This window comes from Loktanella atrilutea, assembly GCF_900128995.1.
GTDB classification, from domain to species: Bacteria; Pseudomonadota; Alphaproteobacteria; order Rhodobacterales; family Rhodobacteraceae; genus Loktanella; species Loktanella atrilutea.
Map to the genome: position 1 here is coordinate 1 of NZ_FQUE01000008.1, position 113,105 is coordinate 113,105.

103 protein-coding genes (1 of these 103 running past the window's edge) are annotated in these 113,105 nt (G+C 67.2%); 50 read left to right on the forward strand and 53 right to left on the reverse strand.

What is annotated here, in order from left to right:
- The coding region (locus BUA54_RS14865) for a sulfite exporter TauE/SafE family protein (protein ID WP_143155443.1) at positions 1–310 on the reverse strand (310 nt) is incomplete at its 3' end.
- 327 nt (positions 311–637) lie between these two features.
- Entirely contained in the window at positions 638–814 is a 177-nt protein-coding gene (locus tag BUA54_RS20595; protein ID WP_084114438.1) for a ribbon-helix-helix protein, CopG family, read from the reverse strand.
- 111 nt (positions 815–925) lie between these two features.
- On the opposite strand from BUA54_RS20595, the gene BUA54_RS14875 reads away from it, so the two are divergent.
- The 5 genes from BUA54_RS14875 to BUA54_RS20875 all read left to right on the forward strand — a co-directional run bounded on the left by BUA54_RS14875 (position 926) and on the right by BUA54_RS20875 (position 8,433).
- Complete coding sequence (locus BUA54_RS14875) at positions 926–1,588, forward strand: hypothetical protein (protein ID WP_072858055.1); 663 nt, start codon at positions 926–928, stop codon at positions 1,586–1,588.
- Positions 1,589–1,723: 135 nt separating this feature from the next.
- Positions 1,724–2,791, forward strand: coding sequence for a hypothetical protein (locus tag BUA54_RS14880; protein ID WP_072858056.1), 1,068 nt, complete (start codon positions 1,724–1,726; stop codon positions 2,789–2,791).
- Between the two features lie 181 nt (positions 2,792–2,972).
- Positions 2,973–5,477 carry an AAA family ATPase gene (locus tag BUA54_RS14885; RefSeq protein ID WP_084114440.1) on the forward strand — a complete coding sequence of 835 codons (2,505 nt, stop codon included), beginning with the start codon at positions 2,973–2,975 and terminating at the stop codon, positions 5,475–5,477.
- Positions 5,478–6,622: 1,145 nt separating this feature from the next.
- On the forward strand, positions 6,623–6,958 hold the full coding sequence (locus tag BUA54_RS14890; protein ID WP_143155444.1) for a hypothetical protein: 336 nt from the start codon (positions 6,623–6,625) through the stop codon (positions 6,956–6,958).
- Positions 6,958–8,433, forward strand: a complete 1,476-nt coding sequence (locus BUA54_RS20875) for a hypothetical protein (RefSeq protein WP_143155445.1) — start codon at positions 6,958–6,960, stop codon at positions 8,431–8,433. The genes BUA54_RS14890 and BUA54_RS20875 overlap by 1 nt, the downstream gene beginning before the upstream one ends.
- Before the next feature lie 356 nt (positions 8,434–8,789).
- Here BUA54_RS20875 and BUA54_RS14900 read toward each other — a convergent pair whose 3' ends face one another.
- Genes BUA54_RS14900 through BUA54_RS14925 form a run of 6 tightly spaced genes read right to left on the reverse strand, consistent with a single transcriptional unit; the run spans position 8,790 to position 15,537 of the window.
- Positions 8,790–10,118, reverse strand: coding sequence for a TRAP transporter large permease (locus BUA54_RS14900; RefSeq protein WP_072858060.1), 1,329 nt, complete (start codon positions 10,116–10,118; stop codon positions 8,790–8,792).
- Positions 10,115–10,735, reverse strand: a complete 621-nt coding sequence (locus tag BUA54_RS14905; RefSeq protein WP_245810700.1) for a TRAP transporter small permease subunit — start codon at positions 10,733–10,735, stop codon at positions 10,115–10,117. The genes BUA54_RS14900 and BUA54_RS14905 overlap by 4 nt, the downstream gene beginning before the upstream one ends.
- Positions 10,736–10,742: 7 nt before the next feature.
- Positions 10,743–11,795: a C4-dicarboxylate TRAP transporter substrate-binding protein gene (locus BUA54_RS14910; protein WP_072858062.1), complete on the reverse strand. Its 1,053-nt coding sequence runs from the start codon at positions 11,793–11,795 to the stop codon at positions 10,743–10,745.
- A 33-nt stretch (positions 11,796–11,828) separates the two neighbouring features.
- Complete coding sequence (locus tag BUA54_RS14915) at positions 11,829–14,210, reverse strand: xanthine dehydrogenase family protein molybdopterin-binding subunit (RefSeq protein ID WP_072858063.1); 2,382 nt, start codon at positions 14,208–14,210, stop codon at positions 11,829–11,831.
- On the reverse strand, positions 14,207–14,707 hold the full coding sequence (locus tag BUA54_RS14920; protein WP_072858064.1) for a (2Fe-2S)-binding protein: 501 nt from the start codon (positions 14,705–14,707) through the stop codon (positions 14,207–14,209). Before BUA54_RS14920 ends, BUA54_RS14915 begins: the two co-directional genes overlap by 4 nt.
- Entirely contained in the window at positions 14,704–15,537 is an 834-nt protein-coding gene (locus BUA54_RS14925; RefSeq protein ID WP_072858184.1) for an FAD binding domain-containing protein, read from the reverse strand. The genes BUA54_RS14920 and BUA54_RS14925 overlap by 4 nt, the downstream gene beginning before the upstream one ends.
- A 136-nt stretch (positions 15,538–15,673) precedes the next feature.
- Between BUA54_RS14925 and BUA54_RS14930 the strand changes: the two genes are divergently transcribed.
- Positions 15,674–16,282 (forward strand): TetR/AcrR family transcriptional regulator, encoded by a 609-nt coding sequence (locus BUA54_RS14930; RefSeq protein ID WP_072858065.1) that lies wholly within the window; start codon positions 15,674–15,676, stop codon positions 16,280–16,282.
- Between the two features lie 1,401 nt (positions 16,283–17,683).
- On the opposite strand, the gene BUA54_RS14935 is transcribed toward BUA54_RS14930, so the two are convergent.
- The 3 genes from BUA54_RS14935 to BUA54_RS14945 all read right to left on the reverse strand — a co-directional run bounded on the left by BUA54_RS14935 (position 17,684) and on the right by BUA54_RS14945 (position 19,651).
- Complete coding sequence (locus BUA54_RS14935; protein ID WP_072858066.1) at positions 17,684–18,475, reverse strand: VOC family protein; 792 nt, start codon at positions 18,473–18,475, stop codon at positions 17,684–17,686.
- On the reverse strand, positions 18,472–18,843 hold the full coding sequence (locus BUA54_RS14940; RefSeq protein ID WP_072858067.1) for a DUF1428 domain-containing protein: 372 nt from the start codon (positions 18,841–18,843) through the stop codon (positions 18,472–18,474). The genes BUA54_RS14935 and BUA54_RS14940 overlap by 4 nt, the downstream gene beginning before the upstream one ends.
- 112 nt (positions 18,844–18,955) lie before the next feature.
- A complete protein-coding gene (locus BUA54_RS14945; RefSeq protein ID WP_072858068.1) occupies positions 18,956–19,651 on the reverse strand; it encodes a DUF899 family protein in 696 nt (231 codons plus the stop codon).
- Between the two features lie 86 nt (positions 19,652–19,737).
- On the opposite strand from BUA54_RS14945, the gene BUA54_RS14950 reads away from it, so the two are divergent.
- The 5 genes from BUA54_RS14950 to BUA54_RS14970 all read left to right on the forward strand — a co-directional run bounded on the left by BUA54_RS14950 (position 19,738) and on the right by BUA54_RS14970 (position 24,365).
- Positions 19,738–20,184, forward strand: a complete 447-nt coding sequence (locus tag BUA54_RS14950) for a MarR family winged helix-turn-helix transcriptional regulator (RefSeq protein WP_218588286.1) — start codon at positions 19,738–19,740, stop codon at positions 20,182–20,184.
- A 425-nt stretch (positions 20,185–20,609) separates the two neighbouring features.
- On the forward strand, positions 20,610–21,518 hold the full coding sequence (osmF, locus tag BUA54_RS14955) for a glycine betaine ABC transporter substrate-binding protein OsmF (protein WP_072858070.1): 909 nt from the start codon (positions 20,610–20,612) through the stop codon (positions 21,516–21,518).
- 44 nt (positions 21,519–21,562) lie between these two features.
- Positions 21,563–22,702 carry an ABC transporter permease gene (locus BUA54_RS14960; RefSeq protein ID WP_245810702.1) on the forward strand — a complete coding sequence of 380 codons (1,140 nt, stop codon included), beginning with the start codon at positions 21,563–21,565 and terminating at the stop codon, positions 22,700–22,702.
- Positions 22,699–23,634, forward strand: coding sequence for an ABC transporter ATP-binding protein (locus BUA54_RS14965; RefSeq protein WP_072858072.1), 936 nt, complete (start codon positions 22,699–22,701; stop codon positions 23,632–23,634). Before BUA54_RS14960 ends, BUA54_RS14965 begins: the two co-directional genes overlap by 4 nt.
- Positions 23,631–24,365 (forward strand): ABC transporter permease, encoded by a 735-nt coding sequence (locus BUA54_RS14970; protein WP_072858073.1) that lies wholly within the window; start codon positions 23,631–23,633, stop codon positions 24,363–24,365. Before BUA54_RS14965 ends, BUA54_RS14970 begins: the two co-directional genes overlap by 4 nt.
- Before the next feature lie 53 nt (positions 24,366–24,418).
- On the opposite strand, the gene BUA54_RS14975 is transcribed toward BUA54_RS14970, so the two are convergent.
- Positions 24,419–25,417 (reverse strand): LacI family DNA-binding transcriptional regulator, encoded by a 999-nt coding sequence (locus tag BUA54_RS14975; protein WP_072858074.1) that lies wholly within the window; start codon positions 25,415–25,417, stop codon positions 24,419–24,421.
- A 221-nt stretch (positions 25,418–25,638) separates the two neighbouring features.
- Between BUA54_RS14975 and BUA54_RS14980 the strand changes: the two genes are divergently transcribed.
- From BUA54_RS14980 to BUA54_RS15015, 8 genes are all read left to right on the forward strand, one after another.
- The gene (locus BUA54_RS14980; RefSeq protein WP_072858075.1) at positions 25,639–26,679 is read left to right on the forward strand and encodes an ABC transporter substrate-binding protein; all 1,041 of its coding nucleotides are present in this window, start codon (positions 25,639–25,641) and stop codon (positions 26,677–26,679) included.
- 55 nt (positions 26,680–26,734) lie between these two features.
- Entirely contained in the window at positions 26,735–27,538 is an 804-nt protein-coding gene (locus BUA54_RS14985; protein ID WP_072858076.1) for an ATP-binding cassette domain-containing protein, read from the forward strand.
- Positions 27,538–28,794 (forward strand): sugar ABC transporter permease, encoded by a 1,257-nt coding sequence (locus BUA54_RS14990; RefSeq protein ID WP_072858077.1) that lies wholly within the window; start codon positions 27,538–27,540, stop codon positions 28,792–28,794. The genes BUA54_RS14985 and BUA54_RS14990 overlap by 1 nt, the downstream gene beginning before the upstream one ends.
- 16 nt (positions 28,795–28,810) lie before the next feature.
- On the forward strand, positions 28,811–29,539 hold the full coding sequence (locus tag BUA54_RS14995; protein WP_072858078.1) for an SDR family oxidoreductase: 729 nt from the start codon (positions 28,811–28,813) through the stop codon (positions 29,537–29,539).
- Between the two features lie 17 nt (positions 29,540–29,556).
- Positions 29,557–31,206 (forward strand): FGGY-family carbohydrate kinase, encoded by a 1,650-nt coding sequence (locus BUA54_RS15000; RefSeq protein WP_072858079.1) that lies wholly within the window; start codon positions 29,557–29,559, stop codon positions 31,204–31,206.
- Positions 31,207–31,325: 119 nt separating this feature from the next.
- Complete coding sequence (locus BUA54_RS15005) at positions 31,326–31,970, forward strand: histidine phosphatase family protein (protein ID WP_072858080.1); 645 nt, start codon at positions 31,326–31,328, stop codon at positions 31,968–31,970.
- A gap of 10 nt (positions 31,971–31,980) precedes the next feature.
- Positions 31,981–32,598, forward strand: coding sequence for a glutathione S-transferase family protein (locus BUA54_RS15010; RefSeq protein WP_245810704.1), 618 nt, complete (start codon positions 31,981–31,983; stop codon positions 32,596–32,598).
- The gene (locus BUA54_RS15015) at positions 32,595–33,635 is read left to right on the forward strand and encodes a saccharopine dehydrogenase (RefSeq protein WP_072858081.1); all 1,041 of its coding nucleotides are present in this window, start codon (positions 32,595–32,597) and stop codon (positions 33,633–33,635) included. The genes BUA54_RS15010 and BUA54_RS15015 overlap by 4 nt, the downstream gene beginning before the upstream one ends.
- On the opposite strand, the gene BUA54_RS15020 is transcribed toward BUA54_RS15015, so the two are convergent.
- The 14 genes from BUA54_RS15020 to BUA54_RS15085 form a co-directional block, all read right to left on the reverse strand.
- Positions 33,632–34,372 carry an SDR family NAD(P)-dependent oxidoreductase gene (locus BUA54_RS15020; RefSeq protein WP_072858082.1) on the reverse strand — a complete coding sequence of 247 codons (741 nt, stop codon included), beginning with the start codon at positions 34,370–34,372 and terminating at the stop codon, positions 33,632–33,634. The two genes, BUA54_RS15015 and BUA54_RS15020, sit on opposite strands and share 4 nt — an antisense overlap.
- Positions 34,373–34,400: 28 nt before the next feature.
- A complete protein-coding gene (locus BUA54_RS15025; RefSeq protein WP_072858083.1) occupies positions 34,401–35,630 on the reverse strand; it encodes an MFS transporter in 1,230 nt (409 codons plus the stop codon).
- Positions 35,627–36,382: a DUF1365 domain-containing protein gene (locus tag BUA54_RS15030; protein ID WP_072858084.1), complete on the reverse strand. Its 756-nt coding sequence runs from the start codon at positions 36,380–36,382 to the stop codon at positions 35,627–35,629. The genes BUA54_RS15025 and BUA54_RS15030 overlap by 4 nt, the downstream gene beginning before the upstream one ends.
- A gap of 7 nt (positions 36,383–36,389) precedes the next feature.
- Positions 36,390–37,688 (reverse strand): NAD(P)/FAD-dependent oxidoreductase, encoded by a 1,299-nt coding sequence (locus BUA54_RS15035; RefSeq protein ID WP_072858085.1) that lies wholly within the window; start codon positions 37,686–37,688, stop codon positions 36,390–36,392.
- 97 nt (positions 37,689–37,785) lie between these two features.
- The gene (locus BUA54_RS15040) at positions 37,786–38,166 is read right to left on the reverse strand and encodes a hypothetical protein (protein WP_072858086.1); all 381 of its coding nucleotides are present in this window, start codon (positions 38,164–38,166) and stop codon (positions 37,786–37,788) included.
- Between the two features lie 21 nt (positions 38,167–38,187).
- Positions 38,188–39,351, reverse strand: coding sequence for a DNA recombination protein RmuC (locus BUA54_RS15045; protein ID WP_072858087.1), 1,164 nt, complete (start codon positions 39,349–39,351; stop codon positions 38,188–38,190).
- Positions 39,348–41,159, reverse strand: coding sequence for a DNA mismatch repair endonuclease MutL (mutL, locus tag BUA54_RS15050; protein ID WP_425434978.1), 1,812 nt, complete (start codon positions 41,157–41,159; stop codon positions 39,348–39,350). Before mutL ends, BUA54_RS15045 begins: the two co-directional genes overlap by 4 nt.
- Positions 41,160–41,303: 144 nt before the next feature.
- A complete protein-coding gene (locus BUA54_RS15055; RefSeq protein WP_072858089.1) occupies positions 41,304–42,614 on the reverse strand; it encodes a M16 family metallopeptidase in 1,311 nt (436 codons plus the stop codon).
- Positions 42,611–44,110, reverse strand: coding sequence for a M16 family metallopeptidase (locus BUA54_RS15060; RefSeq protein ID WP_245810706.1), 1,500 nt, complete (start codon positions 44,108–44,110; stop codon positions 42,611–42,613). The genes BUA54_RS15055 and BUA54_RS15060 overlap by 4 nt, the downstream gene beginning before the upstream one ends.
- Before the next feature lie 121 nt (positions 44,111–44,231).
- Positions 44,232–44,687 carry a DUF3035 domain-containing protein gene (locus BUA54_RS15065; RefSeq protein ID WP_072858090.1) on the reverse strand — a complete coding sequence of 152 codons (456 nt, stop codon included), beginning with the start codon at positions 44,685–44,687 and terminating at the stop codon, positions 44,232–44,234.
- Positions 44,688–44,754: 67 nt separating this feature from the next.
- Entirely contained in the window at positions 44,755–45,237 is a 483-nt protein-coding gene (lspA, locus tag BUA54_RS15070) for a signal peptidase II (protein ID WP_072858091.1), read from the reverse strand.
- Positions 45,238–45,246: 9 nt separating this feature from the next.
- Complete coding sequence (gene purH, locus BUA54_RS15075) at positions 45,247–46,833, reverse strand: bifunctional phosphoribosylaminoimidazolecarboxamide formyltransferase/IMP cyclohydrolase (protein WP_072858092.1); 1,587 nt, start codon at positions 46,831–46,833, stop codon at positions 45,247–45,249.
- Positions 46,830–48,554, reverse strand: a complete 1,725-nt coding sequence (locus BUA54_RS15080; RefSeq protein ID WP_084114444.1) for a heparinase II/III family protein — start codon at positions 48,552–48,554, stop codon at positions 46,830–46,832. The genes purH and BUA54_RS15080 overlap by 4 nt, the downstream gene beginning before the upstream one ends.
- A gap of 110 nt (positions 48,555–48,664) precedes the next feature.
- Positions 48,665–49,936 carry an RsmB/NOP family class I SAM-dependent RNA methyltransferase gene (locus BUA54_RS15085; RefSeq protein WP_072858094.1) on the reverse strand — a complete coding sequence of 424 codons (1,272 nt, stop codon included), beginning with the start codon at positions 49,934–49,936 and terminating at the stop codon, positions 48,665–48,667.
- A gap of 67 nt (positions 49,937–50,003) precedes the next feature.
- On the opposite strand from BUA54_RS15085, the gene BUA54_RS15090 reads away from it, so the two are divergent.
- Positions 50,004–50,177, forward strand: coding sequence for a DUF1674 domain-containing protein (locus BUA54_RS15090; RefSeq protein ID WP_143155446.1), 174 nt, complete (start codon positions 50,004–50,006; stop codon positions 50,175–50,177).
- Here the strand turns inward: BUA54_RS15090 and BUA54_RS15095 are convergent.
- Both BUA54_RS15095 and dapB read right to left on the reverse strand, forming a co-directional pair.
- Positions 50,174–50,530, reverse strand: a complete 357-nt coding sequence (locus tag BUA54_RS15095) for a hypothetical protein (protein WP_072858096.1) — start codon at positions 50,528–50,530, stop codon at positions 50,174–50,176. The genes BUA54_RS15090 and BUA54_RS15095 overlap by 4 nt on opposite strands.
- Positions 50,531–50,578: 48 nt before the next feature.
- Positions 50,579–51,388 carry a 4-hydroxy-tetrahydrodipicolinate reductase gene (dapB, locus tag BUA54_RS15100; RefSeq protein ID WP_072858097.1) on the reverse strand — a complete coding sequence of 270 codons (810 nt, stop codon included), beginning with the start codon at positions 51,386–51,388 and terminating at the stop codon, positions 50,579–50,581.
- Between the two features lie 99 nt (positions 51,389–51,487).
- Between dapB and rbfA the strand changes: the two genes are divergently transcribed.
- The 8 genes from rbfA to BUA54_RS15140 all read left to right on the forward strand — a co-directional run bounded on the left by rbfA (position 51,488) and on the right by BUA54_RS15140 (position 57,931).
- On the forward strand, positions 51,488–51,946 hold the full coding sequence (gene rbfA, locus BUA54_RS15105) for a 30S ribosome-binding factor RbfA (RefSeq protein ID WP_143155447.1): 459 nt from the start codon (positions 51,488–51,490) through the stop codon (positions 51,944–51,946).
- The gene (locus BUA54_RS15110) at positions 51,943–52,665 is read left to right on the forward strand and encodes a phosphodiester glycosidase family protein (RefSeq protein WP_072858099.1); all 723 of its coding nucleotides are present in this window, start codon (positions 51,943–51,945) and stop codon (positions 52,663–52,665) included. Before rbfA ends, BUA54_RS15110 begins: the two co-directional genes overlap by 4 nt.
- Before the next feature lie 57 nt (positions 52,666–52,722).
- Complete coding sequence (gene truB / locus BUA54_RS15115) at positions 52,723–53,628, forward strand: tRNA pseudouridine(55) synthase TruB (RefSeq protein WP_072858100.1); 906 nt, start codon at positions 52,723–52,725, stop codon at positions 53,626–53,628.
- 108 nt (positions 53,629–53,736) lie between these two features.
- The gene (locus tag BUA54_RS15120; protein WP_072858101.1) at positions 53,737–54,270 is read left to right on the forward strand and encodes a DUF1643 domain-containing protein; all 534 of its coding nucleotides are present in this window, start codon (positions 53,737–53,739) and stop codon (positions 54,268–54,270) included.
- Positions 54,263–55,150, forward strand: coding sequence for an alpha/beta fold hydrolase (locus BUA54_RS15125; RefSeq protein ID WP_072858102.1), 888 nt, complete (start codon positions 54,263–54,265; stop codon positions 55,148–55,150). The genes BUA54_RS15120 and BUA54_RS15125 overlap by 8 nt, the downstream gene beginning before the upstream one ends.
- 98 nt (positions 55,151–55,248) lie before the next feature.
- Positions 55,249–56,379, forward strand: coding sequence for a calcium-binding protein (locus tag BUA54_RS15130; protein WP_072858103.1), 1,131 nt, complete (start codon positions 55,249–55,251; stop codon positions 56,377–56,379).
- Between the two features lie 137 nt (positions 56,380–56,516).
- Positions 56,517–56,786 (forward strand): 30S ribosomal protein S15, encoded by a 270-nt coding sequence (gene rpsO / locus BUA54_RS15135; protein ID WP_072858104.1) that lies wholly within the window; start codon positions 56,517–56,519, stop codon positions 56,784–56,786.
- A 383-nt stretch (positions 56,787–57,169) separates the two neighbouring features.
- Complete coding sequence (locus tag BUA54_RS15140) at positions 57,170–57,931, forward strand: hypothetical protein (protein WP_072858105.1); 762 nt, start codon at positions 57,170–57,172, stop codon at positions 57,929–57,931.
- Between the two features lie 158 nt (positions 57,932–58,089).
- Here BUA54_RS15140 and BUA54_RS15145 read toward each other — a convergent pair whose 3' ends face one another.
- Positions 58,090–58,584: a GreA/GreB family elongation factor gene (locus BUA54_RS15145; protein ID WP_072858106.1), complete on the reverse strand. Its 495-nt coding sequence runs from the start codon at positions 58,582–58,584 to the stop codon at positions 58,090–58,092.
- A 203-nt stretch (positions 58,585–58,787) separates the two neighbouring features.
- On the opposite strand from BUA54_RS15145, the gene pnp reads away from it, so the two are divergent.
- Positions 58,788–60,920: a polyribonucleotide nucleotidyltransferase gene (gene pnp, locus BUA54_RS15150; RefSeq protein WP_072858107.1), complete on the forward strand. Its 2,133-nt coding sequence runs from the start codon at positions 58,788–58,790 to the stop codon at positions 60,918–60,920.
- A gap of 52 nt (positions 60,921–60,972) precedes the next feature.
- Here pnp and BUA54_RS15155 read toward each other — a convergent pair whose 3' ends face one another.
- From BUA54_RS15155 to BUA54_RS15165, 3 genes are all read right to left on the reverse strand, one after another.
- Positions 60,973–61,863, reverse strand: coding sequence for a glycosyltransferase family 8 protein (locus BUA54_RS15155; protein ID WP_072858108.1), 891 nt, complete (start codon positions 61,861–61,863; stop codon positions 60,973–60,975).
- 1 nt (position 61,864) lies between these two features.
- Positions 61,865–62,749 (reverse strand): hypothetical protein, encoded by an 885-nt coding sequence (locus tag BUA54_RS15160; protein ID WP_072858187.1) that lies wholly within the window; start codon positions 62,747–62,749, stop codon positions 61,865–61,867.
- Positions 62,750–62,891: 142 nt separating this feature from the next.
- On the reverse strand, positions 62,892–63,116 hold the full coding sequence (locus BUA54_RS15165; RefSeq protein WP_245810708.1) for a heavy-metal-associated domain-containing protein: 225 nt from the start codon (positions 63,114–63,116) through the stop codon (positions 62,892–62,894).
- 114 nt (positions 63,117–63,230) lie between these two features.
- On the opposite strand from BUA54_RS15165, the gene BUA54_RS15170 reads away from it, so the two are divergent.
- The 11 genes from BUA54_RS15170 (at position 63,231) to BUA54_RS15220 (ending at position 78,208) form a co-directional block, all read left to right on the forward strand.
- Positions 63,231–65,741 (forward strand): heavy metal translocating P-type ATPase, encoded by a 2,511-nt coding sequence (locus tag BUA54_RS15170; RefSeq protein WP_072858110.1) that lies wholly within the window; start codon positions 63,231–63,233, stop codon positions 65,739–65,741.
- Complete coding sequence (gene cueR / locus BUA54_RS15175; RefSeq protein WP_072858111.1) at positions 65,738–66,127, forward strand: Cu(I)-responsive transcriptional regulator; 390 nt, start codon at positions 65,738–65,740, stop codon at positions 66,125–66,127. The genes BUA54_RS15170 and cueR overlap by 4 nt, the downstream gene beginning before the upstream one ends.
- Positions 66,128–66,233: 106 nt before the next feature.
- Entirely contained in the window at positions 66,234–66,614 is a 381-nt protein-coding gene (locus BUA54_RS15180) for a hypothetical protein (RefSeq protein WP_143155448.1), read from the forward strand.
- A 167-nt stretch (positions 66,615–66,781) separates the two neighbouring features.
- Positions 66,782–68,533, forward strand: a complete 1,752-nt coding sequence (locus tag BUA54_RS15185; protein ID WP_143155449.1) for an AfsR/SARP family transcriptional regulator — start codon at positions 66,782–66,784, stop codon at positions 68,531–68,533.
- Entirely contained in the window at positions 68,533–69,432 is a 900-nt protein-coding gene (locus BUA54_RS15190; RefSeq protein ID WP_072858114.1) for a phosphatase PAP2 family protein, read from the forward strand. The genes BUA54_RS15185 and BUA54_RS15190 overlap by 1 nt, the downstream gene beginning before the upstream one ends.
- Positions 69,429–70,934 (forward strand): S8 family serine peptidase, encoded by a 1,506-nt coding sequence (locus BUA54_RS15195; protein WP_072858115.1) that lies wholly within the window; start codon positions 69,429–69,431, stop codon positions 70,932–70,934. The genes BUA54_RS15190 and BUA54_RS15195 overlap by 4 nt, the downstream gene beginning before the upstream one ends.
- Positions 70,931–71,635, forward strand: coding sequence for a hypothetical protein (locus BUA54_RS15200; RefSeq protein ID WP_072858116.1), 705 nt, complete (start codon positions 70,931–70,933; stop codon positions 71,633–71,635). Before BUA54_RS15195 ends, BUA54_RS15200 begins: the two co-directional genes overlap by 4 nt.
- A 204-nt stretch (positions 71,636–71,839) precedes the next feature.
- A complete protein-coding gene (locus tag BUA54_RS15205) occupies positions 71,840–73,684 on the forward strand; it encodes a peroxidase family protein (protein WP_072858117.1) in 1,845 nt (614 codons plus the stop codon).
- 66 nt (positions 73,685–73,750) lie between these two features.
- Positions 73,751–75,685 (forward strand): C1 family peptidase, encoded by a 1,935-nt coding sequence (locus BUA54_RS15210; protein WP_072858118.1) that lies wholly within the window; start codon positions 73,751–73,753, stop codon positions 75,683–75,685.
- Between the two features lie 16 nt (positions 75,686–75,701).
- Positions 75,702–77,522: a caspase family protein gene (locus BUA54_RS15215; protein WP_072858119.1), complete on the forward strand. Its 1,821-nt coding sequence runs from the start codon at positions 75,702–75,704 to the stop codon at positions 77,520–77,522.
- The gene (locus tag BUA54_RS15220; RefSeq protein WP_084114445.1) at positions 77,519–78,208 is read left to right on the forward strand and encodes an NlpC/P60 family protein; all 690 of its coding nucleotides are present in this window, start codon (positions 77,519–77,521) and stop codon (positions 78,206–78,208) included. Before BUA54_RS15215 ends, BUA54_RS15220 begins: the two co-directional genes overlap by 4 nt.
- On the opposite strand, the gene BUA54_RS15225 is transcribed toward BUA54_RS15220, so the two are convergent.
- The 5 genes from BUA54_RS15225 to BUA54_RS15245 are packed head-to-tail and all read right to left on the reverse strand — an operon-like array spanning position 78,195 to position 81,967.
- Complete coding sequence (locus tag BUA54_RS15225; RefSeq protein WP_072858121.1) at positions 78,195–78,914, reverse strand: sulfate/molybdate ABC transporter ATP-binding protein; 720 nt, start codon at positions 78,912–78,914, stop codon at positions 78,195–78,197. The genes BUA54_RS15220 and BUA54_RS15225 overlap by 14 nt on opposite strands.
- Before the next feature lie 12 nt (positions 78,915–78,926).
- Positions 78,927–79,793: a sulfate ABC transporter permease subunit CysW gene (cysW, locus tag BUA54_RS15230; RefSeq protein WP_072858122.1), complete on the reverse strand. Its 867-nt coding sequence runs from the start codon at positions 79,791–79,793 to the stop codon at positions 78,927–78,929.
- Positions 79,790–80,032 carry a hypothetical protein gene (locus BUA54_RS15235; RefSeq protein WP_072858123.1) on the reverse strand — a complete coding sequence of 81 codons (243 nt, stop codon included), beginning with the start codon at positions 80,030–80,032 and terminating at the stop codon, positions 79,790–79,792. Before BUA54_RS15235 ends, cysW begins: the two co-directional genes overlap by 4 nt.
- On the reverse strand, positions 80,025–80,861 hold the full coding sequence (cysT, locus tag BUA54_RS15240) for a sulfate ABC transporter permease subunit CysT (protein WP_072858124.1): 837 nt from the start codon (positions 80,859–80,861) through the stop codon (positions 80,025–80,027). The genes BUA54_RS15235 and cysT overlap by 8 nt, the downstream gene beginning before the upstream one ends.
- Positions 80,858–81,967, reverse strand: coding sequence for a sulfate ABC transporter substrate-binding protein (locus BUA54_RS15245; RefSeq protein ID WP_245810710.1), 1,110 nt, complete (start codon positions 81,965–81,967; stop codon positions 80,858–80,860). The genes cysT and BUA54_RS15245 overlap by 4 nt, the downstream gene beginning before the upstream one ends.
- Positions 81,968–82,432: 465 nt before the next feature.
- Here BUA54_RS15245 and BUA54_RS15250 point away from each other — a divergent pair, with 465 nt between their 5' ends.
- From BUA54_RS15250 to BUA54_RS15265, 4 genes are all read left to right on the forward strand, one after another.
- Positions 82,433–83,884 (forward strand): hypothetical protein, encoded by a 1,452-nt coding sequence (locus tag BUA54_RS15250; protein ID WP_072858125.1) that lies wholly within the window; start codon positions 82,433–82,435, stop codon positions 83,882–83,884.
- Between the two features lie 165 nt (positions 83,885–84,049).
- A complete protein-coding gene (locus tag BUA54_RS15255; protein ID WP_072858126.1) occupies positions 84,050–85,408 on the forward strand; it encodes a sensor histidine kinase in 1,359 nt (452 codons plus the stop codon).
- Between the two features lie 88 nt (positions 85,409–85,496).
- Positions 85,497–86,453, forward strand: a complete 957-nt coding sequence (locus BUA54_RS15260; RefSeq protein WP_072858127.1) for an L-malyl-CoA/beta-methylmalyl-CoA lyase — start codon at positions 85,497–85,499, stop codon at positions 86,451–86,453.
- Between the two features lie 101 nt (positions 86,454–86,554).
- Complete coding sequence (locus tag BUA54_RS15265; protein ID WP_072858128.1) at positions 86,555–87,517, forward strand: acetyl-CoA carboxylase carboxyltransferase subunit alpha; 963 nt, start codon at positions 86,555–86,557, stop codon at positions 87,515–87,517.
- 86 nt (positions 87,518–87,603) lie between these two features.
- Here BUA54_RS15265 and BUA54_RS15270 read toward each other — a convergent pair whose 3' ends face one another.
- The 3 genes from BUA54_RS15270 to BUA54_RS15280 are packed head-to-tail and all read right to left on the reverse strand — an operon-like array spanning position 87,604 to position 89,959.
- Positions 87,604–88,377 carry a lysophospholipid acyltransferase family protein gene (locus tag BUA54_RS15270; protein ID WP_072858129.1) on the reverse strand — a complete coding sequence of 258 codons (774 nt, stop codon included), beginning with the start codon at positions 88,375–88,377 and terminating at the stop codon, positions 87,604–87,606.
- On the reverse strand, positions 88,374–89,291 hold the full coding sequence (locus tag BUA54_RS15275) for a cell division protein FtsX (RefSeq protein WP_425434980.1): 918 nt from the start codon (positions 89,289–89,291) through the stop codon (positions 88,374–88,376). Before BUA54_RS15275 ends, BUA54_RS15270 begins: the two co-directional genes overlap by 4 nt.
- The gene (locus BUA54_RS15280; protein WP_072858130.1) at positions 89,288–89,959 is read right to left on the reverse strand and encodes a cell division ATP-binding protein FtsE; all 672 of its coding nucleotides are present in this window, start codon (positions 89,957–89,959) and stop codon (positions 89,288–89,290) included. The genes BUA54_RS15275 and BUA54_RS15280 overlap by 4 nt, the downstream gene beginning before the upstream one ends.
- Positions 89,960–90,129: 170 nt before the next feature.
- Here BUA54_RS15280 and BUA54_RS15285 point away from each other — a divergent pair, with 170 nt between their 5' ends.
- Positions 90,130–91,071, forward strand: a complete 942-nt coding sequence (locus tag BUA54_RS15285; protein WP_072858131.1) for a zinc-ribbon domain-containing protein — start codon at positions 90,130–90,132, stop codon at positions 91,069–91,071.
- Between the two features lie 43 nt (positions 91,072–91,114).
- Here BUA54_RS15285 and BUA54_RS15290 read toward each other — a convergent pair whose 3' ends face one another.
- From BUA54_RS15290 to argH, 5 genes are all read right to left on the reverse strand, one after another.
- Entirely contained in the window at positions 91,115–93,763 is a 2,649-nt protein-coding gene (locus BUA54_RS15290; RefSeq protein WP_072858132.1) for a DUF4175 family protein, read from the reverse strand.
- Positions 93,764–93,821: 58 nt separating this feature from the next.
- Entirely contained in the window at positions 93,822–95,087 is a 1,266-nt protein-coding gene (gene lysA / locus BUA54_RS15295; RefSeq protein WP_072858133.1) for a diaminopimelate decarboxylase, read from the reverse strand.
- Positions 95,088–95,215: 128 nt separating this feature from the next.
- Positions 95,216–95,533 carry a DUF2834 domain-containing protein gene (locus BUA54_RS15300; RefSeq protein WP_072858134.1) on the reverse strand — a complete coding sequence of 106 codons (318 nt, stop codon included), beginning with the start codon at positions 95,531–95,533 and terminating at the stop codon, positions 95,216–95,218.
- 22 nt (positions 95,534–95,555) lie between these two features.
- On the reverse strand, positions 95,556–95,819 hold the full coding sequence (locus BUA54_RS15305) for a hypothetical protein (RefSeq protein WP_072858135.1): 264 nt from the start codon (positions 95,817–95,819) through the stop codon (positions 95,556–95,558).
- Complete coding sequence (gene argH / locus BUA54_RS15310) at positions 95,816–97,204, reverse strand: argininosuccinate lyase (protein ID WP_072858136.1); 1,389 nt, start codon at positions 97,202–97,204, stop codon at positions 95,816–95,818. Before argH ends, BUA54_RS15305 begins: the two co-directional genes overlap by 4 nt.
- Before the next feature lie 16 nt (positions 97,205–97,220).
- On the opposite strand from argH, the gene BUA54_RS15315 reads away from it, so the two are divergent.
- Complete coding sequence (locus BUA54_RS15315; RefSeq protein ID WP_072858137.1) at positions 97,221–97,769, forward strand: TlpA family protein disulfide reductase; 549 nt, start codon at positions 97,221–97,223, stop codon at positions 97,767–97,769.
- Here BUA54_RS15315 and BUA54_RS15320 read toward each other — a convergent pair.
- Both BUA54_RS15320 and BUA54_RS15325 read right to left on the reverse strand, forming a co-directional pair.
- On the reverse strand, positions 97,766–99,697 hold the full coding sequence (locus BUA54_RS15320; protein WP_072858138.1) for a cation:proton antiporter domain-containing protein: 1,932 nt from the start codon (positions 99,695–99,697) through the stop codon (positions 97,766–97,768). The two genes, BUA54_RS15315 and BUA54_RS15320, sit on opposite strands and share 4 nt — an antisense overlap.
- Before the next feature lie 63 nt (positions 99,698–99,760).
- Positions 99,761–100,327 (reverse strand): YqgE/AlgH family protein, encoded by a 567-nt coding sequence (locus BUA54_RS15325; RefSeq protein WP_072858139.1) that lies wholly within the window; start codon positions 100,325–100,327, stop codon positions 99,761–99,763.
- 107 nt (positions 100,328–100,434) lie between these two features.
- On the opposite strand from BUA54_RS15325, the gene BUA54_RS15330 reads away from it, so the two are divergent.
- The gene (locus BUA54_RS15330) at positions 100,435–101,208 is read left to right on the forward strand and encodes a protein-disulfide reductase DsbD domain-containing protein (protein WP_072858140.1); all 774 of its coding nucleotides are present in this window, start codon (positions 100,435–100,437) and stop codon (positions 101,206–101,208) included.
- On the opposite strand, the gene BUA54_RS15335 is transcribed toward BUA54_RS15330, so the two are convergent.
- From BUA54_RS15335 to moaB, 3 genes are all read right to left on the reverse strand, one after another.
- Positions 101,205–104,615 carry an efflux RND transporter permease subunit gene (locus BUA54_RS15335; protein WP_072858141.1) on the reverse strand — a complete coding sequence of 1,137 codons (3,411 nt, stop codon included), beginning with the start codon at positions 104,613–104,615 and terminating at the stop codon, positions 101,205–101,207. The two genes, BUA54_RS15330 and BUA54_RS15335, sit on opposite strands and share 4 nt — an antisense overlap.
- A complete protein-coding gene (locus tag BUA54_RS15340; protein WP_072858142.1) occupies positions 104,615–106,078 on the reverse strand; it encodes an efflux RND transporter periplasmic adaptor subunit in 1,464 nt (487 codons plus the stop codon). Before BUA54_RS15340 ends, BUA54_RS15335 begins: the two co-directional genes overlap by 1 nt.
- An 82-nt stretch (positions 106,079–106,160) precedes the next feature.
- A complete protein-coding gene (gene moaB / locus BUA54_RS15345) occupies positions 106,161–106,703 on the reverse strand; it encodes a molybdenum cofactor biosynthesis protein B (RefSeq protein ID WP_072858143.1) in 543 nt (180 codons plus the stop codon).
- Between the two features lie 136 nt (positions 106,704–106,839).
- Here moaB and BUA54_RS15350 point away from each other — a divergent pair, with 136 nt between their 5' ends.
- The gene (locus BUA54_RS15350) at positions 106,840–107,829 is read left to right on the forward strand and encodes an LLM class flavin-dependent oxidoreductase (protein ID WP_072858144.1); all 990 of its coding nucleotides are present in this window, start codon (positions 106,840–106,842) and stop codon (positions 107,827–107,829) included.
- A gap of 60 nt (positions 107,830–107,889) precedes the next feature.
- Here BUA54_RS15350 and BUA54_RS15355 read toward each other — a convergent pair whose 3' ends face one another.
- From BUA54_RS15355 to BUA54_RS15365, 3 genes are read right to left on the reverse strand one after another with little or no spacing between them, the layout of a single operon-like run.
- Positions 107,890–109,410: a cryptochrome/photolyase family protein gene (locus BUA54_RS15355; RefSeq protein WP_072858145.1), complete on the reverse strand. Its 1,521-nt coding sequence runs from the start codon at positions 109,408–109,410 to the stop codon at positions 107,890–107,892.
- Positions 109,404–110,060: an SDR family NAD(P)-dependent oxidoreductase gene (locus tag BUA54_RS15360; protein ID WP_072858146.1), complete on the reverse strand. Its 657-nt coding sequence runs from the start codon at positions 110,058–110,060 to the stop codon at positions 109,404–109,406. Before BUA54_RS15360 ends, BUA54_RS15355 begins: the two co-directional genes overlap by 7 nt.
- Positions 110,050–110,739: an SDR family NAD(P)-dependent oxidoreductase gene (locus tag BUA54_RS15365; protein WP_143155450.1), complete on the reverse strand. Its 690-nt coding sequence runs from the start codon at positions 110,737–110,739 to the stop codon at positions 110,050–110,052. Before BUA54_RS15365 ends, BUA54_RS15360 begins: the two co-directional genes overlap by 11 nt.
- Positions 110,740–111,019: 280 nt before the next feature.
- On the opposite strand from BUA54_RS15365, the gene BUA54_RS15370 reads away from it, so the two are divergent.
- Together BUA54_RS15370 and BUA54_RS15375 are read left to right on the forward strand one after the other, a co-directional pair.
- Positions 111,020–112,579, forward strand: a complete 1,560-nt coding sequence (locus tag BUA54_RS15370) for a 2-isopropylmalate synthase (protein ID WP_072858147.1) — start codon at positions 111,020–111,022, stop codon at positions 112,577–112,579.
- A gap of 214 nt (positions 112,580–112,793) precedes the next feature.
- On the forward strand, positions 112,794–113,105 hold the beginning of the coding sequence (locus BUA54_RS15375) for a rod shape-determining protein (protein ID WP_072858148.1). It continues 726 nt past the right edge of the window; only the first 312 of its 1,038 coding nucleotides appear in the window; its start codon is at positions 112,794–112,796; its stop codon lies beyond the right edge, outside the window.

Sequence of the window (113,105 nt, forward strand, 5' to 3'; positions counted from 1 at the left end):
CGAGCGCGCGGAATGCGCTTTCATCGGTGTTGAGCAGCAAGAAACTGCCTGCGATGCCGCCGATGGCCGAGATGATCGAAAACGGTAGAAGACGGCGGAACGCTACTGCAATTTCGCGGCGGTACGCTGTAGTTGATGCAATCTGTCCGGGAAGCACAGACACGGCGCTCGTGGCGTTTGCAGTCACAGCTGGCAGTCCGACCGCAACGAGGGCGGAAAAGGTAAAGATTGTCCCCCCGCCAGCAAGGGCATTGACAGCTCCCGCCACAAGTCCGGAACCAGACAGCAGGAAGATATCAGCGAAATTCATGCCGCCTCCTAATCTAAGTGAACCGCTCTTTCCAGATAGCCTGCTCCGCCCTTGTGGTGATACTTTGAAGCATGCGAATGCCCCGAACCTTAAGCGACGATCGCTATCTCACATTCAGGCTCTTAAATCACGATCCTGGACAAAACAGGGTCCTAAAATCGCAATCCCGAACAGATTGAGAGGAAGCTATGTCGTTAAATCGGGATTTTAGATAACTGACCAAGACAGGCTGCCCTAAAGGCGTTGCATGTCGTTAGAGCCTGTAATGCCAAAAGGTATTGGTCTGCACGAACATTCACGGCTCAAATCGTGTTTTGGCGATAAATTTTAGGAAAGATCGTTCCGCGTCAGCCATTCTTCCAGCATCCTGCGTATCATTTCAGGGCGCGTTGGAAAGTCGGTCTGAATCTTGCGGGCCGCGTCTATTCTCTTGACGAGATCGTCTGTCATTCGAACAGCGATCGGGGTGGTTTCTACCGATTTAGGGCGCCCACGACCCGCCATCACATTTTCCCCTTGATTACTTGTTTACAAGAATACATATTGCTCGCACACGGAAGCAAGAGATGGTGCTCTCGCCTCCGTGCTGACCTTAACGATCCTAAGGAGATCATCATGGCTGATTACCTACCTACCACGCCCCTGAGCGTGTTCAAAACCCCCATCCCCAAATTTGATGCTGGGGTCGGCGCTGCAATCCCGGCAAACCTTGTTGCCTCGATGACGGCGTTCGACACCTGCCTCGCGCTGGTCATCCGGTCGATCGCGGCGAATGCCGACGTTGCGGGCTGGGCCGGCGATCCGGCGTTGTCGTCCCTCTCAGTGGAGGCTGCCGATGCGGAGGCCTGTGCGGATATGGCGCTGGACGCCTTCTACTGGCAGCCGGAGTCCGATCCCGACCTGAGCAATGCCGCCAGGCTGTTGCTGCTCTTGTTCGCAGACGACGGCCGCGACCTCGAGATGTTGGCGGCGCGGTCCGAGACTCTGCTCTACAACGCGATCGTCTGCAGCACTTGGCCCCTGCCCGGCAACAGCTACAAATCCGGGCGGATGGTGGTGGCCGCCGATCTGCTGGACCACCTGATCGCGCTGGCGCGGGATGATATGGGCACCAGCGAGATGCATGTCGATGGCTTGCGCTCTATCGGAATCCGTCCTGTCCGGGTCGACATCGACCGGATCGATACCTTCAGCACTGGCATGCAGGGGTCTGACCCACAGCCCTGTCTGGCACCGGCCCCTGTGCGGGATGTCATGCCGGACTTCGGGCCGGCCTGACCGCACATTTCCACCGCCTGCACACGCGTCACGCACGGCATCCGGTCACCCCCGGATGCCGACGGCACACCTGTGCCGGATCACATCATCCTCGTCCGGTCCTTCACCATGACCCCCTCTTCAAGGAGCGTTCCCATGAACGATCACATCCCCACGTCCGCCGCAGCGGTTGCCGTCCCCGCCCACGCCTTGTCTTCGGAAGCGGAGCCCAGCACCGGCAGCCGTCGGCGCAGCCATCTGGCCGGACCGGTGTCCCCGGGCTGGGTCTTTGCCGCCGATCGGCACGGCTTCGACGTCATCGGCCGCATGCGCGACAAGGACCGCCTCGTGCTCTGCTGCCGGGCCTGCGACAGCCCCTTCGCGGTGCGGGTCAGTGTCGTGCGCGACGCCCGCCCCCTGTGCCATGCCTGCATCCGGTCACGGCGCGCGGCAGCCGCCGCTCAGCTCGGGGCCTACCTCGTCGGGCCGACGCCTGACGACATGCGCGTCGGGTTCCTGGCCCTGTCCTGCGGCCACGTCGTGCGGCGCCAGTACCAGAGCATCGAGCGTGCCGCAGAGGTCGGCTTCTCCATCGACTGCCCGACGTGCAGGGAAGCGCGTTACGCGGAAGAGGCACGCGCGTTCGGCTGGACGCTGGACGGACCTGCCATGACCGGCGCCGACGGCTACCGCAGCTACCGGCACGGCTGCGGCCATCTGCAGGACATCAGCATCGGCAACATGCTCTGGGGGGACTGCAGCTGTGCGGGCTGTGCCGCGACGTGGTCCGCCAAGCCGTCGTTCATCTACATGTTCGCGGTGGACCTGCCCGGTCTGCCGGTCGTGAAGCTGGGCCATTCGGCGCGACCCGGCAAACGGCTGCGGCACCAGCTCGACATCCGCTTCGATGTGCAGACCAGAATCCTGCGCGTCCTGCCGCTGGTGTCAGGCCATCTGGCGCAACGCGAAGAGAAAGCCTGCCACCGCCTCATGCACCGGGATCATCCGGAGATGGTGGTGCCCAAGGCCGTGTTCGGGCCCGCGATCAACACGCAGGGCGAGATCTACCACGCCGCAGCCGCATCTGTGATCCACGCCCTGATGGACGCCGTCGCCCTGCGCCATCCGTACCGCAGGACCTCCACCACGCAAGCAGGGCCATCTGCAGCCCTGCCTGGCCAGAAGCCCGGCAAGACCGGACGAAAGCCGAAGCGTCCGACCTGATGTGTCCCGCGCCGTGCGGGGCGATGCGCACGCCCTGCACGGCAGAACCTTGAGACGTCTGAGACCCTCACGGCGCGGCAGGCCCTCTGCATGGCCCCGGACGCCTGGCTTTGCGGCCTCTTTCTACCCGCGCGCCCAACGCGCGGGCCATCCCCCCACTTTGTCCCGATCGGATGTCACCATGACCCATCAGCCCCGTTCCACCACACCGCCCGTCACCCGGATGCCGGACGCATGCCGCAGCAAGGCCTGTGATCGGATGCGCACTGCACTCGCTGCAAAGACCGCCACGATCCCGCCTGCGACGGGGACCACATCCACGGCGCTCCTCGCTGGCCTGCGCCATGGCCCGGCGCATCCCGTCGACACCGGCCCCCACTCCATTGGCATGTCGGATGGTCCCCCCGCATGGGTCGCGGTGGCTGAGCGTGCCCTGAACCTGCGCGAGCCCGACCGGAAGGCGCTGCGCGATGCCCGCCTCGTGTCGCAGTTCCGTGCCTTTGCGCTGTCCACGCAGGCCGAGTTCAGCGCGGGCCTGATCGCCGATCATCCGGATATGGACGGGACCGGTGCCGGTGGCGCCACCGGGGCAGAGGCGGACGGCATGACGATTGCCTTCGATGGGACATCGCCAGCCATTCCGCTGGCCACCACGCTGACCGCGCCGCAGATCACCGCGATGATCACGACACAGGACGACCCCTGGGCCATCGACCGGGACACCGGGACGTGCAGGCCGCCCTACGATCTCGATCTGACCGAGCTGCTGCCGCTGGCCCGTCTCTGCGCCGCCTGTGGCGATCAGGCCGGGATCGACGCTTTGTTGTCGGACGGCTGCGCCACCGTCATCATCTGCGCCGACGACGCCGAGATGACCGCGCTGTCGGACATGCTCTACACCGGTCTGCGGGCCACGCCCTATGCGGTTGGCTCGCCACACGCCACGCCGCAGCGGCGTGTCCACGTCGTGAGTGTCCCCGCAGAGTCCGGATCGGTGCAGACCGGCATGCTGGACCGGGCGCGGGACAAGCTGAAGGTTGCGGGCCCCCTCGTCATCCTGGCGACCAGGACGACCGCCCTGCCCCCGGTCCTGAACCACCTGCCGGTCCTTCGGCTGGCCGCGTTGGAGACGGAAGTGATCCTGTTCGCCCTGCGCGAACTACAGTCTGCGACGGGGGTGATCAGCACGGGCGCCGTGCGCGCGGCGCTGCCCCCCGCCGACGCTTTGGCGACATTGCCCCGTGACGTCCTCACACTGGCCTTCCGCGCCCGCGGTCCACTCCGCACCGCCGCGTGTCTCGCGGACCTGCGCGCGCAGCAGACCGCTACCGGTACAGACGACGGGGCCAAGGCAGGCCCTGATACCGGTGCCGGCGGCAACACCGCCGCCGGCCCCCTGCTCGACGACCTGCCCGGGCTGGGCGCCGCACGTGACCCGTTGCGCCAGATCGTGGGCGATCTGCGGGCCTATGCCGGTGGCACGCTGCCTTGGGCAGATGTGACCGGCGGCCTGATCCTCGCGGGACCGCCGGGGACAGGCAAGACCACCCTCGCGGCCGCCATCGCCTGCTCCGCCGGTGTGCCGCTTGTTGCCACGACCTGCAGCGACTGGCATCTGAAGGGTCGGTTCTCCGAGATGCTGGCCGCGATGGCGGCGGCATTCGAGGAAGCCCGCGCCCGCGCACCTGCGGTCCTCTTCATCGACGAGATCGACACCCTCGGCTCGCGCGCCGGGCGGAGCGATCACAATGCCTCCTACGACCGGCATGTCATCAATGCCATCCTCGCGCAGATCGACGGGACGCGGGGCCGTGACGGCGTGCTGATCATCGGGGCCACGAACTATCCCGACATGCTGGACCCGGCGCTCGTGCGGCCGGGGCGACTGGGCAAGACGATCCGCATCCTGCCCCCGCAGGAGCGCGAGCTGGCTGCGGTGTTCCGCTATCACCTCGGGCCCGATCTGCCGCAGATCGATCTCGGCCCTGTCGCCCGCGCGGCGGCAGGCGCCTCGATGGCCGAGGTCATGGGCATGGTGCAGGCGGCCCGCGCCACCGCGCGCAAGGCGGATCGCGTTATGACCGCCGCCGATCTGACGACCGCCGTCCGCGAACGGCATCCCCCGGTGTCCGACGCCCTGCGCCTGCGGATCGCGATCCACGAGGCCGGTCACGTCGTGGCGGCCCACGTCACGGGCAGCGCACAGCCTCGTTCGGTGACGCTGACGGGGACGGAAGGTCGCACCGCCCTGCGCGCCCTGCCGCATGCAAGCGACGCGCGGGCCGTTACGGCCAGCCTGATCCGCAGCCTCGCCGGGCGCGCGGCAGAGGAAGAGATCCTCGGCACCACCTCCGGCGGCGCCGGTGGCGGGCCTGGCTCCGATCTCGCCCAGGCCACGCACGAGGCGATCACCGAGGTCCTGTCCCTCGGGCGCGACGACCGGCTGATCTGGTATTCGGCCACTGACGACCCCGCCGTTCTCTTCGCCCGCCACAAGGGTCTGCGCGACACTGTCGGCCGCCGCCTGCAGGCGGCATACGCCCGCGCCCGCAGCCTCGTCGGCGCCAACCGCACCGCCGTCGAGGCCATCGCGGCACATCTGGTCGTGGACGGTCACCTTGACCGCGAGACCCTGCGCGATCTGCTGGTGTTCTGTGAAAGGCACGAGCCCGACACATCTGGATAAATCGGACGTCCGGTGTGAAGTCAGCCCCGGCCGCTCGTTTGAATCCGGTTGGCCACCCACGCAGCAGCTGATACGCCTGACGCGGGTTTGCGTCTGAGCGACAGGCACGATGTGGATCCCGCTGCGGCCTGCGCTGCACTATGCCGTTATCTGTATTTGTGTGCGGCAACATCAAAGGCTCGATGCTCTCTAGGTTCTGAAGGGCGCAAACCGGGTTCTGTGATCGCCGGCAACAATATTCCAGTATGATGACCGGATAGCTACCGTACTGATGGGCTCACCAACAAAACTAATCGGCATATCAGATGGAGGACATCTCAATGAAAATCGTGATCAACGCGCTACTGGATATCGTAAACCTTTGTGTGAGAGATGATCGAATGTCAGATCATATTACCTAGCAAGGCAGATAATATCCCGTGACAGACGCGTTGAGAAATATCAGCTCGCAGGTCAAGGCAAGGCGGCACATGGCCTGCAGGGCACCATTTATCCACAGCGGATTTTTCCCCAACATGCATCATGCGAGTTAGATACACGTCCTCGACCTGTCGGCCTACCAGGCGAATCTCTCAACAAACCTGGAGGAGGTGCCCGTGGTCTCGATCCCGTCCGATGGACATCCGGGGGGTGATCGACGACCTGTGTCGGTGACAACAGTCCAACCGATCCGTCACCTCATCATCAGTGTCCCGGAGTACCGTTCGAACGGCGGCATTCTACTACCTCTCATGTAGCTGCAAAGATCTGACAGGCTTCATTGCGCGCAAACCGGTGATTTGAAATCAGCGGTCGTCCCGGCATGCCAGCGATTGCGATCGGGCTGCCCCAGAGAGAGCCAAACCACAAAGCGGATACCTTCTACCTGTGTCGACCCGTGGCACGATGCTGCCGGTGACTCGATCATAGATCAAGTGCGGCGTCACGAATGATGGCTGACACACTGAGGCAGGTTGTTTGCAGTAAATACGGATCTGCGTGATCACGTCAAAAGGCAGCCGTCGCAGAGAGAATAGAATATCCATTGCGCGTTAATTGCCCCGGATACGGCTCAGAAACATCAAGGATGTGGATAACCCCGATGCATTTCTTGCAAAAATAGCAGCTTGCCTACACGTCTCTTTCGGCAGATGTGGAGTTTGAAGATGCCTGACAAAAAAACCGACAGCGACGATCAAACCGAAAAACGGCGGACCATCACGATCAACCGTGCAGCCTCGGTAATAAATGAGCTGGAGCTTCTTGCGCGGAGAAACAACTGCAGCAGCATACCGGATTTCCTCTTGCTGTGCGTCGCGGCGTTCGAGTCCGCAGTCGATCAGGAGACGTCGGCCGCGATCGGGCAGATGAACCGACAGATGAACGTGCTGACCCGGAAAGTCTTAGCGGACGAGATATCGCCCGAAAAGCTGACGTCGGCCCTTCACAGGTTTTCGACCGAACTGCGAAGACTGCCTGTCCGGTTGCGGGTGCAGCGCTGATGTATGCACACTTCGCTCCGAAAGACGGTCTGGAAAAGGCAATCGCAGAATACCCGTTTGAGGATCTGCCATTGATCCTGGATGGTACAATCGCCCTCGGATCCGCAGACGAGGTCTACAAGACGCTGAAAATGCTGATGCGCCCGGGTGACAAATGCTACCTCGTAACGATCCACCTGCCTGTTGGCCGCGACATGACCGACGTGGCTGCCGTCAGGCTGATGCGGGCCGCGGTCAGGGACAGGGGCGTCGATCCGGATACCATCCCCTACATTATCGCAAGACACGCGAATACGGGCAAAGCGCATTTTCATATGGTAATTCTCGGACGGACCTTTGCCGGACGACGGGTCATTGTCGACCTGACTGTTGCCACAACCCAAGCCTCTCATCGCCGTCAGGCGCTGGCTTACGGTTTGCCGTTGCCCGCATATTTTGATCTTGCAGCAGTCCCGACGTTTCGGCCACCGATCATCCTGCGGCGTGTGGACCATAAGCCAACCACAAAAGAGCGTCGTTCGTCACCCGGCGCTACACAGGAAACCACTGTTGAAAAGGCAAGGCGGCACCGCCTCAACACCGATCTGATCCGAGTGTTCACCGAGGATCAGCCAACCGATCTGCAGGCGCTGAACATCGCGCTTGACCGGATCGGGGCAGGCTACGGGATTACCATGATCCCGGGAAAACGCGCCAAGGCGACCTTCGCCACCACAGACCAAGACCCGATCTTTCTCAACACGCTTGGCCCGGCCTGGTATGTCAGCGCCCTTCAGGCCCGCATGGCTTTTGCTACACAGCTTCTCAATGTGCGCCCCGTTCTAGCGCTGCGCTTTCTGCTGCGCGCCCATCGTCTGAACCCAACACAGGATTTCCATCATGACCGACACAACGCCAACCATGCTGACAGAATTGACGCCCGAGGAACTGACACAAGCCCAACTGGACCGCATGGAGGCGGCGATCACCCGCCTCCAACCGTTGCTCAACCTTCTGGAGAGGCCAGTCACCGGGGAGGAGGAGAACCTGATCAAACTCCTGTTCCAAGGCCTGGATACGGTGATCGCGGGTCAGGACGCGTTGCGGGTGCAGGTGTCGGATCTCGATCAGCTGATCCGGGACGTGATGGGGGAAGACGACTGACGGCGCCAAACGGCTGGATCGCGAGGCTGTGTCGCACTGCACGGCAGTTCGGTGGGCGCCTGGTCAAAGTCGGGCGCAACAAAGCGCGCAATCGACTCGCCATGATCCGTTTCGCCGACGGCGGCCACAGTGTGCACCGCAAGTCGGGGCACCGGGTGTCAGTTCCAAGCCCAAATGTCATGGCATTCGCAGTAACATGGAAGACGGCCGCCACCATACCACCATCCGTTATCCCGGATGCAGCCTGGCTGGCAGAACCGCAGGTGGTCGCGGAACCTGAACTAACAGGCGCGTCATCAGATAACGAAGATCACGACACTCCAGGAATGTGACGGTCAACACACTGCGGGATGGGCTGCCATTGAACCCAGGTTGCAGGTCAGTGAGTCAAAAGGACTTCTCCCGCGCGGCGTGTCCCATCTCGCCACCTTTTCCGTCGTTGCCTGTTTATCTTCGACATTATCGTCCCCTTCAGCGCGGTAATCTGCCAACATCGCACACCAGATAGGACTTGGAACGCAGTCGCGCACAGCACGGCCGAAGGATTCACGGTTTGCATACCCTGCTATGGGAGTTGGCAAGCATCGCAGGTGATTGGGACGCTGATTTACGAAGGGGGTGGATCAAACATCATCCACTTTCGACCCAGCGAACAGGTTTCAATCGCATGCCGCCATGCGAGCCGTGGCTAAAGAAGTGCGGTCGCCGTAGCGGGTAAAAGGGCGACAATCAGCAGCACGACCAACATGACACCGATGAATGGCAGTGTGGCGGCGAAGATCTGTTCGACCGTGACATCAGGATCGTTCAGCGTGTTGTGAACTGTGAAGACCGAGATGCCGAAGGGAGGTGTCAGCAAGCCGATCTCGACTGCCAGCACGGTGATGATGCCAAAGTGGCTAAGGTCGATGCCGAGGCCCTGTGCGATCGGGGCCGCGATCGGGACCATGATCAGCAGGATCGACGTACTATCGAGGATCATACCCATCGCCAGGATGATGACGGAATAAAAGAACAGGAAGCCCAGCGGGGAAAATCCGCCTGATCGCACCAAATCGGCGATTGCATTGGGCAGCCCCGCAATCGACAGCATGCGGGAATAATAGCTGGCAGCAATCAGCAGAACGAGGATGGCGACCGAGATCGCGCCGGTCTGCTTCATCACTTGCCACATCTTGCCACCGCCAAGGCTGCGCCGCCAAAGCGCGATGACCAGCGCACCGAAGGCGCCGATGCCGCCCGCCTCGGTCGGCGTGAAGAAGCCGGAATAAAGACCGCCCAGCACAAGTATCACCAGCAGGATGATCGGGATCAGTTTTGCGAACATGGTGCCGGCTGACATTTCCGGCCCGGTGCGGTCCAGCCGTTTGGCGCGGGCCGCCGCGGGATCTGTATAGACGAAGGCAGGAAAGGCGACTGACACCCCCATCAGCATCACGACGAAGCCGATCGCCAACAGGAGGCCGGGGATCAGGCCCGCGATGAACATGCCGCCGATGCTGACCTCGGCCAGAACGCCGTAGATGATCAGCAGCAGGCTGGGCGGGATCAGCATCCCCAGCACGGAACTGCCTGCGACGGTCCCTGCGGCAAAGGCGGGGCGATAGCCGTGGCGCGTCATCTCGGGCACAGCGACGCGGGTGAAGACGGCGGCAGAGGCGATGGAGACGCCAGTGACGGCGGCGAAGATCGTGTTCGCGGCAACGGTCGCGACGCCCAGACCGCAGAGCACGCGGCGCAGCAGCTCCTCGGCCACCTCGAACGTATCGCGGCCAACATTGGAAACACTGACCAGCAGGCCCATCAGAACGAACAGCGGGATCGTGGCGAAGAGGTAGTCCGCGATGCCGCTGTAGGCCGTCAACTCCAGCATTTTGAAGGCCAGCCCGCTGTTGTCGCGGATGATCCAGATACCGAGGAAGCCCACCGCGAACAGCGCGTAGGCAATCTGCAGCCCCAGCAGGACGAGTCCGACCAGCATGGCGATCAGCAGGAAACCGATGATCAGGGTCGTCATGCGGCACCGCCTGGCGCGCGCCACGTCATCGCGGCACGGTAGAGGCAGGCCAGCAGCGCCACGGCGCAGCCCAGCACCGTGATTGCGCGGAACGGCAGGGTTGGAATGGTGAACACACCTTGCACGCCGAAGAATTCGGAGGTCTCAAAGGCCTTGATCGTGTTCGGCCATGACGCCCAGAGGATCAGCGCAAAGACCAGCGCGCCCACCAGCAGGAACAGGCTATCAAGGAGCCGTGCGGCACCGGGGCTGGCGCTTCCGATCCGGCGGATCAGGAAATCGGCGCGGGTCAGACGTCCCTGCATCACGGCAGCCGCAATCTGCAGAAAGACAATCGCGACGACGGACCGGCCCGCGATTTCCGCGACCCCTGTGATCGGCGCGTTGAAGAAGTTCCGCCCGATCACGTCCAGCACGATCATCACCATCATCAGGCCGATCCAGATCGTGCCAATGGCGGAAAAAAGGTTGGCAACGCTGCCCAAGGCAAAACCGATGGGTGCCGTGGCGAAGGCCGGAAGGGTGCCCGTGTCCGCCCTGATCTCGATATCCTCGGCCATCGCCCTCACCGTGTCATGAAATGGGCCCGCCCCGTCATGGGGCAGGCCGTCGTTCACTGCTGCCTCATCGGTTCACATCCCAGTCGCGGCCCGGCGTCACACCGTTGTCGCGCAGCGCCTGGAAGTAGGCGGCCAGCACGGCCTTGCCGTCCTCGCCGGTCTGCTCCAGCCAAGGGGCCACGATGTCGGGCAGATTGGCGATCCACTTGGCCTTTTCTTCTGGTGCCAGTTCATGCACCTGAAGGCCGGCTGCCTGCATCTCGGCCATCGCTTTGGTCGCGAGTTCGGTGACGTAGTCACCGTGAGCGGTAGAGGTCGCCTTGGCCGCGGCCATGAAAGCGTCCTGCACCTCTGCGGGCAGACCGTCGTAGAAGTCCTTGTTGGCCGCGATCGCGCCGAAATACATCGACCCCAGCCCGACGCGGGTCAGGTCGGGTGCGACCTCGTAGACGCGGGTCGGCAGGATGCCCGACGCGAAGGACAGGGTGCCCTCGGTCACGCCGGTCTGGATGTTGGTGTAATAGGTGGTCAGCGCCCCGTCGACGGGTGTGGCCCCCGTCCCCTGCAGCCAGTTTGCCGAGGTGCCGGGCGCGTTCAGCTTGCGGTTCTGCAGGTCTTCCATCGTGTTGATCGGAAAATTCGCGTAGATGTCATAGCTGTCGGTGATCAGCGACGACAGCGGCACCATGTTCTGCGCCGTCCAGCTGTCGTGCAGGGCCGGCAGGTTGGCGGAGAGATCGTCGAAGATCTTGATCAGCAGCTTGTGGTCCTCGGTCGCGAAGGGCGTGAAGTAGGTCACGTTCTGCAAAGGCATCGCCGCCCCTTCCCAGACCGTACCGACCATGCCCACATCGACGATACCGTCGCTGACCGCCGCCCGCGTGTCGGTAAATTTGTAGAGTGTGCCGCCGTAGGATTCATTCCATTCGACCTTGTAGTCACCCTTTTCGGCAAGGATGCGGTCCACCTCGGGCTGGAACGTGTTCTTCATTGCGTAGACCCAGATGTTTGCCTCGGGGTGGCTGGACCCGATGTTGACTGTGACGGTGTCCTGCGCAAATGACGTGCCAGCCAAGAGCGTCAGGGCCGTGCTGGCGAAGAGTGTCCTGATAGTCATTCGTATTCCTCCCTTATGGGCACGGGGGCCGGTTCAGTCTGTCAATTTTCCAAGTCCGCGCAGCACCCGCTCGGGCGTAAACGGCATCGCCGTCACCTCCCCCCCCAGCGGACGCAGCGCGTCATTGATCGCGTTCATCACGGCAGCGGCAGCGCCCGCCGTCCCCGCCTCGCCCGCGCCCTTGGCACCAAGGTCGCTTTCCAGCGTCGGCGTCTCGATGTGGGCGATGATCATATCGGGCATCTCGCCCGCCATCGGTACAAGGTAGTCAGCCATCGATCCGTTCAACAGCTGGCCCTCGGCGTCGTAATGCAGTTCTTCGAACAGGGCGGCGCCCAGCCCCTGCACAATGCCGCCCCGAATCTGTTCGTCGACCAGCTGTGGATTGATGACGCGACCGCAATCCTCTACGCACCAGTGGTTCAGCAGCTTGACGGCGCCGGTGTCGGTGTCGACCTCCACATAGGAGGCCTGCACGCCGTTGGTGAAGGCAAAGGGGTAATCGGCCGGCGTGTAGTGCCGGGTCTGCACCAACTCGCGAGGCAGGCCCTTTGGCAGGGTATCGCCCCGGAAATAGACGATGCGACCCAATTCGCCGAGCGGCATGCGGTCGGCCCCATCGGCCTTGTCCACCACCGCGCCATCGCGAATGTCGAGCGTATCGGGCGCACATTGCAGCATCGCACCTGCGACCTCCAGGATAGCGCCCCGCAGGGCGCGTGCGGCCTGCAACGCGGCTTCTCCACCGATGCCCGCCCCGCGAGAGGCCCAAGTGCCGCCGCCGTAGGGCGTGGACTGGGTGTCACCGGTGATGATGCGGACCTCGCTGGGCAGGACGCCGACGCCTTCGGCTACGATCTGCGACAGCATAGCCTCAGTCCCCTGCCCCTGCTCGGTGACGGAGGATGCGGCGACGATGCTGCCGTCCGGGTCCATCCGCACGGTGCAGCCGTCCTGCGCCGAAATCCGCGCACCGCCGATGCCATACATGAAGGGCGACGGGTTCGTCAGTTCGATGAAGCTGGCGATGCCGATACCGCGCACGACTCCGCGCGATTTAGCGTCGGCCTGATCGGCGCGCAGTGCGTCGTAGTCCATCAGGGCGATCAGCTTGTCGAGGCTCGCATGATGCGACAGCCCCTCGAACCGCAACTTTGCGGGAGAAACGACCGGGTATGCATCGTCGGCAAAGAGGTTGCGACGGCGAATCTCGACCGGATCAAGGCCCAGCTTGGCAGCCGCCATGTCCACCAGACCTTCTGTCACCGTAACGGCAATGGGGTGGCCCACGGCGCGATACTGACTGGTCGGCGTCTTGTTCTGAAACACGACGGTCGTCTTGGCGCGGTAGTCCTTGAAGTCGTAGGGCCCGCCACACAGGTTCACGACCTGATTGCCCTCGATGGCAGAGGTGCGGGGATAGACAGAATAGGCCCCGATCGCTGTCCAGTCGTCGATGTCGAAGGCGAGGATCTTACCGTCCTTGTCTACCGCAATCCGCCCCCAGATTTCGTGATCCCGGGCGTGGATGTCGGTGGTAAAACTTTCCAGACGGTCGGCGATGAACTTGACCGGCCGCGCCATGATCTTAGCGATGGCCGCCGTCGCGATCTCGTCTGGATAGATATGGACCTTGATGCCATAGGACCCGCCGACGTCACCGCAGACCACCCGGACGCGGGATTCCGGCAGGTCGAGGTGCTGCGCCAGCACGACCTGGATCATGTGCGGGGCCTGCGTGGCGTGCCAAGCGATCATCTGCCCTTCGCCGGGATTCCAGTCGACAAGGATGGACCGAGGTTCCAGCGTGACGCCCGTGTGCCGCCCGGTCTGGAAATGCGCCTCGACCACCGTGTGCGCGGCAGCAAAGACAGCGTCCACGTCACCTTCGTCGTGCCGTCGCTGAAAGGCGAGGTTGTCGCCCATCTCCGGGTGCAGGACCGGCGTGGCCTGGTCCAGCGCGGTCATCATATCGGTGACCTCTGCCAAGGTCTCGTAGTCCACGTCGACCAACGCCGCGCCATCCTCTGCCGCCGCGCGGGATGTCGCGACGACCGCCGCGACGGGTTCACCTACCCAGCACGCGCGGTCGGTGGCAATGGCGTGTTCGGGCGGCGACTTCAGCCCCTTGAGGTGCGCAAGTGTGCCGACCCACGGCGTGCAGACCGCCGCGATGTCGGCCCCGGTGAAGACCCGCAGCACGCCCTTGACGGCAAGTGCCCCGGTCGCGTCGATCCCGGTGATCTTCGCATGGGCATGGGGGCAACGCACGAAGACGACATGCACCATGCGCGGCAACACCATGTCATCAACGTATTGCCCTCGTCCCTGCACCAGACGCTTCGCGTTCGGGCGCGGCACCGTCTTGCCGATGTAGCTGTTGGGCCGGTTCGGATTGCCGAAAGGGGAATTCATGCCGCACCCCCGTCCGTGCGGGCCCGCGCCACGCTTTCAATTGCGTCGACAATGGCCTCGTATCCGGTGCAGCGGCAATAGTTGCCAGACAGGTGTTCGCGGATCGTGGCCCGGTCGGGCGCGCCGCCCGCGTCCAGCAGATCGGCGGCGGCGACCAGCATGCCCGGCGTGCAGAAGCCGCATTGAAGTGCGTTGCGGGCAACGAAGGCGGCCTGCAGGTCGCTGACGCTGCCATTGTCGCTCAGGCCCTCGATCGTCCAGACGTCTGCCCCGTCGGCCTGTGCGGCCAGCATCAGGCAGCCGCGCACCGCCTGACCATCGACCCGCACGGTGCAGGCCCCGCAGACGCCGTGTTCGCAGCTGGCATGCGCCCCCGTAAGCCCCAGATCGAGGCGCAGGAAATCGACGAGGTGGCGGCCGGCCGGCACGCGGGCCTCGACCTCTTCTCCATTTACGGTCAGGGCGATGTCGATGCGGTCGGTGAAAGTGGCGGTCATGCGGACTCTCCGTTCAGGTCGGCAATTGCACGTTCCAGCAGAACCCCGGCCAGATGGCGGCGGTAGGCGGCACTGGCCTGCGTGTCGGACGGCGGATCAAGGGCGTCGCGCAGGGCTGCGACCGCGCCCGCCACATCGCCCGCATCGAGCTTGTCCATCGCCGCCGTCGCCAGTTCCGGGTGCGTCCCGACCGAGATACAGACGATCCGGTGGCCTGCCTTTCGACGCACGACGCAGAGACCGGCCAAGGCATAATCACCGATCCTACGGGCCAATTCATGGATCACCTGTCCCTCGCCCTCCTCGGCTACCGGCAGGCTGAGTGCGGTCAGGATCTCGCCCTCGCGCAGCATCGTTTCGAACACGCCAGTGAAGAAGTCGGCGGCGGGAATGTCGCGCGCACCGTCCGGTCCGTCCACGTGGACCATCGCATCCAGTGCCAGCACACAAGCGGGAAATTCGGCGGCCGGATCCGCGTGGGCCAAGGCGCCGCCGATGGTGCCACGATTGCGGATCGCAGCGTGGGCGATCAGGTCCGTTGCCTTGCGCAACAAGGGTGCATGTTGCGCGATCAGAGTATCGGTCGCCACTTCTGCATGTCGGGTCAGGGCACCGATCCGCAGACGGTCGCCTTCCCGCGTGACGCCTTTCAGCGCGGCAATATGATTGATGTCGACCAGCAGGTCGCCGCTGCTGAGACGCATGTTCATCGCCGCGACAAGGCTTTGCCCGCCCGCCAGCACGCGCGCCATTCCGTCGCCCTGCGCCAGAAGATCCAGCGCATGACGCAAATCCACAGCGCGGGCATAGCCACCAACCGATGCTTTCACCGTATCCCCCCTCTCGTTCGCGTCGCGCCCTCCAGCACGATTGTTGATCAACCGATCAACCTTATTGATCATACGATCATTAGTTGGCACAATATTGCAAGTGGTTTTTCTGGGCCAATCGTATCAAGGAGCAACCATGGATAACGAGACCGCCCCAGATCGCCGCCGCCTGCCCCCCGATGAGCGCCGACGCCAGATCGTGGATGGAGCCGTGGCGTTCTTTGCCGACGTCGGGCTCGACGGCAACACGCGGGATCTGGCCAAACGGCTGGGCGTCACGCAGTCCCTGCTGTTCAACTACTTCGCGTCCAAATCCGACCTGCTCGAAGCGGTCTATGAACACGTCTACCTCAACCGTTTGTCCGACGACTGGCCGAGCCTTCTGACGGACCGCGACCGGTCAATCCGCGACCGCGTGCTGCAGTTCTACGACGTCTACAGCAAACTGATCTTTCAGTATGAATGGATGCGAATCTTCATGTTCTCGGGCTTAGCAGGCGCGGAATTGAATCGGCGCTATCTGGATCATTTGCGGCAGGTCATCTTCATCCCCCTGCTGGCCGAAATGCAGGCGGCGTCCCCCCATCCAGACGCGGTTCAGATGGAGGATCTGTGGAACCTGCACGGCGGCATCGTCTATATCGGCATCCGCCAGCACATCTATCAGGTCCCCTGCCCGGAGAACCCGACCGAAGCGATCACACGCGCCGTCGATCGTTTTCTGACTGCATTTGAGCTGACGTAAGCCGACGTGACTACAGGACCCTTTATCGTAGTTTAAACGATTTTGCCTTAGACAGCGCGTCATTTGCTGCATCGCATTTTCAACAAAATAGGTTGAGGTCGCCTTGAAATGACGCCAGGCCATATCCGCCGTTGCCTTTTCATCTTAGCGGTTGCCATTCAAATAGAATCGATCCGATTTTCAATTTTGTAAAGACTATTTCTAAAGCGGTAACCTCATGCAAAGTAATTCGACTTGATGACGGCTGGCCGGGCACGAATTTTCAGAAAACTGGTTAATCTATGAACGGATGCAGGATCAGATCCGAATAAGCCGAGCGATACGGCGCGGGCAGTTCGGCAACAATTGCAGTGGCAGTATCCCAAAACGCCGTGCCGCCGTTGGAAGCTCGAGTGAACGCGGACGAGCCCTTCACACATAGCAAAACGCTGGACCATCGCACCGGAAAGCCTTTTCGGAATTTTGGTCACCGTGGGGTAATCGTAGCCATGTAAGACGCGCGTGCAAAATATCGGCGCACGGCCCATTGATAGTCCGGGACCGTCGCAAATTCCTAGGAAAGTCGCCTGAACTACGTCTGAGCACAGTAAAGTAAGTTGCCAGACGGGCAAAACCACTTCGTCGTGCGGCCTCTTGCGACCGGCCAACGCTGCACTCTGCCATTGATTTGAACGGTTGTTGCTGACCAAGGCCGATTTACAGTAGAACAGTTTCGTCATATCATGTTGTCACACTGCGACGTGATCGTCGGTTAAAAACTTATTATTATCAACGCTTTGCACACAATTGAATATGCTGTCCGATCCCTACCGTCGGAGCCAATCCCCCCATCTAGCCCATGTAAACAAGGGCTTTCAGAGATCCGAAGTCGAGGCTCGACGACGAGGTGCACATTTGGGTGCACACGGCGGTGCACAACGCGTGCACGAAAGGGCCAGTTCATGCCCCGCAATCGGAACCTGCCACCCCATCTCGAACGCCGACGGTCCGGCTATTTTCTGGCGCAGGTGCTTCCCCTGCCCTCAGATCCAAAGACCAAACTGGACCCCACCGAAAAAGTCGTTCCTCTGCTTTTCGCTTCGCACCCATCTCCCGCGCGAAGCGAAGGTCCTGGCCCGTCGTCTGACAGCCATGAGCGACACGGTCTTCGCCGCTGCTGCGGAAACGACCATGACGATTGCGCCCCATATCCGGGCCAGACTGCTTAAGACCCTCGTCCGGTTAGAGATCAAAGCGTTCGAAGGTGCGCGCGCCGTGTCCGGCTATTGCACCGCGGATGGACGAACGCCGCAAACGATTGCTGGTTCGGCCGGATGTAATTAGCTGACCATCTACTTGCGGAAAATTGCACCCTGACGATGGCCTGAACGCAGCGCCATAGGGACGTCCGAAGCGCTCCGTTCATGGTGCTGCCGCTGGGGCGCGCTTGCCGACGAACATGACCTTCGCGCCCTGCGGGTCGTCCGCCTGGATCATCCAGTCGCCCTGGTCACCCGGCAGTTCCATCGGACCCTCCCGCACTTTGCCGCCGCCCGACTCGACCGCCGCCTTTGTCGTGTCGATGTCGGCGACGGCGAATGCGACGTGCCAGGCTGGCGGGGTACCCGGCACGGGGGCATCCATCATCGCTCCGAACATGTCAACGTCGTCCCGGCCGATGAAGGTATAGTCGCCCATGCCGGGCATCGGCATCGCGCCTGTCTTGGTCCAGCCGAAGAGCGCGCCGTAGAAATCCAGCGCAGCCTTCTGGTCGGAGGTCACAAGCTCGTTCCAGCAGCAATGGCCGGGCGCCATCTGGTCGAAGGCGGTGCTGTCGGCGTCGCTGTCGCCACGCATCAGATAGAACATCGCGCCCTGCGGGTCGGCAACGAAGGCGAAACGCCCGACGCCGGGAATGTCCTGTGGCGCCATGTGGATGCTGCCGCCCAGCCTTTCGACTTTCGCAGCCATGGCGTCCACGTCCGAGACACCGAAATAGATTGTCCAGATCGGGGCGAACGACGCGCCGTCCGGCGCCTTCATCACGCCGCCGACGCCAGCGCCGTCGGCGGCAAAGGTGCGGTAGTCCCGCTCCATTCCGCCTGACGGCTTGTCGAAGGTCCAGCCCATGACCTTGCCATAGAAGTCCTGGGCCGCATCCGGCGCGTCGGTCATCAGTTCATACCAGACCGGAGTTCCGTCGCGATTGGTCATTTGCCGTCTCCCTTGCGTCCCATTTCGAAGATCGGAGCGAAGCCGCCGAAGATCATGCGCTTTCCATCGAACGGCATGTCAGCGGGCGGCGTCATGCTTTCATCTTCCATCATCTTCTTCTCGGCGGCATCGGCCGTCGCCCGGTCCGGCCAGACGATCCATGAGAACACGACCGACTCATTTTCCTTGGCCAAAACCGCGCGGCGAAAGTCGGTGACCTTGCCGTCCCGCACGTCCTCACCCCAGGCCTCCATGATCTCGAGGGCACCGTAGCCCTTGAACATGTCGGCTGCCTCGGCCGCCATCTTCCGGTAGTCTTCCTTGCGATCGTCAGGGACCGGGATCAGAAATCCGCTGATATAAGTCATGGTTGGCGTTCCTTTCGATGTGAGGTGGTCGGATATGTGTGACCGGATCAACTCCTGTTGCAGCGGTTGGAGCGATTCCGCTCTTGCATGCAGCTTGTGACTTGGCGCCTCGTCAGTCGTCGAGCTTCGGATACCAGTTCTCGCCGCGTCCTTCGGGTGTCGTGTCGAGGAGGATCCAAAGCGGGTTCATGTCGGGTGCGTTGTGGGGGTCCTGGCCGGGGTCGGCGATTTCCATACCACCCTCGGCGCTGTAGAAATGGCGGACAGTGCCGTTCTTTTTCTGAAACACCGTGTAGGCGGGCGCGTCGGCGTCACGCTCACCGACGTAATCCGCCGTGTAATCACCCGATGGGTCGGAATAGAAGGTCAGCCCGGTCCAGCCGCGGTCCTTGGCGTAGGCGAGGATGCGCGAGATCGGCGAACGGGCGACGACGCCAAGTGCAACGCGCTTCTTGATGTGCCGGGCCTCGCCGTCCCACGCATCAAGTTGGGCTGAACACATCGGACAGCCCTGCTTGCGGTCCGGGCCATACATCATCGAGTAAAGGATCAGCGTGTCGTGATCACCGAACATGCCGCTCAGCTTGACGGGTCCGTCCTCGCTCTCGAAGAGATAATCCTGGGTGATTTCAGCGCCGGGCGGCAAGGCGCGCCGCTGTGCGGCGACGCGCTGGATATGACGCCGCAACTCGATTTCTTCGGCCAGTAGCGCAGTGCGTGCCGCGCGATACGCTGTGCTTTCACCCGGCCATTGCGCCGGCGCCGCGCGGGCCAGATCTTTCGCAGGTTTCAAGGGGTCAGTCGCCATCGAATCTTCCTTCCGTTGACAATATTGTTGATATCAACGTATATCACCTGATGTCAAATATTGTTCCCGTCCAAGCCACTTTCGGCATGACCTTGCGGGTCCGCGACACGTGCCTATGCCTTCACACGCAGCGTGCCGCCCGCGCCATCGCCCGCAGATTCGACGAGGCCTTGCGGCCGGTAGACCTCAGAAACGGCCAATTCTCTCTGCTGATCTCGTTGAACCGGCCCGAACCGCCGACGCTGGGGTCAGTCGCACAGCTTCTCGCAATGGACCGCACGACGTTGACGGCGAACCTCAAGCCGCTGGAACGGCGTGGCTTGCTTGCGATAACCCCTGATCCAGAGGACCGCCGCGCCCGTCGATTGACCCTGACCGCCGACGGCCTCGCGCTGCTGGAACGGGCCATTCCGATCTGGAACACGACCCACGAGGCGATCGAGACCGAGCTCGAGACCGACGCCGATCGCCTTCGCAGCGATCTGACTGCGCTCACGGCGGCGACCGCTGCGAAACCGGCACGCGGGACGTGACCATCATCCGGAGCATATGTGGTTTCGAAGTTCCTAACTGACCGCAGCAAGCTCCAACACGCACGTCTTTGCCGCAAACGCCTGATAGAGATCACGGACCCTGCTGGCTGAGTTCGGGAAGGTCCAGTCCAGTGCGTATGCGTAGAGCAAGTTTTTTCCGCTCGCATATGTCCGCGGAATAGCTTTCGAAAAAGAAGGCTCCAATCCGACCTCGTCGCGCATGTCGCCAAGATCCGCATATCTGATCAGCACGGTTTGCGGACACACCCAACGTTTTTGCCCTGACCCTCTTCCGGTCGACCTCGCAGACCCGCACAATCGTTTTCGGAAGAAGCGCCTTGGCGGGACGGCCTGTTGCGCTAGTTGCCTGCAGCAAGCCAGTTTCAACGTCGTCGGTGCCATCGCTGTAAGGAGCCATACCCCTCATGAATATTCGTCATCTTCTCGCCGCCGTCAGCGCCTCGGCCATTCTGGCCACGACGGCACAGGCCGATATCACAGTCTCCTCCAAGATCGACACGGAAGGCGGATTGCTGGGCAACATCATTGCCCTGGCCCTCGAAAACGCGGGCCTGCCGGTCGAGCGGCGACTGCAGCTGGGCGGCACGCAGGTGGTGCGCGAGGCGCTTCTGTCGGACCAGATCGACATCTACCCCGAATACACCGGCAACGCGGCCTTCTTCTTCAACGAAGCGGACAGCGATGTCTGGAAGAACGCCGAGGCCGCGCATGACCGTGCGGCGGAACTCGATGCTGCACAGAACGACGTCACGTGGCTCGACTCCGCGCCGGCCAACAACACTTGGGCGATTGCCGTGACCGGCCCCTTGGCAGAAGACAACGACCTGTCGACGATGTCGGACTTCGGCGCCTGGGTCGCCGGTGGCGGCGAGGTGAAGCTTGCAGCCTCGACGGAATTCGTGTCCTCGCCCGCCGTGCTGCCCGCCATGCAGACGACCTATGGCTTCACCCTTTCGCCCGACCAGACGGTCATCCTGTCGGGCGGTGACACCGCCGCGACGATCCAGGCCGCGGCGCGCGGCACCTCTGGCGTGAACGCCGCGATGGTCTATGGGACCGACGGCGGTGTGGGTGCGACGGGCCTCGTGGTGATGGAGGACGACAAGGGCGTGCAGCCGGTCTACGAGCCGACCCCCATCGTCCGGGCCGAGGTGCTGACCGAATATCCGGCCATCGCAGACGTCCTCAACCCGATCTTCGGCGGGCTGGACATGAAGACGCTGCAGGACCTCAACGGCCGCATCCAGGTCGGCGGTGAACCGGCAGAGGCCGTGGCCCGCGACTACCTGACGACGACGGGCGTGCTGAACTGATCGGCACCGCGATGTCTGCAAGGACATCCGCCGGACCACTGTCGATGCCCGGGGTACTCTTCGCGATCCTCGGGCTCGCAGCCCTGACCACGCCGTTCATGACGCTGGCGGCCAACCGGATCGTCGCGGGCGACGGTGTCGCGGCGTGGCGTCTTGCCAGCCCCGGGGCGACCGTCCCGGGGCTTCTTTGCATCGTCACGGGCCTTTTGCTGGGCCTTTGGGGCGCCCGACCCCGCTTGCGGCTTGCGGGGGCCGCGACTGGTCTCGCCGGGCTGGTCTGGCTGCTGATGGCCGGGGCAGAGGCGCTGCTGACAGACGCCGGCACCTATGCGCGCGTGTCGCCCGACGTCGGGTTCTGGTGCCTGCTGACGATCCTTGCCCTGCTGATGGCGGACGCCATATCGGCCCTGTCACCGGGCCCGCTCGCCAGAGCGGCCTTGCTGGTCGTGGTACTCGCGACGCTCGCACTGGTTTTCTGGTCAGGCGTCCTGTCCGACCTGTCCGTGATGAAGGAATTTGCGGTCCGTCAGCAGGCCTTTGTCCGCGCGACGCTGCAGCACCTTGGCCTTGCCTTCGGATCACTGGCTGCCGCTGCCGTCATCGGATTTCCCGTCGGGATCCTCTGCCATCGCAACGGCCGCCTGCGGGACGGCGTGCTGCCGGTCCTCAGCTTTCTGCAGACAATTCCCTCGCTCGCGATGTTCGGCCTGATGATCCCGATTCTGGGCTGGGTGGGCCATACGGTGCCGGGGGCGCAGGCCATCGGAATTGCCGGGATCGGCTTCGCGCCGGCTTTCATCGCGCTGGTGCTCTATGCCCTGCTGCCGGTCGTGGCCAATACGGTTGCCGGTCTGGGCGCAGCCCCCCCTGCAGCGCTGGAGGCAGCCCGCGGCATGGGCATGACGCCGGTGCAGCGCCTGCGGCGGGTCGAACTGCCTCTGGGGCTGCCTGTCATCCTGACGGGCCTGCGCATCGTGCTGGTCCAGAACATCGGCCTTGCGGTCATCGCAGGGCTGATCGGCGGCGGCGGCTACGGCACCTTCGTGTTCCAGGGCCTGAACCAGACGGCGACGGACCTTATCCTGCTGGGCGCCCTGCCGACGGTCCTTCTCGCCCTCGTGGCCGCCATCGTCATGGATATCCTCGTCGATCTGACCCGCAAGACACCGGAGCCCGCGCCATGATCGAGATCGACGGGATCACCAAGCTCTATGACGGTCTGCCCGCCGTCGACGATGTCACGATGACGGTCGATACGGGCACCATCACGGTCATCGTCGGCACCTCCGGGTCCGGCAAGACGACCTTGCTGCGGATGATCAACCGGCTGGAAGAGCCGACCTCCGGCAGCGTGCGGATCAACGGAGAGTCCACGCAGGCGGTCTCGCCGCACATCCTGCGGCGGCGGATCGGATACGCCATTCAGGGTCATGGTCTCTTTCCGCACTATACCGTGGCGCGCAACATCGGCGCGGTGCCGGCCCTGCTGAAATGGCCGGCACAGCAGATCGCAGAGCGCGTCGACCAGTTGCTGACGCTGTTCTCGATGGACCCCGCGCAGTTCCGCGACCGCTATCCGGCGGAACTGTCCGGCGGACAGCAGCAGCGCGTCGGCGTGGCCCGCGCGCTGGCGTCACGCCCCGATCTTCTGCTGATGGACGAACCCTTCGGCGCACTCGACCCCGTGATCCGCGCCCGTGCGCAGGACGACCTGCGCCGGATCCAGCGGCGGCTGGGGTCGACGATCATGCTGGTCACCCACGACATGGAGGAAGCGATCCGCCTTGGCGACCGGGTGGCCGTGATGGATGCGGGGCGCCTCGTGCAATATGGCGCACCGGCAGAGATCATCGCACGCCCGGTCACCGACTTCGTCGCCGACATGGTGGGCCGGGTAGAGCGTCCACTGCGCCTTCTGTCACTGGCGACGCTGTCCGAACTGGTGGAGGACGGCGCCGCCGAGGGCGAGGCACTGCCGGTCGACGCAAGCCTGCGCGACGCGCTGTCCGCCTGCCTGTGGACGGGGCGCGATGCGGTCCCCGTGGAACAGGACGGCGCGGTGATCGGACGCGTCACGTTCGATGCGATCCGCGCCCGGGCGCGCGTGCATCCGTGAAGGCGGGGCAGATCCTGCGCGGTGGCATGGTGCTGCTTCTCGTCGCTCTGGTGCTTCGCCCGGAATGGTTCTACGCGGTGCTGGCGCCCTTCGCACCGACGGGCGGGCCGGTCATCTACGAACGTGCCTCGCTGCTGTCGCTGTCGCTCAGCCATCTGGGTCTGGTCGCGGGGGCCTCCGGCCTGGCGACGGTGGTGGCGGTGACGCTGGCGATCCTCGTGACGCGGCCGCTCGGCGCCCCCTTCCGGCCGCTGTCGCGGACGATCACGAACATGGGGCAGACCTTTCCGCCCGTGGCCGTTCTGGCGCTGGCCGTCCCGATTCTCGGTTTCGGCGCGGGTCCGACGCTGGTGGCGCTTTTCCTCTATGGCCTGCTGCCGATCTTCGAGAATGCGATGACGGGTCTGTCGACCCTGCCGCCCGCGACCATGGACGCGGCGCGCGGTATCGGGCTGAACCGCTGGCAGTTGCTGCTGCGGGTCGAACTGCCGCTGGCGCTGCCGGTGATCCTGACCGGGATCCGGCTGTCCATCGTCATCGCCCTCGGCACCGCAACGATCGGGTCGACCGTGGCCGCCCGGACATTGGGCGAGGTCATCATCGCCGGCCTGCTGACGAACAACACCGCCTTCGTGATTCAGGGCGGCCTGATCGTCGGGCTGTTCGCCGTCATCATCTACGACGCCCTCGTCCGACTGGAAGCCTACTGCGCACGGCGGACGGGCCAGTAGGGCCGGGCCGACCCGTCACCATTTCCATCGCGGTCGCGCCTCCCGGCCCCCTGTCAAAAGGGCAGCAGGCGGCAGGGAACGCGGATGGTTTCCATGTTCGCCGCTCTTTCTCCGACCAGTGCGAATGCCGTTTCCAGCATCTTGCCGACATCCTGTTCCACCATCCCGACATTCCCCGGCAGGAACGATCCAAAGGGATCGAAATCGAAACACCCGTACCGGACCCGGCTTCGGGCCGCGCCAAGGCCCGCATGCCATTGCACCACCCCTTCGAGAGAGATCGTCGAGTTGACGAACAGGCCCGTCGGACCCTCCGGCGCGAAATCGTCGAGCAGTGATCGCGCCGTCTGCGCGGAATAGCCCCGGGCCATGATATGATCCTCCGGGATCGCGATCCCGCGGTCGGCATGCGCCGCCTCGAACCCGGCGATCCGGGCAGAGGTGTTGTGATCCTCCCGCCGTCCGCCGACGAAGCGCAGCGGCCCGGCCCAGCCCAGATCGCTGGCGCAGCGGTCCATGATCAGATGGGTCAGGTCCCGCGCCGCCGCGTGGTTGTCGGAAATGACCGACGGCGCCAGCGTTCCCGGCAGATCGAGGTTGATCGACTGCACGCCTGATGCCTTGCAGAAGGCAGAAATGCGGTCGGGGTCCGTCGCCCCGGTCGAGATGAGGCATTCCGCCTGATAGGACACCAGCTCCTTCGCGGCCTCGAACTCCAGCTCCGGATCGCGCTGGGTGCAGGTCACGACGGGAAACAGGTTGCGGTCCCGCGCCATCGCCTCGAACTCTTCCGCGATGTGACCGAAGTAGCGGTTGTCGTATTTTGGCACGATCATCCCGATGATGTGCGACCGCTCGCGCCGCAGCAGGCTGGCCTGTGCATTGACCGCATAACCCTCCTGCTCTGCAATGCGCAGCACGCGGTCGGCGAGCGACCGGCTGAGCCTGCGCTTTTGCCATGACCCGTTCAGGACGGCGCTGACGGCACTGGGCGACGCCCCCGCCAACGCCGCGATGTCGTAGATCGTCGTCCGCTTCGCGTCGTTGCGCATCCTGCCTCCTCAATCATCCCGAAAGATATCTTGACCGAGTTCAATCGATGCAGCAAGTTTGCACAATCGATTGTGCAACGAATCAATCGACGACATCGCGGAGCGATCCGTTGGGAGGATGCCAAGGATATCGTTGATGGCCGCCCGGTCGCATGACCGGACGCCAGCGCCGCGATCCTGTGCCGCAGCGATGTGAAAACTGGGATCGGAGGAGATATCTCATGAAGACTTCAATGACATTGACGGCCGCTTCGGCGCTGGCCGTGGCTTTCTGCGCCACCGGGGCTGCAGCGCAGACCGTCGCATTCCTGATGCCCGATCAGGCGTCGACCCGCTACGAGGAGCATGACTGGCCGGGCTTCCAGGACGCGATGAAGACCGAATGCCCCGACTGCCAGCTCGTCTACCAGAACGCCAACGGCGACGTGGCGCTGCAGCAGCAGCAGTTCAACTCGGTCATCGCGCAGGGGGCCAAGGTCGTCGTGCTCGACCCGGTCGATTCGGCAGCCGCCGCGGCGCTGGTGGAAATCGCCCACAGCCAGGACGTGAAGGTCATCGCCTACGACCGCCCAATCCCGGATTCGCCCGCTGACTTCTACGTGTCCTTCGACAACGAGGGCATCGGGTACGCCATCGCCCAGTCGCTGGTCGACAAGCTGAAGGCGGACGGCGTGGCGGACGGCGCGGGCGTTCTGCAGATCAACGGATCGCCCACCGACGCGGCCGCCGGTCTGATCCGCGACGGCATCGACCGGGCGCTGGACGGATCGGTCTACAAGACCTTGTCCGAATACGACACGCCGGACTGGGCACCGCCCAAGGCGCAGGAATGGGCCGCCGGCCAGATCACGCGCTTCGGCGCCGACATCAAGGGCATCGTGGCCGCCAACGACGGCACCGGCGGTGGTGCCATCGCCGCGCTGAAGGCCGCGGGCGTCGACCCCCTGCCCCCGGTCACCGGCAACGACGCGACCATCGCGGCGCTGCAGCTGATCATCGCGGGCGACCAGTACAACACGATCTCCAAACCCTCGGAAATCGTGGCGGAGGCCGCGGCCAAGGTCGCCAAGACCCTGCTGGACGGCGGCACGCCCGAGGCTTCGACCACCCTCTACGACACCCCCTCGCAGCTTTTCGTGCCGGCGGTCGTGACGCAGGAAAACATCAAGGCCGAGATCTTCGACAAGGGCATCCAGACCCCCGAGGAGGTCTGCACCGGCGAATACGCAGAGCCCTGCAAGACCATGGGCATCATGCAGTAAACATCGACGGGTGCGGCGCAAGGCGCGCCGCACCCCTTCCTTGGGAGGGGACATCATGGAACAGGCATCTGCCGCGCATGCGCCCGGCGAACTGATCCTGCGCCTGCGGGGCGTGGGCAAGAAATTCGGCGCCGTGACGGCGCTGGAAGACATCGACCTCGATGTCCACGCGGGCGAGGTCGTGGCCCTCGTCGGCGACAACGGGGCCGGCAAGTCGACGCTGGTCAAGGTGCTGGCCGGCGTGCACCAGCCCACCTCGGGCACGATCGAGGTGCAGGGCAAGGCCGTCACCCTCGACACCCCCGGCAAGGCGCTGGAGCTTGGCATCGCCACGGTCTTTCAGGATCTGGCCCTGTGCGAGAACCTCGATGTCGTCGCCAACCTCTTTCTCGGGCACGAGATTTCGCCCTGGCGGATGGACGAGGTGCAGATGGAGGTCCGCGCCTGGACCCTGCTGCAGGAACTCGCCGCCCGCATCCCCTCGGTGCGCGAACCCATCGCGTCCCTGTCCGGCGGCCAGCGCCAGACCGTCGCCATCGCGCGGTCGCTGCTGCTGGAACCGCAGATCATCATGCTGGACGAACCGACCGCCGCCCTTGGGGTCGCCCAGACCGCCGAGGTGCTGAACCTGATCGAACGGGTCCGCGCACGCGGTCACGGGGTGATCCTGATCTCGCACAACATGGAAGACGTCCGCGCCGTCGCCGACCGTATCGTGGTGCTGCGGCTGGGCAAGAACAACGGCGTCTATACCGCCGAGACCTCGCATCAGGAACTGGTCGCGGCGATCACCGGGGCGAACGAGAACGCCGTCTCGCGCCGCGCCGCACGCAAACTCGAGGAAGTGGATCAGGGCTGATGGCACAGGACATGCAAACCAAGGCAACAGGTGCACGGCTCGATCAGGGCGACAGTCGCGTCCGCCACGACACGGGGCTGTCCGGGGCCCTGCGCGGCTTCGTCGATCGGGTCAGTTCCGGCGATCTGGGAATGCTGCCGGTCGTCGTCGGCCTCGTGCTGATCTCGGTCGTGTTCAGCCTGCTGAACCCCGTCTTCCTCGCCCCGGCCAACCTCGTCAACGTGCTCTTCGATGCCGCCGCCGTCGGGTTCATCGCCCTCGGCGTGGTCTGCGTCCTGCTGCTGGGAGAGATCGATCTGTCCATCGGTTCAATGAGCGGTCTGTCCTCCGCCATCATCGGCGTGCTCTGGATCAACACGGGCCTGCCGCTGGCCGTGGCCATCGCCGGATCGCTCGCCATGGGCGCGCTTGTCGGCGTGGTCTACGGCGTCCTGCGCAACAAGTTCGAGATGCCAAGCTTCGTGGCGACGCTCTCCGGCCTGCTGGCGCTTCTCGGCCTGCAACTCTACATCCTCGGGCCCACGGGGTCGATCAACCTGCCCTTCAGCTCGCCGCTAGTCCGCTTCGGACAGATCCTGATCATGCCGGCGTGGCTGTCGTATCTGGTCGCCATCCTGCCGGGCGTGCTAATTGTCATCGGGGCGGTCCGCACCAATGCGCAGCGCACGGCGGCGAACCTGTCCTCGCCCGGGATTAGCATCGCTATCGCCAAGGCGGCCGTCCTCACCCTCGGCCTCGTCTTCGCGGTCTACTACCTCGAGCTCAGCCGCGGCGTGCCGTGGATGTTCGGCGTCTTCGTAATGTTCGTCGTGCTATTGGATTACGCGCTGGTGCGCACCCAGTGGGGCCGGTCAATGTTCGCCGTCGGCGGCAACGCCGAAGCCGCGCGCCGGTCCGGCATCAATGTGCAGCGCATCCGCATGTCCGCCTTCATGGTCTGTTCGACCTTCGCGGCGCTGGGCGGTGTCTTCGCCGCTGCCCGCCTCGCCTCGGCCAGCCAGCAGGCCGGATCCGGCGACGTGAACCTGAACGCCATCGCCGCGGCGGTGATCGGCGGCACCTCGCTTTTCGGCGGGCGCGGGTCGGCGTGGTCGGCGCTGCTCGGCGTGCTCGTCATCATGGCGATCTCGAACGGGTTGACGCTGCTGAACCTGTCGTCCTCGCTGCGCTACATGATCACGGGGGGTGTCCTTGCCGTCGCCGTCATCGTCGACAGCCTTGCCCGCCGGTCCCGCGCCAGCCACGGCCGCGCGTAAATCACAGGATAAGAAAATGACGAACCGCATGGACAACAAGACCGCTGCCATCACCGGCGCGGCATCGGGGATCGGGCTGGAATGCGCCCGCATCCTGATCGAGGAAGGCGCGCAGGTCGTCCTGATCGACCGCGCCGCCGACCGCCTTCACGCCCTGTGCGAAGAGTTGGGCGACAATGCCAAACCCTTGGTGATCGACCTACTCGACGGGCCACAGGTCAGCGGCATGGTCCCGAAGATCGAGGCGCTCGTCGGCCCGCTCGACATCTTCCATGCCAATGCCGGGGCTTACGTCGGCGGTCCGGCGGCAGAGGGCGACCCGGACGTCTGGGACCGGATGCTGAACCTGAACATTAACGCCGCCTTCCGCAGCGTGCAGGCGGTGCTGCCCGGCATGATCGACCGCAAGAGCGGTGACGTGATCTTCACCAGTTCCGTCGCCGGCGTGGTCCCCGTGGTGTGGGAGCCGATCTACACCGCCTCCAAATTCGCCGTGCAGGCCTTTCTGCACGCGACACGCCGACAGGTATCCCAATACGGCATCCGCATGGGTGCCGTCCTCCCGGGGCCAGTCGTCACGGCCTTGCTGGACGACTGGCCGAAGGAGAAGATGGAGGAGGCGCTGGCCAACGGATCGCTGATGCAACCGCGAGAGGTGGCAGAGGCCGTTCTGTTCATGCTGACCCGCCCCCGCGGCGTGGTGATCCGCGACATGGTCATCCTGCCCAACAGCGTCGACCTGTGACGGGACGGGGGACCGGCATGACTCAGCAAACGGACAAGACCGACGGCTACCTGCTCGGCGTCGATGTCGGCACCGGCAGCGCACGCGCGGGCGTCATCGCGACCGACGGAACCCTCGTCGGCACCGACAGCCACGCCATTGTCCTGCACCGTGACGGCGACTGCGTCGAGCAATCAAGCGAGGACATCTGGCAGGCCGTCGCACAGGCTGTCCGCGGTGCCGTCGCCAAGGCCGGTATCGCGCCGGGCGACATCCGCGGGATCGGCTTCGACGCCACCTGCTCGCTGGTCGTCCTCGGCTCGAACGGGGTGCCACTGCCGGTGGGCGATCCCTCTCACCCGGAACGGAACATCATGGTCTGGATGGATCACCGCGCGCTTGAACAGGCCGAGCGCATCAATGCCACAGGCCACCGCGTCCTCGATTACGTCGGCGGCCGCATCTCGCCAGAGATGGAAACGCCGAAGCTTCTCTGGCTGAAGGAAAACCGCCCCGACATCTACGCCGCCGCATGGCAGTTCATGGATCTGACCGACTACCTGACGTGGCGGGCCACCGGCGATCTGGCCCGTTCGGTCTGCACGGTCACGTGCAAGTGGACCTATCTGGCGCACGAGGATCGCTGGGACGCCGACTATTTCCGGACCGTCGGGCTGGCGGACCTGGCGGAGGACGGGTTTCGCCGCATCGGAACGCGGATCGTGCCCGCCGGCACGGCCCTCGCGAGCGGCCTGACGGCGGCGGCTGCAGATGACCTTGGACTGCCGGCGGGAACACCTGTCGGCGCGGGCCTGATCGACGCCCATGCGGGCGGCATCGGGTCCGTCGGTGCCGCAGGCGGCGGCGGGGCCACCGCCAACATGGCCTATGTCTTCGGCACTTCGTCCTGCACCATGACCAGCACAACCGCGCCCGTCTTCGTGCCCGGCGTCTGGGGGCCCTATCATTCGGCGATGGTGCCGGGTCTCTGGCTGAACGAGGGCGGCCAGTCCGCCGCCGGTGCCGCCATAGAACAACTGCTTCTTCACCACCCGATGGCACCCGAGGCGTCGGCCATGGCCGATGCGGCCGGCCTGTCCCTCCCCGCCTTTCTGGCACGGCAGGCAGAGAAGACGCTGGCCGGGTCGCAGGATGCCGCCCAGCTTGCGGGCCGCATCCATGTCGTGCCGGAATTCCTCGGCAACCGCGCGCCCTTTGCCGAACCGGACACGCGTGCCGTCATCGCGGGCCTTGGCATGGCGCGCGATCTCGACAGCCTCGTCGCGCTTTACATCGCGGGTCTGTGCGGCATCGGCTATGGCCTGCGCCAGATCATCGACGCGCAGACCCGCGCCGGTGCGCCGGTCGCACGGATCATCATCAGCGGCGGGGCCGGTCGCAGCGCGCTGGTGCGCCAGATCCTCGCCGATGCCACCGGGGTCGAACTGACCTCTCCCGCCACGGCAGAGCCGGTGCTGCTGGGCGCCGCGATCCTCGGCAGCGTGGCGGCGGGCGTCCATCCCGACATTCCCGCCGCCATGGCCCGCATGTCGTCCTTCGCCGCACGTTTCGCGCCGCAGGGCGGGGCCGTGCGCGACCTGCATCAGGCCCGGTTCGACACCTTCACGCAGCTTCAGTCGGTGGCGCGCAGGATCGCGGGTCAGCAGGGCGAGCCGCCGAGGGCATAGCCCTGTCACCGCGCCGGTCATCCAGCGCCACGGCCGTCCCATACGATCCCAAGGTGGCACCCCGTTGCCAAGCCCGGCCCGACGCCTTAACCCGGCAGCCAGCAAACAGGAGCTGCACCATGGGTGAAATCACGCTCGTCCGTCACGGGCAGGCCAATTCCGCCGCCACGACAGAGGCGGAATACGACCGCCTGTCCGACCTTGGCCACAGCCAGGCGAAATGGCTGGGCGACTGGATGCGCGACCATGACCGGCCCTATGACGTCGTCCTGTCCGGTACCCTGCGGCGCCAGCGGGAAACCGTCGCCGGCATGGGCTTTCCAGACGCGGCCACCGACGACCGTCTGAACGAGATCGCCTACTACGACCTGACACACGAGATGAAGGCGGTCCACGGCACCGACCGCGCCGGCCCCGAGGATTTCGTCACCCATTTCCCCGCCACCCTGACCGCCTGGCGGGCAGGAGAGATCGGCGGCGCCGAATACTACGACGACTTCCGCGCCCGCGTGAAGGATGTCATGGACATGGCGGCACAGCCGGGCCGGCGCGTGCTGTGCGTCTCCTCCGGCGGGATCATCGCGCAGGCGATTTCCGATGTCCTCGGCCTCGACATCCCGCAGATGGCGCGCATCGCCCTGCCGATCCTGAACACCTCCGTCCACCGGATCCAGATCACCGACCACGGGCCGCTCGTGACCTGCTACAACAGTGCACCGCACCTCGATACCGCCGCACGCGCGGACCAGCGCACCTTTTACTGAAAGCACACCCATGCTGACCCTGCATTACAATCCCCTGACCGTCGCCCCCGTCGTCGCCATCGTGATGGAGGAGCTGGAACTGGACTACACGCCGGTGCTCGTCGACTTCCGCGCGGCGCAGCAGACCTCTCCCGCCTACCTGGCCCTGAACCCCAAGGGACGGGTGCCGACGCTGGAAACCCCGCACGGCGTCATCACCGAGACCGGTGCGATCCTCGACTGGCTCGCCGCCGTGCATGGCCCGCACCTCGTCCCCGACGACCCCTTTCAGGCGGCCCGGATGAGAGAGACGATGTATTACCTCGCCTCCACCCTGCATGTGAACTACGCCCACGCCCTGCGCGGCGCCCGCTGGGCCGATCTGGAAACCTCCTGGGCCGACATGTCCGCCAAGGCGCCGCACACGATGGCGGCGTCGCTGGCCTACCTCGAAGGACACCTCGACTTCGCCCCCTTCGCCATTGGCACGGGCCTGACGCTGGCCGATCCGTGGCTTTTCGTCCTGACGGGTTTCGCGACGCGGCTGAACATCGACCTTGCGCAGTTTCCGAACCTGTCGGCCCATCAGGTGCTGATGAACGACCGCTACGCCGTCCGGGCCGCGCGCAACAAGGGGATGCTGGCATGACACACCTTTGGGTCCGCGCGGAATCCCGCGATCACGAGGCGCGCGTCGGTATCATGCCGCTGGGCGTGACGGAACTGGTCCGGCAGGGCATGCGCGTCACGGTCGAGGACAGCACGCAGCGCATCGTCCCCACCGCCGACTACGCCGCCGCCGGGGCAGAGATCGCGCCGGAAGGGTCGTGGCCGGAAGCCCCGCTTGACGCGCTGATCTTCGGCCTCAAGGAACTGCCCGCCGACGGCACGCCCTTGCGCCACACGCACATCATGTTCGGCCATGCCTACAAGGGCCAGCCCGACGGGCGCGTCCTGCTCGACCGGTTCCGGGCGGGCGGCGGGCGTCTGCTGGACCTTGAATACCTGATAGAGGAAGGCGGCCGCCGCGTCGCCGCCTTCGGCTACTGGGCGGGCTACGCAGGGGCCGCCGTCAGCCTGATGTGCTGGATGGCGCAGCAGCGCGGTCAGGTCATGGGACCGGTCCGCGCCGTCCCGTCGCAATCGCATCTGCTGGCCGACCTGCAGGGCGATCTCGTGCAGCTCGGCACGCAGCGTCCGACCGCACTCATCATCGGGGCGCTGGGGCGCGTCGGCACCGGGGCGGCCGACCTGTGCCGCGACATGGGGGTCGCCACGACCAAATGGGACATGGCCGAAACCGCCTCCGGCGGGCCGTTCCCCGAAATCCTGCAGCACGAGATGTTCTTCAACTGCATCCTCGCCCGTCCCGGCACGCCCGTCTTCGTGCCCGCCAGCGCCAAGGTCGCCGACCGCCGCCTGAGTGTGATCGGCGACATCGCCTGCGACCCCGACAGCGATTTTTCCCCGATCAAGGTCTACGACCGCGTGACGACATGGGACGCCCCCGCCCTGCGGGTCCACGACTCACCGGTCCTCGACGTCACCGCCATCGACAACCTGCCGTCGCTGATGCCGCTCGAATCCTCTCAGGACTTCGCCGACCAGTTGCTGCCGCACCTGGCGACGCCAGAGTCGGACGTCTGGGAACGCGCGGCAGAAATCTTCCGCCGCGCGATGGCCTAGCTCTTGGGGCGAAAGATGCCGTAGTAGGCCCAGTCCGGCAGGAACTGCCCCAGCCGGAACAGCCACGAGAACATGACCGGAAAGCTCTTCTTGAACCGGGTCGGGTTGTTCATGTGGTCGAATATCTCGGTCGCGGCGTCCTCGGGCTCCATGATGAACGGCATGTTGAAATCGTTCTTCTCGGTCAGCTGGGTCTTGACGAAGCCGGGATTGACGACCTGCACATCGACCCCGGTCTTGCGCAGGTCTGCGTACATGCACTCTGCCAGCGACATGATCGCAGCCTTCGACGCCGTATATCCGATGGTCCCCGGCAGCCCCCGGAACGCCGTCAGGCTGGAGGTCACGACGATGTGCCCCCGGTCACGGGCGGTGAAATCCTTCATCACGCTGCCGATCACCCGGCTGGCACCGACGTAGTTCACGTCCGCCATCTGCTCTGCCTGCCTGTTGTCCCATTCGGACGACCGCATCGGCCAGTAGACGCCCGCCAGATAGACCAGTCCGTCGATCTCTCCCACCTGCTTGCGCGCGGCCTCGACCGAGTCCAGATCCGACACGTCCACCGTCACCCATGACGCCCGGCCCGGCAGTTCGGCGACCAGCGACCGCAACCGATCCTCCGACCGGGCAGAGACGATGACCTCGACGCCGACGCGGCTCAGCTTGTGCGCCAGCGCGCGGCCCAGACCCTCGCTCGCGCCCACGATCCAGTATCTCTTGCCTTGCCAGTCCACGTCGCTCTCTCCTGTCGGTTGGTCCCCTTCAGATAGCCCCGGACCCGCGTTCCTCAAGCGGCGTGGCCCACAACAGGGCAATTGCCAGCAGTTTCAGGCCGCAAGGCACGCCTGCGTAAAGCCACGTCAGCAGCGTCAGGGCCCCCGCCGGGCTGTCGCCGCCGGACACGAACCCTGCCTGTTCCAGTAGTGGCAGCAGCACGACGGCGGCAAAGGCCAGCGTCAGCTTGTTGACGAGGCTCCACAGCCCGAACCCCTGCCCGCCGTTGGGCGACACGACCGCCATCCGCCGCGCGAACATGGCGGGCAGCAGCGTCAGGTCGGCCCCGATGCTGGCCCCCGACAGCACGCAGACGATGGCAAAGGCCACCTGATCCCCCGCCCCCAGCCGCAGGGTGTAGCCGAAGGACACGACCGCCAGCGCCATCGCCGCCAGCAACACCCGTTTCGCGCCGAACCGCCGCGCAAGGGCCGACCAGAATGGCGAGGAACAGGCCGCGGCGAGGAAGAACAGCACTAGCAGTGGCCCCTCCCACCCCGGCGCCTGCAGGCGACCGTCGACATAGAACAGGAACAGGGTCGATGACACCGCCAGCGGCGTCGCGTTCACCAGCGCCAGCAGCAGCAGCCGGCGCGTGATGCCGTCCGATAGGATCGTGCGGATCGGCGTCGCCTCGGCCACCGTCCGGCCCCGCCACTCCGGCCACATGACGACCGCCGCGACCAGCGCGAGCACCGCAAAGCCCCAGGCAAAGACGGCAAAGGGCGCGGCCACGGCGCCCATCAGCAGCGTCGGCGCGATGGCGGCGGCGCAGATGCCCAGCAAAGCCCCCGTCTCGCGCCAGGCCGCCAGCCTGACGTGGCCGTCGTCGCCCGTTCCCGCCTTGGCGATGCCCTGCGCATAGAAGTTGATCGTCAGGAAGGAAAATGCGCTGAACAGCGCGGTGATCGTGATCCCGAACCACCACAACGGCGCGACCGGCGGCGGCACCGCGAAAAGGCCCAGCATCGCCAGCGCCAGCAGCACGACGCCCCCCGTCACCGCCAGCGCCTTGCGCCGGTCCAGCCGCTCGCTGACCCAGCCCAGCGCCGGGTCCTGCACCACGTCCACCAGCCGCAAGGCCGCCAGCAGCGCGCCCAGCGCCGTCAGGCTGACGCCATAGGTGTCGGCATAGTATTTCGGCGCGTAGATGTAGATCGGCAGCCCGGCCGCGTTGACAATCGCCGCAAACAGCGCGAAGGCGGGCAGCCGCGTCAACTGACCTCGTCCGTCGGCGGCTTGGACCAGCGCCGGAACGTCGCGCCCTTCCACCACAGCTTGACCGCCTGCCAGTGAATCAGCGCCAGCACCCGCCGCGACCCGAAGGGCCGCCGCAGGATGGCGCGGATGATCCTCCCGTTCGTCAGCGGCCGCCGCGCCCCGCTCAGCGTCGCGACCAGACCGCCTTCACCCCGGGTATAGTCGATGCGGATGTCGATGGCCTCTGACGTGATGTCAAAACGGAACACATATCCGCCTGAAATCGGCTGAAAAGGCGAGACATGAAATATCTTCTCCGCCGTCAGCCGCGTTTCCGCGGTGATCGGCGCAAGGTCCGGCGTGCGGCACAGATAGGAATGACGGTCGCCAAAGGTATTGCCCACCTCTGCAATCACGCAGCGCAGCACGCCCGCATCGTCATGGATCAGCCAGAAGCTGACCGGATTGAACACATGCCCCAGCACCCGCGGCTGCGCCAGCAGGTCGATCCTTCCGGTCAGGTCGACCCCGTTCGCCTTCAACACCTGCCGCACCCATTCCGCACCCCGCCCGTCCTTGATGGCCCCGCCGTGGTCGCGGTCGTGCAGCGCCATGACCCCGCGCCGGTTTCGGCCGAACAGTGCCGGCCCCCGCACCGCCGCCTCTGCATCGCAGATCACGTAGTCGATGGAATAGCGAAAGGCGTTCTTCACCGCCCCCTTGCGCCCGTGAAAGGTCTGGCCGGCGACATGATCGATGCCAGAGCTCATCGCCCGCTCACTCCGCCGCCAGTTCCAGCCGCTCGTTCGCATTCAGCGCGGTCACGACGTCATAAGCCGACGACAGCCCGTCCTCGTGAAAGCCGTTCTTCATCCAGGCCCCGCAGAACCACGTCCGGTTCGCGCCGTTCATCGCCTGTGCCCGCGCCTGCGCCGCCAGCGCCGCCGTGTCGTAGACCGGGTGTCGCAGGGTGGTCTGGTCCCAGATCAGTTCCTCGCGGATCGGGCGCGTGGTGTTCAGCGTGACCATGAAGTTCTGCTCACCCAGCCAGGGCTGCAGCGAGTTCATCCAGTAGGTCAGGTCGATCTGGTCGCTGCGCTTGTCATGGGTCTCGGTATAGATCCACGACGCCCAGACCTTGCGCCGCCGCGGCATGATGGCCGTGTCCGAATGCAGCACCACGCTGTTGGGCTGGTAGCGGATCGCGCCCAGCACGGCACGCTCGTCCGGCGTCGGATCGGCCAGCAGCGCCAGCGTGTCGTCGGAATGGCTGGCAAAGACCACCTCGTCGAAATCCTCCCACTCCGACCCCGTCCCGCGCACCTGCACCCCCGACGGCCTGCGCCGCACGCCTGCAACCGGCGTTCCCAGCCTGACATCGACGCCGCGCCGGTCCAGATCGGCGGCCAGACGCTGCACGTACTGGGTGCTGCCACCCTCTACCGTGTACCACTGGTGCTGGCCCGTGGCGCCCAGCAGCGCGTGATTGTCGAAGAAGCTCAGCAGCGCGAAGGCAGGGAAGTCGAGGATCTTCTCCTTCGGCGTGGACCAGATCGCGCCAGAGAACGGCAGCAGGTAGTGATCGCGGAAATAATCCGACAGGCCCAGCTTGGCCAGCAGCCCCCCGATGGTCAGATCCGTGTCCCGGCAGGCCGCCAGCCCGTGCTTGTTGAAATGCAGCACGTCGCGCACCATCCGCAGGAAATACGGATTGCCCGCGTTGCGCCGCTGCGCGAACAGCGCGTCGAGAGAGGTCAGCGCATATTCCAGCCGCCCGCCGCCAAATGACGCGCCGAAGCTCATGTTGCTTTTCACCACCGGCACCGACAGGTGGTCGAACAGCGCCGCCAGATGTGGATAGTTCGCGTAGTTGAACACGATGAACCCGGTATCGACGGCCACATCGCCCTTTGGCCCTGCCATCCGCGTCCGCGCATGGCCTCCCAGCCGCGGACAGGCCTCGAACAGCACGACCCGGTGATCCCGTGCCAGCGCATGGGCCGCGCCCATGCCTGAAATGCCGGCACCGATCACGGCCACCTTGCGCGGCAGATTGGTCGAGGTCTCGAATGGCATGCAGGCGTCTCCGTCGCGGGCGTGAGTGCTTATGGCACAGGCACGCAGGGGCGGGTAAAAAGGTTGCTGGTATGCCGCGTGGTCAACTGTCGCAGCTTCAGTTCCAGGCCAGCGGGGTCAGCACCTGCCCCACCTGCATGAAGCCGTCGCCGTTCCGGTCGAAATAGAAGGTCTTGCCCGGATAGGCGCCGCGCACGACGTACTGGCCGTCTTCCAGCGTCAGGATGCCCGGCCGCCCGGTCGACGAGTCACCACAGACCGCCCGGCCCTGCTGGCAGGGCACGAACTTGTAGGTCTGGATCGTGCGCAACGGGTTCGGATCACGGGTAATCGCCGAAATCGCGACGCCGTCGGTAAAGGGTGTGTCGCCGAACGCATCGGTCGCGGCAGCCCCGATGGCGCGGGGCCCATCGCCGAAAGAGGTTGAACAGGCGCCAAGGGCCACAAGGGCAAGGGCGATCAGCGGCTTCATCATCATGTCAGTCCTTTTCCGTCCACGTCAGTCTTGGCCGCTGGCCCGCCGCGGCGCAAGAGGCAAAGGCGCGCTCTCCACCACCGGGACCACTTCCTCGAAATCGAAGTTGTCCAGCCGGTCCGCCCGCTTGCCCGCCCGCGTCGCCGCCGTCAGCACGCCCGCCACGTCCTCGCCCGCCTGCCGCAGGTGCGTCTCCAGCTTGCCGGCCTTCTCTGTGATGATCTCCACGTCGCGGTGCAGCTGCTTCAGCGCCGTGCGGATCGCCCCCGCCTGTTCGCGCATTCGCGCGTCCTTCAGGATCGCACGCATCGTGTTCAGCGTGGCCATGCATGTGGTGGGCGACACGATCCAGACCCGCGCATCGAAGCCCGCACGCACCACCTCCGGCAGGCGGGCATGCAGTTCCGCATAGACCGCCTCGGACGGCAGGAACATGATGGCGCCATCCGCCGTCTCGCCCTCGATGATGTATTTCTCACTGATGTCGCGGATATGTTTGCGCACCGCATAGGCCAGCGCCCGCAGGGCATTGGCTTGGTTGTCACGCCCTTCGGCGGCGGTCAGCGCTTCCCAGGCTTCCAGCGGGAACTTGGCATCGATGACGAGCGGCCCCGGCGGGTTCGGCAGGTGCACGATGCAGTCCGCCCGCTTCCCGTTCGACAGCGTGTGCTGCAGGGTAAAGCTGTCCGCGGGCAGCGCCTTGCCCACGATGTCGGTCAACTGGATCTCGCCGAACAGGCCCCGCCGCTGCTTGTTCGACAGGATGTCCTGCAACGACAGCACGTCGCCCGACAGCTTCTCGATATTGGTCTGGGCGCGGTCGATGGTGGCCAGCCGTTCCTGCAGCGCCGTCAGCTGCTTGGCGGATTTCTCCGCCGATCCGGTCAGCGTCTCCTTCATGCGCTCCTGCACCTCCGCCAGCCGCCGCTCCATGGTGCCAAGGACATGGGTCTGCGCCACGCTCTGCGCCTCGGCCACGGTGCTGATGTTGGCAGCCAGCTGAGTCTGCCCGGTGCCCAGCGCCTGCATGTAATCCGACAGCTGCCCCATCTGGCCGGTCAGGTCGCGCATCGCCTGCCCCTGCCGCCGCGATCGCCACAAAGCCGCCAGCACGATCAGCAGCACCGCCCCCGCGAGCAACATGGCAGGATCGGTCAGCGCGTAATTCTGGTCGCCCAGCCGGATCATGTGCGCCCGAACAGCCGTTCGATATCGGTCATCGACAGGGTGACGGAGGTCGGCCGCCCATGGTTGCACTGCCCGGAAAGGGGCGTCGCCTCCATCTCTCGCAGCAGGGCGTTCATCTCCGGCCCCGACATGCGCCGCCCTGTCCGGACAGACCCGTGGCAGGCCATCCGGCTCAGGATCGCGTCGATCCGCGCGCGCAGCGGCGCCGTATCGCCCCCGTCCTGCAACGCGTCCAGCACGTCGAGGATCAGCCGCTTCGCATCCACCGTGCCAAGGATCGCCGGCGTCTCGCGCACTGCGATCGCACCGCCGCCAAAAGGTTCGATGCTCAGCCCCAACCCGGCCAGATCCTCGGCCACCGCCAGCAGCTGGTCCGCCTCCGCCGGTGTCAGATCGACGATCTCCGGGATCAGCAGGGCCTGCGCCGGCACGCCCTTGTCCGCCATCTGCGCCTTCAGGCGCTCGTAGACCAGCCGCTCGTGCGCCGCATGGGCATCGACGATGACCAGCCCCTCTGCCGTCTGCGACAGGATGTAGTTCTCGTGCAACTGCGCCCGCGCCGCCCCCAGCGGCAGGCGTTCCGCCCCGCCCTGATCCTCCGCCACCGGCTCGATCCGGGCAGAGGGTTGTTCCGCGAACCCCGATTGAAAGGTCATCGATGCCGCCGTGAACCGCGGTGACACCGAAGGCCGGTCCATCTGATAGACCCGCGCCGGACCCTGCGGCGCGGCCTGCGGCGTCATCGCCCCCAGCACCGCGTGACCGACGGTCGTGGCGCTGCGGTGCCCGGCGCCCGCCAGCGCATGACGGATTCCCGACACGATCAGCCCGCGGACGACGGCGGGATCGCGGAAGCGCACCTCCGACTTCGCCGGATGCACGTTGACGTCGACCAGCGTCGGGTCGCAGTCGACGAACAGGCAGGCCACCGGATGCCGGTCACGCGACATCACGTCCATATAGGCCGCCCGCAAGGCACCCAGCAGCATCCGGTCCCGCACCGGTCGCCCGTTCACGTTCAGATACTGCGCCACCGCCGCGCCCTTGGAATAGGTCGGCAGCGCCGCGGCGCCCGTCAGGTGGAACCCCTCCCGTTCCGCGTCCAGCGGCAGGGCGTTGTCGTTAAAGTCGCGGCCCAGCACCATGCGCAGCCGCCCCCGCAGGGCGTCGAACAGGTCGCCCGTCTCACCGTCGGCGCGGAACAGCGTCCGGCTGTCGCCCCCGGTCGCGTCGCGCAGCACGAAGGTCACGAAGGGCTCCGCCATCGCCAGCCGGCGCACCACGTCCACCACGGCCTGCGTCTCTGCGCGGTCAGTGCGCAGGAACTTCAGCCGCGCCGGGGTGGCAAAGAACAGGTCGGCCAGATCGACCTGCGTGCCCTTCGTCAGCGCCGCCGGCGTCACCGGACCCATCCGACCGCCCGTCACCTGCACCGTCGCGGCCCCCGCGCCGGATCGGCTGGTGATCGTCAGCCGTCCCACGGCGCCCAGTGATGGCAGCGCCTCGCCCCGGAACCCGAAGGAGTGGATGTTCAAAAGGTCCGTGCCGTCGATCTTGGATGTGGCATGCCGCGACAGCGCCAGCGGCAGGTCGTCGGCGGCGATGCCGCAACCGTCGTCCACCACCCGGATCAGGGTCTTGCCGCCGTCCGCGATCGTCACCTCGATCCGGGTCGCGCCCGCGTCGATGCTGTTCTCGACCAGCTCCTTCACGGCAGAGGCCGGCCGCTCCACAACCTCTCCGGCCGCGATGCGATTGATGGCGGCTTCGTCCAGCTGGCGGATCACCGGCCGCTGGACATCGCGCATCTGGGGTGCAGTCAAAGTCATGCCACAAGGGATAGCATGACCGCCCGCGATTCTGCGAGCGGGAATTGCAAGCTGCCGTGGCGGCCGGGCGTTGAATTTTCGTAGAAAATTCGTGACCCCGCCCGCTGCCGCGCCCTGCGGCTGTCAGTTTGCCGCCGCCAGCCCCTCCGGTTCGCCCACCACGACGAAGTGCAGGCGGTCGGGCTGCAGCAGCGTCGCCGCCAGACGGTTCACGTCGTCCAGCGTCACGGCCGCCAGCATCTCGTTGCGGTTCTCGACGTATTCCGGCGGCAGGTCGATCACCTGCATGCCGACGAGGATGCTCGCAATCTCGGCATTCCCGTCGAAGCGCAGGGGATAGGCGCCGGTCAGGTAGGTCTTGATCTTGTCCAGCTCCTCCTGCGTGACGCCGTCGCGGGCGATGCGGGCCCATTCCGCGCGGATCACCTCGATCGCCTCTGCCACCGTCGCGTTCGAGGACGCGACCTGCCCCATCCACAGGTCGGCGTGGAATTTCGGCACGAGGAAGGTGCTGACGCCATAGGTCAGCCCGCGCTTTTCGCGCACCTCGTTCATCAGCCGCGATTCGAAGCCCGCGCCGCCCAGGATCTCGTTCAGCACGTAGGCCGCCATGTAATCCGGGTCGTCGCGGCGCAGGCCCGGCTGGCCGAACAGCGCGACCGACTGCGGCGTGTCGAAGGGGATCACCGTCGTGCCGCCGTCCAGCATGTCCTCCACCTCCGGCGGCAGCGCGGGGCCGCTCTCCGGCAGGTCGCCCAGCAGATCGTCCAGCAGCGGACCAAGGTCCGCGGGCGTGATGTCCCCCACCACGCCGACATATACCCGGTCGCGCACCAGCGCATTGTCATGGGCCGTCACGATGTCGTCGCGGGTCAGGGCGGTCACGCTCTCGACCGTGCCGCTCAGGGGTGAGCCATAGGGATGGTCGCCAAAGGCCGCCTTGTCGAAGGCGGCGCTGGCGATGTCGCCGGGCGACTTCGCGTCGCTGGCGATGTTGGACAGCACCTGCTGGCGCACCCGGTCGATCGCGCTCTGGTCAAAGCGGGGGTTCACGATGGCGTCGCGCAGCAACGCCACCGCTTCGTCGCGATTGTCGGTCAGCATCTGCGCGCTGATCGACACCATGTCGTCGCCCGCGTCGAACCCGAAGCCCGCCGCCAGATCCTCGCGGGCGGTCTGGAACGCCTGCGCGTCCAGATCGCCCGCACCTTCCTCCAGCGTCGCCATCATCAGATTGGTGGCGCCGCGCTTGCCGGGTTCGTCCAGCGCCGCGCCACCGCGGACCCGAATTTCCAGCGCGGTGAAGGGAATGTTGTGATCCTCCACCAGCCAGGCCTCGATCCCGCCGGGAGACGTCACCTGCTGGATGTCGATCGCGGCATTGGCGGCACTCGCGGCCAGCGCCACGCAGAACGTCATGGCGAAACGGATCATCGGGCTTGCTCCTTGTCGGCCACGACCCAGCCGGTCACGGATTGGTTCAGGTCAAAGACCTCTGCCGCGGCGGCCTTCACGTCCTCCGCCGTCACCTCCTGCAGGACCTGCGGCCAGGCCTCCACGTCCTGCACGGTCAGGCCCTGCGTCAGTGCCGCCCCATAGCGCTGCGCCCGCCCCTGCACGTCGTCGAGCGCGTAGATCTCGCGCGCCTTCATCTGGTTGCGGATGCGGTCCATCGCGGCGGGGTCGATGTCGTTCGCCATGAAATCGGCAACCACCTTGTCCATCGCCGCCTCCGCCTCCGACAGGCTTACGCCCGTCCCGGGCACCACCGACAGCGCAAAGGTCGAGGTGTCGAGGCTGGAGGGATCGTAACCCGCGCTGGTGTAGACGGCGGTCTGCGTGTCGAACTGCAACGCGCGCCCCAGCTCGGAGGTGAAGGACGACCCGCCCAGCAGCTCCGCCAGATAGACCAGCGCCGCGGCGGTCTTCTGGTCGCCGGTGTTGCGCTCGGTCGCAAGGTAGCTGCGCACCAGATAGGGCTGGCTCACGCGCGCATCGGTATAGGTGATCCGGCGCGGCGCGGTCTGCGGCGGCTCCTGCGGGCGCAGGCGCGGCGGCAGGTCGGGCTCCGGCGGGATCACGCCGTAGTATTTCGCGGCCAGCGCCATCACGTCATCGGGCTGCACGTCGCCCGCCACGATCAGGATCGCATTGTTGGGGGAATAGTTCAGCCCGTAAAACGCCAGCGCATCCTCCAGGCTCAGTTCCTCCATCTCGTGCTTCCAGCCGATGACGGGCACGCCATAGCGCAGGTTCTGGTACTGCGCCGCCATGAACTGCTCGCGCGCCAGCGCACCCGGATTGTTCTCGGTCCGCTGGTTGCGCTCTTCCAGAATGACGTTCCGCTCCGTCACGATGTCGCCCTCGGACAGCTTGAGGTTCGTCATCCGGTCGCTTTCCATCTCCATCATCAGGGGCAGACGGTCGGCCGCGACGCGCTGGAAATAGGCGGTGTAGTCGTAGCTGGTAAAGGCATTGTCCGATCCGCCGTTCGCCGCCACGGTGGCGGAAAACTCGCCCGGCGCCAGCTTGTCGGTGCCCTTGAACAGCAGGTGTTCCAGAAAGTGCGCGACGCCGGACTGGCCCACCAGCTCGTCCGCGGACCCGGCGCGGTACCAGACCATCTGCACCACGACCGGCGCGCGGTGATCCTCGATCACCACCACGTCCATCCCGTTGTCGAGGCTGAAGGTCGTCACGTCGTCGCCGATCCTGACCGGCGCGGTGACGCTGACCGTCTTGTCCCCTTCGGTAAAGCTGCGCGCCGCGACACCGGCATCGGCGACCTGCGTCCCTTCCGCCGTCGCGGCCAGCGCCTGCGTGGTCTGGGCCTGCGTGGTCTGCGCCTGCGTGCTCTGAGCCTGCGTGGTCTGAGCCTGCAGGGGCGTCAGCCCGAGGATCAGGAAGGGAACGGCCAACATGCGTGTCATGGAAATCCTGCGGGTCTGGAAAGCTTGGCGCGAACGTAACCCAACACCGCCCGACTGCAATCGGTCATACGGCCTTGTGAAGGCGCGTCAGCGCCACGATCGCACCGTCGAAGCGGCAGCCTCAGTTCTGCGGCGGCACCGTCGGCACCGCGACACCCGCCGCGCGATAGCGTTGCGTCTCGGCATAGGGGTCGATGGCCTGCGCGCTCTGGGCGCGCGAATACCGCACGCGGCCCCGCCCGCGCAGCCGCGCCTCCTCGGTCGCGGCCGCGACACGCACGTTCGCTTCGGTGCCATAGCGGCCCGCCTGTGCGACCAGCGCGCCGTCGCTGGCGGGGATCGCCCCCGTCACGCCGGACTGCGTGCCGCCCAGCGCGGCAATCGCCTGCCCCGTCGGATTGGGGTCCGTGGGGTTGGTCCCGCCCGGCGTCGGCACCGGCAGGGCGTTGGTTTCCGGAATCGTCAGCGGCCGCGTGGGCAGCACCGCGAATTCGTCAGGACCGGTCTGGCCATTGTCTCCGCCGCTGCACGCCACCAGCGTGGCCAGGGCCGTCAGTCCGATCAGTGTCCGCAGCATGTCCGCCCTCAATCTGTCACTTCGCATCGTTCTAGACCACGGCGCGCCCCGCGTCACGCCCATCCGGTCAATCCTTGGTCCGCTTTGCCTTTGGCGTCTTGCCGTCGGGCAGGAACGCCAGCCCCAGCGCGCCTGCAAAGATCGCCACATCCGCCACGTTGAACGCATAGGGGTTGTCGAAACCGCAGCAGGACATGTTGATGAAGTCCGCCACCGCCCCGTACAGCAGCCGGTCCACAACGTTGCCCAGCGCGCCGCCGATCAGCAGCCCTGCCGCGATGTAGGTATAGGTCGATCCCCCGGACCGCCACAGCCAGACCAGCACCGCGGCCGAGATCGCGACAGCGATTCCGATCAGCACCCAGCGCATGTCCGCCCCGGCCCCGAGGCCGAAGTTAACGCCCCGGTTCCACGCCATCTGGAACACCAGCAGCGGCGGGATCACGTCGATTTCCTGACGGGTCATCAGGTTCATCCCGTGAACGACGGCATATTTCGTCGCCTGATCCAGAAGGAACGTCCAGAACCCCGCCCAGAAAACCAATCGCATATCGTGACCCTAGTGTCTGAAGTGGCGCATGCCGGTGAAGACCATGGCGATCCCGGCGTCGTCCGCCGCCGCGATCACCTCGTTGTCGCGCATCGACCCGCCCGGCTGGATGACGCAGGTGGCACCGGCTGCCGCCGCCTCCATCAGCCCGTCCGCAAAGGGAAAGAACGCATCCGATGCCACGGCCGACCCGATGGTCAGCGGCTTGTCCAGCCCCATCGCCTCCGCCATGCGCTCGGACTTCTTCGCGGCGATCAGGGCAGAGTCCAGACGGCTCATCTGCCCCGCCCCCACGCCCACCGTCGCGCCGTCCTTGACGTAGACGATGGCGTTGGACTTGACGTGCTTCGCCACTTTCCACGCGAACTGCAGGTCGGCCATCTGGGCGTCCGTCGGCTGCACCTTCGTCACGACCCGCAGATCGTCGGCGGGGACGTGGCCGGTGTCCTTGTCCTGCACCAGCATGCCGCCCGCGACCTGACGATAGGTCAGCTGCGCCGCCTTGGGGTCGGGCAGGCTATCCGTCGTCAACAGGCGCAGGTTCTTCTTGGCCGCGAACACCGCCTTCGCCGCATCCGAGGCACCCGGTGCGATCACGACCTCGGTGAAGATTTCCACGATGGCCTGCGCCGTCTCCTCGTCCAGGGCCGTGTTCAGCGCCACGATCCCACCGAAGGCAGAGGTGCGGTCGCAGTCGAAGGCCTTCCGATAAGCCTCCAGCAGCGTCGCCCCCCGCGCCACACCGCAGGGGTTCGCATGCTTGATGATCGCAACGGCAGGACCCTCTGCGGGGTCAAACTCCGCCACCAGTTCGAAGGCTGCATCGGTGTCGTTGATGTTGTTGTAGGACAGTGCCTTGCCCTGATGCTGCTCGGCGGTGGCAACCCCGGGCCGCCCGGTGCCATCCGCATAGAAGCTCGCCGTCTGATGCGGGTTCTCCCCATAGCGCAGCTCCTGCCGCAGCTCTCCCGCAAAGGCACGGCGGCGCGGGGTCGCAAGGTCGATGGCACCCGCCATCCACGTGCTGACGGCGGCGTCATAGGCCCCGGTGCGGGCATATGCGGTCTGCGCCAGCCGCTGCCGGAACGCCAGCGTGGTCTGCCCGTCGTTGGCGTCCAGTTCCGCCAGCAGGACGTCGTAGTCGGCCACGTCCACGACCGTGCTGACGAAGGCATGGTTCTTCGCCGCCGCCCGGATCATCGCCGGGCCGCCGATGTCGATGTTCTCGATGCAGTCGGCGTAATCGCCGCCCTGCGACACCGTCTCCTCGAACGGATAGAGGTTCACCACCAGCAGGTCGATCGGCGCGATCCCGTGATCCTCCATCGCCTTGACGTGGCCCGCATCGTCGCGCAGCGCCAGCAATCCGCCGTGCACCATCGGGTGCAGCGTCTTGACCCGACCGTCCATCATCTCGGGAAAGCCGGTGACCTCGGCCACGTCCGTCACGTCCAGCCCTGCGTCCCGCAGCGCCTTGGCGGTGCCGCCGGTGGACAGCAGGACGACGCCTCTGTCGGCCAAGGCCCGGCCCAGGTCGATCAGGCCGGTCTTGTCGGATACGCTCAGCAGCGCGCGGCGGATGGGTTGCAAGGTCATGTGTCGTCCCCAAGGTCGTTGTCATCATCGCCGCGGTGCGGGGCGAGGTCGCGGACGACATCGGGCGTGTCCTGCGCCTTGGCCAGCGACCAGCGGATGCGCGTCGCATAGGCCATCGCGGCGCCGGATAAAACCACCTGTCGCGCCGCGCGCGGCTTCAATCGCCCGGTTTCAAGGTAAACCGACGCATCCAGAGTCAGATCCGCGTGCCCGTCGTGGCGCAGCACCCAGATTTCGCCCGACTTCAGCGCCATCGACACCGCCGCCCCGCCCAGATCGACCGTCGCATCGACGTCCGGATGCAGGTGAAAGCGGATCGCAAAGGGAATCCCCTGCAGCTGCGTCGCATCCAGCGCCCGGTCGAACCGCTGCTTGTCAGCGGCGTCGAGCGTGGTCAGCAGATCCTCGCCCGCCAGCCCGCGCCCGTCCGTCGTCATCTCCAGCGTGCGCGCATGGGTCAGGCCGTGGGTGATGCGAAACCCGTCGTGCGACAGCTCTGCCCGGCGCCCGTCGTTCAGTTCCGTCACGATGCAGTTCACCACATCGGGCAGATCGACCAGCATTTCCTGCGACACGCCGCCGGCGGTCAATGCGGGCCCGAGGCGGGAGGAGGAATAGCCGCCGATCCCCAGCGTCGAATGGCTCGGCGTCGCCCGCCCCGCCCGCCGCCAGTCCGCGCCGAAACTCACACCGGACCCGCAATTCACGATCAGCGGTCGCCGCCCCGACGTCAGCTCGAACGCGAGGGTCGAGGCATGGGCATTGATCGACGCCGCCCCCTCTGGCGGACGGGCCGCATCGGCGATCAGTGTCGTGCGCCCCGCCGCCAGCCGCGCAAAACCCATGCACTGCGCGTCGCCGGTCTGGCGTTTGCCGGTGCTTTGCGACAGCGCGTGATCCAGCCGCCCGTCCGGCCCACGCCCGCCGCCGTGGAACCGCGCAAGGCCCCCGTCCGCATGGCGCAGCGCCCGCAGCGTCGGGCCGATCCGGGCCACGGCCTGCGTGATCGCCATCGGCACCGTCTGCCCGCTGGACGTGATCGCCGACTGCGCCCAGTGCAAAAGGGTCAGGATATCCAGCAGTTCTTCCGGGTTGCGCGTAGCGATGCCGCCGTCCGGCCTGATCTGCGTCGCACAGTCCTCGGCCAGCGCCTTGATCGCTGGGGCGGTCAGCCGCTCCATCCCCTCCAGCGACAGCCCGGCATAGATCATGCCCGCCAGCGCCTCGAACCGCGCCAGACCCGGGCGCGTCGACCGCCAGCGCCGCGACAGGAACAGCGTCTGCTGCCCCAGCGACCGGAACAGCCGGTCCTGCGCCGCCCTGTCCTGCCCCCGCAGCAGGAACACCCCGTGGGAAATCCACCGAATCAGCCGCCGCCCGGTCAGCTCCGGCGTCCAGCCGGGGCCGCTGCCGTCACCCCATGTGGCGATCCACTCGCCCACCCAGGCCTGCGCCGCGTGCCGCGCACGCGCATCGCCGACGGCGGCCAGATCGTCCAGCCAGCCGAAGCCGTGCAATTCCTGATCGACCATCGCCCGGTCGCCCTCGACCTGCCAGATCGACCCGCCGGGGGCGGTCGTCAGCACGCCTGCGAACAGGAAGTTCCCTGCCAGCAACTGCCGCCCGCGGGCGAACAGCCCGATGCTGCGCGGTTCGGGTTGAGAGACGAAGCCCGTCGCAGGCCGTGCGCGCGCCGCCCACCGCGCGTGCGCACGGTGCATGAAGTCCCGGTTCCGGGCCCGCCATGGTTGCCGATCGGCCAAGCTGCTGCCTCTGCGTTGCGGTGTCGCAATCTTCTTGGCCGCGACGTTAACGCGGGGCGCGCGTCCTGTCACGCGGGCTTTGTCAGCACCGCCATGTAGAAGCCGTCCATCCCGCCGATCTCGCTCCAGTAATCGGGCCGCAGCCGCAGCCCGCCCTCCTCTGTGATCCACGACGGGTCGATCCCCGGCCGATCCAGCGCCGCGCGATCGACGCCCAGCCCCGGATGCCGCGCCAGCGCCTCGTCCACCTGCACCTCGCCCTCGTCCGGCAACAAGGAGCAGGTGCAGAACAGCAGCCGCCCACCGGGCTTTAGAAGCGTCAGCGCATGGTCGATCATCGCCCCCTGCTGGTCGATCAGATCGCCGAACTCCGCCCCGTCCTTGGCATAGGGCAGGTCCGGGTGGCGGCGCATCGTCCCCGTGGCGCTGCAGGGCGCGTCCAGCAGGACCGCGTCCCATGCCCCCGTCACGTCGAAGGCGTCCGCCACCTCGCATATCGCGTTCAGCCCCACCCGCGTCAGGTTCTGCGCTACCCGCGCCATGCGGGAGGCGGAGGCATCCACCGCCGTCACCTCGGCCCCCCGCGCCGCGAGTTGCAGCGTCTTGCCCCCCGGCGCCGCGCACAGGTCCAGCACCCGCAGGCCCGCAATCTCGCCCAGCAACCGCACCGGCACCGCGGCAGCCGCATCCTGCACCCACCAGTCGCCCGCGTCATAGCCCGGCAGCACCGTGACCTGCCCCGGCTCCATCACCCGCACCGACCCTGTCGGCAGCACCATGCCCCCCACCGCGGCGGCGACCGCCGCGGCGTCGCCCTTGGGCGTCAGGTCCAGCGGCGGCGTGGTGGCCTGCACCGCCTCCATCGCCTCGATATCCTTGCGGCCCCATGCGGCGACCAGCGGCTGGCGCAGCCAGCCCGGCAGCAGCGGCGGCGCCATCTTCGCCCAGGCATCAGGCCCCTCGTCCGCCACCTTGCGCAGCACCGCGTTCACAAGACCCTTCAGCCGCGCCGTATGATGGTTGCGCCCGACGATCTCGACATAGCTGTTGACGACGCCATGCGCCGCACCCCCCTGCGCGATCTCCAGCGTGCCCAGCCGCAGCGCATTCTGCACATACAGGGGCGGCTCCTTGCTCAGGAACGGCTTCAGCATCCGGTCGGCGCGGTCCAGCATCCGCAGGGTATCCGTCGCCAGCCGCTGCGCCCTTGCGCGATCCTCTGGTGCGAGATGATCCAGCGCCCCGCCGCCCAGAAGTTCGGACAAGAGCCGCCCCTCTTCGATGACCTGTTGCAGCAGATGATGCGCGGCGCGGCGCGGGGCGAGGCCGGTCTGATCCATGGGGAAACCCTTGTCTGGTGTTCCCAGCGGGGTATATCACGGGGCACCCCCCGGCAAGGACAAGACCATGACCGACCCATCCGACCTGCCCCCCGCCGCCCAGCGCGCTCTGGCCGAGGCCGCCGCGCGACGCAAGGAGCAAGAAGGCAAGACCCTGCCGCGAGAGATCGGCGGCCGTGACGGTCCAGAGCCGGTCCGCTACGGCGACTGGGAAAACAAGGGACTCGCGATCGACTTCTAGCGGATGCGCAGGGTCGCGTCGTCGCCGGCCCCCCGGTCCGCGGTGAAGCGGATCAGATCGCCATTCAGATCGACCCGCTGGCAATTCAACGGAAACTCCCGGTCGCCCCAAGCCATCTCGCGGCAGAAATAACCGTCCTGCCAGATCCACGACCCCGTCACCGTGCCGCCCATGGCCTCGCCTGAAATGCGCCCGTCCTCGGTGACGCGCAGCGCCACACCCAGCAGCCGCTGGGTCAGGCTGTGCCCCTGCACCAGTGCGACGAAATCCGCGCGATCCGTCACGACGCGCGCATCCTGCGCCGCAGCCGTCATGGGGGCCGCGATCAGCAGTGCGGCGATCAGCGTCTTCATGGGCACTCCTCCGGCACCGTAACCTAGCGCCCGGCCTCCGGGATCAAGTCACAGCCCCAGCACATCCATCATGTCGTAATGCCCCGGATCGCGGTCCTGCCCCCACAGCGCCGCCTTCAGCGCCCCGCGGACAAAGACGCCGCGGTCGGTCGCCACGTGCCGCAGGGTGATCCGCTCGCCGTCGGCGGCGAACAGCACGTCATGCTCGCCCACGATGTCGCCGCCCCGGATCGCGGAAAACCCGATGTCGCCGCGCCGGCGGGCGCCGGTCACGCCGTCACGCCCCGACTGACGCACCTCGCCCAGATCGACGCCCCGCCCCGCCGCCGCCGCCTCGCCCAGCATCAGCGCGGTGCCAGAGGGCGCATCGACCTTGTGCCGGTGATGCGCCTCCACGATCTCGATGTCGAAATCCGCGTCCAGCGCCGCGGCCACCTTGCGCGTCAGCTGCACCAGCAGGTTGACCCCAAGGCTCATGTTACCCGCCCGCACGATCACGGCATGATGCGCGGCGCGGTCGATCGCCTCGATATCGACCGCCGACAGGCCGGTCGTCCCGATCACATGCACCGCCCGCGCCTGTGCTGCCAGCCCGGCGAAGGCCACGGTGGCCGCGGGCGCGGTAAAGTCGATGACGGCCTGTGCCTTGGCGAAGGCTGCGACCGGATCGTCCGTCACCGCCACGCCCAGCGCGGGGACGCCCATCGCGGTGCCCACGTCCTGCCCGACCCAACCGTGGCCCTCCCGCTCCAGCGCGGCGACCAGCCGGCAGGCGTCAGAGGCGGCGACCGCCTTCACCAGCATCTGCCCCATCCGGCCAGAGGCCCCCGTGATCACGATTCCCGGTGTGTCCGCCATGTCCGTCCCCTGCGCCAGTTTCCGCCAAGCCATACCCCCCCGAAGCCCGTCGGAAAAGGCTTGCTTGGAATTGGCGGCGCACGGCGTTACATGCAGGCCATGGCAAAGACATCATCCTCCGGGGGCGGCGCCCCCAACCAGCGGCAGTTGCGGCTTGGCGAACTGATCCGCCGCCGCCTGTCAGAACTCCTGCAACGGGGCGAGATCCACGATCCCGACCTCTCTCGCATGATGATCACCGTGGGCGAGGTGCGCTGCTCGTCGGACCTCTCGGTCGCCACCGCCTTCGTCCTGCCGCTTGGCGGCGACAACAAGGAAGAGGCGCTGCTGGCCCTGCGCAAGTCCCGGCACGAGATCCGGCGCGAGGTCGCCAAGGTCCTCAACATCAAGTACGCGCCGGAAATCCGGTTCGAGATCGACGATACCTTCGACCGGATGGACGCCACCCGCGCCCTGTTCGAGCGTGACGACGTGAAGGCGGACCTCGCGGCCCCCGACGGGCCAGATGCGGACGGCGCTGATGCAACCGCAGCCAGGGCCGGGGACGACGACGCATGATCCGTGCGCTGGCCTGCGTGCTGGCGCTGATCGCGGGCAAGGCGACAGCGGTGACCTGCAACGACGCCACCTTCGACGGCCACAGCTTCACCGCCTGCACCGTGGATGCCACGACAGAGGACCTGCGCCTGTTCCACCGGGACGCCTCGGGGCAGGTACTGGGGGGCTGGAACGCCCTCTCCACCCAGATCGCGCCGCAGTCGCTCGCCTTCGCGATGAACGCCGGCATGTACCACGACGACCGCCGCGCCGTCGGGCTGTTCATCAAGGACGGCGTCGAAACCGCGCCGCTGGTCACCCAGAAGGGGCCGGGCAACTTCGGTCTGCTGCCCAACGGCGTGTTCTGCCTCACCGACACCTCCGCCCGCGTGATCGAGACGCTGGCCTACGACCGGCAACGCCCCGCCTGTCGCGACGCCTCGCAATCGGGGCCGATGCTGGTCATCGGCGGCAAGCTGCACCCCCGCTTTCTGGCCGACAGCCCGTCGGTCCATATCCGCAACGGCGTCGGCACCAGCGCCGACGGGCACACCGCGATCTTCGCCATCTCGAACGACCCGGTAAACTTCCACACCTTCGCCCGCTTCTTCCGCGACGTGGCCAAGACGCCCGACGCGCTGTTCTTCGACGGCAGCATCTCACGGCTCTACGCGCCCGCCCTGCACCGGGCGGATTTCGGCTTCGCCGCCCTCGGGCCCATGGTCGGTGTCGTGCAATAGCTTGACCCCGCCCCGCCCTGCGCCTAGCAGGCGCGTTCAGATCGAACGGAGGCCCCCATGGGACGGCGCAAATCGGGACGCAACATTTCGGGCTGGCTGATCGTGGACAAGCCCGCGGGCCTGACCTCGACCACCGTCGTGAACAAGGTGCGCTGGGCGCTGAACGCCAACAAGGCGGGCCACGCCGGCACGCTCGACCCGGACGCGACCGGCGTGCTGGCGATCGCGCTGGGCGAGGCGACGAAGACCGTCCCCTACATCACCGACGCGCTGAAGGCCTATGTCTTCACCATCCGCTTCGGTCAGGCCACCAACACCGACGACGCCGAAGGCGAGGTGATCGCGGAAAGCGACCTGCGCCCCACGGACGACGAGATCAAGGCGGCTCTGGGTCGCTTCGTCGGCGACATCATGCAAGTGCCGCCGCAGTTCTCCGCCGTCAAGATCGACGGGGAACGCGCCTACAAGCGCGCCCGCGACGGCGAGACGATGGAGATCGCGGCCCGGCCCTTGTGGGTCGAGAGCCTTCTGCTGGACGACCGCCCCGATGCCGATCACGTCACGCTGGAAATGGTCTGCGGCAAGGGTGGCTACGTCCGCTCCATCGCCCGCGATCTGGGCGAGGCGCTGGGCTGCCATGCGCATGTGCGCGAACTGCGGCGCATCTGGTCGGGGCCGTTCAAGGCCGCGGACGGGCTGACGCTGGAACAGATCGATGCCATCGCGCGCACGGATGAACTCGACACCCATGTCGAGCCGCTGGAGGTGGGCCTGGCCGACCTGCCCCGCGTCACCTGCCCCACCGCCAGCCTGACCGCCCTGCGCAACGGCAACGCCGCGACGGTGATCGCCTCGGGCATCGACTATGGCACAGAGGTCTGGGCCGCCCACGAGGGCCGCGCCGTTGCCGTCGGCCGCCTGATGGGCAGCGAGTTGCACCCCGCCCGCGTCTTCGTCGCCTGATCGTGGCCACGACGTGGTGATTTTTCGTAGAAAAATCGAAGGGGAAACGATTTTTCTACGAAAAATCCCCCCGGCGGCACCGCCACGCATTCCCGGCATCGCCATTCCATGACCGCAACCGTCGCGCGCACCCATACCGCTGCCGACGGCACGACCTCTCGGGCGGTCTATTCGTCCTGCGAAGCCTACCGCTACCGCCTCGACCGGCGCTGGGGCGCCGCCCCGCCGCTGGTCTGGATCATGCTGAACCCATCCACGGCGACCGAGGCGGCAAACGATCCCACCATCGCCCGGTGCGAGACCCGGGCCCGCATGCAAGGCTTCGGCGGGCTGCGGATCGTGAACCTCTTCGCCTTTCGTGCCACCGCCCCTGCCGAACTGAAACGGAGCGCCGATCCCGTCGGTCCGCAGAACGATGCCCATCTGCTGGCCGCCTGCGACCTCGGCCCGTCCCCCGGTGGCGTGATCGTCGCCGGCTGGGGCGTTCACGGCACGCACCGCGACCGGGCCGCGCAGGTCTCTCGGTTACTGCGTGACAGCGGCGTGCAGATCCATACACTGGGCCTCACCCGACACGGCCAACCGCGGCATCCGCTCTATGTCGCCTACGCCACAACACCAAGGCCCTGGCCCCATGATTGACGGCTTCACACGTTCCTTCGTCAAGACCGGCGACGTCACCCTGTCCGTCCACCGGGCCGGCGCCGGCGCGCCGCTGATCCTGCTGCACGGCTATCCGCAGAACCATCACTGCTGGGCCCCGGTCGCGCCACGCTTCGCGCAACACTTCGACACGATCGTCCCCGATCTGCGCGGCTACGGCGACAGCGACGCCCCCGCCGACGACGCCGCCCACACGACCTATTCCAAGCGCCGGATGGCCGCCGACATCATCGGCCTGATGGACGCCCTTGGCCTCGAACGTGCCCATGTCATCGGCCACGACCGCGGCGCGCGGGTCGCCTACCGCCTCGCCCTCGACCACCCGGACCGGATCGATCGCCTCGGCATCATCGAGATCGTCCCGACCGGCGATTTCTGGGACAGCTGGACCGCCGATCTCGCGCTCAAGGCCTATCACTGGACCTTCCTCGCCCAGCCCGCCCCCCTGCCCGAGCGGATGATCGGCGCCGACCCCGCAGCCTACGCCGACTGGACGCTGACGCAATGGACACAGGACAAGTCCCTTGCCGTCTTCGCGCCCGCGGCGCTGGACAGCTACCGGCGGCAGATGGCGGACCCCGCGCGCCTGCACGCGATGTGCGCCGACTACCGCGCGGGCGCCACCACCGACCGCCGGCTGGACCGGAACAGCCGCGATGCGGGCACCCGGATCGCGGCACCGCTGCATTTCCTCTGGGCCGAGGGCGGCTTTCCCGCCCAGACCGGCGACCCCCTCGCGCTCTGGCAAGGTTGGGCGACACAGGTGACCGGCAACGCCTGCCGCGCCGGTCATTTCGTGATGGAGGAGAACCCGGAGGCCGTCGTGGCGGCATTCATGACCCACCTGACCGGAAATTAACCTTTTCTTTATTGGCAACGTGTAAATCGAGTCCGACGGTGTTAAAAGAATTTCAACACTTCTGGATCGGGGGCGATCCTTTTCGTTGAGGCACCATCATGCTTGCACTTCTCGGCTTCGTCGGCCTTGCCATGTCGTCCTTCGTCATGCTGGGGCGGTCAGACGATTCCTCTGACGACGCCCCCGCGCAGGATGACAGCCTGACCGCATCCGGCGACACCGGTCTGACAGAGGTGTCGCCGGGCCTGTTCCAGCTTCTGTCCGACACCAACGGCGATGCGGGCGCCGGCGGCGTGCTGTCAGACGACGACGGCGCAAGCAGCGACCGGGCCGCACCGAGCGACACCGACATGACAGAGGTCGCGCCGGGGCTGTTCCAGCGCCTGTCCGACACGAACGGCGATGCAGGGGCCGGTGGCCTGTCCGATACCGACGGCGATGCCGGTGCGGGCGGCGTGATGGCCGATGCGGCCATGCTGCCCTTCGCCGCCGGCGTCGCAGCCGACAGCGCCTTCGATACCGACGACCATGGCGACGACCTTCTTCCCGATCTCGTCCCCGCCGCTGATCCGGCTGCCGACGCGGCACCGGGCGACACCGCGCCCACGGACGAAGCGACCGCCACGATGCTGCGCCGGTCGGGCAGCGACGGCAATGACCGGATCGACGGCGACGCCGCCGACGAGGAGATCTACGGCGGCGCCGGCCATGACGCGATCACCGGCAACCTCGGCCGCGACATCCTCTTCGGCGAGGACGGCGACGACAGCCTGAACGGCGGCAGCGGCGACGACCTGCTGCTGGGCGGCGACGGCGACGACATCCTCGAGGGCGGTTGGGGCGACGACAGCCTGACCGGCGGCGAAGGGGACGACCTGCTGAACGGCGGTGGCGGCAACGACGTCCTCGACGGCCGCGATGCGGACGGCGGCTTCGACTACCTCAACGGCGGGGCCGGCGACGATCTGCTGCTGGCCGGTGCGGGCGATCACCTGAACGGCGGCGACGGGGCGGATGCCTTCGGCCTGACCGGCGACGGCGCCAACACCATCGACGACTTCGACGCCGCGCACGACGTGCTGGAAGTCACCTATCAGGGCACCCCGCCGGTGCTGCGCACGACGGTCGACGACGACGGCCTGACGCTGCTGGCCGATGACACCGTCGTCGCGCATCTTGCGGGCGTGACCGAACTTGACCTGTCCAGCGTCGTGCTGACGGCCGCCTGAATTCCGGCTTTCCTTTTGCGGCGAACCCGCCTATAGGCACCCATCCGCGCGGGCCCTTCGGCCTGCCGGACCCTCCAAGGGCCTTTCTGGACGACATCCCGGATCGCGCCATTCACCCTTTGACCAAGGAGACCCCGATGTCGATCACGCCCGACGAAAAAGCCCGCCTGATGAAGGAATACGCGACCAAGGAAGGCGACACCGGTTCGCCCGAAGTTCAGGTCGCCATCCTGTCCTCGCGAATCGCGACCCTGACAGAGCACTTCAAGACCCACAAGAAGGACAACCACGGTCGCCGTGGCCTTCTCAAGATGGTGGCCCTGCGCCGCAAGCTGCTGGACTACACCCGTGGCAAGGACGAGGCCCGCTATCAGGACCTGATCAAGCGTCTGGGCCTGCGTCGCTGACCAGCCCCGACCCGATCGCACGACGGACGCCCGCCTCTTCGGCGGGCGTTTTGCGTTTCAGGGCCCGGTCTTTGCCCTGTACGAAAGCTCCATTCACCTGCGGTTTATGACCGGTAAACCGGCGGTCAAATCAGCGTGAAGCCACCGGCTGTGCCGGTCGAAATGGCCGGGAATCGCGCAAAACCGCTGCAATTTCGATCAAAGCTACTGCGAACCGCAGGAATGTGCGACCTCGGGGCACAGTCCGGCGACAGCCTGCGCCGGGAACGGGCCTGATCCTCTCGATCGGCACCGTCAGTGGTTTCCCAAGTCGCGTCTTACCGAAAAGTCAAATGTGGCCTGCCCATCTTCGGACGGTCACGCGAACTCTTGAATGAATGGACATGCAGATCATGGACTTTACAGATGTGCTCTCACAGTTTCTCAGTGACCCGAAAACCGGATACCGGACCGGACTTCGATTTTTCCACTTCATCGGCCTCGCAATGGGCCTCGGCGGCGCCACGCTGCTTGACCTGATGCTGCTCCGCTTCTTCGTGCGGGGCCGGATCACCGAAGACACCTATGGCGTCTTCGCCTTCGCGTCCCGCATCGTCGACATCGGCCTGCGTCTGCTGTGGATCACCGGACTCGGCTTCCTGTTCCTCTATGCGCTGACGCAGCCGGAACTGCTGACCAACCCCAAGGTGCACGCCAAGCTCGCCATCGTCGCGATCCTGACGGTAAACGGCTTCTTCATCCACCAGATCATCCTGCCCAGCGTGCGGCGGCAGATCGGACGGACCCTGTTCAACGGTGTCGGCGCCACGCGCCGCGCGATTTTCGTCACCTCCGGCGCGATCTCGGTCGTGTCGTGGTACATGCCGGTGGCGCTCGGCGCCTTCCCTCAACTGAACTTCCACGTCTCCAGTACGACGCTGCTGACCGGATATTTCGCGCTGATCGTCGTGGTGGCGCTGGCGATGCAGGCGCTGATCTACCTGCTGCACCGCTTCGTGCCCGAATTCGACACGCCCCTGTCGCAGGCCGCGGCGCAGGTGCAGCAGTTCCGCCGGACGGTCGTCATTCCCAGCGTGGATACCGGCCCCCGCGATCTTGGCGGCGCGCCTGCACGGGCCCGGGCGCTGCGGCAGTCGGGCGGCTGACCCCGCACCAGGGCCGACGCCCGCCGTCACCGGCGGGCGTCGCGCGCACGACTCGGGCCATTCGCCCAAATCCATAAGAAGATGAAGTACTTCTGACCGCAGCGATCGTTCGCGATTTCATTGGATAAAATCGCCCGATGTTTCGCATGCGATACATATTATGTAAAATAGCGGATCGCCGTGACCTCCAGCTCCACCGTGCCGCCGGGCTTCGTCCAGTCCACCAGATCGCCCACCCGCGCCCCGAGCAGCGCCTTCCCCAAGGGCGAGAACGGCGCGATCCGATGCGCTGCGGGATCGGCCTCGTCCTCGCCCACGATATGCCAGTCGGTGTGACGGTCGTTTTCGTCCGCGACGGTAACGCAGGCGCCAAAGGCCACGACCTCCGGATCCTGCTCTGCCGGATCGACGACGATTGCGCGGTTGATGCGCCCTTCGAGGAACCTGATGTCACGTTCCGCCATCGCGCGCGGCAGCTTGGCGTCCAGACTGTCGCGCGGCAGGTCAGACAGCCGCGCATGCTCCGCCCGCAGGCGCCCCTGCAACTGCGCAAGCCCCGCGGGCGTGACGTAGTTTGGATGCGGGCTTTGCGGCAAGTCGTCCAGCCGGTCGGCCTGCGGCCCGTCGTCTTCTTTGGTGAAAGCCTTGTTCATAAGCGGGTCAACCCTCCAGCGGGGGCGCGGTTCCCCCGGCGTAATCCCCTTTCAATTCGGCGCCTTTTGCTGTAAGGCCCCGCCATCTGTGACGTAACGCACCAGACCCCGGCGTTGTGCAAAGGACAGGGGTCGGCGGCAATGGGGCCGCCAATCAACGGGCCAGCCGGACCGCCGGTCAGGCCCAATATGAAAGACGATAGATGTTTCATGAAGTAAAGAAATCCATGCAGTGGGGCGAAGAGACCCTGACGCTGGAAACCGGCAAGGTCGCCCGTCAGGCCGACGGCTCCGTCATCGCCACCCTGGGCGAGACCTCCGTCATGGCCAACGTGACCTTCGCCCGCAAGCAGAAGCCCGGTCAGGACTTTTTCCCGCTGACCGTGCACTACCAAGAGAAATACTACGCTGCCGGCAAGGTGCCCGGCGGCTTCTTCAAGCGTGAAGCCCGCCCGACCGAGAAAGAGACCCTGACCGCGCGCCTGATCGACCGTCCGATCCGCCCGCTGTTCGTCCCCGGCTTCAAGAACGAAGTGCTGGTGATGTGCACCGTGCTGAGCCACGACATGGTCAACGATCCCGACATGGTCGCGATGATCGCCGCCTCCGCCGCACTGACGATCTCCGGCGCGCCGTTCCGCGGCCCGATCGCCGCCTGCCGCGTGGGCTTCGTGGATGGCGAATACATCCTGAACCCCGAAATCGACGACATGCACAACCTGCGCAACAACCCCGAGCAGCGGCTCGATCTGGTTGTCGCCGGGACCAAGGATGCCGTCATGATGGTGGAATCCGAGGCCTACGAGCTGACCGAGGACGAGATGCTGGGCGCCGTGACCTTCGCGCACGAGCAGATCCAGCCGGTCATCGACCTGATCATCGATCTGGCCGAAGAGTCCGCCAAGGAACCCTTCGACTTCGAGCCTGCCGACTACTCCGAGCTGTCCGCCGCCGTGAAGGCCGCGGGCGAGGACAAGATGCGGGCCGCCTATGCGATCACCGACAAGCAGGAACGCACCGCTGCCGTCGCCAAGGCGAAGGAGGACATCATCGCCTCCCTCACCGAGGAACAGCAGGAAGACGGCAACCTCGGCCCCGCGCTGAAGAAGCTGGAATCCAACGTGCTGCGCGGCGATGTCGTCAAGAACGGCCGCCGCATCGACGGTCGTGCCCTCGACGAAATCCGCCCGATCGTGTCCGAGGTCGGCATTCTGCCCCGGACCCACGGTTCGGCGCTGTTCACCCGCGGCGAGACGCAGGGTCTGGTCGTGACCACGCTGGGCACCGGCGACGACGAGCAGATGATCGACGCGCTGACCGGCATGTACAAGACCAACTTCATGCTGCACTACAACTTCCCGCCCTACTCGGTCGGTGAAGTGGGCCGCGTGGGCTCCCCCGGTCGCCGCGAGATCGGCCACGGCAAGCTGGCGTGGCGTGCGTTGCAGGCCGTGCTGCCCGCCGCGACCGACTTCCCCTACACCATCCGCATCGTGTCAGAGATCACCGAATCCAACGGCTCCTCCTCCATGGCGTCGGTCTGCGGTGGTTCGCTGTCGATGATGGACGCGGGCGTTCCGCTGAAGTCCGCCGTGGCCGGTGTGGCCATGGGTCTGGTGATGGAAGACGACGGCTCCTACGCCGTTCTGTCCGACATCCTGGGTGACGAAGACCACCTCGGCGACATGGACTTCAAGGTCGCTGGCACCGAGAACGGCATCACGTCGCTGCAGATGGACATCAAGATCGCCGGCATCACGCCCGAGATCATGAAGAAGGCGCTGGAGCAGGCGAAGGCTGGCCGGATGCATATCCTTGGCGAGATGGGCAAGGCCCTGACCGGGGCCGGTCAGTTCAGCGTCCACGCGCCCAAGATCGAGACCATGCAGATCGCCACCGACAAGATCCGTGAAGTCATCGGGTCCGGCGGCAAGGTCATCCGCGAGATCGTGGAAGTCTCCGGTGCCAAGGTCGACATCAACGACGACGGCGTGATCAAGATCGCGTCCAACGACGCGGACAAGATCAAGAAGGCCTACGACATGATCTGGTCGATCGTGGCCGAGCCGGAAGAGGGCAAGATCTACAAGGGCACGGTCGTGAAGCTCGTCGACTTCGGCGCCTTCGTGAACTTCTTCGGCAAGAAGGACGGCCTCGTCCATGTGTCCCAGATCGAGAACCGCCGCCTGAACCATCCGTCGGATGTGCTGAAGGAAGGTCAGGACGTCTGGGTCAAGCTGCTGGGCTTCGACGATCGCGGCAAGGTCCGCCTGTCGATGAAGATGGTCGACCAGACCACCGGCACCGAGATGACGGAAGAAGCCGCCGAAGGCTGATTTCGTCCTCTACAGACAGGAATGCCCCGGGCCGCAAGGCCCGGGGCATTTTTCATTGTGGCAGGAAGCCGGGGATGCCCGGATAGCGGCGCCGGAACAGCGCCATGTCGCGCCGGTACTGCCAGACCGCGCGCGCGTTGCGCGACAGGCTGGACAGGCGGACCGGCTTCCACGGTTTGTGCGGCCCGTGGAAATGCACGATCAGCGCGCGCCTTGCCGCGCCCGTCATCGGCAGCCCCGCCTGATGGCCACGCTGCATCACGGCCCTGCCCCATGACGCGTTCCAGACCGGGTCGAGGTGCGTGATCCGGTCGCGGAAGACGACGTTGATATGGTCCTGATCGAACAGAGGATAACTCTGGACCGCCGCCGTGTCTTCCATCCGCTCGACAAGGCCGGGGGTCGCCCGGATGCGGTCGTTGTCCATCAGCAGCACGCCGGAGTTGACGTAATCCGCAAGGACGAAGCCCGCGGGCATGATCGCGGCCTGCCGGTCGCGTCCCGCGGAAGGCCGGCCCCGGCTGATCTTCTTCATGATCTGGAAATCGCGCACCCCGGCCAGCGGGTTGCCGCGCAGATCCAGCCCGGCGGCGGCGGTCACGTCGCCCTGCACGAGGATGTCGCCGTCGAGGTAGAGCACGCGCCCTCCGGTCAGGCGCGGCAGGAACAGGCGCCCCAGCGCGGTCGTGGTGATGAAACTCTTCTGGTTGTAGCGGCCCGCCAGCCACTCGGGGGGCATGACCTCTGACCGGACGCGCGCGGCCGGGTGGTTTGCCGCGACTTGCGCCACCCAGTCCCACATCTGTGGCGTCAGGCTCACCCCGGCAAACAGCACCCGTGCCCCGTGGACGGCATGGCGCAGCACGGCGTCCATCGCGCGCAGGGTGGGCAGGATCATGCCCGGGTCGCAGACGAAGGCGACGGTCAGCGGCGGCAGGGTCATGTCAGTCCTTTGGCGCGGCGCGCAGCAGGTCGTCGAAGGGAACGCCGATATCCAGCAATGCCGACACCGGCGAGGCGCAGGTCAGTGCGACCCCGACCGCGGCCGCGTGATCACGGGCGAGGGCGAAGCCCGCGAGGCTGCGGTCCAGCCCGGTGACGAGGCCGCTGGGGGCCGTGTCGCCCGCGATTTCGTAGAACCGGGGCGCTGCGGCGTTGTTCAGGTCGATGCCCGCCAGGACGATCCGCGCGGGCCGGGCGGCCAGCGCGATCTGCAGCGCGGAATAGGCGACGGTGCCGACGATGACCACGCCCGCGTCGGGGTCGCGCGACAGGGCGGCACCGTCGCGGCGCAGCAGCACGGGGTCGAGCGCGGGATCGTCGAGGCTGCGGCGGGGGGCGTTCACGGGTTTCGCGAGGTTGTCGATCAGCGCCACGGGCCGCGTCGTCAGCAGGCCGGGATCGACCGTCGCGATGGCGCGGAGTGCGGCGGGGGACAGCAGCCACGGCAGGTCGTCCGGCAGGCCGGGCAGCATCGCATGATGGCGAAAGACGAAGCGCTCGTCCTCGATGGCGAGGGCGAGCGGCGCGATCCGGTCGGCCAGGGTCGCGGCGCCGTTGAGCAGGATCGCGCTGCGCGACGGCAGGGCCTCGATCCGCTGGTCGCGGAGGGAGGGGCCGCTGCCGACGATGGCCAGCACATCCGCATCCCGCGGCATCAGCTGGACCGGCCCGCGCAGCGTCAGCAGCGGACGCCTGCGCCACGTCACGGCGCCGGTCGGCCGGTCGATGGCCAGATGCGGCCACAGATCCTGCCGGTGCGCCGTCGCGGGGCCAGTCAGCAGCGCGCCCAGCTTGACCAGCCGACGCGAGAGGGGGCGGTCGCTCATGCGGACCTTCCCGCACGGGATCGCCCGCCTGCCGTGAATTCGCGCGTCGTCGTCATGCCTGCAGCTGTCCTCCATCATATCCGGCCTTCGCACTAGCAGAGAAGCCAGGCGTCGAGAAGGCCGCCGGAGTCCGGTCGGCGGATCAGAGCGGTGTGGCCGGATACCCTACTGCCGCCAGCGCCTGTCGCAGATCGGCGTCACGGGCCTGCGACTGCACCGTCACTTTGCGGGCCGGCATGTCGAAGGTCAGGCTGGCCGCGGGGTCGAGGGTCTGGACCGTGCGCTCGACGGTTGCCTTGCAATGGCCGCAGCTCATGTCGGGAATCGAATAGGTGGTCATCGCGCTCTCCTGTGCTTTGGCCTTCATATGGGACCTTCCGGCGCGGGAAGGTCAAATGCACTTGATCGTGAGGAAGGCCTTGACCTTCCCCTGACTGGAACCCCCATATCGAAGATCGCACCGAACCCCGCGAGGCCACCTATGTCCCAGACCGCTTCTGTCACACTTTCCGTCACCGGCATGTCCTGTGCGTCCTGCGTGGGACGGGTGCAGCGGGCGCTGGCGGCCGAACCGGGGGTATCGGGGGCCGAGGTCAACCTTGCGACCGAAACGGCCCGGGTCACCGGCGCCGTCCCCGCCATGCGGCTGGCGCAGGTGCTGGCCGAGGCGGGCTATCCGGCGCGTGATGCAGTGATCGACCTGTCGGTCACAGAGATGAGTTGCGCGTCCTGCGTGGGCCGCGTCGAACGCGCGCTGCGGGCCGTGCCGGGCGTGACGGACGCCTCCGTCAACCTCGCGACGGAGACCGCGCAGGTGCGCTATATCGACGGGGCGGTGACGCCCGCCGACCTGACGCGCGCGGCGACGGATGCAGGCTATCCCGCGCGTGTCGCGGGCGGCACGGGTGGTGACGCCACGACGGATCGCGCGTCCCGCAAGGATGCAGAGGCGCGGGATCTGACCCGCCGCCTGTCGATCGCCGCGGCGCTGACATTGCCGGTTTTCGTGACAGAGATGGGCGGCCACCTGTTCCCGCCCCTGCACCGGCTGGTCGCCGACAGTATCGGGATGCAGACCGCATGGGTGATCCAGTTCGTGCTGACGACCCTCGTGCTGGTCTGGCCGGGGCGGTCGTTCTACGCCCGTGGCGTGCCCGCGCTGCTGCGCGGGGCGCCGGACATGAACAGCCTCGTGGCGCTGGGGACAGTGGCGGCCTGGGGCTATTCGACGGTCGCCACCTTCGCGCCCGGACTGTTGCCCGCACAGGGCCGCGCCGTCTATTTCGAGGCGGCGGCGGTGATCGTCGTGCTGATCCTGCTGGGCCGCACGCTGGAGGCGCGGGCCAAGGGCCGCACCGGCGCCGCGATCGCAAGGCTGGTCGGGCTGCGCCCCACCACGGCGCATGTGGACCGTGACGGCCGCGTCGTCGATCTGGACGTCGCGCAGATCGTGGTCGGCGATATGGTTCACGCAAGGCCGGGAGAGCGGCTGGCGGTCGATGGCGAAGTGACATCTGGCGCGTCATGGGTCGACGAGAGCATGATTACCGGAGAGCCCGCACCGGTCGAGAAGCGGGCGGGAACGCCCGTCACGGGCGGCACGGTGAACGGCACCGGGGCGCTGGTCTATCGCGCGACGCATGTGGGTGCCGACACGGTCCTGTCGCGGATCGTGCGGATGGTCGAGGACGCGCAGTCCGCGCGGCTGCCGATTCAGGCGCTGGTGGACCGGGTGACGCTGTGGTTCGTGCCCGCCGTCATGGCGCTGGCGGCGCTGACCGTCGGGGTCTGGCTGGTCTGGGGACCGCAGCCCGTGCTGGCGCATGCGCTGGTCGCCGGTGTGTCCGTCCTGATCGTGGCCTGTCCCTGCGCGATGGGGCTGGCGACGCCGACATCCATCATGGTGGGCACGGGGCGGGCGGCGGACCTTGGCGTGCTGTTCCGGCGCGGCGACGCACTTCAGGCGCTGCAGGGTGTGGCGGTCGCGGCGCTGGACAAGACCGGCACGCTGACAGAGGGGCGGCCCGCGCTGACCGACGTCGTGACGACCGAAGGCTTCGACGCGGACGAGGTGCTGGCGCTGGTGGCCGCCGCCGAATCCGCATCGGAGCATCCGGTCGCCAGCGCGATCCGAAGGGCGGCCACCGCAAAGGGGCTGGAGGTCGCGACCGCCACGGCGTTCCAGTCGATCACGGGCCTCGGGATTTCGGCGCGTGTCGGCGACCGGCGGGTGCTTGTCGGTGCCGACCGTCTGATGCGGCGCGAGGGGGTGGACATGACCGGCGCGCCGCGGGCCGACGATCTGGCGGCGCGCGGACGCTCGCCGCTTTACGTCAGTATCGACGGGCAGCTGGCGGGGCTTCTGGGGGTTGCCGATCCGGTGAAGGCGGGTTCGCCCGCCGCGGTCAGAGCCCTGCAGGACATGGGGCTGAGGGTCGCCATGATCACCGGAGACAGCGCCGCCACGGCGCAGGCCATCGCGGCGACGCTGGGGATCGACGATGTCGCGGCAGAGGTCATGCCCGACGGCAAGGTCGCGGCGCTTGGGCGGCTGCGTGCGGACCATGGCCCCGTGGCCTTCGTCGGCGATGGGATCAACGATGCCCCGGCGCTGGCCGCCGCGGACGTCGGCCTTGCCATCGGGACCGGCACGGATGTCGCGATCGAGACGGCGGACGTGGTGCTGATGTCGGGCGACCTGCGGGCGGTGGTGGATGCGCTGGCGGTCAGCCGCGCCACGCTGCGCAACATCCGCCAGAACCTGTTCTGGGCCTTCGGCTACAACGCGGCGCTGATCCCGGTGGCGGCGGGGGTGCTTTACCCCCTGAACGGCACGCTGCTGTCGCCGGCGCTGGCGGCGGGGGCCATGGCGCTGTCGAGCGTCTTCGTCCTGAGCAATGCGCTGCGGTTGCGCCGGCTGCGGTCCGCGGCCACCGCCCTGCCCCACGCGACACCGGCACAGGCTGCCGTAACCCGAGAGGTGCATCCATGAACATCGGAGAGGCCGCGCGGCGGTCGGAGCTGCCCCCCAAGACGATCCGCTATTACGAGGAGATCGGGCTCGTGACGCCGGCCCGCGATACCAACGGGTATCGCGCGTTCAGCGAAAGCGACGTGCACCGGCTGGTGTTCCTTGGCCGCGCGCGGGCGCTGGGTTTTACCATCGAGGACTGCCGCGCATTGATGGCGCTTTGGGCCGACAGCCAGCGGGCCAGTGCCGACGTGCGCCGCATCGCCACGGACCATCTGGCGCGGATCGAGGCCAAGATTGCCGACCTGCGCGCGATGCAGCACACCCTGTCGCATCTGGTGTCGGCCTGCGCCGGCGACGACAGGCCGGATTGTCCGATCCTGCAGACCCTCGAACATCCCGGGTGATTCGCGGAGCACCCACCGTCATTCCCATTGCTTAACAAAGCCTTAACGCAGCGCTCACGCGGGTGCGGTAATGTGTCCGCATCTTCACCGTTACGGGGTTGGATCGATGACACGCAAAGGTCGCCATATCCGCAATGATCCCGGCCGGTGGATGACGGGTGACGATGGCTTTCCCACGTCTTCGCAAGAACTTGCGACGACGGCCACGCGACCCGGACCCAGCGCCGCACGCCTGCCATTTGTCCCGGACGTGCGGCCCCTGACGAAGACCGATGCAAAGCGCAGGCTCTCCTGTGGCCGTCCCGACCGCTTCGCCCTCCCACGGTCTTCGTCAGGCCCCGCTGCCACGGCCTCGTCCGGCACACCGCCGGGCGCCGCCATCCCGTCCGGTCCCGCATGTATTGTCATGCGCCTGCGCCGGGTGGTCCTGATCGTCGCCTACGGCGGGCGGTCCGGGACCGGTGCCCCGTGGGACGACCCGTTCTGAGCAGTCGTCCGACACCTGCCATTTCAACCCACCTCTTTTCCGGAGGGACCCCTGTGATTTCGAATTCAGCAAGGCAAGAACACGGTCAGGGGCCCTTCACCTTTTCACGGGCGCGTGAATTTTCTTTCCTGATCCGCCGTAGGAAATTAGGCTGCGGGCGCGATCACGTGCGACCATATGCAATCAGGGGAGCCTTCAACGTGCCGCAGGCATGGCGTCCATCCGAGCGCGCGCCCGGCCCTCGGGCCCGGATCGCCCTTCTGGGGCCGTTCCGCCTGACCGATGCGGCCGGGCGCGACCGGACGCCGCGCAGCGCCCATCAGCAGGCGCTGCTCGCGGTGGTGGCCCTTGCGTCGGATGCCGGCGTCGCCCGGGCCCGGCTGATGGACCTGTTCTGGGGCGACAAGACCCCGCAGCTGGCGGCGCAAAGTCTGCGCACGGCGCTGCACGGCCTGCGGCGCGGTCTCGACACCCTCGGCGCGCCCTTGCTGGAGATCGACGCTCACCGGGTCCGGCTGGTGCCGGGCGCGGCCACCGTCGACCTGCTGGACCTCGCGGCGGGAGACGGCGGGTTGCCGGCGCATCTGCGTGCCGATCCGCCCGACGTGCTGGAAGGCGTGAACATCCCCGCCGAACCCTTCGAGGAGTGGCTGCGCGAGCAGCGGCAGCACTGGTACGACCGGATCGAGGCCCTGCGCGATGCCCCGGCGCCAGCCGTCACGGCCGTGCGCCCCGCGGCCCCCCCCGCTTTCGTCGAAGACCGCCCCATCGTGGGCCTGCTGGAGCCGGTGATCCATTCGCGGTCCTACCAGGCCCTCTTCCTCGGGGAAGCGCTGGTCGACCGTATCGCCTTCGGCCTGCGCGACTACGTCGGGGCGCGGACCTATGACTATCGCGACCTGACGACCGGCCCCGACCACGAGGCGGTCACGCGCAGCAGCCCGTCGCTCTATCTGCGGCTGCGGCTTTACGAGGCGGACGGCGCCCTGTCGATCCGGATCCTCGTACTGCGGCACAGTGCGCAGGAACTGCTGTGGAGCGTGCAGGGCGGCCCCTACCGGCTGGACAGCGCCAGCATCGACAGCGCCGAGATCCTCGTGCTGCTGGGCGAGGCGATCGAGCGCGTGGCGATGACACTGGCCCGCGATGCCGGCAGCGATCCCGACGGGCCGCTGACGCCGTTCCACGTGCTGACCGCGATGTTCCAGATCAACCACGCGTCCCTGTCCGACCTGCGCCGCGGCCTGCAGTCCAGTCGCGCGCTGACGCAGGACCCGGTCTATGCAGCGCTGCAGGCCTATCTGAATACCTTTCGCGTGGGCGAGCACTGGACCGCGCAGGATGCGCCGCTGGCAGAGGAGACCCGGGCGCTGGTCGCGCAGGTCGAGGATTCGCAGACCGGCGGCATCGCGCTGGCGCTGGCCGGCCATGCGACGGGTTACATCCTGCACGACCACGACCATGCGAACGCCCTGCTGGACCGCGCGATCCGCACCGCGCCGCATTCCGCGGTCTGCTGGGACCACATGGCCCTGCACCACATCTATAACGGGCGCTACGCCGATGCGCGCCGGGCGTCGCAGAACGCCCTGCGGATCGGAGAGCACAGCCCGATCCGCTTCACCCTCGACCTGACGCGCTGCATGATCGCGACGCTCGAAGGCGACTTCGGCACCGCCAGCGCCCTCGGGCGGCGTATCCTGACGCGGCGGCCGAACTATGGCGCCGCGCTGCGCTATACCTCGGTCAGCCTTGCGCATCTGGGCGATACGGTGGGGGCGAAGGATTGCATCCAGCGGATCCGGCGGATGGACCCCGACTTCTCTGTCGCCTGGGTCAACGAGGACCGGATGGCGGTGCGCGACGGTCAGGCCAAGGCGATCCTGACCGAAGGTCTGATCATGGCAGGAGCGAAGTGATGCCCGGCAATCCATTCAGCGCGATCCTGTCGCAGACCTGGCTGCTGGCGGTGGGCGACAGTTTCGAGGCCGTGCCGGTCGGCGCGCAGGGCGCACCTGCGGCGGCAGGCGTCTTCGACGCGGCGACCTTCGTGGCGACGCCGGCGGGCAGCGGTGGCGCATCCGGCCTGCTGAACCGGAACCGCAACAGGAACCGCAATCGCAACCGGAACCGCAACCGCACGACGACCGACCCCGTGGCCCCGGTGATGGGCGAGACGCCCGACATCCTGCTGCCGTGGCGCGAGGTGGACCGGCTGCACCAGTTGCGCCCCTTCTGGGTCGACCTGCCGCTGCCCCTGCCCAAGGCGCCCGCCGGCCTGCTGGCCGAGACGGAGACCCTTTTGACCAAGCAGGCCGCCCTGCAGACCGAGGCCGAGGCGCCCCGCCGCGCCGAGATCCTGCGCGAGCAGGAGCTGGAACTGTCGGGCTACCTTCGCCCGCTGGGCGTGTCCAATGCGGGCAGCCATCCGCAGACGGTAACGCTGTTCCTGATCCTCGCCCGGCTGTGCGAGGAGATCGGCCTGCGTTACAAGGACCGCTACGACGCGCCGCGGCCCAGCACCATCAACCCGCGGCTGACGCCCTTCATTGCGGTGCCGGTGCATCCGTCATATCCGTCGAACCACGCCTTCCTGAGCTACGCCATCGCCTTTGTCTTCGCCCGCGTGGCGCCGGAACATCCCGGTATCGCCGACCTGTTCCTGAGCGGGCGGCGCATCGCCGAGAACCGCGAGTGGGCGGGCGTGCATTATCCGCAGGACACGGCGGCGGGGCGGGCGCTGGCGCGGATGATGACCCCGGTCTTCGAGGTCGTGCTGGAAGAGCAGATGCTGGCCGCGCGGGAGGAATGGGTATGACCGGGCCGACCTTGAAGATCCCGAGCGACGGCGACCGCGGACGCGGCGACTATGCGGCCTACCATGCGCTGTGGCACCTGAAGGCAATCGGGGTGCTGGCGGACCTGCAGGACTTCGCGTCCGACGGCTGGGACGCCGCAGCGGCGCGGCTTGGACCACAGGTCCGGCGCACGCGCGTCGCCCTGATCGACGTGTCCGTCGCCGCGGGCCATCCGAACCTGAAGGATGCGGTGGACACCGATCTGGCGATCGACTTCTTCGCGGCCCGGCTGGGCATTCCCGCGACACCCGACGCCGTGGCGGCCCGCGTTGCCGGTCACGGCGACGCCCTGCCCGCCGATCTGCCGGCCACGGTCGGCCCGCTGTGGGCGGAACTGACGACGCACCTTGGCGGTGGCGCGGCCGACCCCCATGCCTCTGTCGTGCAGCCGGCGACAAGCCCGTCCTTTTCAGCCCACGGCACGGCGATGGCGGGGCTGATCGGCGCGCGACCGGTGGCGCCGGACGCGATCGATGTGGCGCCCGTGCGGCTGTTCGATCCCGCCAGCGGCACCTTTTCCGACCTGCCGGCGGGCACGCCCACGGCCTTTGCCTATGCCGGCGTCGATCCCTTCTGCGAGATCGTGCCGATCTCTACCAACTTCGATCCGGAGCCGGAGCAGCTGATCCTGTCGCTGCTCTATGCCGCGCTGATCGGGGCGGATGTCATCGTGCTGGCCCGCGACTTTCCCAGCCCGGACAGCCTTGCCCCCGGTGTCGCCCCCACGGCAGAGGCGCTTGGTCGGGCCCTGCGGGTCGGATTGACGGAGGAGGAGATGACGCTTTGGTCCGCGCTGAAGGATCTGACGCTGGCGCTGTCGCGCCGGGTGCCCATCGTCTGTGCCGCGGGCAACGGCGCGCTGGACGGGGTGCTGTTCCCCGGCGCGCTGGCCGCACCGGACAACGGCATCATCGCCGTCGGCGCGCGCGCGGCCACCGGCCAGCCAGCCGCCTACACCCCTGTCGGGCCGGGCATCACCGTGCAGGCCCCCAGCGGAGACGGAGAGCGGCTGGACCGCGATCTGCAACGCCTCGACACCCAAAGCGGGCGGTTCAATCCGCAGGACCAGTCGGCGGCCTATACCGCGGGCCTTGGCAACTACGGCGATCCGGCGTTCGCGGGTGTGCCCGCCGCGGGCACCCATGCGCCGCAGGACCTTGTCTCGACCGACGTGCCGGGGCGGGCGGGCTATAATTCCAGTCCGCACGCGCAGGTCTTCGGGCGCGACGGTGCGGTGCTGGACTACCGCTCTGCCTTTTGCCGCTTTTCGGGCACCTCCGGCGCGACGGCGTTGACGGCGGGGCTTCTGTCGCTGGCGATCTCTGCCGGGCGGATCGCGCCGGGCGCCGCGGATTTCGGCGTCACCGCCAAGGCCGCGTTGCGCGGATCGGGCGCCGGGACCGCCGCCCCGCTGATCCACTGGTCGCACTTTCCACCACCCCCGCCGGAGGAAACGCCATGAGCCTGCCATCCGACCTGCCGCGCGTGCGTGCCGTCACCGGGCCGCAGATCGTGCTCGCCCTCGCCGCGCTGGGGCTGGTCTATGGCGCGGGGCGGCTGCAGTTCGTCGCCCTGTCGCTGGCAGAGGTGTCGCTGACGCAGCTGGGGCAGCTGCTCGCCACCGCGGCCTTCGTCGCGCTGCTGATCGAACGGGCGGTGGAGCTGATCCTGAACTGGCGCTTCGGCCCGGCCGAGATCGCCATCGTCGCGCCGCTGAAGCAGGCCGCGGACCGCAATCATGCGCAGATGAAGATGCTGGCGCGCGACATGGACCTGCTGGTCAGCCCGCAGGACCGCATGACGCTGGTCGACGACGGGCTGCGCCACAGCGTGCTGAACGCCCGAGAGCTGCTGCCGGCGCAGGCCGCCGACACGCGCGGACGGCTGGAGGATCTGAGCCTGCTGAAGAAGAGCTGGGCGACCGTGTCTGCGATGACGCTGGGCATCGGGCTGAGCCTGTCCGGGTTTCAGCTGCTGCACGGCGCACTGGCGCCGCAGGTCGATCTTTCGGCGCTGCCGCCGCTGCAGGCGAACGTCTTTTCCTTCGTCGACATCTGCCTGACGTCGATCGTGCTGGCCGGGGGCGCCGACGGCATCCACCGGCTGATGACGCGGCTGATCGATTTCGGGAAAACCTCTCGGACGAGGATCATGCAGGACTGACCTGCCCCATACCACGCGCAGTGAAAGGAGGAGCGCACCCCACGACAGACGACCCATTTTCAGACCGGACGCCATTTTTTTCAGGCGTCGTTCCCATCCATTTTTCGCCGGATTACCGATTCACGCGCACCTTGCGTTTCCGACGGTTCATTTTCAGCGTTTCACGGCGCGCCCCGCATCCGGCTTCTTCAGGAGCCAATGGCAATGCTTTACAAACTCGGTCACGGCCAGACCATCAAGGCCACCCCCACAGCCCGCGACGCCACGGCGCGCGACGCCACGGCGCGCGACACGGACGGCGATGCCGTCGCCCTGCGCGACGTCGCCAGCATCGTGAAATCGCGGCAACTGGACGGAACGGACACCTATCCGCTGCCCGACCCGGACCCCGCACCGGAACCGGGTCTGACCCCCCGGCAGGCGTTCCGCTACTATTGCAAGGATGCCCCGGCGGCGGAGGCGATCGAAGATGCGGCGACGTGGTTCGGCGCCCTTGCCGATGCGATGGCGGAAGAGGCACCCGACCAGAAGGACGCGGAGGGCGAATCCGCGATCCCGCCGGTCTTTACCTACATGGGGCAGTTCATCGACCACGACATCACCGCCAACACCGACCGCGAGGAGGCGCCGGGCGGTGACGCGGCGGCCTTCAACATCGACCGGCCGGATTTCGCGCCGGGATCGCGGGATCTGGCGGAGCAGGTCAAGCTGAACCTGCGGATCGGGCGTCTGGAACTGGACAGCGTCTATGGCGACGGGCCGGGGCAAAGCCCCGCCGCGCTGAAGCTGGAAGCCGCACTGCGCGATCCCGACGATCCAGCCAAGATGCGGCTGGGGGTGGTGACCCCCGTGTCCGGCCCCGGCACCGGGTTCGAACGGCCGTCGCTGCCGGTGGACGACCACGCCGATCTGCCGCGGGTCGGTGCCGCGATCGACAGCGGCGACCTGACGCTGGAGGAGGTGAACGCCCTGTTCAATCCCGACGGCACGAAGCCGGAGGCGGACGTGCGACGCACCGCGCTGATCGGGGACGGGCGCAACGACGAGAACCTGATCGTGGCGCAGTTCCACCTGAGCGTCCTGCGCCTGCACAACGCCATGGCCGACGCCTTGCGGGCGGACGGCATGACGGACGACGACGCGATCTTTCGCGCCGCACGCCAGCACGTCACCCATGTCTACCAGTGGCTGGTGGTGAACGTCTTCCTGCGCAACGTCTGCGATCCGGCGGTGGTGGACCGGGTGCTGGCCGACCGCGCGCCGGTGTATGCGGCGTTCCATGCGGCCCACAAGGACGAGATGCCGGAGGGCGTGCAGCCGATGCCGCTGGAGTTCTCGGTCGCGGCCTATCGCTATGGCCATTCCATGGTGCGCGGCGACTACGACTACAACCGCAACTTCGGACGGGCCCCGGACGGGACCGGCGACGGGCGGGCGACCTTCGATCAGATATTCCAGTTCACCGGCGACGGCGGCATGCGCGGCGCGCCGACGCTGCCCGACAACTGGATCATGGAGTGGGACCGCTTCATCGGCACCGCGCCCCTGCCCAACCGGGTCGCGCGGCGGATCGATACGCGGCTGGCGCTGCCGCTGAAGACCATGCGCAATGCTCCTCCGGGCCTGCTGGCGCATCTGGCGGCCCGCAACCTGCGGCGCGGCTATGTCTTCAACCTGCCGACGGCGCAGGGGATGATCGACTGCCTTTACAAAAAGGGCATCGACATCGACGCCCTGACGCCCGCGGAGATCGCCCGCGGGTCGGAGGCGATGTCGGCCGCCATCACGGGTGGCGGTTTCGACCGGGCGACGCCGCTGTGGTTCTATGTGCTGAAAGAGGCGGAGGTGAAGGCGCAGGGCGCGCATCTGGGGCCGCTCGGCAGCCGGATCGTGGCCGAGACGCTGATCGGCCTGCTGGTGACGGACCCGCAAAGCTACCTTAACCAAGGCAGCTTCGGCAGCTGGACGCCGGCGGATGCGCCGCAGCCCGATGGCGCGCCGATCGACAGCCTGCAGGCCATGATGCGCGCCGGCGGCGTGCACGCCTGACGCGGACCGGGGCCATCCGCCGTCTGGCGGGTGGCCCCATCCCCTGTCCCGAACCGGAGAGGACCGATGCCGGACCCGACCATCGCCACGGCCGTACTGCGGCCGGACCCCAGCGACCTGCGCGACCGCGTCTATGCGCCGTCGCTGCGACCGCTGGCCCCGTCGTCCGAGCGCGCGCTGGCGAAGCGCATCTGTCCAAGGACGCGGGCGCTGCCCTACGAATTGCGCGATCAGGGTGCCGACGGCACCTGTGCCGGGCAGGCGCTGGCGAACCTGATCGACCTGCACCGGATCCGGGCCTGCGGCAACGGCAAGCGGCCCGAGAGGGTTTCGGCACGGATGCTTTACCAGATGGCAGTGCAGCAGGAGCGCGGGCCGGGCGGCGGCGGGCCCGAGGGCGTCACCTCGCTGCGGTCGGTGATCAAGGGGTTCTATCACAACGGGGTCTGCGCCGACACGCTTTGGCCGGACTGCGCGAGCGAGACGGCGCTGTCGGCGGAACGGGCCAAAGCGGCGCGGGCGACGACACTGGGGGCCTACTACCGGGTGCGGTCCTACCTCAACGACTATCACGCGGCGCTGTCCGATGCGGATTGCATCCTCGTCTCGGCGGCGACGCATGGCGGGTGGCGGGCGGTGACGGACGGGGTGATCCCGCCCCACCCGCAGCCGGGCGAGAACCACGCCTTCGTCCTTGTGGGTTACAACGATCGCGGCTTCCTCGTGCTGAATTCATGGGGGCCGGACTGGGGCGGCTATGCCTGCGACGGGCAGGTTCTGCGGGGCGTGGCGCTCTGGCCCTATGCGGACTGGTCGGACAACGTGCTGGACGCCTGGGTGCTGCGGCTGGGCGTGCCCGCGCCGGAGGCCTTTGCCTTTTCCCAGTCGCGGCGCGGCATCTACTATGACGATGACGGCCCGATCCGGGCGGCGTCGTCGCCCTGTCACCAGTTGCTCGGGCACTTCGCGCATCTCGACGACGGGGTGCATGTGACGGGCGGCAGCTATGCCTCGTCCCGCGCGGCGGTGGCGCTGACGGCCGGGCGGATCGCGGCGAAGCCGGACCGCCCCGTGCACCTGTCGATCCCGGGATCGCTGCTGGGCATCGACGCGGCCTTCGGGGCAGAGGTGGCGCGGCGCCCGGCGCTGGAGGATGCGGGGCTTTATCCCTACACCCTGTTCTGGTGCAACGATGTGGTGGACAGCACGACGGCGGTGCTGGATCACCTGTTCCGCACCGCGGTCGACAAGGTCGGCGCGCTGAGCCCGGACCTGAACGCCGCGATCGAGGCGGCGACGGCGGGCATCGGGCGGGCGTTCTGGCGCGACATCGGGCGCGCGGCGCAGCGGGCCGGCTGCCATCGCCACGCCTGCGGCGCCGATCCGACCCGTGACGGGGATGCGGCGGATCTGCTCGACAGTCTTGCCGCGACCGGTGCGCCGCTGCACCTGAACGCCGACGGTGCGGGGGTGCTGCTGCTGGCGCAATACCTGCGGTCCCTGAACGCCCATGGCGGCGACCGGCGTAATGCCTTCGAGGGTGCGGTCGCGTCGCTGACGCTGATCGCGCCGGCGATCCGGCTGGACGACTTCTGCGCCGCCTTCCGCCCGCTGATCAACGCGATCAACCGACGCGGGCCGGGGCGCGTCACCCTGTGGGTGCCGTCCTACGGGTTCGAGCGCAAGCTTGCGGTGGGGCACTACACGAGGTCGATCCTCGACCTGGTGCTGTATGCCTTCGAGGGAGAGCGCGACCGGATGCAGCATTTCATCGGCATGTCGGCCCGGCGCACCGGGCTGGCCGCCGAGACCGCACCCGGCGGGCGGCTGGAGGGCGTCGTCCTGCGCAAGATGAAGACGCCGGACCACGCCCTGCAACCCGCCGAGGCGCGGCGCCGCCGCTACACCCAGCACGATGTCATCACCCACGCCGAGACCGGGGCCGAGATCCTTTGGCACCTTGCCCGGCTCGTATCCCGCGACGCCATAGAGAAGCCATAGAGAAGGAGACCAGACTATGACGGAAAAGATCACGCTGGAGGAACTGTCGCGCAAGATGGCCGACCCGGACACGGCGCCCGACGACCTTGCGGCCTATTTCACCGAGGACACCGGCGCGTCGGACCCCTTCGCGCCAGCCATCGCGCTGAACCCCGACAAGGTGGAAATTCCCGCCACGGCGGATGCGGCGACGCGGTCCGCCCTGCTGCTGAACGGCGCCAACTGGTTCGAACGGCAGAACCGGCAGGCGCGTTTCTTTCAGCGGCTGTCCAAGGGCGACTACAGGGGGCCGATCATCGTCGAGGAGGGCGACAGCTGGTTCCAGTACCCGATCCTGCTGCGCGACACGATCGATGTGCTGATGGAGGAATACGCCGTCTTTTCGCTGTCCGCAGGGGGCGACACGCTGGCGAACATGGTGGCGCGGGCCGAGTATCGCCGCGCGATCGAACAGACCGGCGCCACGATCCTGCTGCTGTCCGGAGGCGGCAACGACCTTGTCGCCGACGGCAACCTGTCGCGGCATCTGCGCCGCTTCGACGCCGGCCTGTCGGCGGCGGAATACCTGCTGCCCAGCTTCGACCAGCTTGTGGCGGTGGCGGTCCAGCAGTTCGACCGGATCGCGCGGGACGTGGCGGCGCGCTATCCCAAGGTGAAAATCATCTGCCACGGCTATGACCGCGCCATCCCGGCCAAGGGCAAGTGGCTGGGCCTGCCGATGGCGGCCAACGGGATCGTGGACGCCACGCTGCAGGCGAGCATCGCCAAGGTGATGATGGACCGCTTCAACGACGCCATGATGGCGATGGCGCGGCGGCATGCCCATGTCTTCTTCCTTGACCTGCGCGGCACCGTCGGCGCCGGTCGCTGGCACGACGAGTTGCACCCGACCAATGCGGGCTATGCAGATGTCGCCGCCATTTTCTCTGCCCTGATCCGAAAGCTGACGAAGCCCGCCCGGGGGCCTGCCGTCCGGTCGGCACCGGCGGCGGTTGCGCTGCATGTGGGGCTGAACCGTGTCGACCGGGGGCATTACGGGACTGGTCTGGTGGACCTCGACTTTTGCGTCAACGACAGCGAAGCGATGCGCGACATCGCCAAGGCGCGCGGGTTCGATACCCAGACTCACCTGACCGACGCCGCAGCGACGCGCGACGCGGTGATCGCGGCCTGCGGCGAGGCGGCGAAGTCGCTGAAGGCCGGCGATACCTTCAAGCTGACCTATGCCGGGCACGGGGGTCAGGTGAAGGACTTCAACGGCGACGAGGCGACGGGACCGGACCGCGATCTGCTGGACGAGACGCTGTGCCTTTACGACGGGCAGATGATCGACGACGAGCTTTACAAGATCTGGTCGGACTTTGCCGAAGGGGTGCGCGTGCTGGCGGTTTTCGACTGCTGCCACGCGGGCTCCATGCTGCGGGCGGGACCGGGGCGGGCCGCCACGGCGGCCCCGGTCACGGGCAAGACCCGGATGATGACGCCGGGCGTGGCGGCGCAGGTCTTTCGCGCGAACGAGGCGTTCTACCGTAGCCTGCCGTCATCGGCCCTCGGGCCGGACCTTGCGACGCCCTACCACGAGCTGAGCTTTCCCGTCGCGGCGAGCGTGTTGCAGCTGTCGGCCTGCCAGTCGAACCAGACCGCACAGGAGGATCTGGGCAACGGCCTCTTTACCGCGGCGATCCTTGCCACGCTGACCGATCCGGCGGCGCAAAGCGGCTATCGCAATTTCCGCGACCGCTGTGCCGCACGGATGCCCGCGTGGCAGTCGCCGAACTTCTGGACGGTCGGGCGCCCCGATGCCGCCTTCGAGGCCAGCCGCGTGTTCTGGGCATGACCGGGCCGGTGACGATCCGCATGGTGCAGGCGGCGCTGGCGGCGCAGGGGTTCGATGCCGGCCCGGTGGACGGGGTGCGCGGGCGCCGGACCATCGCCGCACTGAAGGCCTTTCAGCGCGAGGCCGGGCTGGCGGCGACCGGACTGCTGGACAGATCCACGGCAGAGGCGCTGCTGGGCGCAGAGGCTGCCGCGGCCGTCCTGCCGGACGCGACGCCCTGGATGGACACCGCCGCACGCATGATGGGACTGCACGAAAGCCTCGACAACGCGGCGGTGGCGGCCTTTCTGGTCAGCGATGGCGGCACGGCGGGCGATCCCGCACAAGTGCCGTGGTGCGCCGACTTCGTGCAGACCTGCATCGCCCTGTCCCTGCCGGAAGAGCCGCTGCCGGTGAACCCCTATGCCTCGCTCGCCTGGGCCGGTTTCGGCAATCCGGTGGACCCGTGCTTCGGCGCGATCCTGTGTCTGTGGCGCGAAAGCCCCGACAGCTGGAAGGGTCACGTCGGCTTTTGCGTCGAGGTCCGGGCGGACCACGTGCTGCTGCGCGGCGGCAACCAGAGCGACGCGATCTGCGAGAAATGGATCGCGCTGCGGTTCCTGCGACCGGGGGGCAGTCGTTGGCCCCGGACCGCCCTGCCCCCGGTCGCGGTGTCGGGCGAACGCCGCAGCGTCAACTTGCGATGAACGCCCTGACGAAGGCGTTTGCGGGGGCCTGACGGATTTCCTTCGGGCGGCCGATCTGTTCGATCCGGCCCATCGACATCACGACGACGAGGTCGGCGAGGGTCATCGCCTCTTCCTGATCGTGGGTCACGAAGATCGTGGTCAGGCCGGTCTGGTCGTGGATGTCGCGCAGGCCGGCGCGCAGATCCTTGCGCACCTGTGCGTCGAGCGCACCGAAGGGTTCGTCCAGCAAGAGCATCCGCGGATCGATCGCCAGCGCCCGTGCGAGGGCCACGCGCTGGCGCTGCCCCCCGGACAACTGGGCGGGGTAGCGCGCGCCGATGTCGGGCAGCTGGATCAGGCGCAGCAGGTCCGTCACCCGCTGGGCGATCGCCGCCGGCGCGGGGCGCGTCGCCCGCGGGCGGGCACGCAGGCCGTAGGCCACGTTCTCGAACACCGTCATGTGCCGGAACAGCGCGTAGCTTTGAAAGACGAAGCCCGCGCGCCGGTCCTGCACCGACAGGCGTCCGACGTCCTGCCCGTCGAACAGGATGCGACCGGCGGTGGGCTGTTCCAGCCCGCCAAGGATGCGCAGCAGCGTGGTCTTGCCCGATCCGGACGGCCCCAGCAGGGCGACGAGCGCCCCCTGCGGGATCGACAGGCTGACCGGGTGCAGGGCGTTGGTGACGCCGAAGGTCTTGGCAATGGCCTCGATGGAGATGTGCATGGCGGGATCCTTTCAGGGCTGGCCGATAGCGGCGATCTGGTCCGCGTGCTGACGGTCCAGAAGCGATTTCAGGGCAAGGGTGACGAGCGCCAGCAGCGCCAGCACGGCAGCCAGCGTGAAGGCGGCCACGGACAGGTATTCGTTGTAGAGCATCTCGATCGTGATCGGCATGGTCGCGGTCTGGCCGCGAATCTTGCCGGACACGACGGCGACGGCGCCAAATTCGCCCATCGCGCGGGCGTTGCACAGCAGCACCCCGTAAAGCAGCGCCCAGCGGATGTTGGGCAGGGTCACGGTCCGGAAGGTGCGCCAGCCGGTGGCGCCCAAGGTCAGCGCCGCCTCCTCCTCTGCCCGGCCTTGTTCGATCATCAGGGGGATCAGCTCGCGCGCGACGAAGGGGAAGGTGATGAAAAGCGTCGCCAGCACGATGCCCGGCAGGGCAAAGACGACCGGGTGCCCCTGTGCCACCAGCCAGCCACCCAGGGTGGAATTGGCGCCGAAGAGCAGCACGATGCACAGACCCGCCACCACCGGAGAGACCGAGAATGGCAGGTCGATGAGTGTGATGAGAAGCGCCTTGCCGCGGAAGTCGAACTTGGTGATCGCCCAGGCGGCGGCGATGCCGAAGACCGCGTTCAGCGGCACGGCGATGGCGGCGACGGTCAGGGTCAACCGGATCGCCGAACGCGCGTCCGGGTTGCCGAGGCTGGCGAGGGCGGCGGACCAGCCGTCGCGCAGCGCCTCGGCGAAGACCACGACGAGCGGCGCGATGACGAGGATCGCGAGGCCGGTGCAGGCCAGCGCGATCAGGGCAAGGCGCACCGGCAGGCGTTCCGAGGTTGCGGGTCCTGCCGCGGGATTGGCGGATGCGAAGGTCATTCGAGCCTCATGCGGTTGAGGGGCCGGGCGCCCCGGGGGACTGGCGGGATCGCCGTCAGAAGGATGATGCAGGCCGCGAGGGCGACGCAGACTGCGCCGGACAGGGCGTAGGCCAGCAGGCAGAGGGGCCAGCCTGCGCCGCAGGCCGCCGCGAGGATCGCGCCCCCGGTGCCGCCGGCCAGACCGGTCAGGAACAGGGCCGAGGGTGCGGGATCGATGGCGGGGGAAGGATCAGACATCGCCGGTCCTCCGCCGGGTCCAGATCTGCAGCAGGTTGATCGCCAGCAGCAGGGTGAACGACATCGCAAGCATCGCGATGCCGATGGCCGCGGCGGCGGGGTAGTCGAACTCCTCCAGCTGGATGACGATCAGGAGGGGCGCGATTTCCGTCCGCAGGGGGATGTTGCCGGCAATGAAGATGACCGACCCGTATTCGCCCACGGCGCGGGCCAGCGACAGGGCAAAGCCGGTCAGGGCGGCAGGCAGGAGGGCGGGCAGGATGACGCGGCGCACGGTAGTCCAGCGGGACGCCCCCAGCGTGGCGGAGGCTTCCTCGACCTCTCGGTCCAGCGTTTCCAGCACCGGCTGCACGGTGCGCACGACGAAGGGCAGACCGACGAAGACGAGGGCGATGAAGATGCCTGCCTGCGTGTAGGCGATGCGCCAGCCGAAGGGTGTCGCCAGCGCGCCGAAGGCACCGTTGGGGGCATAGAGCGTGGTGAGCGCGATCCCTGCGACGGCCGTCGGCAGGGCAAAGGGCAGGTCGACGGCGGCATCCATGATGCGGCGCCCCGGAAAGCGGTAGCGCACCAGAACCCAGGCCAGCAACACGCCGAAGGCGAGGTTGAAGAGTGCCGCGAGCGCCGACAACCGGAACGACAGGGCAAGGGCGGACAGGGTGCGCGGCCGGCTGCCGACATCCCACAGGGCGGCCGGGCCGGCGCTGGCGCCCTGCCACAGCAGGGCGCCCACGGGCAAGAGCACGACAAGGCAGACCGTCGTCAGGGTCAGGCCCATCGTGAGGCCGAACCCCGGCATCGCCCGGCGGTGCCGCGGGAGGGCCGTCATTGCGGCACGTAGATCTGGTCGAAGATCCCCCCGTCGCCGAAATGCTGCGGCTGCACCTTGGCCCAGCCGCCGAAATCCTCGATCCCCACAAGGTCGATCTTGGGGAACCGCGCGACGTCGGCGGGATCGGCGGCGGATGTGTCCCACGCCCGGTAGTAGTGCTTGAAGGCCAGCGCCTGCGCATCCGGCGCGTAGAGGTGTTCGAGGTAGGCCGTGGCCAGTGCGCGCTGGTCGTCGTCGGCGATGTTTGCCTCGACCAGCGCGACGGACGGATCTGCGCGGATCGACACCGACGGCACGACGATGTCGAAGGCCTCCTCTCCCATCTCGTTCAGGGCAAGGTAGGCCTCGTTCTCCCATGCCAGCAGCACGTCGCCGATGCCCCGCTGGGCAAAGGTCGTCGTGGCGCCCCGCGCCCCGCTGTCGAGCACGGGGACATGGGCGTAGAGGTCGTGGACGAAGGCCCTGGGGTCCTGCCCGCTCCTCTCTGCCCAGGCCCAGGCGGCGAGGTAGTTCCAGCGCGCCCCGCCGGAGGTCTTGGGGTTCGGGGTGATGACCTCGATCCCGTCCTGCGTCAGGTCGCCCCAGTCGGCGATGCCCTTCGGATTGCCCTCTCGCACCAGGAACACGATGGTGGAGGTGTAGGGGGCGGCGTCGTGCGGCAGGCGGCTTTGCCAGTCGGCGGGGAGCTTGCCCGCGGCGGCGATCCGGTCGATGTCAGAAGCAAGCGCCAGCGTCACCACCTGCGCGTTCAGCCCGTCGATGACCGCCCGGGCCTGCGCGCCGGACCCGCCGTGGCTGGTCTCGATCCGGGGCGCGTCATGCCCCTGCCCTTCCCACCACGTGCTGAAGGCGGCGTTGTAGTCGCGGTAGAACTCGCGCGTCGGGTCGTAGCTGACGTTCAGCAGGTCCTGCGCCTGCAATATCGTCCCCGCGCCCAGCGCGATAAGCGCCGCTGCCACGGCTGTCGCCGCATGCCACCGGACGCGGCGCCGCGGGGTGCGGACCGGGCCGAGCGCATAGGGTGCTGCGGTCCGTCCGGCCATGTGCCCCGGCAGACTCCATGGTGCGCCGAACCGGATCGAGATGTCGATTGTCATGGTCATGTCCTCTTCCTTACGGGCGCCGATGCCCAACACGGTAAATACGATAGGGTTAGTCGTGTATTGCAAGATAAATCTCGATCGGTCTTATCGTGTATTCGGCGGTAATTGGCCGGTGGTGCGGGGCCGCAATTAAGAGGAGCTTTATTTTCCATATGCTTAGAGGCTTAAATCCCTTCGTTTCTGGTCCCGAGCGAGTGCTGAATTTTGAGGCAGTCCCACCGCTTTCAGTCGTTCCGGCAAAAACTCAGACCCGATTCTCCGGTTGAAAGTCAGCGATGCCGTGTCAGCGAAGCGCCCGCATGCAGGGTTACGCGCCCTACGGGATGGGTGGACAAGCCGTCGGACCTGACCGACAAACGACCCGGCGGTGGTGATGCCCGCGGCGGGCGCAAGGACGCGCCGCGGGGCAGGATCCGGCGGTGATGGACGGGATACGGGGCGGCTGCGGGCCGGAACAGGGCGGACATGGCGACCCAGACAACGGACGACGTCATCGCCCCGCCACGGGCCACGCCACCGGGGGGCCATGCCACGACCGGGGCCGCGCTGCTGGCGGCGGGATTCTTCACCTACATCGTCTCTTTCGCCAGCGCTTCGCCGATGCTGGCCACGGTCAGCGCCACGCTGATCCTCGTCTTCATCGCGATGAACCTGCGCCGGGCGACGGCGATCGTGCGGTCCTTCGCGGCCGTGGCGCTGCTGATCGCCCTGTGGGGGTTGTTCCGCAACAGCCTCAGCCCGTCGGACCTTGCGGTGGCGGGCGGCCGGGTGTCGTTCCTGACCTCGATCCTGATCGCGCTGATCTTCTTGCGCCTCGTCGCCGCGCGCGATCCGGCGTTTCAGGCGGCGGGCGCCTTCCTTGCCAACCAGCCGCCGTCCCGGCGCTATGTCTCGCTCGGCATCGGAGGGAACCTCTTTGGCGTGCTGCTGAACCTCGGCGGGCTTGGCCTGCTGATCGAGATGACGCTGGCCGGTCAGCGGCGGCTGGAGACGGTCAGCGCCGTCAGCCCGGCGGTGCATGACGTGCGCGAACGCCGGATCGTCACCGCCATCGTGCGGGGCTTTGCCACCATCGCCTTCTGGTCGCCCTTCGGCATCGCCCTGAACACGCTGCTGCTGATCTTCACAGAGGTGCATTGGCGGGATGCGGCGCCCTGGGGGCTGGGCTTTGCCGCCCTGTTCCTGATCGTCGGCGGGGTGATGGACATCGTCGAGCGGCGGCTTTTCCCGGTCTTTCCGAAACCGGTCGCGGTGCCGCCCGCGCCGGGGGACGGGCTGGGGCTGCTGGCCGTGCTGGGGCATCTGGTGGGGCTGGCGCTGCTGGTGATCGGCGGCGACCATCTGTTGCCCTACTCTTTTCAGGAAGTGCTGGTCGGCGTAGTGCCGATCTACGCGGTGATCTGGTCGATGGTCCGGCACGGCACCCGCGGCCCGGCGCGGCTGGTCGGCGACTTTACCGCCAATGCCCCGCGCTACGTGAACGAGATCGGCGTCTTCGCCCTTGCCGGTCTGATCGGTGCATTGCTGGTGGCGCTGGTCCCGCAGCACGCGCTGGACCCGGTGCTGGAGGCAGTCGTCGATCTGGGCGGGCCGGTCGCGCTGGCGCTGGCGCTGGCCTGGGTCACGCTGCTGGCGGCCATGCTGGGGCTGCACCCGATCATCTCTGTCGTGATCCTGGCGGAGTTCATGGTGCGCACGCCGCTGATCTCGCAACAGGCGGCGCTGCTGTCACTGCTCACCGGGTGGACGCTGACCGTCTGCCTTGCCCCCCTTGCGACGACGGCGACCTATGTCTCTGCGATTCTCGACCGCAGCCCGGTGACGGTCAGCCTGAGGTGGAACGGTCTGTTCGGGGTGATCACGCTGGCGCTGGCGTCGGGCATCCTCATTCTGGGCATCAGCTGGCACTGGTTCTGAAGCGACCCTCCGGCCGTGCCGCCTTGCAGGGCGGGACACGCGGTCAGCCCGATCGAGAAGAACGTTGATTCGCGGGCCCGGTGTCTGTATTTTCATGCGCACCGCAGACACTCCCTTGCCAGTTTTCATTTTAGGAGCGTGTCGCTCCTTCAGAAGTGCCGAGCCATGCCGAGACCCAAGAACGTATGGCTCGCCGTTGATGCGCAGGGATACAGGCTCGAAGTCGATCGCATCCTGTCCCTCGAATACGCCTCGGTCCACGACGTCGTGACGCGTCTGGTCGGGGTGCCGATCGCAGGTGGCCTCGTTTCGATCTATGCGGAAACGTGGGTGGGCGTCTGGTGGGCCATGATCTACATCGCGGGATACGGCGGGCTGTGGCTTTATGCCAAAAGCCTGCGGCCGCGGGTGTCGCTGGTGCAGTGCCGGATCGCGCAATGCCTGGTGATCCTGAATGCGGCGACCTTCATCTGGCTGCCCGCCTGGACCTTCAGCCAGTTGGACCGCAATCTGTTTCTGGCGGGCGCGGGCCTGATCGGCGCGCAGCTGGTCCAGCTGGTGCACAGGGGCGACACCGCCCCGTTCATGATCTACGGCAACATCGCGGTCGTCCTGACGGCGATGCTGGTCGTCCTTGGCATCGTCCTGCCACAACTGTCCAGCCCGCTGGCGCAGGTCGGGATCGTGGCCAGCTGGCTCACCCTGCTGTTCTATCTGGCCCAGTCCATGCTGGGGGCCCGACGCCGGATCATCGCCCGCAATTTCGCGGATCAACAGGCGTTTCAGGCGCAGAAGCTTGCGTCCCTCGGTCAGCTGGCGGGCGGTGTGGCGCATGACTTCAACAACATCATCACGGCGATTTCCGGCAACCTCGAACTGTACGAACATCTGACCGACGACGCCGAGAAGGATCAGGTCATCGCCGCCGCCCACGCGGCCAGCCTGCGTGCCGCCCGGATCGTGGCGCAGATCCTGATCTATGCCCGCCAAACGCCCCTGACGTTGACGGCGACCAACGCCAACGCGCCGCTGGCCAGCCTGCAGATCCTGACAGACCATCTGGTGCCGTCCCGGATCGGGTTCACGCTGGGCCAGATCGCCGATGCCCCGACGATCAACGTGGATGCCAACCAGATCGAGACGGCGCTGTTGAACCTCGTCCTGAACGCGGTCGATGCCACGCCGCCCGGCGGGACCGTCACGCTGTCGGGGCATGTCATCGATGTCCTGCGCAGCCGGCCGCTTGCGGGCGGGCGGGTACTGCAATGCGGACGTTACGTGGCCTACGAGGTCACCGACACCGGCAGCGGTATCCCGGCGGACATCCTGAAATACGTGATCGACCCGTTCTTCACGACGAAGGAGGTCGGCAAGGGCACCGGTCTGGGCCTGTCGATGGTCTTCGGCGTCGCGGACAGCATGGGCGGCGGGCTCGACATCCGGACGTCCCGATCCGGCACGACGATGCAGATGTTCATCCCCGTCGCGGCGTCGCCTGATGGACCATCCGTCACATCCCACTGAATTGCTGCACCTGCAAAAGGATGCTTGCGATCCGATGCGCAACAATCTATCCAAATATGAACATCAAATGAAATAAAGCACTTCATCCATGTCTTTCCGTCTGCAACCGACCCCGCCTGCCCGCCCCAACCGCTGCCAGTTGTTCGGTCCCGGTTCCCAGACAAGGCTCTTCGCCAAGATGGCGGCTTCGGATGCGGATGTGATCAACCTCGATCTGGAGGATTCGGTGGCGCCGGGCGACAAGGACGCCGCACGGGTAAACGTGATTCAGGCGATCGGTGACATCGACTGGGGGGCAAAGCACCTGTCGGTGCGGATCAACGGCCTCGACACGCCGTTCTGGTATCGCGATGTCGTCGACCTTCTGGAACGGGCAAGCGACCGGCTGGACCAGATCATGATCCCCAAGGTCGGCTGCGCCGCCGACGTCTACGCCGTCGACGCGCTGGTGACGGCGATCGAGGCGGCCAAGGGCCGCGCCCGCCGCATCGGGTTCGAGGTCATCATCGAATCCGCCGCGGGCCTGACCCATGTGAACGAGATCGCGGCCAGTTCTTCCCGCCTGCAGGCGATGAGTCTGGGTGCCGCGGATTTCGCGGCCTCCATGGGGATGCAGACGACCGGGATCGGCGGCACGCAGGACGACTATTATATGTTGCAGGGCGGTCACCGGCACTATGGCGACCCGTGGCACTGGGCGCAAACCGCCATCGTCGCCGCCTGCCGGACCCACGGGATCCTGCCGGTGGACGGCCCCTTCGGCGACTTTTCCGACGACGACGGCTTCCGCGCGCAGGCCCGCCGCAGCGCCACGCTGGGCATGGTCGGCAAATGGGCGATCCACCCGCGCCAGATCGCGCTGGCGAACGAGGTCTTCACGCCTTCCGACGCCGCCGTCGCAGAGGCGCGCGAAATCCTCGCCGCGATGACCGCGGCGAAGGCCCGCGGCGCGGGGGCGACCGTCTACAAGGGGCGCCTCGTCGACATCGCCAGCATCAAGCAGGCAGAGGTGATCGTGCGGCAGTCCGAGATGATCGCCGGCTGACCCGCCGCCATCGCGCCGGACAAACGACGGCCGGGGGCACCCGCCATTGCAAATCGGGGCGCACGTCGCCTATATCGGCGTCAGGCAATGAAGGCGTTTCCATGACCCAGTATCTCGACTTCGAAAAACCGCTGGCCGAAATCGAAGGCAAGGCGGAAGAACTGCGCGCCATGGCGCGCGAGAACGCCGAGATGGATATCGAGAAGGAAGCGGCCGCGCTCGATAAGAAGAGCCGCGACCTGCTCAACTCGCTTTATGCGAACCTGACGCCCTGGCGCAAATGTCAGGTCGCGCGCCACCCGGAACGCCCCCACTGCAAGGACTACATCGCGGCGCTGTTCAGCGATTTCACCCCGCTTGCGGGCGACCGGAACTTTGCCGACGACCACGCGGTGATGGGCGGTCTCGCACGGTTCGACGGCCGGTCCGTGGTGGTGATCGGCCACGAGAAGGGCCACGATACCAAGTCCCGCATCGCCCGCAACTTCGGGATGGCCCGCCCCGAGGGCTATCGCAAGGCGATCCGCCTGATGGAGCTCGCTGACCGGTTCGGCCTGCCGGTCGTCACGCTGGTCGACACGCCCGGCGCCTATCCCGGCAAGGGGGCAGAGGAGCGTGGCCAGTCGGAAGCCATTGCCCGCGCCACCGAGGCCTGCCTCGAATTGTCCGTGCCGCTGGTCAGCGTCGTGATCGGCGAAGGCGGCTCTGGTGGCGCCGTGGCCTTTGCCACTGCCAACCGCGTGCTGATGCTGGAACATTCGATCTACTCGGTCATCAGTCCCGAAGGCTGCGCCTCGATCCTGTGGAAGGACGCGGCCAAGACGCAGGAGGCCGCCGCCGCCCTGCGCCTGACGGCGCAGAACCTGAAGGAACTGGGTGTCTGCGACATGATCATCCCGGAACCCTCGGGCGGCGCCCACCGGGATCCCGACGCCGCGATCAAGGCCGTCGGCGCGGCACTGACGACCGCCCTGACCGACCTCGAGAAGGTGGCGAAGGACAAGATGCGCCTCGACCGACGCCAGAAGTATCTGGGTCTGGGCAAGAAGGGCCTCGCCGCCTGAGGCCCCCTTCTTCTCGTTCCAAATACCTCGGGGGAGGCGCAGCCGGGGGCAGCGCCCCCTCTGCCCCCAAAAGCCGTAGCCGAACGTCAGACCGGCGTGCCGTCCTCCTCCGGCGCATGAAGCGGGCGGTCGGGCATCGGGAAGCCTGCCTCGCGTGCCAGATCGTCCGATGCCCCTTCGATCGCGACCTCCAGCCGATGCAGGAAGGCGCGCAGGGGCAGGCCCGGCGGGATCGGGTCGAGGAAGGCGAAGACCGCCGTACCGGGCTTGCGATAGATGCCGCGCTTGGGCCAGAACACGCCGATGTTCGTGGCGACGGGCACCACCGGCTGCCCCAGTTCCGCATAAAGCGCCGCCGTCCCCTTCTTGTAGGGCATGATCGCCCCCGGCGCGACGCGGGTGCCCTGCGGGTAGATGCAAAGCTGACCGGGGGCCGCGTCGCCCGCCTTGACCCGCGCCAGCATGTCCTTGATCGCGCGCCCCTTCTTGCCGCGATCCACGGGGATGCAGCCGGCGCGATAGGCGAACCAGCCCAGCACCGGCGCGTAAAGCAGCAGGCGTTTCATGATGAATCGGGGGCGCGGCAGCAGCTGGTAGATGAACATCACATCCATGAAGGACTGATGCTTGGCCGCGACCATGCAGCCGGTGACGGGCGGCGTGCCCCGCAGCTCGAACCGCAGGCCGATCATCCAGCCCGCCAGCCAGATCACCGCGCGGGCGTACATGCGGCAGGTCTTCATCGCGCCGTCGCGGGCGATCAGCGCGTAGGGCAGGAACACGATGCCCATGACCGCCATCAGCAGATACATCACGATGGTGAAGACCAGCGACCGGATCCATTGAAGAGCGTCTGTCATGCCTGAGACCTCAGCGTGCGCAGGGCCGCGGCCCGGGTGGCGAAAAAGGCGGTGACCGCGGCAAGCGGCGGGATCAGCAGCGGCACCAGCCAGCCCGCCCCCCGGAACCCCAGCCCCGTCAGAAAGCCGGAGGCGTCGCTGCCATCCGGCAATGCGGCCACCGCGACCAGTCCCAGCGCCGTGCCAATGGCGGCGCCCAGCCCGGACCGCAGGGTAAAGCGCCGCACGAAGGCGCCCGCGATGTAGGTGTCCCGCGCGCCCACAAGGCGCATGACGCGGATCACCTGCGCGTTGGCGGACAGCGCCGACTGCGCCGCCAGCGTGATCATCGCCGCGGTGGCGGCCCCGATCAGCAGCAGCGCGACCCAGCCCAAAGTCCGCAGACGCTCCGCCGCCGCGACCAGCGGCACCCGCCAGCGGGTGTGGTCGTCCAGCACCGCCCCCGGCACCTCGGCCTGCAGGCGCGCGCGCAGGCCGGTGGCGTCGTAACCCTCCGCCGTTTCGGTGATCTCGATCAGCTGCGGGATCGGCAGGGTATCCAGCGGCAGGTCCGGGCCGAACCACGGTTCCAGCAGGGCCCGTTCCTCGTCATCGTCGAGCGCACGGGCGGTCGCCACGCCGGGGGTCTGTTCCAGCACGGTCAGCGCGCGCCCGACCTGTGCATCCGCCTGATCCGCCGGGGCAGAGATGCGCAGCGTCGCCGTGCGCGCCAGTTCCGACGACCAGCGATCTGCCAGACGTCCCGTCGCCAGCGAAAAGGCGATCGCGAAGACCGCGAGGAACGCCATCGCCCCGGCGGTGAAGACCGTCAGCCGCGCGGTGAAGCCCGTCGGCGGCACGGCCCGGTCGGCACTGGGGTCGCCCACCAGCAGCGCCAGCGCGCGCCGCAGTCCGGGTGTGCCGCGCGCGTTCACAGCGCCACCCCGGCCTGCAGGCGCCCGTCCTTGAGGCGCAGGACATGGGCGCTGACCTGGGACTTGGCGGCGCGGATCAGGTTCATGTCATGGGTCGCGATCAGCACCGTCTTGCCCATGCGGTTCAGTTCGACCAACAGGGTCAGCAGGCGCTGCGACATCTCCCAGTCGACATTGCCGGTCGGTTCGTCCGCGATGATGACGTCGGGCGACGTGATGACCGCCCGCGCCAGCGCCGCGCGCTGACGCTCGCCGCCCGACAGCTCCGGGGGGCGTTGCTGCGCCTGCCCCGACAGCCCCACCCAGGCCATCAGCTCGTCGAGGTTGCCGTCCGCTTCCGCGGCGCGCTGCGAGACCTGCAGCGGCAGGGCGATGTTCTCGGCAACCGGAAGATGGTCGAGGAACTGGCAATCCTGATGCACCACGCCGATCCGGCGCCGGGCCATGGCGACATCGTCGCGCGACATGGTCGCCGCATCCTGCCCGAACAGGCTGACGCGACCGGCGGTGGCGCGCAGATCGCCGTAGCAGAGTTTCAGCAGGGTCGTCTTGCCGGCACCGGACGGGCCGGTCAGGAACTGGAACGACCCCGGCGTCAGCGCCAGCGTCAGATTCGTGAACAGCTGCGCGCCGCCATAGCTGTAGGCTACGTCAGATAGCTCGATCACGCGCGTCTCCTTGCCCCCCGCTCGGGTGTCTTTTGCCCAAATCTGCAACAGGTTACAATGCAATCAAGCGAATAACCCGTGCAAACCTTGGCGCGCGGCGTCCCCCTTGCTAGAAACGGGGGAAGAAGACGGCCGCAGTGGCCTGCACTGGCGTGCAAAGGATGGATTCGATGCGGCTGATCTGCCCGAACTGTGGCGCACAGTACGAAGTCGATGGCGACCTGATCCCCGACGAAGGCTGCGACGTCCAGTGTTCGAATTGCGGTCACGCGTGGTTCGAAAGCGCCGCCGCACCCTCTGCCCTGATGGAAGACCCGGAGCCCTCGCCCCCTGAACCGGAACCGGAGCAGGAGCAGGCCCCGGATGACGCTCCGGCGCCGGAACAGCCGGTGACCCGGCCGGATCCTCCTGCGGCACCCGTGCGGACAGCCGCGAAGGCAGAGCCAGACACCCGGCCGGAGGGTCATGGCCGGACCGGAAGTCCGGTCGGGCCCGCTGTCAGGCGGCCATCGCCGGTCGAAGAGCCGGAGCCTGCCGTGCCGCCGGTCCGTCCGCAGGCGCGCACGCCCCTTGATCCGTCCATCGCTGACATCCTGCGCGAAGAAGCGGCGCGCGAGGAAGCGGCGCGCCGGTCCGAAGGCAGCGGCGGGCTGGAACAGCAGCATGATCTGGGGTTGCGCGACCCGGAACCCGCCCGCCCCGCGACCACGCCCACGGCGGTGCGCAGGGTCGAGACAGCGCCCCGCGACCCACGACCGGAACCGGTGGCGGTCGCGGTGGCCCCCGCACCCGAGACCGGGCGGCGGCGCGAACTCTTCCCGGATATCGAGGAAATCAATTCCACCCTGCGGTCCAGTGCAGAGCGTGACGCCCTGCCCCTGCGGCACGCGGAACAGGTGAAGGCCCGCAAAAGCGGACGACGCGGCTTCTTCGGCACGCTGGCGGTGATCGTGGCGCTGGCGCTGATCTACATCTTCGCCGAGGACATCGCGGCGAGCGTGCCCGCTCTGGCCGATCCGCTGACGTCCTACGTCGCCACGGTCAACGAAGGGCGCCTCTGGCTTGACGCGCAGGTGCAAAGCCTGCTGGCGGCAAGCGATACCGGCGCCTGATCACAGCCCTTTTCCGTGTAATGTCTGCAGGTCGTGCCGCCGTTCAGAACCGGTCGAGCAGCCGGTCGAGGTAGTCCCGCTCGACCTGCGGCCGGTCCTGTTCGGCAGAGCGGCGCCTGATCTCTCCCAGCAGTTCCTCTGCCCGGCGATAGACGTCATCGCCCTGCAACAGGTTCTCGTCCGTGCCGTATTGGCCGGTGCTGCCCAGTTGCCGCCCGAGCGGGTCACGGCGGCCCGGCTGGACCTGACCGGTCTGGTTGCCGTCCGCATTGCCCTGCCCCGGCTCCTGTCCGTCGTTCTGGGCCAGCGCTTCTCCGATCGCGCGCATGCCGTCGCGCAGGGCGTCCATGGCATCGGCCTGCCGGTCGATGGCCTGCCCCATGTCGCCGTCGCGCAGGGCCCGCTCGGCCTGATCCATGGCGCCTTCGGCGCGGTCGAGCGACTGGCGCGCAGCATCCCCCGCCTCTCCCGGCAGGCCGGGCAGCGCGCCGCGCTGGCGGCTGAGTTCATCGCGCAAGCCCTGCTGACGCTCTGCCAGCGATTGTTCCGATCCGGCGCCCTGACCGTCCTGTGCCTGACCGTTCTGTGTCTGGCCGTTCTGACCTTGGCCGTTCTGACCTTGGCCGGGCTGGCCTTGCTGCTGGCCTTGGCCATTCTGGCCCGGTTGCTGCCCTTGTCCCTGCTGTCCCTGACCCTGCCCCTGCTGCTGTCCTTGGCCTTGCTGCTGTCCTTGGCCTTGCTGCTGACCCTGACCTTGCTGCCCTTGCTGGCCCTGCTGACCCTCCTGCATCTCGCGGAAGGCCTCGTCGGACAGGTCCTGCTGGTCGCGCAGGGTGTCGGCCAGATCCTGCATCGACTGCTGGCCGGGGGTCTGCGGCCCGCTGCCGCTGCCGTCGCCCTGCGTGATCTGCATGTTCTCCAGCAGGGAATTCAGTTGATCCATCAGTTGCTGCGCCTCGGCCATGCGGCCTTCCTGCATCAGTTCCTCGATGCGGTCCATCAGGGCCTGCAGCTCGTCTTGGCTCAGCTCCATCGTGTTCTCGGAGGTCTGCGCCTGATCGGTCTGGTCCGCGTTCGGGTCCATCTGGTCGGCCAGCATCTGCATGTAGTCCTGCGTTGCCTCGCGCAGCTCCTGCATCAGCTCGGCGATCTCCTCGTCAGAGGCACCGTTGCGCATCGCCTCTTCCAGCCGCTCCTGCGCGCGCTTCAGGCGCTCGCGGGCGTCGGCGAGGGTGCCGTCCTCCAGCTGGATCGCCAGATCCCACAGGGCCTGCTCGATCTCGGCCGCCGTTTCCTCGGTCAGGCCGGTGCGGTCGGACTGGTCGAGCTGGCGGATGATCTGGCGCAGGCGCAGATAGGGCGTCTGACTGGTGAAGAGCGTATCGGGCTCGTAGGAGACGGCGCGCAGCACCTGCACGATGCGGCGCGCGTTGCTGTGCGACCACATCAGATCGCGGCGCTGTTCGACGATGGCCTTGGCAGTGGGCTGAAAGAAGCGCCGGCCCGGCAGGATCATCGGTTCCGTCAGGCTGCTGCCGGTCTGACCCGCCGCATCCGTCACCTGCAGCGTGATCGTGACCGGCAGGTTGGCCAGCGGATGCTGCGACAGATCCTCGATCAGGGCATCGTCGAAATCGGCACGGTCGCCGCCGAAGGGCATCGGCAGGTCCAGCACGATGGGCTCGATCGGATCGGGATCGACGGCAAGGCCGTAGCTGCGATCGACAGCGTCAAGGTCGAGGGCGATGGTCGCCGTGCCGCTTTCCACGCCGTAATCGTCATTGGCGGCAAAGGCCTGGTTCATCTCGCCCATGGCGTCGGCATCGACGGGGGCGGTCAGGCTGACTTCGGGTGCGGTGTCGGGCAGGATCGCCAGATCCCAGGCCGCGCCATTCGGCCCGTCGATGGCGACGCGGCCGGCCCGTGTCACGGTAAAGGTCTGCTGCGGTTCGGACGCGGGCGGGATGTCGGTCGTGCGACCGGACACCGTCTCTGCCACCGTCAGCGCGCCGACCTCGCCGTAAAGCCGCAGAGTGACCTGCGACCCCAGCGGCACGGACAGCGGGCCGGGCGGAATGTCATTGAGGTAGAGCGTCGGCTTGCCGGTATAGGCAGGCGGCGCGACCCAGCCTTCCCAGACCGGGCCGGTCGCCAGCGCACCGCCGCCGCCGGTCTGCGCGATCTCTGCCACCGACCCCACGCGCAGGACCGAGCCGAAGAGCAGCGCCACCACGAAGAACAGCAACGCGGTATAGCGCAGCCCGTAGGGGTCGCGGTCGGATACCTTGAGGTCCGGCTGCACCGGCCGCGCCCCTTCGGTCGCCCGTCGCATGCGCGCCAGATGCGCCGCCCAGACGGCCTGAGACGCCGGATCACCCGCGCCGATGGCCTGCGTGTCGCGCACCGCGGCGATGGGACGGCCCGGCAGGCTGGCGTCGACGCGGGCCAGTGCCTCGGCCCGGGTGGGCCAGCGAAAGGCGCGCAGCCCGCGCACCAGCGTCACACCGATCGCCAGCAGGGCAACCACGCCGAAGCCCCAGAACACCTCGAGGCTCATGCGGTCCTGCCAGCCGAACATCAGCGGGGCAAGGATGACGAACAGCACGCTCCACAACGGCCAGAAGGCCCGCGTCGCACGCTCCGCCACCAGCCCCAGACGGGTCAGCGCGACGGGACGGTCCAGATGCGGCAGGTCGGTGCGGTGATCGGTCAGCGGGCCTCTCCCTTGCGCGGCGACGTGACCGACAGGATCACAGCCACGCCGGAATCATATCGCGCGCGATCATTTCGTCAAAGGTCGGTCGCGCCCTGATGACTGCAAATTGATCGCGCTGGACCAGCACTTCGGGGATCAGGGGGCGCGAGTTGTATTCCGACGCCATCACCGCGCCGTAGGCCCCGGCGGAGCGGAAGGCCACGAGGTCGCCGGGACCGACCTGCGCCATCGTCCGCCCCTTCGCGAAGGTGTCGCCGCTTTCGCAGACCGGGCCTACGATGTCGTAGGTCGCGCGCTCCGCCCCCGGCGCGGGCTCGACCACGGGCACGATGTCGTGGTGGGCCTCGTACATGGCCGGGCGGATCAGGTCGTTCATCGCCCCGTCGAGGATCAGGAACTGCCGGTCTGCCCCCTCCTTCACATAGATGACGCGCGACACCATCAGACCCGCGTTGCCGGAAATCAGCCGCCCCGGCTCGATCTCGATCTCGCAGCCGAGGTGGCCGACGGTGCGGCGGATCAGATCGCCGTAGTCCTGCGGGCTGGGGGGCGCTTCGTTGGTCTGGGCGTAGGGGATGCCGAGCCCGCCGCCCAGATCCAGCCTGCGGATCGTGTGACCGTCGGCGCGCAGCTGCTCCGTCAGCTCGGCCACCTTCAGGTAGGCCGCCTCGAAGGGGGCGAGGTCCGTCAATTGGCTGCCGATGTGCACGTCGATGCCGATGACCTCCACCCCCGGCAGGTCGGCGGCAAGGGCATAGACCGCGCGGGCACGGGCAATGGGGATGCCAAACTTGTTCTCGGACTTGCCGGTGGCGATCTTGGCGTGGGTCCTGGCGTCCACGTCCGGATTGACGCGGATCGTGATCGGCGCCACCTGCCCCAGCTCCACCGCCACCTCGCTCAGCGCCCGCATCTCGGGCTCGCTCTCGACGTTGAACTGACGGATGCCGCCCGTCAGCGCCTGCCGCATCTCGGCCCGGGTCTTGCCGACGCCTGAAAAGACGATGCGCTCCGGCGGCACGCCGGCGGCGACGGCGCGGGCGTATTCCCCGCCAGAGACGACGTCCATCCCCGCCCCCGCTTCTGCCAGCAGGCGCAGGACGGCCTGGTTCGACAGGGATTTCATCGCGAAACAGACGAGGTGATCCATCCCCGCCAGCGCGGTGTCAAACAGGTGGAAATGCCGCAGCAGAGTGGCACTGGAATAGACGTAGAACGGCGTGCCGACCTGCGCCGCGATCTCGCTCAGCGCCACGTCCTCGGCGCAAAGCGTGCCGTCGCGATACAGAAAGTGATCCATCAGCCGTCCCCTACAGTCTGAGGCCGGTCATAGCAGAACAGGGGCGCCAGAAAAGGGCGGAACGTCGCCGGGGACGGCGGGCGGGGCGCCTTTGCCGCGCATGCGGCAAACAGCGTCGTCCGGCGTCCTCAGCGCACCGGTTTCGCCCGCAGGAACAGATAGAGCGGCAGGCCACAGCTGACCCCGATGCAGAACGTGGCCGGGATCGCAAGCAGGGCGATCCAGTTGCGCCGCACCGCGACCTCGACCAGCACCCAGACGGTCAGGGTGATCGCGGCGATGGTCAGGTCCCAGGTCAGGCCCGTCGTCGCCGCATTCACGTACCAGGCGTCGATCATGCGGTCCAGCGACCAGCCCTCGGTGCGGAACCAGGTCACGAACCAATACATCGGGTGGATCGCGCCCCAGACGGCGAGCGCCGCCCAGACCCAGCGCAAGGGCGACATGTCCTTCACCGGCCCGATCCCGTCACAGCCCGAGGCTCAGCGGGATGCCCGCCGCCCCCAGACGGACGCCGCCCGGACCCAGCGACAGCCGCCCGATTCCGTCCGCCAGCGACACGCCGGGCGAGACGCCGTTGGGGCTGATCCCGACCCCCGCGTTCATCGTCGGTCCCGGCCGCGCCGGGACGGCGGCCTGCGCGGCCGTGCCGGGGCGCACGGGGTCGCCCTGCGCGCCGCAGCCGGCAAGGGCCATGGCCGCGATGGCTGCCGTCACGCCCGTCCTGATCATCCAAGCACCTTCCGCCACTGGGCCACCGCCTCGCGCACCCGCGCGGGGGCGGTCCCGCCGAAACTCGTCCGCGAGGCGACGGAGTTCCCGACCCCCAGCACATCGAAGACATCCTGCCGGATACCATCATGCACGGACTGCATCTGGGCAAGTGACAAATCCGGCAGATCGCAGCCCTGCTCCTCTGCCAGCGCCACCAGCGATCCGGTGACGTGGTGCGCCTCGCGGAACGGCAGGCCCAATTCGCGCACCAGCCAGTCGGCAAGGTCCGTGGCGGTGGAGAAGCCTGTCGCCGCCGCAGCCTTCAGGCTGTCGCGGTTCGCGGTCATGTCGCCCACCATGCCCGCCATCGCGGCCAGCGCCAGCATCAGGTTGTCGGCGGCGTCGAAGACCTGTTCCTTGTCCTCCTGCATGTCCTTGGAATAGGCCAGCGGCAGGCCCTTCATCACCATCGTCAGCGCCACGTTCGCGCCGAAGATGCGGCCGATCTTGGCGCGGATCAGCTCGGCGGCATCCGGGTTGCGCTTTTGCGGCATGATGCTGCTGCCCGTCGACCAGCGGTCCGACATCTTGACGAAGCGGAACTGGGCCGACGACCAGATCACCAGCTCCTCGGCCAGACGCGAGAGATGGACCGCGCAGATCGTCGCGGCACCGAGGAACTCCAGCGCGAAGTCCCGGTCGCTGACCGCGTCGAGCGAATTGGCCATCGGTCCGTCGAAGCCCAGCGCCTCTGCCGTCATGTGCCGGTCGATCGGAAAGGAGGTGCCTGCCAGCGCCGCGGCCCCCAGCGGCGAGAGATTCATCCGCTTGCGGGCATCGGCAAAGCGGGACCGGTCGCGGGCGAACATCTCGACATAGGCCATCATGTGGTGGCCCCATGTGACCGGCTGCGCGACCTGAAGATGCGTGAAGCCGGGCATGACCCAGTCGGCCCCGTCCTCGGCCTGCCCCAGCAGCGCTTTTTGCAGCGCCGCGAGGGCCTCGTCCGCCGCATCGCACTGGTCGCGGACCCAAAGGCGGAAATCGACGGCCACCTGATCGTTGCGCGACCGCGCCGTGTGGAGACGGCCCGCGGCCTCGCCCACAACCTCCTTCAGCCGCGCCTCGACGTTCATGTGGATGTCTTCCAGCGCCGTGGAAAACTGGAACGTTCCGCCTTCGATCTCTGACAGAACCGTGAGCAGCCCTTCACCAATGGCCGCGGCATCGCTATCACTGATGATGCCCGTGGCCGCCAGCATGGCGGCATGGGCCCGAGAGCCCGCGATGTCCTGCGCCGCGAGCCGCCGGTCGAACCCGATCGAGGCATTGATCGCCTCCATGATCGCGTCCGGCCCCGCGGCGAAACGGCCGCCCCACATCGTGTTCGCAGTTTTGGTCATGAGAAGGACGCGCCCCTTGAAAGCCCTGAAATCCGCCCTGCTTTATACGGGCCTCGCGATCCTTGCAAACGCGGCCCACGCGGAGGCGGACCTCGAGGCGCTGAAAGATGGCGACATGCGCAAGCTTGTCGTGGCATCCGACCCCTCGCCCGCGCCGGAGGTGACCTTTACCGCCGAGGACGGGACGGAGGCCACGCTGGCCGACTATGCCGGCAAGCCTGTCTTGCTGAACTTCTGGGCGACCTGGTGCGCCCCCTGCCGCAAGGAGATGCCGCATCTGGCCGCGTTGCAGGACGCCATGGGCGACGACATCGCCGTGCTGACCGTCGCCACGGGCCGCAACCCGCCGGAAGCGATCGACCGCTTCTTTGATGAGATCGGCGTCACCTCCCTGCCCAAGGCGACGGACCCCCGGCAGGAGATGGCCCGCGCCTTCGGCGTCCTCGGTCTGCCGATCACGGTGATTCTCGACGCCGAGGGGCGCGAGGTTGCCCGCCTGCAGGGCGATGCGGACTGGTCGTCCGACAGCGCGCAGGCGATCCTGTCGGCGGTCGCGGCGGACTAGCGACCGGGCACCGGATCGTCCGGCGACAGCGCGACGCCGTTGCGCCGCGCGATCTCGTCCACGTCGTCGCCCGCAGCCGCCATCCGTGCGCGCATCAGGCCGAAGCTGGGCCCGACCTCTGCATAGATCTGGTCCTGCAACGCCATCAGTTCCTTCGTCTTTTCAAGGTAGCGCGGGTCCATCGGATTGCCGCCGACCTCTGCAAAGACCGGGGCCATCACGATCAGCCGCGCCGAATCGTCCGCGACGAAGCCTTCGGCCATGGCGACGGCGGTCTCGTGGTCGATGCCGAGCGCTTCAAGAGCGGAACGCCCGATCCGGACGGAGCTGTCGAAGGTTTCCCGCACGATGTCCCGGCAACCGGCCTGAAACAACTCGTAGACGTGGTGCCTGTCGCGGGCGCGCGCGATGACGTGGACGTGAGGGAAGTGTTCCTTCACGTAGGCCACCAGTTCCGTTGCCTTCTCCCGGTCGTCGATCGCCACCACCAGCATTCGCGCGGTGCGGATTCCGGCTGCTTCCAGCATGTCGGGGCGGGTGGCATCGCCGAAATAGGCGCGCAGGCCGAACATCCGCAGGGTGTCGATCTGCGCCGCGGAATAGTCGATGACCGTGGGCGCGTAGCCGCCGCCTTCGAGGATGCGCTTCACGATGCCGCCGACCCGGCCATGGCCCGCGATGATGACCTCCGCCGGCGCCTCGATCCTGTCCTGCGCACGGGCGACGCCCTTGGCGGCACGCGGCAGGATGACGCGGTCGTGGAAGATGAAAAGCGCGGGCGTCAGCAGCATCGACAGGGCGACGACGAGCAGCAACTGGTCCGCGAGGGCCGCGGGCATGATGTTGCCCGCCACGACGAAGGACAGCAGGACGAAGCCGAACTCCCCCGCCTGCGCCAGCCCAAGGCCGAAGAGCCAGCGGTCGGTCAGTTCGAGCCTGAAGAGATATGCCAGCAGCAGCAGGATTGCCGCTTTCGATGCCATCAGCCCCACCGTCAGCCCGAGGATCAGCGCGAACTGGTCGAAGAGCAGCGCAAAGTCGATGCCCGCCCCCACGGACATGAAGAAGAGGCCGAGCAGCAGGCCGCGGAAGGGGTCGATGTCGGATTCAAGCTCGTGCCGGTAGTCGCTGCCCGCCAGCACAACCCCTGCGATGAAGGTGCCCAGCGCCGGCGACAGGCCGACGAGGGACATCAGCAGCGCGATGCCCACGACCATCATCAGGGCGGCGGCGACGAAGAGCTCTCTCAGGTCGGCCTTGGCGATGAAGCGGAAGACCGGGCCGGTCAGGGTGCGGCCCGCGATGACCACGGCGGCGATGGCGGCCAGCGTGACCAGCATCGTCTGCCAGCCGTTCAGGTCGGCGACGAGGCTCATGCCCGCGTCATGCGCGGCTTCCGGCCCGTGCCCCGCCCCCGGCATCGCCAGCAGCGGCAGCAGGGCCAGCATCGGAATGACCGCGATGTCCTGCGTCAGCAGCACGGCAAAGCTCGCCTGCCCGCCATCGGATTTCAGAAGCCCCTTCTCGGTCAGGGTCTGCAACACGATGGCGGTCGAGGACAGCGCCAGCACCGACCCCGCCGCCAGCGCCACGGTCCATGGCAGGCCGAAAAGGACGCCAGCGCCCATCACCGCCAGCATGGTCAGCACGACCTGACCGCCGCCGAGCCCCAGCAGCCGCCCGCGCATGTCCCACAGCTTTTCCGGCTCCAGCTCCAGCCCGACGAGGAACAGCATCATCACGACACCGAATTCGGCAAAGTGCTGGATCTGCACGACGTCGACCTGCAGCACGCCCAGCGCCGGGCTGATCGCGATGCCGGCGATCAGGTATCCCAGCACCGACCCCAGACCTGCGCGGGTCGCAAGCGGCACGGCAATGACCCCTGCCACGAGAAAGAGGAAGGCGAGAAGCAGGATGCTGGTCATCGGGGGGTCCTTGCGCGAACGTCGCCGGAGCTTAAGACAGATCAGCCGCTGCGGCCAGACCGGTCACGCCCGACCGCCCTGCCCGGACAGCATCTGCGGCGCCACGCCCATCAGCCGCAGGGCTGCGGCCCATTTGCCGGGCGCGTCGGGACCGAACAGGATCGCGGTATCGGCGGGACCGGTCAGCCAACCGTTCTCGGCCAGTTCAGCCTCCAGCTGGCCGGGACCCCAGCCCGCATAGCCAAGGGCGAGGAGCGACGACGTCGGGCCGGCGCCGGTGGCCAGCGCCTCCAGCACGTCGCGGGTCGCGGTCATGCCGATGCCGTCGGCCACGTCCATGGTGTTGCCGTCGGACGCGTAGTCCATCGAATGCAGCACGAAGCCGCGGGCCCGTTCGACCGGGCCGCCCACGTGGATGGCCACATCACGGCAGGCGGGGCTGCGGCGGATCTTCATCTGGTCCAGCAGCGCCGCGAACTCGATGTCGGGCTTGGGGCGGTTCACGATCAGCCCCATGGCGCCCTCGTCCGAATGGGCGCAGATGTAGATCACGCAGCCCGCGAACCGCGGATCGCCCATGTCGGGCATCGCGATCAGCAGTTTGCCGCAAAGGGTCTCTATCCGGTCCATGGGCGGATGATGCGCGCCCCCGCAGCGCGGTGCAAGGGGATCACGGCGCGGGGATCATCGCCCGAACGTGACTTTTCATGTCAGCCGGATTTGCGCAGGAAGGGCGCATGACTCGCACCCTGTCCCTGATTGCCGTCCTCGGTCTGACGCTTACGGCCGCGCCTGTCACGGCGCAGGGCAACGATGTCGCCCAGGTCACCGTGCTGCCCGGGTGGGTCACGCCGCAGGGGACGCATATGGCGGCCCTGCGGATCGACCTTGCCCCGGGGTGGAAGACCTATTGGCGCAGCCCGGGCGACGCGGGCATCCCGCCGCTGATCACCGTGACGGGCGGCGGCGTGGATCGTGTGCAATACCACTGGCCGACGCCACATGTCTTTGACCAGAACGGGATGCGCTCGATCGGCTACCACGACACGCTGGTGTTGCCGGTCGAGGTTTCGGGCCACGGGTCGCTGCGCCTGACGGGATCGCTGGATATCGGCGTGTGTCAGGATATCTGCGTGCCCGCGCAGCTGGCCTTCGACGCGCCCCTGACGGACGGCCCCCGCGATCCGGTCATCGTCGGGGCGCTGCTGGACCAGCCGCAGGCAGAGGGTCGCGCGACCTGCCGCGTCACGCCCACCGCCCAAGGGCTGCTGCTGGACGCCACGCTGTCCCTGCCCCCGACCGGCGAGGCAGAGGCAGTGGTGATCGAGGCGGGCGATCCGCAGATCTGGGTGTCGGAACCGCAGATCCGGCGGCAGGGGAACACGCTGACCGCACAGGCGCAGATGGTGCGCGGGGCGGGAGATGCCTTTGCCCTCGACCGCTCTACCATGCGGTTCACCGTGCTGGGTCAGGACCGCGCGCTCGAGGTGCGTGGCTGCACCGCCGACTAGGCCGGTGGCCTGCGCCGGACCGCCATGACCAGCGCTGCCGCGATATAGATTGCCAGCAGGACAAGCCCCAAACCGGCAATGAACACCGCCATTGCGGCGCCTGCCCCGCCCGCTAGCAGCGGCAGCATCGCCTGCGCCGCGGGCCATGCGGCCCCCGTCAGCAGCACCGGCACGACGAGCGCGCCGAACAGGGTCAAGACGGCCAGACCGCCCAGCGCGACCGGTCCCCACATCGCCGCACGGCGCGACCGCACCGCACGCTGCGCGGCGCGGATCTGGCGCGACACGTCGGCCTGCATCGCCATCAGCGACGGCACCACCAGCAGCACCAGCACCATGCCGAAACCAAGGCCGTAGACCAGCGTGACGACCGTGGGTTTCAGGAACTCGGCCTGCGTGGAGCCTTCATAAAGCAGCGGGGCAAGGCCCAGAACCGTCGTCAGCGTGGTCAGCAACACCGGCCGCAGCCGGTTCGCCACGCCGTCGATGATCGCAGGGACCAGCCCACGGTCGGCGGCGTATTCGTCGATCGTGGTCACCAGGACGATGGAATCGTTGATGATGATGCCGACCATGCCGATCAGGCCGACGACGGTGAACAGGCTCATCGGGATGCCCCAGGCGTGGTGGCCATAGATGGCCCCGACGAGGCCGAAGGGAATGATCGCCATGACGACCAGCGGCCGCGTCCAGCTGGAGAATATCCACGCGAGGCTGAGGTAGATGCCGCCCAGCACGAGGATCAGCGCATTGGTGGCGTCGGACAGAAAGGCGTCCTCCTGTTCCGACAGGCCGGCGAGGCTGGTTTCGACCCCGAAGCGCGCGGCGATGTCAGGCAGGATCGTCTCGTCGATGATCTTTTGGATCTGCGCGGCACGGTCGGGGTCGTCGTCGGACAGCTCTCCGGTCACGGAGATCAGGGGGATGCCGTTCTCGCGTCGTACGGTGCCGAAGCCCGTGCGACTGGTCACGCTGACCACGTCGCCCAGCGGCACGAAGGTGCCGTCGCCGGTGCTTATCCGGGTGCGGGTCAGGAAATCCGCCGTCTGTTCCGCCTCTGGCAGTTCCACCCGGATCGTGGCGGACCGGATGCCGTCGGGATAGGTCGCCGCCTCGATCCCGGTCAGGCGGTTGCGCAGGATGCCGCCCAGCGCGTCGATGTTCAGGCCCAGCGCGGCGCCCTGCGGGGTCAGTTCCAGGAGCAGTTCCTCCTTGTCGTAGGCAAGGCTGTCCTCCAGCCCGCTGACCTCCGGGAACTGGGTCAGGGCGGATTTCAGCGCCTCGGCGGCGTCCTTCAGCGTCACGGCATCCGCGCCGGACATCTGCACGTCGAGGCTGTCGCCGCCGGGGCCGGAGCCGTAGCTGCGAAAGCTGACGATCTCTGCCATGGGTGATTGCACGACCTCTTCCTGCAGGGCGCTGACGAAGTCGGAACTGGTGAAGGGGCGGCTGTCGGCATCGGTCAGGCTGATGCTGATCGCGCCCAACTGGTCGGGATCCTTCTGGTCGGCACCGGCGATGCCGCGGCCCGCGTTGCCGCCGATTTCCGCAATGACGTAGGTCACGGGATTGCTGCCCGTCTCATCCGCGTAGCGGGCGGCAAGGGCCGTGGTCGCGCGCTGCATCTCGTGCATCATCTCGATCGTGTCGGCGCGGGTGGCGCCGGGGAGCATGGCGAAATTGCCCGTGACCTCTCCCTGTTCGGGGCTGGAAAAGAACTGCCAGCGCACGTCGCCGCGGACGAACATCGCGATCTGGCTGGCAAGGATCAGGATGACGCCCGCCAGCACCGGGTAGCGGGCGCGGATCACCAGCGCCATGACGGGGCGGAAGACGCGCAGGCTGAAGGCGTCGAAGCCCCGGTTCACCCAGCGCGACGGCGCGTCGTACCACGCCTGCCCGGCATTGGGACCGATGGAATGGCTAAGATGGTTGGGCAGGATCAGGAAGCATTCGACAAGGGACGCGGCCAGCACCACGATGACGGTGAACGGAATGTCCGCGATCAGGCTGCCGAAGCGCCCGCCGACGGCGACGAGGCCGAAGAACGCGATGACGGTGGTCAGCGTGGCGGAGAATACGGGGCTGAACATCTTGATGGCGGCGCGTTCGGCGGCGACCTTGGGCGGTTCGCGCAGGGTCCGCGCGCGATAGTCGGCGTGTTCACCCACGACGATGGCGTCGTCCACAACGATCCCCAACGTCAGGATCAGTGCGAAGAGAGAGATCATGTTGATCGTGATCCCGAAGGCATACATCAGCGCGATCGCCGCCAGCATCGAGGCGGGAATCCCCATCGCGACCCAAAGCGCCGTGCGGGCATTCAGGAACAGGAACAGCAGGATCACCACGAGGGCGAGGCCCTGAAGACCGTTCTCGAACAGCAGGTCGAGGCGGCCCGTGATCTCTTCCGCCCGGGCGTTGATCAGGTCGATGGTGGTACCCGGCGGCAGGGTCGCCTGCAACTCCGCCGCGACGCGTTCGACGCTGTCCTGCAGGCCAATGGCATCGCCGTTGGCGGAACGGACGACGCTGATTTCCACCGCAGGGTTGTCGCCGACGAAATAGGCGCGGCTGCGGTCCACCCCTTCGACGGTGACGCGGGCGACGTCGCCGATGGTCAGGGTGGACCCGTCCGGGTTGGACCGCAGGGCGATGGCGGCGATCGCCTCTGCGCTGCGGTTGGACGCACCGGTGCGGACACGGGCGGTGCCGGCCACGTCCCCCACGGCATTGCCCGTCGCCTCCTCCGCGATGCGGGAGGCGATGTCGGACAGGCCGATGTCGTGGCGGATCAGGGACAGCGAGGGCACCTCGACGATGGTCGACGGGGCCGCGATGCCCTTGACCGTGGCCTGCGTGACACCGCTCTGAAACAGACGCACGACCATCTCGTCCGCGAAGCGGCCCAGCTGGTCGACGCCGACGGGGCCGGTAATGACCACGTCCGTCACCCGGTCGGACCAGCCGCCGCGGCGCAGCTCGGGGTCCTCGGCGTCCTCGGGCAGATTGCCGGCGCTGTCGATGGCGGCCTGCACGTCCTCTGCCGCGCGGTCCATGTTGGTGCCGGGCGCGAATTCGAGGCTGATGCGCGCGCTGCCCTCGGTCGCGCGGGCCTCGGTGTCGGTGACGCCCTCGACCGCCTGCAGCGCGGGGCCGAGGACCTGCACGATCCCCGCATCGACGGATTCCGCCCCTGCCCCGTCCCAGCGGACGGAGACGTCGATGCCGTCGATGATGACGTCCGGGAAATACTGCGCCCGCATGTTGGGCCAGGCCATCAGCCCCGCGCCCAGCATCAGCAGCAGCAGCAGGTTCGCCACCGTGCGGTGGCGCGTGAAATAGGACAGAAGACCCCCCGCGCGGGCATTCAGGGCGTCGCCGCCGGTGGACCGCTGCCGGTCCATCAGCCGCCCATCCGCGATTCGATCCGGGCGACGGTCGCCGCCGGCACCTGATCGGCGTCGAGCTGCGCGAGGATCCGCGCCTTGGCGTCGTCCGGCATGCCGCTGTCCGTGACGAAGGCCTTCAGCCGTGCGCGGCGGGCATCGTCCAAGGCGACGTTCTCGGCGGTGTCCGGGGTGTCCGTCGACGTGGCATCCGGCGGCCCGATGGGCCTGACACCGATCCCCGCCCCCAGCAGGGGCGTGCGGGCGCTGACGACGCTTTGCCCGGCCAGATCGGCGGCGGCGATCAACACGTCGTCCCCCTGCCGGCGCATGACGGTGACGGGGCGGCTTTCCAGCCGGTCGCCCGTCGCCACCACCAGCACCGTATCGTCGGCGGCCACGGCGGTGGCGGGCAGGCGCGCCACATCGTCAAGGCTCGATTCCTGCACGCGCACGGTCACGAAATCCCCGGGCCGCAGACCGGGCGCGTCGTCCAGCGCCGCGAAAAGCTGCCGTCCGGTCTGCCCTTCGCCCACGGCGCCCGCGACCCGCGTGACGCGGCCTCGGGCGGTCAGGTCCAGACCTTCGACGTCGATATTGACGGTGACCGGCAGACCCGTGATGGCCGCCGCGCCTTGCAGCAGGCGGGCGTACTGTGCCGTCGAGACGCGAAAGGCGACCTCCAGCCGGGCCGGATCGATCAGGGTGGCGATGGCCTCGTTCGCGTTCAGGCGCGCGCCCTGCGCCGTCAGCACGTTCGTCAGGACGCCGTCGAACACGGCGGTGACGGTGGTGTCGGCCAGCGTGCGGTCGGCCTCTGCCAGATCGATCCGCACCCGGGCCAGCGCCGTGCGGGCCTGATCCAGCCTCGCTTTGGCCTGCGCCTGATCCTGACGGCGGGTCAGGACGGCGGACTGGGCATTCGACAGCGCCAACTGCGCCTCCTCCACCACCGACTGGGTGCCGACACCGCGCGCCGCAAGGTCGGTCGCACGCGTCAGCGCACCCTGCCGCAGTTCGACCTGACCCTCGGCCTGCGCCAGTTCGTCAGCCGACAGCTCGACACCGCGTTCGGCATCGCGCACCTCGCCCTCGGCGTCCTGCACGTCGGCGGCGATCCGGTCGCGGGCGGCCTGCGCCGTGGCGGTGTCGAGGCGCAGCAGCGGCTGACCGGCGGTGACGGTGCCCCCTTCGGTCAGCGCGGGATCGGTCCAGAGCACGGTGCCGCCCACGGGCACGCGCAGATCAAGCGTCGTGGCACTGCGCACTTCGCCGTAGGTGACGAGTTCGGGGGCGATGGTTTCCGGCGTGACCGTCGTCACGTTGACCGCGAACACGCGTTCGCGCCGGGGAAAGCTGCGGGGTTCCTCGTTCATGCGCGCGACGACGGCGCCGCGCACCGTCTCTATCGCCCACAGCCCGAGGGCCAGCGTCACCACCAGCAGGAAAAGCCCGATGAGGGACCGTCGCAAGAACCGCATTCGATCATCCCGAAAACCACACCTGCAAGATAGGTCCGCGCCGACGGATCACCACCTTACCCCCATCAAACGGGCGTGGGCGTCATTTCCGTCGCTGGTGTTCATCCAGTCGCGGCATGATCTCGACGAAGTTGCAGGGGCGGTGGCGGTAATCCAGCTGCTTGACGAGGATCTCGTCCCAGGCATCCTTGCAGGCCCCCGGACTGCCCGGCAGCGCAAAGAGATATGTGCCGTTCGCAACGCCGCCCGTGGCGCGGCTTTGCACCGCACTGGTGCCGATCTTGGCCATGCTGACGTGGGTGAAGACGGTGCCGAAGGCCTCGATCTCCTTTTCATAGACGTCGCGATGGGCCTCGACCGTCACGTCGCGCCCGGTCAGCCCGGTGCCCCCGGTCGAGATCACGACGTCGATGGCCGGATCGGCACACCAGTCGCGCAGCTGTTCCGCGATCGCCGCCCGGTCGTCGCGGACGATGCTTCGGGCGGCCAGCGCATGCCCCGCGTCGGTCAGACGCGCGACGAGGGTGTCGCCGGACCGGTCGTCATCTGCCTGCCGCGTGTCGCTGACCGTCAGCACGGCGATGCGGACGGGGATGAAGTCGCGAGTGTCGTCGATGCGGCTCATGCGGGGGGACCTTTCTGGCGGTGATATGCGTGGCGGACAGAGCAGGATGCCGTCTGCATCGCAAGGGACTTGCCCCCTTGCAGATGGCGGCCCCGACCTTAGGTTCAAGATCACCCCATACAGACGGACCGATGTCATGCAGTATTCCATCCTCGATCTGGCCCCCGTGCCCGAAGGCAGCACCACCCGCGCGGCGATCGCGAACACCGTCCGGCTGGCGCAGCGGGCAGAGGATCTTGGCTATCACCGCTACTGGCTGGCAGAGCATCACAACATGGCGGGCATCGCCTCTGCCGCGACGTCCGTCCTGATCGGGCATGTTGCGGGTGCCACGAAGACGATGCGCGTCGGCGCCGGCGGCATCATGCTGCCGAACCATGCGCCGCTGGCGATCGCGGAACAGTTCGGCACGCTGGCGACGCTCTATCCCGACCGGATCGACCTTGGACTTGGCCGCGCGCCCGGCGGCGATGGCCACGTGATGCGCGCGATGCGTGTCGACCGGCGCGGCGATACCTTCCCGCAGGACGTGGTCGAGCTGATGAACTACCTTGGCGACGACGATGACGGACCCGTTCAGGCGCATCCCGGTCGCGGCACCCACGTGCCGGTCTGGATGCTGGGCTCGTCCCTGTTCGGCGCGCAGCTGGCGGCCTATCTGGGCTTGCCCTACGCCTTTGCCAGCCACTTCGCCCCCGACGCGCTGGAAGATGCGATCGCCACCTATCGCGGCACCTTCCGCCCCTCGGCGCAGCTGGACAAGCCCTACTTCATGCTGGCGGTGAACGTCATCGCAGCGGGTACGGACGCCGAGGCCGCACGCCTTCGCACATCCGTGCAGCAGGCCTTTGCCAACCTGCGCAGCGGCAAGCCCGGCAAGTTGCCAGCCCCCGTGGACGACATCGAGAGCCTGATCGGCGCCGGCATGCGGACGGCGGTGGACCACGCCCTGCGGGTCACGGCCGCGGGCGGGCCCGCCACGGTGCGGCGCCAGATGGCCGACCTGATCGCGCGGCACCAGCCGGACGAAGTCATGCTGACCGGCCAGATCCACGACCCCGACGCCCGCATCCGCAGCTTCGAGATCGCGGCAGAGGTCATGCAGGACAAGGCTCTCGCCGCCTGACGCGGACACGGCCCACGTCCGCCATACCGCTCGCCGTGGGCCGCGGGCGGGCATGGCCGGTCAGACCGGCTTGCCCGCGTCCAGCCGCGCCAGAATGTCATCGCCCTCGGCGATGATCGTCGCGCGCTTGTCCGCATCCATCCGGTCCCAGTTCGCGTAGATGCGCCCGATCCGGGGATTGCCTTCGAAGATCTTCCGGTGCCGGTCCATGAAATGCCAGTAAAGCAGGTTGAAGGGACAGGCCCCCTCTCCCGTCTTCTTGCCGACGCTGTAGGAACAGGCGCCGCAATAGTCGGACATCTTGTGGATGTAGTTGCCTGAACTGACGTAGGGCTTGCTGGCGATGATGCCGCCGTCGGCGAACTGGCTCATGCCGATGACATTCGGCGCCTCGACCCATTCGTAGGCGTCGGCGTAGACGGCCAGATACCATTCGTGGACCTGCGCCGGATCGACCCCCGCCAGCAGCGCGAAATTGCCGGTCACCATCAGCCGCTGGATATGGTGGGCATAGGCCTCTTCCCGCGTCTGTTCCACGCTGCGCTTCATGCAATGCATGAATGTGGGTCCGCCCCAATAGACGGCGGGCAGGTCGCGGGTGTGCTTCAGACCGTTGCGGGACGTGTAGTCCGGTCCTTCGACGAAATAGATGCCACGCACGTATTCGCGCCAGCCGATGATCTGGCGGATGAAGCCTTCGGCCGCGTTGATCGGCGCGTCGCCGGCCTGCCATGCCGCCTCGACCGCCTGACAGACTTCCATCGGGTCCAGCAGGCCCGCGTTGATGTAAAGTCCGACGATCCCGTGGTAGAGGAAGCGATTGTCGTCCAGCATCGCATCCTGATAGTCGCCGAACTGCGGCAGGCCGTTCTTGACCCAATGGGCCAGATGTTGCCGCGCCTGCCCCCGGTCGGTTGCGAACCAGAAATCGTCCAGATCGCCGAAGTTGTCCGCGAACCGCTCGCGCACGAGGTCCAGCACCTCCTGCACCGTGTCATCGGGCGTGAACCGCATCGGACCGCTGTAATCCACCGTCCCCGGCGCCGGCTTGCGGTTGTCGTGGTCATAGTTCCACTGACCGCCCGCGGGATCCTCGCCCTCCATCATCAGGCCGGTCTTGCGGCGCATGTCGCGATAGAAATACTCCATCCGCAGCGCCTTGCGCCCCTTCGCCCAACTTTCGAAATCCTTGTGGGACGCGATGAACCGGTCGTCCGGGCGCTGCTCCACCTGCACCGGGCAATGGGTCAGCGCCTCGATCAGACGCCATTCGCCGGGTTCCGTCGCGATGACGCGGTCGGCGCCGTGCCGTTCTGCCGCGGCCAGCAGCGCGCCGCAGATGCTTGTCTCGCCCTCCTCGAACCGGGCGTAGTCCACAGTCCATCCATCGTTACTCAGCCGTTCGGCAAACTTTCGCATCGCCGCGAACAGGAAAGCGATCTTCTTGGGGTGATGCTTGACGTAGGACGCCTCGTCCGCAACCTCTGCCATGACGACGACGTCGCTATCCCTGTCGCCCGCACGCAGGGCAGAGAGATTGTCCGACAGCTGGTCGCCCAGCACGAGGATCAGGTTCACCACGGGATCGCCTCTGCCGCGTAATCGAAGAAGCCGCCGGTGTCGTCCCGCGACAGACCTTCCATCACGCGGATCAAATTCGCCGCCGCCGCGTCTGCCGTTACCGTCTTGTGGTGCCCCGCGTAATCGGCGGTGAAGGGCGTCTCGACCGTGCCGGGATGCAGGGCGACGACGATGCTGTCCTTGTGGGATCGCCCAAGTTCGATAGCGGCACCATGCACGATCTGGTTCAGCGCCGCCTTCGATGCCCGGTAGCTGTACCAGCCGCCGATACGGTTGTCGCCGATGGACCCGACCCGCGCCGACAGGACCGCACAGACCGACCGCCCCCTGCGCGGCAGCAGGCGCGCGGCATGGCGCAGGATCAGCGCGGGCCCGATGGCGTTGACGGCCATGACCTGTCCCATCGCGCCCGCGTCGATGGCGTCCAGCGACTTCTCTGGCGTGCCCAGCACGCCCACAGCGACGAAGATCAGGTCGAAGGACCCCTCGACCGCGTCCATCACGCGCGCGACCGATCCCGCATCCGTGACGTCCAGCCCGTCCGCGCTGCGCGACAGCGTCGTCACCGCGTCACCCCGGTCCCGCAGGGCTTTTGCCACCGCCCGCCCGATCCCGCCGGAGGCGCCGATCACCAGCGCCCTAATCGGCATAAATCATCTTGCGTGTCATGCCGCCGTCCACGGTCAGCACCTGCCCCGTCACGAACGCCGCATCCGCCAGGTATCGCAAGGCCCCGACGATATCGGCGACCCGCCCCGCCCGGCCGACCGGATGCTGGGCGTGATCGACGTCCCGCAGGTCGTCCCACCCGTCCGTCACGATCCAGCCGGGCGCAATCGCGTTCACCCGCACTTCCGGCCCGAGGGAGATGGCCAGCGCATGGGTCAGCGCCACGATCCCGCCCTTGGAGGCGGCATAGGCCTCGCTGTGGGGTTCCGACATGGCGTGACGGGTGGAGGCCATGTTCACGATGGCTCCCTTCGCCTTGCGCAGCAACGGCACGGCGGCGCGACACATGAGGAAAGTGCCGGTCAGGTGGCTGTCGGTCACGCGCCGCCAGTCGGCCAGCGACAGATCCTCTACCGGTCCCCGGTGCGGGTCCGCCAGCCCCGCGTTGTTCACCAGCAGGTCGCAGGCATCGATGCCGCGCCATGCAGCGGCCACGCTCGCCTCGTCCCCTACGTCGCAGACGATGCCGGTCACGCCGTCAAGGCTGACCTCGTCCACGTCCAGCCCGAACACGCGCCAGCCGGCGCCTGCATAATCCGCAGCGATCCCCCGCCCGATCCCCGAGGCGGCCCCCGTCACAACAATCGTCTTCTGTTCCATGTCGCCTGATCTAGACCCCGAAGGCCCGCGGTCCATCCTTCATCTGGCGGGATAAACTCCGGGTGAGGCAGTTGCGCGGCCGAGGGCAGCGCCCTCAAAAACGCTCTTTCCATCGCGGAAACCCGCGTTATAGTCGCCCCCATGACGCAGATCGGGTCCATCCGGGGCAGCAGCCCGCGTATCCTACGCCTGAACCACGCCTGAGCGTGCCTGTCGGCGCGACCGCTCGACCCTGGCCAGCGCCGAAAATTTCCCACACGACAGTTCAGGACCACATGACATGACCGACCGCGTTCTCATTTTCGACACCACCCTTCGCGATGGCGAACAATCCCCCGGCGCCACGATGACCCACGCGGAAAAGCTGGAAATCGCCGCAATGCTGGACGACATGGGCGTCGACATCATCGAGGCCGGGTTTCCCATCGCCTCCGAAGGTGACTTCGCCGCCGTGGCGGGCATCGCAAAGGCCGCGCGCAACAGCGTGATCTGCGGCCTTTCCCGCGCGAACTTCAAGGACATCGACCGCTGCTGGGAGGCGGTGAAGCACGCCAGGAAGCCGCGCATCCACACCTTCATCGGCACCTCGCCGCTGCACCGGGCGATCCCCAACCTGACCATGGATCAGATGGCGGAACGCATCCACGACTGCGTGACCCATGCCCGCAACCTTTGCGACGACGTGCAGTGGTCGTCGATGGACGCGACCCGGACCGAGTGGGACTTCCTGAAGCGCACGGTCGAGATCGCGATCAGGGCGGGCGCCACGACGATCAACATTCCCGACACCGTGGGCTATACCGCCCCGGTCGAATCCGCCGACCTGATCCGCCGCCTGATCGCGGAATGCGAAGGCGCGTCGGAGGTGGTCTTTGCCACCCACTGCCACAACGACCTTGGCATGGCGACGGCGAACAGCCTCGCCGCCGTCGAGGGCGGCGCGCGCCAGATCGAATGCACGATCAACGGTCTGGGCGAACGCGCGGGCAATACGGCACTCGAAGAGGTCGTGATGGCGCTGAAGGTGCGCGCCGACATCATGCCCTACCACAGTCAGGTCGACACGAAGAAGATCATGGCGATCTCGCGCCGGGTCGCCACCGTGTCGGGCTTTCCGGTGCAGTTCAACAAGGCCATCGTCGGCAAGAACGCCTTCGCCCACGAATCCGGCATCCATCAGGACGGCATGCTGAAGAACGCCGAGACCTTCGAGATCATGCGCCCGACCGACGTCGGCCTGACGGAAACCAGCCTCGTCATGGGCAAGCATTCCGGCCGCGCCGCGCTGCGGTCCAAGCTGTCGGAGCTTGGCTACGAGTTGGCCGACAACCAGTTGTCGGACGTCTTCGTGCGGTTCAAGGAACTGGCAGACCGCAAGAAGGAGGTCTTCGAGGAGGACCTCGTGGCGCTGATGCGCCAGAACGATGCGGTCGAGGACCGGATCAGGCTGAAATCCCTGCGCGTGGTCTGCGGCACCGACGGGCCGCAGACGGCCGACATCGTGCTGGAGATCGACGGCAAGGAGCAGTCCGCCAGCACCACCGGCGACGGCCCCGTCGACAGCGCCTTCAACGCGGTCAAGGCGCTGTTCGACCACAAGGCGCGGTTGCAGCTCTATCAGGTCCACGCGGTCACCGAAGGCACCGATGCGCAGGCCACCGTCAGCGTCCGGCTGGAGGAGGACGGCCGTATCGCGACTGGCCAGTCGGCGGATACGGACACGGTCGTCGCCTCGACCAAGGCCTATATCAATGCCCTGAACAGGCTGATCGTACGGCGCGAAAAGACGGCGCCGGATCACGACACCAAGGGAATCCACTACAAGGATGCCAGCGCCTGAGCGTGGCAAATATCGCAAATTGACAAGTCTGAGGGGCGGATGCGTCAGTATCCGCCCCTCAGACATCGTAAAGGTGCAAGTGGCAGAAATGCGCCATCCGGCGCCGCAGACGGGGCTTTCATTCCGAGGGGGCTTGTCCCTATAAGGCACCAGTTCAGGCGGCGGGGAATCGCCTTGGATCCATTGCATCAGACGACTTGGGGAAGGCCATCATATGGCGATCTGGCACAGCTTGTTTTCATCGGACATGGCGATTGACCTCGGGACAGCGAATACGCTGATCTACATCAAGGGGCGTGGCATCGTCTTGTCCGAACCCTCTGTCGTCGCCTACCACGTCAAGGACGGGGTCAAGAAGGTGCTGGCCGTGGGCGAGGATGCCAAGCTGATGCTGGGCCGCACGCCCGGCAGCATCGAGGCGATCCGCCCGATGCGCGACGGCGTGATCGCCGACTTTGACGTGGCCGAGGAGATGATAAAGTATTTCATCCGCAAGGTCGCCAAACGCTCCACCTTCTCGAAGCCC

What these genes read in the sequence shown, in the direction of transcription:
- BUA54_RS20595 (WP_084114438.1), bottom strand. Translation starts at nt 814, where the DNA reads ATGGCGGGTCGTGGGCGCCCTAAATCGGTAGAAACCACCCCGATCGCT.
- BUA54_RS14875 (WP_072858055.1), top strand. Translation starts at nt 926, where the DNA reads ATGGCTGATTACCTACCTACCACGCCCCTGAGCGTGTTCAAAACCCCC.
- BUA54_RS14880 (WP_072858056.1), top strand. Translation starts at nt 1,724, where the DNA reads ATGAACGATCACATCCCCACGTCCGCCGCAGCGGTTGCCGTCCCCGCC.
- BUA54_RS14885 (WP_084114440.1), top strand. Translation starts at nt 2,973, where the DNA reads ATGACCCATCAGCCCCGTTCCACCACACCGCCCGTCACCCGGATGCCG.
- BUA54_RS14890 (WP_143155444.1), top strand. Translation starts at nt 6,623, where the DNA reads ATGCCTGACAAAAAAACCGACAGCGACGATCAAACCGAAAAACGGCGG.
- BUA54_RS20875 (WP_143155445.1), top strand. Translation starts at nt 6,958, where the DNA reads ATGTATGCACACTTCGCTCCGAAAGACGGTCTGGAAAAGGCAATCGCA.
- BUA54_RS14900 (WP_072858060.1), bottom strand. Translation starts at nt 10,118, where the DNA reads ATGACGACCCTGATCATCGGTTTCCTGCTGATCGCCATGCTGGTCGGA.
- BUA54_RS14910 (WP_072858062.1), bottom strand. Translation starts at nt 11,795, where the DNA reads ATGACTATCAGGACACTCTTCGCCAGCACGGCCCTGACGCTCTTGGCT.
- BUA54_RS14915 (WP_072858063.1), bottom strand. Translation starts at nt 14,210, where the DNA reads ATGAATTCCCCTTTCGGCAATCCGAACCGGCCCAACAGCTACATCGGC.
- BUA54_RS14920 (WP_072858064.1), bottom strand. Translation starts at nt 14,707, where the DNA reads ATGACCGCCACTTTCACCGACCGCATCGACATCGCCCTGACCGTAAAT.
- BUA54_RS14930 (WP_072858065.1), top strand. Translation starts at nt 15,674, where the DNA reads ATGGATAACGAGACCGCCCCAGATCGCCGCCGCCTGCCCCCCGATGAG.
- BUA54_RS14935 (WP_072858066.1), bottom strand. Translation starts at nt 18,475, where the DNA reads ATGACCAATCGCGACGGAACTCCGGTCTGGTATGAACTGATGACCGAC.
- BUA54_RS14940 (WP_072858067.1), bottom strand. Translation starts at nt 18,843, where the DNA reads ATGACTTATATCAGCGGATTTCTGATCCCGGTCCCTGACGATCGCAAG.
- BUA54_RS14945 (WP_072858068.1), bottom strand. Translation starts at nt 19,651, where the DNA reads ATGGCGACTGACCCCTTGAAACCTGCGAAAGATCTGGCCCGCGCGGCG.
- BUA54_RS14950 (WP_218588286.1), top strand. Translation starts at nt 19,738, where the DNA reads ATGACCTTGCGGGTCCGCGACACGTGCCTATGCCTTCACACGCAGCGT.
- osmF (WP_072858070.1), top strand. Translation starts at nt 20,610, where the DNA reads ATGAATATTCGTCATCTTCTCGCCGCCGTCAGCGCCTCGGCCATTCTG.
- BUA54_RS14960 (WP_245810702.1), top strand. Translation starts at nt 21,563, where the DNA reads ATGCCCGGGGTACTCTTCGCGATCCTCGGGCTCGCAGCCCTGACCACG.
- BUA54_RS14965 (WP_072858072.1), top strand. Translation starts at nt 22,699, where the DNA reads ATGATCGAGATCGACGGGATCACCAAGCTCTATGACGGTCTGCCCGCC.
- BUA54_RS14975 (WP_072858074.1), bottom strand. Translation starts at nt 25,417, where the DNA reads ATGCGCAACGACGCGAAGCGGACGACGATCTACGACATCGCGGCGTTG.
- BUA54_RS14980 (WP_072858075.1), top strand. Translation starts at nt 25,639, where the DNA reads ATGAAGACTTCAATGACATTGACGGCCGCTTCGGCGCTGGCCGTGGCT.
- BUA54_RS14985 (WP_072858076.1), top strand. Translation starts at nt 26,735, where the DNA reads ATGGAACAGGCATCTGCCGCGCATGCGCCCGGCGAACTGATCCTGCGC.
- BUA54_RS14990 (WP_072858077.1), top strand. Translation starts at nt 27,538, where the DNA reads ATGGCACAGGACATGCAAACCAAGGCAACAGGTGCACGGCTCGATCAG.
- BUA54_RS14995 (WP_072858078.1), top strand. Translation starts at nt 28,811, where the DNA reads ATGACGAACCGCATGGACAACAAGACCGCTGCCATCACCGGCGCGGCA.
- BUA54_RS15000 (WP_072858079.1), top strand. Translation starts at nt 29,557, where the DNA reads ATGACTCAGCAAACGGACAAGACCGACGGCTACCTGCTCGGCGTCGAT.
- BUA54_RS15005 (WP_072858080.1), top strand. Translation starts at nt 31,326, where the DNA reads ATGGGTGAAATCACGCTCGTCCGTCACGGGCAGGCCAATTCCGCCGCC.
- BUA54_RS15010 (WP_245810704.1), top strand. Translation starts at nt 31,981, where the DNA reads ATGCTGACCCTGCATTACAATCCCCTGACCGTCGCCCCCGTCGTCGCC.
- BUA54_RS15015 (WP_072858081.1), top strand. Translation starts at nt 32,595, where the DNA reads ATGACACACCTTTGGGTCCGCGCGGAATCCCGCGATCACGAGGCGCGC.
- BUA54_RS15030 (WP_072858084.1), bottom strand. Translation starts at nt 36,382, where the DNA reads ATGAGCTCTGGCATCGATCATGTCGCCGGCCAGACCTTTCACGGGCGC.
- BUA54_RS15035 (WP_072858085.1), bottom strand. Translation starts at nt 37,688, where the DNA reads ATGCCATTCGAGACCTCGACCAATCTGCCGCGCAAGGTGGCCGTGATC.
- BUA54_RS15040 (WP_072858086.1), bottom strand. Translation starts at nt 38,166, where the DNA reads ATGATGATGAAGCCGCTGATCGCCCTTGCCCTTGTGGCCCTTGGCGCC.
- BUA54_RS15045 (WP_072858087.1), bottom strand. Translation starts at nt 39,351, where the DNA reads ATGATCCGGCTGGGCGACCAGAATTACGCGCTGACCGATCCTGCCATG.
- mutL (WP_425434978.1), bottom strand. Translation starts at nt 41,159, where the DNA reads ATGCGCGATGTCCAGCGGCCGGTGATCCGCCAGCTGGACGAAGCCGCC.
- BUA54_RS15055 (WP_072858089.1), bottom strand. Translation starts at nt 42,614, where the DNA reads ATGATCCGTTTCGCCATGACGTTCTGCGTGGCGCTGGCCGCGAGTGCC.
- BUA54_RS15060 (WP_245810706.1), bottom strand. Translation starts at nt 44,110, where the DNA reads ATGACACGCATGTTGGCCGTTCCCTTCCTGATCCTCGGGCTGACGCCC.
- BUA54_RS15065 (WP_072858090.1), bottom strand. Translation starts at nt 44,687, where the DNA reads ATGCTGCGGACACTGATCGGACTGACGGCCCTGGCCACGCTGGTGGCG.
- lspA (WP_072858091.1), bottom strand. Translation starts at nt 45,237, where the DNA reads ATGCGATTGGTTTTCTGGGCGGGGTTCTGGACGTTCCTTCTGGATCAG.
- purH (WP_072858092.1), bottom strand. Translation starts at nt 46,833, where the DNA reads ATGACCTTGCAACCCATCCGCCGCGCGCTGCTGAGCGTATCCGACAAG.
- BUA54_RS15080 (WP_084114444.1), bottom strand. Translation starts at nt 48,554, where the DNA reads ATGCACCGTGCGCACGCGCGGTGGGCGGCGCGCGCACGGCCTGCGACG.
- BUA54_RS15085 (WP_072858094.1), bottom strand. Translation starts at nt 49,936, where the DNA reads ATGGATCAGACCGGCCTCGCCCCGCGCCGCGCCGCGCATCATCTGCTG.
- BUA54_RS15090 (WP_143155446.1), top strand. Translation starts at nt 50,004, where the DNA reads ATGACCGACCCATCCGACCTGCCCCCCGCCGCCCAGCGCGCTCTGGCC.
- BUA54_RS15095 (WP_072858096.1), bottom strand. Translation starts at nt 50,530, where the DNA reads ATGAAGACGCTGATCGCCGCACTGCTGATCGCGGCCCCCATGACGGCT.
- dapB (WP_072858097.1), bottom strand. Translation starts at nt 51,388, where the DNA reads ATGGCGGACACACCGGGAATCGTGATCACGGGGGCCTCTGGCCGGATG.
- rbfA (WP_143155447.1), top strand. Translation starts at nt 51,488, where the DNA reads ATGGCAAAGACATCATCCTCCGGGGGCGGCGCCCCCAACCAGCGGCAG.
- BUA54_RS15110 (WP_072858099.1), top strand. Translation starts at nt 51,943, where the DNA reads ATGATCCGTGCGCTGGCCTGCGTGCTGGCGCTGATCGCGGGCAAGGCG.
- truB (WP_072858100.1), top strand. Translation starts at nt 52,723, where the DNA reads ATGGGACGGCGCAAATCGGGACGCAACATTTCGGGCTGGCTGATCGTG.
- BUA54_RS15120 (WP_072858101.1), top strand. Translation starts at nt 53,737, where the DNA reads ATGACCGCAACCGTCGCGCGCACCCATACCGCTGCCGACGGCACGACC.
- BUA54_RS15125 (WP_072858102.1), top strand. Translation starts at nt 54,263, where the DNA reads ATGATTGACGGCTTCACACGTTCCTTCGTCAAGACCGGCGACGTCACC.
- BUA54_RS15130 (WP_072858103.1), top strand. Translation starts at nt 55,249, where the DNA reads ATGCTTGCACTTCTCGGCTTCGTCGGCCTTGCCATGTCGTCCTTCGTC.
- rpsO (WP_072858104.1), top strand. Translation starts at nt 56,517, where the DNA reads ATGTCGATCACGCCCGACGAAAAAGCCCGCCTGATGAAGGAATACGCG.
- BUA54_RS15140 (WP_072858105.1), top strand. Translation starts at nt 57,170, where the DNA reads ATGCAGATCATGGACTTTACAGATGTGCTCTCACAGTTTCTCAGTGAC.
- BUA54_RS15145 (WP_072858106.1), bottom strand. Translation starts at nt 58,584, where the DNA reads ATGAACAAGGCTTTCACCAAAGAAGACGACGGGCCGCAGGCCGACCGG.
- pnp (WP_072858107.1), top strand. Translation starts at nt 58,788, where the DNA reads ATGTTTCATGAAGTAAAGAAATCCATGCAGTGGGGCGAAGAGACCCTG.
- BUA54_RS15155 (WP_072858108.1), bottom strand. Translation starts at nt 61,863, where the DNA reads ATGACCCTGCCGCCGCTGACCGTCGCCTTCGTCTGCGACCCGGGCATG.
- BUA54_RS15160 (WP_072858187.1), bottom strand. Translation starts at nt 62,749, where the DNA reads ATGAGCGACCGCCCCCTCTCGCGTCGGCTGGTCAAGCTGGGCGCGCTG.
- BUA54_RS15165 (WP_245810708.1), bottom strand. Translation starts at nt 63,116, where the DNA reads ATGAAGGCCAAAGCACAGGAGAGCGCGATGACCACCTATTCGATTCCC.
- BUA54_RS15170 (WP_072858110.1), top strand. Translation starts at nt 63,231, where the DNA reads ATGTCCCAGACCGCTTCTGTCACACTTTCCGTCACCGGCATGTCCTGT.
- cueR (WP_072858111.1), top strand. Translation starts at nt 65,738, where the DNA reads ATGAACATCGGAGAGGCCGCGCGGCGGTCGGAGCTGCCCCCCAAGACG.
- BUA54_RS15180 (WP_143155448.1), top strand. Translation starts at nt 66,234, where the DNA reads ATGACACGCAAAGGTCGCCATATCCGCAATGATCCCGGCCGGTGGATG.
- BUA54_RS15190 (WP_072858114.1), top strand. Translation starts at nt 68,533, where the DNA reads ATGCCCGGCAATCCATTCAGCGCGATCCTGTCGCAGACCTGGCTGCTG.
- BUA54_RS15195 (WP_072858115.1), top strand. Translation starts at nt 69,429, where the DNA reads ATGACCGGGCCGACCTTGAAGATCCCGAGCGACGGCGACCGCGGACGC.
- BUA54_RS15200 (WP_072858116.1), top strand. Translation starts at nt 70,931, where the DNA reads ATGAGCCTGCCATCCGACCTGCCGCGCGTGCGTGCCGTCACCGGGCCG.
- BUA54_RS15205 (WP_072858117.1), top strand. Translation starts at nt 71,840, where the DNA reads ATGCTTTACAAACTCGGTCACGGCCAGACCATCAAGGCCACCCCCACA.
- BUA54_RS15210 (WP_072858118.1), top strand. Translation starts at nt 73,751, where the DNA reads ATGCCGGACCCGACCATCGCCACGGCCGTACTGCGGCCGGACCCCAGC.
- BUA54_RS15215 (WP_072858119.1), top strand. Translation starts at nt 75,702, where the DNA reads ATGACGGAAAAGATCACGCTGGAGGAACTGTCGCGCAAGATGGCCGAC.
- BUA54_RS15220 (WP_084114445.1), top strand. Translation starts at nt 77,519, where the DNA reads ATGACCGGGCCGGTGACGATCCGCATGGTGCAGGCGGCGCTGGCGGCG.
- BUA54_RS15225 (WP_072858121.1), bottom strand. Translation starts at nt 78,914, where the DNA reads ATGCACATCTCCATCGAGGCCATTGCCAAGACCTTCGGCGTCACCAAC.
- cysW (WP_072858122.1), bottom strand. Translation starts at nt 79,793, where the DNA reads ATGACCTTCGCATCCGCCAATCCCGCGGCAGGACCCGCAACCTCGGAA.
- BUA54_RS15235 (WP_072858123.1), bottom strand. Translation starts at nt 80,032, where the DNA reads ATGTCTGATCCTTCCCCCGCCATCGATCCCGCACCCTCGGCCCTGTTC.
- cysT (WP_072858124.1), bottom strand. Translation starts at nt 80,861, where the DNA reads ATGACGGCCCTCCCGCGGCACCGCCGGGCGATGCCGGGGTTCGGCCTC.
- BUA54_RS15245 (WP_245810710.1), bottom strand. Translation starts at nt 81,967, where the DNA reads ATGACCATGACAATCGACATCTCGATCCGGTTCGGCGCACCATGGAGT.
- BUA54_RS15250 (WP_072858125.1), top strand. Translation starts at nt 82,433, where the DNA reads ATGGCGACCCAGACAACGGACGACGTCATCGCCCCGCCACGGGCCACG.
- BUA54_RS15255 (WP_072858126.1), top strand. Translation starts at nt 84,050, where the DNA reads ATGCCGAGACCCAAGAACGTATGGCTCGCCGTTGATGCGCAGGGATAC.
- BUA54_RS15260 (WP_072858127.1), top strand. Translation starts at nt 85,497, where the DNA reads ATGTCTTTCCGTCTGCAACCGACCCCGCCTGCCCGCCCCAACCGCTGC.
- BUA54_RS15265 (WP_072858128.1), top strand. Translation starts at nt 86,555, where the DNA reads ATGACCCAGTATCTCGACTTCGAAAAACCGCTGGCCGAAATCGAAGGC.
- BUA54_RS15270 (WP_072858129.1), bottom strand. Translation starts at nt 88,377, where the DNA reads ATGACAGACGCTCTTCAATGGATCCGGTCGCTGGTCTTCACCATCGTG.
- BUA54_RS15285 (WP_072858131.1), top strand. Translation starts at nt 90,130, where the DNA reads ATGCGGCTGATCTGCCCGAACTGTGGCGCACAGTACGAAGTCGATGGC.
- lysA (WP_072858133.1), bottom strand. Translation starts at nt 95,087, where the DNA reads ATGGATCACTTTCTGTATCGCGACGGCACGCTTTGCGCCGAGGACGTG.
- BUA54_RS15300 (WP_072858134.1), bottom strand. Translation starts at nt 95,533, where the DNA reads ATGTCGCCCTTGCGCTGGGTCTGGGCGGCGCTCGCCGTCTGGGGCGCG.
- BUA54_RS15305 (WP_072858135.1), bottom strand. Translation starts at nt 95,819, where the DNA reads ATGATCAGGACGGGCGTGACGGCAGCCATCGCGGCCATGGCCCTTGCC.
- argH (WP_072858136.1), bottom strand. Translation starts at nt 97,204, where the DNA reads ATGACCAAAACTGCGAACACGATGTGGGGCGGCCGTTTCGCCGCGGGG.
- BUA54_RS15320 (WP_072858138.1), bottom strand. Translation starts at nt 99,697, where the DNA reads ATGACCAGCATCCTGCTTCTCGCCTTCCTCTTTCTCGTGGCAGGGGTC.
- BUA54_RS15325 (WP_072858139.1), bottom strand. Translation starts at nt 100,327, where the DNA reads ATGGACCGGATAGAGACCCTTTGCGGCAAACTGCTGATCGCGATGCCC.
- BUA54_RS15330 (WP_072858140.1), top strand. Translation starts at nt 100,435, where the DNA reads ATGACTCGCACCCTGTCCCTGATTGCCGTCCTCGGTCTGACGCTTACG.
- BUA54_RS15335 (WP_072858141.1), bottom strand. Translation starts at nt 104,615, where the DNA reads ATGGACCGGCAGCGGTCCACCGGCGGCGACGCCCTGAATGCCCGCGCG.
- BUA54_RS15340 (WP_072858142.1), bottom strand. Translation starts at nt 106,078, where the DNA reads ATGCGGTTCTTGCGACGGTCCCTCATCGGGCTTTTCCTGCTGGTGGTG.
- moaB (WP_072858143.1), bottom strand. Translation starts at nt 106,703, where the DNA reads ATGAGCCGCATCGACGACACTCGCGACTTCATCCCCGTCCGCATCGCC.
- BUA54_RS15350 (WP_072858144.1), top strand. Translation starts at nt 106,840, where the DNA reads ATGCAGTATTCCATCCTCGATCTGGCCCCCGTGCCCGAAGGCAGCACC.
- BUA54_RS15360 (WP_072858146.1), bottom strand. Translation starts at nt 110,060, where the DNA reads ATGCCGATTAGGGCGCTGGTGATCGGCGCCTCCGGCGGGATCGGGCGG.
- BUA54_RS15365 (WP_143155450.1), bottom strand. Translation starts at nt 110,739, where the DNA reads ATGGAACAGAAGACGATTGTTGTGACGGGGGCCGCCTCGGGGATCGGG.
- BUA54_RS15370 (WP_072858147.1), top strand. Translation starts at nt 111,020, where the DNA reads ATGACCGACCGCGTTCTCATTTTCGACACCACCCTTCGCGATGGCGAA.